At 59.2% G+C, this 115,343-nt stretch carries 89 protein-coding genes, 3 tRNA genes and 3 rRNA genes (1 of these 95 running past the window's edge); 48 read left to right on the forward strand and 47 right to left on the reverse strand.

What is annotated here, in order from left to right; all coding sequences use genetic code 11:
* Positions 1-7 precede the first annotated feature (7 nt).
* Positions 8-1,324, reverse strand: coding sequence for an IS4 family transposase (locus KHA73_RS00005; protein ID WP_234584928.1), 1,317 nt, complete (start codon positions 1,322-1,324; stop codon positions 8-10).
* A 511-nt stretch (positions 1,325-1,835) separates the two neighbouring features.
* Here KHA73_RS00005 and KHA73_RS00010 point away from each other — a divergent pair.
* From KHA73_RS00010 to KHA73_RS00035, 6 genes are all read left to right on the forward strand, one after another.
* Positions 1,836-3,376 (forward strand): 16S ribosomal RNA (locus KHA73_RS00010).
* Between the two features lie 142 nt (positions 3,377-3,518).
* Positions 3,519-3,594: transfer RNA gene (locus KHA73_RS00015), tRNA-Glu, on the forward strand.
* 234 nt (positions 3,595-3,828) lie between these two features.
* Positions 3,829-6,736, forward strand: a 23S ribosomal RNA gene (locus KHA73_RS00020).
* 106 nt (positions 6,737-6,842) lie between these two features.
* Positions 6,843-6,958, forward strand: a 5S ribosomal RNA gene (gene rrf / locus KHA73_RS00025).
* Together the 16S, 23S and 5S rRNA genes with 3 tRNA genes alongside form the textbook arrangement of a ribosomal RNA operon.
* Before the next feature lie 94 nt (positions 6,959-7,052).
* Positions 7,053-7,129, forward strand: a tRNA-Asp gene (locus KHA73_RS00030).
* Between the two features lie 51 nt (positions 7,130-7,180).
* A tRNA-Trp gene (locus tag KHA73_RS00035) sits at positions 7,181-7,256 on the forward strand.
* Between the two features lie 395 nt (positions 7,257-7,651).
* Here KHA73_RS00035 and hdfR read toward each other — a convergent pair.
* Complete coding sequence (gene hdfR / locus KHA73_RS00040) at positions 7,652-8,479, reverse strand: HTH-type transcriptional regulator HdfR (protein ID WP_234587249.1); 828 nt, start codon at positions 8,477-8,479, stop codon at positions 7,652-7,654.
* A 119-nt stretch (positions 8,480-8,598) separates the two neighbouring features.
* Between hdfR and KHA73_RS00045 the strand changes: the two genes are divergently transcribed.
* Entirely contained in the window at positions 8,599-8,937 is a 339-nt protein-coding gene (locus KHA73_RS00045; protein ID WP_234587251.1) for a DUF413 domain-containing protein, read from the forward strand.
* Between the two features lie 27 nt (positions 8,938-8,964).
* On the opposite strand, the gene KHA73_RS00050 is transcribed toward KHA73_RS00045, so the two are convergent.
* Positions 8,965-10,488, reverse strand: a complete 1,524-nt coding sequence (locus tag KHA73_RS00050) for a YifB family Mg chelatase-like AAA ATPase (RefSeq protein WP_234587253.1) — start codon at positions 10,486-10,488, stop codon at positions 8,965-8,967.
* 340 nt (positions 10,489-10,828) lie between these two features.
* Between KHA73_RS00050 and KHA73_RS00055 the strand changes: the two genes are divergently transcribed.
* From KHA73_RS00055 to KHA73_RS00105, 11 genes are all read left to right on the forward strand, one after another.
* On the forward strand, positions 10,829-12,061 hold the full coding sequence (locus KHA73_RS00055; protein ID WP_234587255.1) for an MFS transporter: 1,233 nt from the start codon (positions 10,829-10,831) through the stop codon (positions 12,059-12,061).
* A 133-nt stretch (positions 12,062-12,194) separates the two neighbouring features.
* Positions 12,195-12,293: an ilv operon leader peptide gene (gene ilvL / locus KHA73_RS00060; protein ID WP_013814970.1), complete on the forward strand. Its 99-nt coding sequence runs from the start codon at positions 12,195-12,197 to the stop codon at positions 12,291-12,293.
* A 142-nt stretch (positions 12,294-12,435) separates the two neighbouring features.
* Positions 12,436-14,082 carry an acetolactate synthase 2 catalytic subunit gene (gene ilvG, locus KHA73_RS00065; protein WP_234587257.1) on the forward strand — a complete coding sequence of 549 codons (1,647 nt, stop codon included), beginning with the start codon at positions 12,436-12,438 and terminating at the stop codon, positions 14,080-14,082.
* Entirely contained in the window at positions 14,079-14,336 is a 258-nt protein-coding gene (ilvM, locus tag KHA73_RS00070; RefSeq protein ID WP_061800321.1) for an acetolactate synthase 2 small subunit, read from the forward strand. The genes ilvG and ilvM overlap by 4 nt, the downstream gene beginning before the upstream one ends.
* A 23-nt stretch (positions 14,337-14,359) precedes the next feature.
* Positions 14,360-15,286, forward strand: coding sequence for a branched-chain amino acid transaminase (locus KHA73_RS00075; RefSeq protein ID WP_234587258.1), 927 nt, complete (start codon positions 14,360-14,362; stop codon positions 15,284-15,286).
* Between the two features lie 77 nt (positions 15,287-15,363).
* The gene (ilvD, locus tag KHA73_RS00080; RefSeq protein ID WP_234587260.1) at positions 15,364-17,214 is read left to right on the forward strand and encodes a dihydroxy-acid dehydratase; all 1,851 of its coding nucleotides are present in this window, start codon (positions 15,364-15,366) and stop codon (positions 17,212-17,214) included.
* A gap of 5 nt (positions 17,215-17,219) precedes the next feature.
* On the forward strand, positions 17,220-18,764 hold the full coding sequence (gene ilvA / locus KHA73_RS00085) for a threonine ammonia-lyase, biosynthetic (protein ID WP_234587262.1): 1,545 nt from the start codon (positions 17,220-17,222) through the stop codon (positions 18,762-18,764).
* A 113-nt stretch (positions 18,765-18,877) separates the two neighbouring features.
* A complete protein-coding gene (locus KHA73_RS00090) occupies positions 18,878-19,123 on the forward strand; it encodes a hypothetical protein (RefSeq protein WP_234587264.1) in 246 nt (81 codons plus the stop codon).
* A gap of 59 nt (positions 19,124-19,182) precedes the next feature.
* Positions 19,183-19,872, forward strand: coding sequence for a hypothetical protein (locus KHA73_RS00095; RefSeq protein ID WP_234587266.1), 690 nt, complete (start codon positions 19,183-19,185; stop codon positions 19,870-19,872).
* Entirely contained in the window at positions 19,872-20,450 is a 579-nt protein-coding gene (locus KHA73_RS00100) for a hypothetical protein (protein WP_234587268.1), read from the forward strand. Before KHA73_RS00095 ends, KHA73_RS00100 begins: the two co-directional genes overlap by 1 nt.
* Before the next feature lie 22 nt (positions 20,451-20,472).
* Positions 20,473-21,174: a DUF2461 domain-containing protein gene (locus tag KHA73_RS00105; RefSeq protein WP_234587269.1), complete on the forward strand. Its 702-nt coding sequence runs from the start codon at positions 20,473-20,475 to the stop codon at positions 21,172-21,174.
* 12 nt (positions 21,175-21,186) lie between these two features.
* Here KHA73_RS00105 and ilvY read toward each other — a convergent pair whose 3' ends face one another.
* The gene (gene ilvY, locus KHA73_RS00110) at positions 21,187-22,077 is read right to left on the reverse strand and encodes an HTH-type transcriptional activator IlvY (protein WP_234591157.1); all 891 of its coding nucleotides are present in this window, start codon (positions 22,075-22,077) and stop codon (positions 21,187-21,189) included.
* 169 nt (positions 22,078-22,246) lie between these two features.
* Here ilvY and ilvC point away from each other — a divergent pair, with 169 nt between their 5' ends.
* Positions 22,247-23,722 (forward strand): ketol-acid reductoisomerase, encoded by a 1,476-nt coding sequence (gene ilvC, locus KHA73_RS00115; protein ID WP_234587270.1) that lies wholly within the window; start codon positions 22,247-22,249, stop codon positions 23,720-23,722.
* A gap of 54 nt (positions 23,723-23,776) precedes the next feature.
* Here ilvC and KHA73_RS00120 read toward each other — a convergent pair whose 3' ends face one another.
* Positions 23,777-24,709 carry a 2-dehydro-3-deoxygluconokinase gene (locus tag KHA73_RS00120; protein WP_234587272.1) on the reverse strand — a complete coding sequence of 311 codons (933 nt, stop codon included), beginning with the start codon at positions 24,707-24,709 and terminating at the stop codon, positions 23,777-23,779.
* A 326-nt stretch (positions 24,710-25,035) separates the two neighbouring features.
* Between KHA73_RS00120 and KHA73_RS00125 the strand changes: the two genes are divergently transcribed.
* Positions 25,036-27,075, forward strand: coding sequence for an AsmA family protein (locus tag KHA73_RS00125; RefSeq protein WP_234587273.1), 2,040 nt, complete (start codon positions 25,036-25,038; stop codon positions 27,073-27,075).
* Here KHA73_RS00125 and KHA73_RS00130 read toward each other — a convergent pair whose 3' ends face one another.
* Positions 27,076-27,843 carry a CDP-diacylglycerol diphosphatase gene (locus KHA73_RS00130; RefSeq protein ID WP_234587275.1) on the reverse strand — a complete coding sequence of 256 codons (768 nt, stop codon included), beginning with the start codon at positions 27,841-27,843 and terminating at the stop codon, positions 27,076-27,078.
* 102 nt (positions 27,844-27,945) lie between these two features.
* A complete protein-coding gene (locus KHA73_RS00135) occupies positions 27,946-29,268 on the reverse strand; it encodes an MFS transporter (RefSeq protein WP_234587276.1) in 1,323 nt (440 codons plus the stop codon).
* A 144-nt stretch (positions 29,269-29,412) separates the two neighbouring features.
* Here KHA73_RS00135 and KHA73_RS24530 point away from each other — a divergent pair, with 144 nt between their 5' ends.
* Complete coding sequence (locus KHA73_RS24530; RefSeq protein ID WP_261082691.1) at positions 29,413-29,538, forward strand: hypothetical protein; 126 nt, start codon at positions 29,413-29,415, stop codon at positions 29,536-29,538.
* A gap of 58 nt (positions 29,539-29,596) precedes the next feature.
* On the opposite strand, the gene yhjD is transcribed toward KHA73_RS24530, so the two are convergent.
* Positions 29,597-30,616 (reverse strand): inner membrane protein YhjD, encoded by a 1,020-nt coding sequence (yhjD, locus tag KHA73_RS00140; protein ID WP_234587278.1) that lies wholly within the window; start codon positions 30,614-30,616, stop codon positions 29,597-29,599.
* A gap of 337 nt (positions 30,617-30,953) precedes the next feature.
* On the opposite strand from yhjD, the gene KHA73_RS00145 reads away from it, so the two are divergent.
* A complete protein-coding gene (locus KHA73_RS00145) occupies positions 30,954-31,820 on the forward strand; it encodes a crotonase/enoyl-CoA hydratase family protein (protein ID WP_234587279.1) in 867 nt (288 codons plus the stop codon).
* 3 nt (positions 31,821-31,823) lie between these two features.
* Here the strand turns inward: KHA73_RS00145 and pdeR are convergent, their stop codons facing one another.
* A complete protein-coding gene (pdeR, locus tag KHA73_RS00150) occupies positions 31,824-33,821 on the reverse strand; it encodes a cyclic di-GMP phosphodiesterase (RefSeq protein ID WP_234587281.1) in 1,998 nt (665 codons plus the stop codon).
* A 525-nt stretch (positions 33,822-34,346) separates the two neighbouring features.
* Here pdeR and spy point away from each other — a divergent pair.
* Complete coding sequence (spy, locus tag KHA73_RS00155) at positions 34,347-34,838, forward strand: ATP-independent periplasmic protein-refolding chaperone Spy (protein WP_234587282.1); 492 nt, start codon at positions 34,347-34,349, stop codon at positions 34,836-34,838.
* A gap of 114 nt (positions 34,839-34,952) precedes the next feature.
* On the opposite strand, the gene KHA73_RS00160 is transcribed toward spy, so the two are convergent.
* Together KHA73_RS00160 and KHA73_RS00165 are read right to left on the reverse strand one after the other, a co-directional pair.
* Entirely contained in the window at positions 34,953-35,789 is an 837-nt protein-coding gene (locus tag KHA73_RS00160; protein ID WP_234587284.1) for a phosphoenolpyruvate hydrolase family protein, read from the reverse strand.
* Between the two features lie 12 nt (positions 35,790-35,801).
* A complete protein-coding gene (locus tag KHA73_RS00165; protein ID WP_234587286.1) occupies positions 35,802-37,016 on the reverse strand; it encodes a Tm-1-like ATP-binding domain-containing protein in 1,215 nt (404 codons plus the stop codon).
* Positions 37,017-37,340: 324 nt separating this feature from the next.
* Here KHA73_RS00165 and KHA73_RS00170 point away from each other — a divergent pair, with 324 nt between their 5' ends.
* The 4 genes from KHA73_RS00170 (at position 37,341) to KHA73_RS00185 (ending at position 45,965) form a co-directional block, all read left to right on the forward strand.
* Positions 37,341-37,934, forward strand: coding sequence for a TetR/AcrR family transcriptional regulator (locus KHA73_RS00170; RefSeq protein ID WP_234587287.1), 594 nt, complete (start codon positions 37,341-37,343; stop codon positions 37,932-37,934).
* Positions 37,935-38,469: 535 nt separating this feature from the next.
* Entirely contained in the window at positions 38,470-41,481 is a 3,012-nt protein-coding gene (locus tag KHA73_RS00175) for an autotransporter serine protease (protein ID WP_234587289.1), read from the forward strand.
* Between the two features lie 63 nt (positions 41,482-41,544).
* A complete protein-coding gene (locus KHA73_RS00180; RefSeq protein WP_234587290.1) occupies positions 41,545-44,637 on the forward strand; it encodes an autotransporter outer membrane beta-barrel domain-containing protein in 3,093 nt (1,030 codons plus the stop codon).
* A gap of 476 nt (positions 44,638-45,113) precedes the next feature.
* A complete protein-coding gene (locus tag KHA73_RS00185; protein ID WP_234587292.1) occupies positions 45,114-45,965 on the forward strand; it encodes a helix-turn-helix domain-containing protein in 852 nt (283 codons plus the stop codon).
* Here KHA73_RS00185 and KHA73_RS00190 read toward each other — a convergent pair.
* The 4 genes from KHA73_RS00190 to KHA73_RS00205 form a co-directional block, all read right to left on the reverse strand.
* Positions 45,955-47,739, reverse strand: coding sequence for an ATP-binding response regulator (locus tag KHA73_RS00190; protein WP_234587294.1), 1,785 nt, complete (start codon positions 47,737-47,739; stop codon positions 45,955-45,957). The genes KHA73_RS00185 and KHA73_RS00190 overlap by 11 nt on opposite strands.
* Positions 47,736-48,230, reverse strand: coding sequence for a molybdopterin-dependent oxidoreductase (locus KHA73_RS00195; protein WP_234587295.1), 495 nt, complete (start codon positions 48,228-48,230; stop codon positions 47,736-47,738). The genes KHA73_RS00190 and KHA73_RS00195 overlap by 4 nt, the downstream gene beginning before the upstream one ends.
* 780 nt (positions 48,231-49,010) lie before the next feature.
* Positions 49,011-51,479: a DUF4214 domain-containing protein gene (locus tag KHA73_RS00200; RefSeq protein ID WP_234587297.1), complete on the reverse strand. Its 2,469-nt coding sequence runs from the start codon at positions 51,477-51,479 to the stop codon at positions 49,011-49,013.
* Positions 51,480-51,622: 143 nt separating this feature from the next.
* The gene (locus tag KHA73_RS00205; protein ID WP_234587298.1) at positions 51,623-51,916 is read right to left on the reverse strand and encodes a DUF5862 family protein; all 294 of its coding nucleotides are present in this window, start codon (positions 51,914-51,916) and stop codon (positions 51,623-51,625) included.
* 420 nt (positions 51,917-52,336) lie between these two features.
* Between KHA73_RS00205 and KHA73_RS00210 the strand changes: the two genes are divergently transcribed.
* Positions 52,337-52,567, forward strand: coding sequence for a hypothetical protein (locus KHA73_RS00210; protein ID WP_234587299.1), 231 nt, complete (start codon positions 52,337-52,339; stop codon positions 52,565-52,567).
* On the opposite strand, the gene KHA73_RS00215 is transcribed toward KHA73_RS00210, so the two are convergent.
* Together KHA73_RS00215 and KHA73_RS00220 are read right to left on the reverse strand one after the other, a co-directional pair.
* Positions 52,564-52,857 (reverse strand): DUF5862 family protein, encoded by a 294-nt coding sequence (locus tag KHA73_RS00215; RefSeq protein ID WP_234587301.1) that lies wholly within the window; start codon positions 52,855-52,857, stop codon positions 52,564-52,566. The genes KHA73_RS00210 and KHA73_RS00215 overlap by 4 nt on opposite strands.
* Before the next feature lie 401 nt (positions 52,858-53,258).
* On the reverse strand, positions 53,259-53,912 hold the full coding sequence (locus KHA73_RS00220; RefSeq protein ID WP_234587303.1) for a LuxR C-terminal-related transcriptional regulator: 654 nt from the start codon (positions 53,910-53,912) through the stop codon (positions 53,259-53,261).
* Between the two features lie 896 nt (positions 53,913-54,808).
* Here KHA73_RS00220 and KHA73_RS00225 point away from each other — a divergent pair.
* Both KHA73_RS00225 and KHA73_RS00230 read left to right on the forward strand, forming a co-directional pair.
* Positions 54,809-56,101, forward strand: coding sequence for an HlyD family secretion protein (locus KHA73_RS00225; RefSeq protein WP_234587304.1), 1,293 nt, complete (start codon positions 54,809-54,811; stop codon positions 56,099-56,101).
* Positions 56,094-58,217, forward strand: coding sequence for a peptidase domain-containing ABC transporter (locus KHA73_RS00230; RefSeq protein WP_234587306.1), 2,124 nt, complete (start codon positions 56,094-56,096; stop codon positions 58,215-58,217). The genes KHA73_RS00225 and KHA73_RS00230 overlap by 8 nt, the downstream gene beginning before the upstream one ends.
* 60 nt (positions 58,218-58,277) lie before the next feature.
* Here the strand turns inward: KHA73_RS00230 and gorA are convergent, their stop codons facing one another.
* Entirely contained in the window at positions 58,278-59,630 is a 1,353-nt protein-coding gene (gene gorA, locus KHA73_RS00235) for a glutathione-disulfide reductase (protein ID WP_234587307.1), read from the reverse strand.
* A 130-nt stretch (positions 59,631-59,760) separates the two neighbouring features.
* Positions 59,761-60,603 carry a 23S rRNA (adenine(2030)-N(6))-methyltransferase RlmJ gene (locus KHA73_RS00240; protein ID WP_234587309.1) on the reverse strand — a complete coding sequence of 281 codons (843 nt, stop codon included), beginning with the start codon at positions 60,601-60,603 and terminating at the stop codon, positions 59,761-59,763.
* Positions 60,604-60,725: 122 nt separating this feature from the next.
* On the opposite strand from KHA73_RS00240, the gene KHA73_RS00245 reads away from it, so the two are divergent.
* The 3 genes from KHA73_RS00245 (at position 60,726) to rsmJ (ending at position 64,104) form a co-directional block, all read left to right on the forward strand.
* Positions 60,726-61,187, forward strand: coding sequence for an HIT family protein (locus KHA73_RS00245; RefSeq protein WP_234587311.1), 462 nt, complete (start codon positions 60,726-60,728; stop codon positions 61,185-61,187).
* Between the two features lie 119 nt (positions 61,188-61,306).
* Positions 61,307-63,349 carry an oligopeptidase A gene (gene prlC, locus KHA73_RS00250; RefSeq protein ID WP_234587312.1) on the forward strand — a complete coding sequence of 681 codons (2,043 nt, stop codon included), beginning with the start codon at positions 61,307-61,309 and terminating at the stop codon, positions 63,347-63,349.
* Between the two features lie 8 nt (positions 63,350-63,357).
* Positions 63,358-64,104 carry a 16S rRNA (guanine(1516)-N(2))-methyltransferase RsmJ gene (rsmJ, locus tag KHA73_RS00255; protein ID WP_234587314.1) on the forward strand — a complete coding sequence of 249 codons (747 nt, stop codon included), beginning with the start codon at positions 63,358-63,360 and terminating at the stop codon, positions 64,102-64,104.
* A 28-nt stretch (positions 64,105-64,132) separates the two neighbouring features.
* On the opposite strand, the gene KHA73_RS00260 is transcribed toward rsmJ, so the two are convergent.
* From KHA73_RS00260 to KHA73_RS00305, 10 genes are all read right to left on the reverse strand, one after another.
* Complete coding sequence (locus KHA73_RS00260) at positions 64,133-64,732, reverse strand: KpsF/GutQ family sugar-phosphate isomerase (protein WP_234587316.1); 600 nt, start codon at positions 64,730-64,732, stop codon at positions 64,133-64,135.
* The gene (locus KHA73_RS00265; RefSeq protein ID WP_234587317.1) at positions 64,732-66,369 is read right to left on the reverse strand and encodes an FGGY-family carbohydrate kinase; all 1,638 of its coding nucleotides are present in this window, start codon (positions 66,367-66,369) and stop codon (positions 64,732-64,734) included. The genes KHA73_RS00260 and KHA73_RS00265 overlap by 1 nt, the downstream gene beginning before the upstream one ends.
* A gap of 30 nt (positions 66,370-66,399) precedes the next feature.
* The gene (locus KHA73_RS00270; RefSeq protein ID WP_234587318.1) at positions 66,400-67,353 is read right to left on the reverse strand and encodes an ABC transporter permease; all 954 of its coding nucleotides are present in this window, start codon (positions 67,351-67,353) and stop codon (positions 66,400-66,402) included.
* Between the two features lies 1 nt (position 67,354).
* Positions 67,355-68,344 (reverse strand): ABC transporter permease, encoded by a 990-nt coding sequence (locus KHA73_RS00275; protein WP_234587320.1) that lies wholly within the window; start codon positions 68,342-68,344, stop codon positions 67,355-67,357.
* Positions 68,337-69,836 carry a sugar ABC transporter ATP-binding protein gene (locus KHA73_RS00280; RefSeq protein WP_234587322.1) on the reverse strand — a complete coding sequence of 500 codons (1,500 nt, stop codon included), beginning with the start codon at positions 69,834-69,836 and terminating at the stop codon, positions 68,337-68,339. The genes KHA73_RS00275 and KHA73_RS00280 overlap by 8 nt, the downstream gene beginning before the upstream one ends.
* A 149-nt stretch (positions 69,837-69,985) precedes the next feature.
* Positions 69,986-70,972, reverse strand: coding sequence for an autoinducer 2 ABC transporter substrate-binding protein (locus KHA73_RS00285; protein ID WP_234587324.1), 987 nt, complete (start codon positions 70,970-70,972; stop codon positions 69,986-69,988).
* Between the two features lie 329 nt (positions 70,973-71,301).
* Positions 71,302-72,645 carry an NADP-specific glutamate dehydrogenase gene (gene gdhA, locus KHA73_RS00290; RefSeq protein ID WP_234587325.1) on the reverse strand — a complete coding sequence of 448 codons (1,344 nt, stop codon included), beginning with the start codon at positions 72,643-72,645 and terminating at the stop codon, positions 71,302-71,304.
* Between the two features lie 195 nt (positions 72,646-72,840).
* Positions 72,841-73,284, reverse strand: coding sequence for a universal stress protein UspA (gene uspA / locus KHA73_RS00295; protein ID WP_234587326.1), 444 nt, complete (start codon positions 73,282-73,284; stop codon positions 72,841-72,843).
* Positions 73,285-73,541: 257 nt separating this feature from the next.
* Positions 73,542-74,450, reverse strand: coding sequence for a LysR family transcriptional regulator (locus tag KHA73_RS00300; protein ID WP_234587328.1), 909 nt, complete (start codon positions 74,448-74,450; stop codon positions 73,542-73,544).
* A gap of 165 nt (positions 74,451-74,615) precedes the next feature.
* Positions 74,616-75,389 (reverse strand): SDR family oxidoreductase, encoded by a 774-nt coding sequence (locus KHA73_RS00305; protein ID WP_234587330.1) that lies wholly within the window; start codon positions 75,387-75,389, stop codon positions 74,616-74,618.
* 435 nt (positions 75,390-75,824) lie between these two features.
* Here KHA73_RS00305 and uspB point away from each other — a divergent pair, with 435 nt between their 5' ends.
* The gene (uspB, locus tag KHA73_RS00310) at positions 75,825-76,160 is read left to right on the forward strand and encodes a universal stress protein UspB (protein ID WP_234587332.1); all 336 of its coding nucleotides are present in this window, start codon (positions 75,825-75,827) and stop codon (positions 76,158-76,160) included.
* A gap of 77 nt (positions 76,161-76,237) precedes the next feature.
* Here uspB and pitA read toward each other — a convergent pair whose 3' ends face one another.
* Entirely contained in the window at positions 76,238-77,740 is a 1,503-nt protein-coding gene (gene pitA, locus KHA73_RS00315) for an inorganic phosphate transporter PitA (protein ID WP_234587333.1), read from the reverse strand.
* 301 nt (positions 77,741-78,041) lie between these two features.
* Here pitA and KHA73_RS00320 point away from each other — a divergent pair, with 301 nt between their 5' ends.
* Entirely contained in the window at positions 78,042-79,244 is a 1,203-nt protein-coding gene (locus tag KHA73_RS00320) for a BaiN/RdsA family NAD(P)/FAD-dependent oxidoreductase (RefSeq protein WP_234587334.1), read from the forward strand.
* Positions 79,245-79,254: 10 nt separating this feature from the next.
* Here the strand turns inward: KHA73_RS00320 and KHA73_RS00325 are convergent, their stop codons facing one another.
* The 4 genes from KHA73_RS00325 to KHA73_RS00340 all read right to left on the reverse strand — a co-directional run bounded on the left by KHA73_RS00325 (position 79,255) and on the right by KHA73_RS00340 (position 86,010).
* The gene (locus KHA73_RS00325; RefSeq protein WP_234587335.1) at positions 79,255-79,671 is read right to left on the reverse strand and encodes a VOC family protein; all 417 of its coding nucleotides are present in this window, start codon (positions 79,669-79,671) and stop codon (positions 79,255-79,257) included.
* A 77-nt stretch (positions 79,672-79,748) separates the two neighbouring features.
* Positions 79,749-81,896, reverse strand: a complete 2,148-nt coding sequence (locus tag KHA73_RS00330) for a virulence factor SrfC family protein (protein ID WP_234587337.1) — start codon at positions 81,894-81,896, stop codon at positions 79,749-79,751.
* Entirely contained in the window at positions 81,893-84,838 is a 2,946-nt protein-coding gene (locus KHA73_RS00335; protein ID WP_234587339.1) for a virulence factor SrfB, read from the reverse strand. Before KHA73_RS00335 ends, KHA73_RS00330 begins: the two co-directional genes overlap by 4 nt.
* The gene (locus tag KHA73_RS00340; RefSeq protein ID WP_234587341.1) at positions 84,838-86,010 is read right to left on the reverse strand and encodes an SrfA family protein; all 1,173 of its coding nucleotides are present in this window, start codon (positions 86,008-86,010) and stop codon (positions 84,838-84,840) included. Before KHA73_RS00340 ends, KHA73_RS00335 begins: the two co-directional genes overlap by 1 nt.
* 298 nt (positions 86,011-86,308) lie before the next feature.
* Between KHA73_RS00340 and KHA73_RS00345 the strand changes: the two genes are divergently transcribed.
* A complete protein-coding gene (locus tag KHA73_RS00345) occupies positions 86,309-87,226 on the forward strand; it encodes a DMT family transporter (protein WP_234587343.1) in 918 nt (305 codons plus the stop codon).
* Here KHA73_RS00345 and pdxR read toward each other — a convergent pair.
* A complete protein-coding gene (gene pdxR / locus KHA73_RS00350; RefSeq protein ID WP_234587345.1) occupies positions 87,223-88,719 on the reverse strand; it encodes a MocR-like pyridoxine biosynthesis transcription factor PdxR in 1,497 nt (498 codons plus the stop codon). The genes KHA73_RS00345 and pdxR overlap by 4 nt on opposite strands.
* A 290-nt stretch (positions 88,720-89,009) precedes the next feature.
* Between pdxR and KHA73_RS00355 the strand changes: the two genes are divergently transcribed.
* A complete protein-coding gene (locus KHA73_RS00355) occupies positions 89,010-89,936 on the forward strand; it encodes an arginase family protein (RefSeq protein ID WP_234587347.1) in 927 nt (308 codons plus the stop codon).
* Here KHA73_RS00355 and KHA73_RS00360 read toward each other — a convergent pair.
* The 8 genes from KHA73_RS00360 to KHA73_RS00395 all read right to left on the reverse strand — a co-directional run bounded on the left by KHA73_RS00360 (position 89,933) and on the right by KHA73_RS00395 (position 97,342).
* Entirely contained in the window at positions 89,933-90,556 is a 624-nt protein-coding gene (locus KHA73_RS00360) for a helix-turn-helix transcriptional regulator (RefSeq protein WP_234587348.1), read from the reverse strand. The two genes, KHA73_RS00355 and KHA73_RS00360, sit on opposite strands and share 4 nt — an antisense overlap.
* 65 nt (positions 90,557-90,621) lie before the next feature.
* Complete coding sequence (locus KHA73_RS00365; protein WP_234587350.1) at positions 90,622-91,161, reverse strand: fimbrial protein; 540 nt, start codon at positions 91,159-91,161, stop codon at positions 90,622-90,624.
* Between the two features lie 17 nt (positions 91,162-91,178).
* Entirely contained in the window at positions 91,179-92,183 is a 1,005-nt protein-coding gene (locus tag KHA73_RS00370; protein WP_234587352.1) for a fimbrial protein, read from the reverse strand.
* A gap of 11 nt (positions 92,184-92,194) precedes the next feature.
* Positions 92,195-92,806, reverse strand: a complete 612-nt coding sequence (locus KHA73_RS00375) for a fimbrial protein (RefSeq protein ID WP_234587354.1) — start codon at positions 92,804-92,806, stop codon at positions 92,195-92,197.
* A 10-nt stretch (positions 92,807-92,816) separates the two neighbouring features.
* A complete protein-coding gene (locus KHA73_RS00380) occupies positions 92,817-93,563 on the reverse strand; it encodes a fimbrial biogenesis chaperone (RefSeq protein ID WP_234587355.1) in 747 nt (248 codons plus the stop codon).
* A 24-nt stretch (positions 93,564-93,587) separates the two neighbouring features.
* Positions 93,588-96,089: a fimbria/pilus outer membrane usher protein gene (locus tag KHA73_RS00385; RefSeq protein WP_234587357.1), complete on the reverse strand. Its 2,502-nt coding sequence runs from the start codon at positions 96,087-96,089 to the stop codon at positions 93,588-93,590.
* A 90-nt stretch (positions 96,090-96,179) separates the two neighbouring features.
* Complete coding sequence (locus tag KHA73_RS00390; RefSeq protein ID WP_234587358.1) at positions 96,180-96,728, reverse strand: fimbrial protein; 549 nt, start codon at positions 96,726-96,728, stop codon at positions 96,180-96,182.
* An 83-nt stretch (positions 96,729-96,811) separates the two neighbouring features.
* On the reverse strand, positions 96,812-97,342 hold the full coding sequence (locus KHA73_RS00395) for a fimbrial protein (RefSeq protein WP_234587360.1): 531 nt from the start codon (positions 97,340-97,342) through the stop codon (positions 96,812-96,814).
* Between the two features lie 760 nt (positions 97,343-98,102).
* Between KHA73_RS00395 and KHA73_RS00400 the strand changes: the two genes are divergently transcribed.
* The 5 genes from KHA73_RS00400 (at position 98,103) to fetB (ending at position 101,625) form a co-directional block, all read left to right on the forward strand.
* On the forward strand, positions 98,103-98,516 hold the full coding sequence (locus tag KHA73_RS00400; RefSeq protein ID WP_234587361.1) for a hypothetical protein: 414 nt from the start codon (positions 98,103-98,105) through the stop codon (positions 98,514-98,516).
* A 2-nt stretch (positions 98,517-98,518) separates the two neighbouring features.
* Positions 98,519-99,691: an FKBP-type peptidyl-prolyl cis-trans isomerase N-terminal domain-containing protein gene (locus KHA73_RS00405; RefSeq protein WP_234587363.1), complete on the forward strand. Its 1,173-nt coding sequence runs from the start codon at positions 98,519-98,521 to the stop codon at positions 99,689-99,691.
* Positions 99,692-99,709: 18 nt separating this feature from the next.
* Positions 99,710-100,000, forward strand: a complete 291-nt coding sequence (locus tag KHA73_RS00410) for a FaeA/PapI family transcriptional regulator (protein WP_234587365.1) — start codon at positions 99,710-99,712, stop codon at positions 99,998-100,000.
* A 187-nt stretch (positions 100,001-100,187) separates the two neighbouring features.
* Entirely contained in the window at positions 100,188-100,865 is a 678-nt protein-coding gene (fetA, locus tag KHA73_RS00415; protein ID WP_234591158.1) for an iron efflux ABC transporter ATP-binding subunit FetA, read from the forward strand.
* The gene (gene fetB, locus KHA73_RS00420; RefSeq protein ID WP_234587366.1) at positions 100,852-101,625 is read left to right on the forward strand and encodes an iron efflux ABC transporter permease subunit FetB; all 774 of its coding nucleotides are present in this window, start codon (positions 100,852-100,854) and stop codon (positions 101,623-101,625) included. Before fetA ends, fetB begins: the two co-directional genes overlap by 14 nt.
* 42 nt (positions 101,626-101,667) lie before the next feature.
* Here the strand turns inward: fetB and KHA73_RS00425 are convergent, their stop codons facing one another.
* Together KHA73_RS00425 and KHA73_RS00430 are read right to left on the reverse strand one after the other, a co-directional pair.
* Entirely contained in the window at positions 101,668-102,504 is an 837-nt protein-coding gene (locus tag KHA73_RS00425) for a TIM barrel protein (protein ID WP_234587368.1), read from the reverse strand.
* Between the two features lie 43 nt (positions 102,505-102,547).
* Positions 102,548-103,990, reverse strand: a complete 1,443-nt coding sequence (locus tag KHA73_RS00430; protein WP_234587370.1) for a sugar porter family MFS transporter — start codon at positions 103,988-103,990, stop codon at positions 102,548-102,550.
* Positions 103,991-104,528: 538 nt separating this feature from the next.
* On the opposite strand from KHA73_RS00430, the gene KHA73_RS00435 reads away from it, so the two are divergent.
* Positions 104,529-106,034, forward strand: a complete 1,506-nt coding sequence (locus tag KHA73_RS00435; protein ID WP_234587372.1) for a CoA-acylating methylmalonate-semialdehyde dehydrogenase — start codon at positions 104,529-104,531, stop codon at positions 106,032-106,034.
* 86 nt (positions 106,035-106,120) lie between these two features.
* Complete coding sequence (gene iolB / locus KHA73_RS00440; RefSeq protein ID WP_234587374.1) at positions 106,121-106,942, forward strand: 5-deoxy-glucuronate isomerase; 822 nt, start codon at positions 106,121-106,123, stop codon at positions 106,940-106,942.
* Positions 106,943-106,984: 42 nt separating this feature from the next.
* On the opposite strand, the gene KHA73_RS00445 is transcribed toward iolB, so the two are convergent.
* Together KHA73_RS00445 and KHA73_RS00450 are read right to left on the reverse strand one after the other, a co-directional pair.
* Positions 106,985-107,821, reverse strand: coding sequence for a MurR/RpiR family transcriptional regulator (locus KHA73_RS00445; RefSeq protein WP_061799529.1), 837 nt, complete (start codon positions 107,819-107,821; stop codon positions 106,985-106,987).
* Positions 107,822-108,026: 205 nt separating this feature from the next.
* Positions 108,027-109,958 (reverse strand): bifunctional 5-dehydro-2-deoxygluconokinase/5-dehydro-2-deoxyphosphogluconate aldolase, encoded by a 1,932-nt coding sequence (locus KHA73_RS00450; protein ID WP_234587375.1) that lies wholly within the window; start codon positions 109,956-109,958, stop codon positions 108,027-108,029.
* A gap of 560 nt (positions 109,959-110,518) precedes the next feature.
* Between KHA73_RS00450 and iolD the strand changes: the two genes are divergently transcribed.
* The 4 genes in view from iolD to iolE are tightly spaced (at most 44 nt apart) and all read left to right on the forward strand, a layout consistent with a single transcriptional unit that may run on beyond the window.
* A complete protein-coding gene (iolD, locus tag KHA73_RS00455) occupies positions 110,519-112,459 on the forward strand; it encodes a 3D-(3,5/4)-trihydroxycyclohexane-1,2-dione acylhydrolase (decyclizing) (RefSeq protein ID WP_234587377.1) in 1,941 nt (646 codons plus the stop codon).
* 34 nt (positions 112,460-112,493) lie between these two features.
* The gene (locus tag KHA73_RS00460; RefSeq protein WP_234587379.1) at positions 112,494-113,507 is read left to right on the forward strand and encodes a Gfo/Idh/MocA family protein; all 1,014 of its coding nucleotides are present in this window, start codon (positions 112,494-112,496) and stop codon (positions 113,505-113,507) included.
* Between the two features lie 19 nt (positions 113,508-113,526).
* Positions 113,527-114,411: a sugar phosphate isomerase/epimerase family protein gene (locus KHA73_RS00465; protein ID WP_234587381.1), complete on the forward strand. Its 885-nt coding sequence runs from the start codon at positions 113,527-113,529 to the stop codon at positions 114,409-114,411.
* A 44-nt stretch (positions 114,412-114,455) separates the two neighbouring features.
* Positions 114,456-115,343: the 5' portion of a myo-inosose-2 dehydratase gene (gene iolE / locus KHA73_RS00470; protein ID WP_234587383.1), read on the forward strand. The gene runs 9 nt beyond the window's last position; the window shows 888 of its 897 coding nt (coding positions 1-888); its start codon is at positions 114,456-114,458; the stop codon falls past the right edge of the window.

Consider the following 115,343-nt stretch of genomic DNA (forward strand, 5'->3'; position numbering starts at 1 on the left):
ACACCGTTCACTTAAGATGTTTTGAGTGAACGGGATACTGGGTTTTTGAGATTCGAACGGTCCTCTTTTTGGGCCGTTTTCTCTTTTCTGGCAGGATAAATTGCTTCACATTCTCCCGCATTTTCTTCAGCTTCGTCGGGATCGTCCCTGGTTTACTCAGTGAACACCAGATGAGTTCATCCTGGATCAGTCTCATCGCCATCACGAAGCTTATCCGCAGTGGCGGCACTTTTGCTTCCCGTGCTATCTGACTCATCTCCATTCTGACCAGATTATAGGCCGTCAACAGACCCCAGATTTCCTGGTAAATCCCGCTCACTTTCTGGCTGCGCAGCAACGTCGCTGTGCTCAGCTGGAACTGTTTCAGCTCTCCGTAGCCATTTTCTATGCTCCACCGCTCCTGATACACATAACGCAGCGAGTCTGCCGGATACAGCTCCGGCTCGCTCAAAGAGCTGATAAAACCTTTGTAATGGCCTGATTCATCTTCACATTCTATTAGCCGGGCCTGCCAGTATTCAGGCAGCGAGCTGTCCTGTTTTCGGGCCTGCGGTGAGACCTGCATCTCCACCAGATGGTCTCCTTCTCCGAACGTTTCCACTACACGGTATTTCGTGTTTCCCTTCAGGGGAACCAGCCAGTGCGCATCGTTCTGTCTGCGTTGCCAGTTAATCAGTAACTCTGCGGATAAATAGCAGCGGTCAAACAGCGTCAGGCTTTTCGCCTGCGGCGATAATTGCTTCGCGTAACTGACTTCGCCGGTATTTGCCGGCCCGAATTTCACGTCATGGATCAACCGGCTGCGCAGCGACATCATGGCGCACAGCCTGACCATCGGGTACTCAGTGTGTCTGTCCGGACGATGCTTTATGTACTCAAAATGGTCTGCAAGTTCGGGCGTATCGGGTGTGCGAAAAAGGGTGCCATCAACGGCGAACAGCCGCAGTCCGTGCCAGAGGTCATCCTTATCTTCCTGTTGAGTCCAGTGGCTGGCCGTCAGGGTGAAGAGCTCCCGAAGCGGTTCATCGCTCAACCGCTGGCGTGCCTGGGCAATGGAGCTGGCAGCGAGAGTCTCACCTTCCTGCGAACTCAGGACGAGGTCGAGTTTTGTCACAACGTCCGTGATGGAGCGGTCGCGGTACAGGCCCATGCCCACAATCAGCCAGACCACGAGTTCTGCGGGGAGTTTACGTTTACGGATACTGGCTTTATTCGTGGAATCAAGGACCTGAGAAATCCACTCAAGGGGAATGGCACGCTGAAAACAGGAAAGTGAAACGGGTTCAGCCCAGGTCTGGGTATCGTCAAGCCAGGTTGAAAGCATAAAAAAGCCCCATCAGAGAATTGATGAGGCTATTGTCGTCTACCCACCGGATCGTTCAACCGATCATTTTGCTTAACCGATCGGTGTTAGCTTTAATCGGGTTTTGGTTAAACATTCAACGGTCGGAAAAAATATTGAAAATAGGGGTTGCGGCGTTCTGAGAACTCCCTATAATGCGCCTCCACTGACCGGGAACAACGACTCCTCTAACGAGAAGCAGTCGCCCAGCCAGGAAGAAGCAAGCCGGTGAAAACGCCGTTTCTTAATAAGAAAAAAGCTTGACTCTTCAGCGGGAAAGCGTAATATGCACCTCCCGCGTTACCGAGAGTTATCTCTCAGTAACCAACGCTCTTTAACAATTTATCAGACAATCTGTGTGGGCACTCCACAAGACGATATCCAGTACCTTCGGGTACGAAAAAATATCAAGTCTTGAAGAGTGGCTAACTGAAGTAAAATTCATGCAGTAACCTTTGAGCATCGCTTCACGAGTTGAAGCAAATCAAGCTTTTAATTGAAGAGTTTGATCATGGCTCAGATTGAACGCTGGCGGCAGGCCTAACACATGCAAGTCGAGCGGTAGCACGGGGGAGCTTGCTCCCTGGGTGACGAGCGGCGGACGGGTGAGTAATGTCTGGGAAACTGCCTGATGGAGGGGGATAACTACTGGAAACGGTAGCTAATACCGCATAACGTCTTCGGACCAAAGTGGGGGACCTTCGGGCCTCACGCCATCAGATGTGCCCAGATGGGATTAGCTAGTAGGTGGGGTAATGGCTCACCTAGGCGACGATCCCTAGCTGGTCTGAGAGGATGACCAGCCACACTGGAACTGAGACACGGTCCAGACTCCTACGGGAGGCAGCAGTGGGGAATATTGCACAATGGGCGCAAGCCTGATGCAGCCATGCCGCGTGTGTGAAGAAGGCCTTCGGGTTGTAAAGCACTTTCAGCGAGGAGGAAGGGTAGTGTCTTAATACGGCATTACATTGACGTTACTCGCAGAAGAAGCACCGGCTAACTCCGTGCCAGCAGCCGCGGTAATACGGAGGGTGCAAGCGTTAATCGGAATTACTGGGCGTAAAGCGCACGCAGGCGGTTTGTTAAGTCAGATGTGAAATCCCCGCGCTTAACGTGGGAACTGCATTTGAAACTGGCAAGCTAGAGTCTCGTAGAGGGGGTAGAATTCCAGGTGTAGCGGTGAAATGCGTAGAGATCTGGAGGAATACCGGTGGCGAAGGCGGCCCCCTGGACGAAGACTGACGCTCAGGTGCGAAAGCGTGGGGAGCAAACAGGATTAGATACCCTGGTAGTCCACGCTGTAAACGATGTCGATTTGGAGGTTGTGCCCTTGAGGCGTGGCTTCCGGAGCTAACGCGTTAAATCGACCGCCTGGGGAGTACGGCCGCAAGGTTAAAACTCAAATGAATTGACGGGGGCCCGCACAAGCGGTGGAGCATGTGGTTTAATTCGATGCAACGCGAAGAACCTTACCTACTCTTGACATCCAGAGAACTTTCCAGAGATGGATTGGTGCCTTCGGGAACTCTGAGACAGGTGCTGCATGGCTGTCGTCAGCTCGTGTTGTGAAATGTTGGGTTAAGTCCCGCAACGAGCGCAACCCTTATCCTTTGTTGCCAGCGATTCGGTCGGGAACTCAAAGGAGACTGCCGGTGATAAACCGGAGGAAGGTGGGGATGACGTCAAGTCATCATGGCCCTTACGAGTAGGGCTACACACGTGCTACAATGGCGTATACAAAGAGAAGCGAACTTGCGAGAGTAAGCGGACCTCATAAAGTACGTCGTAGTCCGGATTGGAGTCTGCAACTCGACTCCATGAAGTCGGAATCGCTAGTAATCGTAGATCAGAATGCTACGGTGAATACGTTCCCGGGCCTTGTACACACCGCCCGTCACACCATGGGAGTGGGTTGCAAAAGAAGTAGGTAGCTTAACCTTCGGGAGGGCGCTTACCACTTTGTGATTCATGACTGGGGTGAAGTCGTAACAAGGTAACCGTAGGGGAACCTGCGGTTGGATCACCTCCTTACCTAATGATATTGATTCGAGTGAAGTGCTCACACAGATTGTCTGATAGAAAGTAACGAGCAAAGCGCTACCTGTTGATGTAATGAGTCTGCGACTCATGCTGATACGAGAAACGGTTAAACCCTGGTTTAATCGGATTTTGTGTCCCCATCGTCTAGAGGCCTAGGACACTGCCCTTTCACGGCTGTAACAGGGGTTCGAATCCCCTTGGGGACGCCATTCCGATAATGAGTGAAAGACATTATCACCGGTTATTCGTAACCTAAAATCTTAAAGATGACTCTTGCGAGTCGTGTTTAAGATATTGCTCTTTAACAATCTGGAACAAGCTGAAAATTGAAACATGACGGCTGAAATTTATCCCTCCGTAGAAGTACTGGGGTAAAGAGTAACCTGTCATAGAGTCTCTCAAATGTTTGCAGCACGAACGATGGAAACATCTTCGGGTTGTGAGGTTAAGTGACTAAGCGTACACGGTGGATGCCTAGGCAGTCAGAGGCGATGAAGGGCGTGCTAATCTGCGAAAAGCGTCGGTAAGGTGATATGAACCGTTATAACCGGCGATACCCGAATGGGGAAACCCAGTGCAATTCGTTGCACTATCGTTAAGTGAATACATAGCTTAACGAGGCGAACCGGGGGAACTGAAACATCTAAGTACCCCGAGGAAAAGAAATCAACCGAGATTCCCCCAGTAGCGGCGAGCGAACGGGGAGGAGCCCAGAACCTGAATCAGTTCTTGTGTTAGTGGAAGCGTCTGGAAAGTCGCGCAGTAAAGGGTGATAGCCCCGTACACTAAAATGCATTGACTGTGAGTTCGATGAGTAGGGCGGGACACGTGACATCCTGTCTGAATATGGGGGGACCATCCTCCAAGGCTAAATACTCCTGACTGACCGATAGTGAACCAGTACCGTGAGGGAAAGGCGAAAAGAACCCCGGCGAGGGGAGTGAAATAGAACCTGAAACCGTGTACGTACAAGCAGTGGGAGCACCTTCGTGGTGTGACTGCGTACCTTTTGTATAATGGGTCAGCGACTTATATTTTGTAGCAAGGTTAACCGTATAGGGGAGCCGTAGGGAAACCGAGTCTTAACTGGGCGATTAGTTGCAAGGTATAGACCCGAAACCCGGTGATCTAGCCATGGGCAGGTTGAAGGTTGGGTAACACTAACTGGAGGACCGAACCGACTAATGTTGAAAAATTAGCGGATGACTTGTGGCTGGGGGTGAAAGGCCAATCAAACCGGGAGATAGCTGGTTCTCCCCGAAAGCTATTTAGGTAGCGCCTCGTGAACTCATCTTCGGGGGTAGAGCACTGTTTCGGCTAGGGGGCCATCCCGGCTTACCAAACCGATGCAAACTCCGAATACCGAAGAATGTTATCACGGGAGACACACGGCGGGTGCTAACGTCCGTCGTGAAGAGGGAAACAACCCAGACCGCCAGCTAAGGTCCCAAAGTCATGGTTAAGTGGGAAACGATGTGGGAAGGCATAGACAGCCAGGATGTTGGCTTAGAAGCAGCCATCATTTAAAGAAAGCGTAATAGCTCACTGGTCGAGTCGGCCTGCGCGGAAGATGTAACGGGGCTAAACCATGCACCGAAGCTGCGGCAGCGACGCTTAGGCGTTGTTGGGTAGGGGAGCGTTCTGTAAGCCGTTGAAGGTGGCCTGTGAGGGTTGCTGGAGGTATCAGAAGTGCGAATGCTGACATAAGTAACGATAAAGCGGGTGAAAAGCCCGCTCGCCGGAAGACCAAGGGTTCCTGTCCAACGTTAATCGGGGCAGGGTGAGTCGACCCCTAAGGCGAGGCCGAAAGGCGTAGTCGATGGGAAACAGGTTAATATTCCTGTACTCGGTGTTACTGCGAAGGGGGGACGGAGAAGGCTAGGCTAGCCGGGCGACGGTTGTCCCGGTTTAAGCGTGTAGGGGGAGTGACCCGGTAAATCCGGTTGCTTATCAACCCTGAGGCGTGATGACGATGCACTACGGTGCAGAAGTAGTTGATGCCAAGCTTCCAGGAAAAGCCTCTAAGCATCAGGTAACACAGAATCGTACCCCAAACCGACACAGGTGGTCAGGTAGAGAATACCAAGGCGCTTGAGAGAACTCGGGTGAAGGAACTAGGCAAAATGGTGCCGTAACTTCGGGAGAAGGCACGCTGGCGCGTAGGTGAAGTCCCTTGCGGATGGAGCTGAAGCCAGTCGCAGATACCAGCTGGCTGCAACTGTTTAATAAAAACACAGCACTGTGCAAACACGAAAGTGGACGTATACGGTGTGACGCCTGCCCGGTGCTGGAAGGTTAATTGATGGGGTCAGCCGCAAGGCGAAGCTCTTGATCGAAGCCCCAGTAAACGGCGGCCGTAACTATAACGGTCCTAAGGTAGCGAAATTCCTTGTCGGGTAAGTTCCGACCTGCACGAATGGCGTAATGATGGCCAGGCTGTCTCCACCCGAGACTCAGTGAAATTGAACTCGCTGTGAAGATGCAGTGTACCCGCGGCAAGACGGAAAGACCCCGTGAACCTTTACTATAGCTTGACACTGAACATTGAGCCTTGATGTGTAGGATAGGTGGGAGGCTTTGAAGCGTGGACGCCAGTCTGCGTGGAGCCAACCTTGAAATACCACCCTTTAATGTTTGATGTTCTAACTCGGCCCCGTAATCCGGGGTGAGGACAGTGTCTGGTGGGTAGTTTGACTGGGGCGGTCTCCTCCCAAAGAGTAACGGAGGAGCACGAAGGTTAGCTAATCACGGTCGGACATCGTGAGGTTAGTGCAAAGGCATAAGCTAGCTTGACTGCGAGAGTGACGGCTCGAGCAGGTACGAAAGTAGGTCTTAGTGATCCGGTGGTTCTGAATGGAAGGGCCATCGCTCAACGGATAAAAGGTACTCCGGGGATAACAGGCTGATACCGCCCAAGAGTTCATATCGACGGCGGTGTTTGGCACCTCGATGTCGGCTCATCACATCCTGGGGCTGAAGTAGGTCCCAAGGGTATGGCTGTTCGCCATTTAAAGTGGTACGCGAGCTGGGTTTAGAACGTCGTGAGACAGTTCGGTCCCTATCTGCCGTGGGCGTTGGAAGATTGAGAGGGGTTGCTCCTAGTACGAGAGGACCGGAGTGAACGCACCACTGGTGTTCGGGTTGTCATGCCAATGGCACTGCCCGGTAGCTAAGTGCGGAAAAGATAAGCGCTGAAAGCATCTAAGCGCGAAACTTGCCTCGAGATGAGTCTTCCCTGGGCCTTTAAGGCCCCTGAAGGAACGTTTAAGACTAAGACGTTGATAGGCTGGGTGTGTAAGTGCAGCGATGCATTGAGCTAACCAGTACTAATGATCCGTGAGGCTTAACCTTACAACACCGAAGGTGTTTTAGAGCAGACGATAGATTTTCAGCGAAGTTCTTAGATTGGTTTCAATGGCGACACGAAAGTGAAGCGGTTGGAATGAAACAGAATTTGCCTGGCGGCAATAGCGCGGTGGTCCCACCTGACCCCATGCCGAACTCAGAAGTGAAACGCCGTAGCGCCGATGGTAGTGTGGGGTCTCCCCATGCGAGAGTAGGACACTGCCAGGCATCAAATAAACGTTACCAGCCTGACATCTGGTAATGAGCGAAATCGCCGAGGCGGTTTTGCCGGCATCGCGAGATGCAACGTAAAAGAATCGGTGGAGCGGTAGTTCAGTTGGTTAGAATACCTGCCTGTCACGCAGGGGGTCGCGGGTTCGAGCCCCGTCCGTTCCGCCACTTATTTAAATTATGCCTGCTGCTTAGCAGGCATAATGTTAAGCGTAATATAGGGGCGTAGCTCAGTTGGTAGAGCACCGGTCTCCAAAACCGGGTGTCGCGAGTTCGAGTCTCTCCGCCCCTGCCATATTGCAAACCCTTTGCGAAAGCGAAGGGTTTTTTTTGCTTTTCATTTCCCCTTCTTTGCTATTTCTCTGAAAAACCGCTCAAAATTCCCACCGAAACTGTTCCAAATTTAAACACTCCTCGTTGGGTTTATGCTCAAGACGCTTGTGCGGTGGCGCTCATTATTCTCAACGAAAGCCACGGCCCGAAGGACAGAAATGACCTGCGTAATCTGCAGACATGGTGAAGATAGGGTGATGAGGAGAAGCGGTGAAGCCGGGCCTCCAGGCAATATTCTCTCTATCGGCACGTTCCCGGTATTGGCCTGCTGATATTGGCCTCCAGAAGGCGATGAGCGCGTTTTGGCTGAACAGACGAACCAACCCCCATCTTTGCGTCAGAAGCCGTTATAGCGCCTCAGGCTGCGGTATTTAAAGGTATTTTCAGCAATTGCCGGATCAACGGCTGTTGGTCGCTGTTTTGCAGCCAGACGGCGTACAGCGGACGGACAATCGTTGGGATCTCGGCGGCCGCAATCAGCTGCGGGTACTCTTTTTCCCATTGGCTTGGCAGGAAGGCACAGCCGCCGGTGGTTTCCAGCAGTTGGCGCGTCAGGTGCGCGGAGGTGGTGGTAAGCACTGGCACATTGTCACCCTCCAACATGCGGCTTTCCTGCTGATGAAAATCGGCGCCCCATTCCAGCTTGATATAGGGCATAGGTACCTGCTTTTCGCGGAGGCTGGAAGAGAACAGGCGCAGCGAGAAGTTTCCCAACAGCTGGCTCGCCAGCTCATCCATCTTGGGGGGCTCGGTGGTGATGAGCAAATCGAGCTGTCTTTCATGCAGCTGTTTTACCAAAGAGTGCCTTAGCGCCACCCTGGCCTCCAGCTGCAACGCCTCTCGTTGTTGGTAGAGGGATTGCAGCCAGGGGGTGAGATAAGCCTCCCACAGCGAAGCGGTGGCGCCTATCGACAGCTCGGTATGCTGCAGCGATCGCACCACCTCTTTTTTCGCCAGTTGCCAGGTGTTCATCAGGCTCTCTGCATAGGGCAGAAGCCGCTCTCCGGCCGGCGTCAGGCGGATATTGTTGCGGTGGCGGGTGAATAAATTTGCGCCCAATTGGTTTTCCAACTGGCGGATGCGGAAACTGACCGCTGATTGCGTTAAGTACAAGGATTCTGCGGCTCGGCCAAAGTGGCGCGTTCTACTGACCTCCAAAAAGGTTTTCAGTAATTCGGTATCCACACCTATCTCCAAAAAATTTTGTCGTTAAGATTTAAATGTTTTGTTTTACACAATGTCAAGCCTATCTAATACTCCGCGCCATAAACAGCACGGCCATGAGAGAATTAGGAGCGTGTCAGATGGCGGATAGCTTCACCACGACCAATCGTTTTTTTGATAATAAACATTATCCTCGCGGGTTCTCCCGCCACGGCGATTTCACCATTAAAGAGGCGCAATTGCTAGAGCGCTTCGGGTATGCGTTCAACGAGTTGGACTCGGGCAAACGCCAGCCGGCCACTGAAGAAGAACAGCAGTTCGTCGCAGTGTGTCATGGTGAGCGCGAGCCTGTGACCGAGCAGGAAAAAGTATGGGCTAAATATCTGGCGCGCACACGCCGCCCGAAAAAATTCCATACCCTGTCCGGCGGCAAGCCGCAGGCTGACGCGGTGGAAGATTACACCGAGAGCGATGATTGATGATGATGGGGCCTGCGGGCCCCATTTTTATTCCAGGCTGTGATGCAGCTGCAACAACAGGCGGTCCATATAACGATAGCCTAAGGCTTCGCTCAAATGCCGCTTATCGATGTTCTTGTCCCCCGCTAAATCCGCCAACGTGCGCGCCACTTTCAAAATCCGCTGCCAGGCGCGAACCGATAATCCCAGCGCGTGCAGGGTGGTTTCCAAAAATTCGGCGTCTGCCGCCCGCAGTGAACAGTCCCGTTCGACCTCCCGGTTGCTCAGCAAGGCATTAATCTTGCCTGCCCGCTTGATCTGCGCGTCGCGCGCCAGCAGAACCCGGGCGCGCACCTGAGCGCTATTTTCTCCAGGCGCCCGGTGCTTGCTGAGAATACCCGGAGGTAACAGCGGCACGTCGATCGACAGATCGAAACGATCGAGAAAGGGTCCGGAGAGACGGCCCAGATAGCGCAACACTTGCTGAGGGGAGGCGCGGTTATGCACCCCTTGGTGGTGCCCGGTTGGGCTGGGGTTCATCGCCGCAATCAGCTGGACCCTGGCCGGAAAACAGACCTTGGCGTTGGCGCGTGATATCACGATCTCGCCGGACTCCAGCGGTTCGCGCAGCGCGTCCAGCACCCGGCGTTCGAATTCGGGCAGCTCGTCCAGAAACAGCACGCCGTTGTGCGCCATGGATATTTCACCTGGCCGCGGCAGCGATCCCCCGCCGACCAGCGCCGCCATGGAGGCGCTATGGTGTGGCGCGCGAAACGGCCGTTGGCGCCAGGGCAAGGGTTCTGCGTCATGGCGCAGCAGGCTGGCTACCGCCACGCTCTCCAGCGCTTCCTGTTCGGTCAACGGCGGCAGCAGGCCGGTCAGTCGGCTGGCCAACATGGTTTTGCCCGTTCCCGGCGGGCCAATCAACAGCAGGTTGTGGCCGCCGGCGGCGGCAATCTCCAGCGCTCGCTTGGCCTGTTCCTGAGCGATGATGTCCTGCAGGTCGGCCAGTTCCGGTGGCGTATGGGCGGCGGGGAGCGCGCTGGCGGCCGCCAGTTCCCGCTGGCCATGCAGGAAGGCGCAGACTTCTTGCAGGTGCTGCGCCACCCGGGTTTCGCCCTGTGCGATCAGGCCGACCTCATGGCCATTGTCCGCCGACAGGATTAAGCGCCGCCCGGCCTCTGCCGCCGCCAGCGCCGCCGGGATCGCGCCCCTCACCGCCCGCAGCGCGCCGGATAATGCCAGCTCGCCGAGGAATTCATAACGCGCCAGCGTTTCGACGGGCAGCTGTTCGGAGGCGGCGAGGATCGCCAGTGCGATCGGCAGATCGTAGCGGCCGCCTTCTTTCGGCAGATCGGCCGGCGCCAGATTCACGGTGATGCGCCGGGCGGGAAAAGTAAAACCGCTATTAATCAATGCACTGCGAACCCTGTCGCGCGCTTCTTTTACCGTTGTTTCCGGCAGGCCGACCAGCGTCAGGCCGGGCAGACCATTGCTGATATGCACTTCCACCGTCACCGAAGGGGCCTGCACGCCGATCGTGGCCCGGGTATAGATAACCGCCAATGACATATCGCTCTCCTTGCTGAGGGCGACATGATGCGCGATCGGCGTGAGAGGAATCAGTTATCGTTGCTGTTTTTGCCGGAGGGTGCGCAAATAAATTATATTATTTCATATAGATAGAATTTATTTGTGAACGGCTTCGCAACCGGTGGCAATACCCCCTAACAATTGCGTGAAGGCTGCAACACATTAGCAGGCTACTCAAGTTGCCATCGCAGGCTTAATGGGTGTATTTAACAATTGATTAAAATAAACATCACTCCGTTAACACACCCCGACCGCCGCCGCATTCTGCCCGGCAGCCGCTAAACCTCCTGACTACGTACTCTAGGGTAGGGATAACACTATGTTTGGTTGGACCTCGCTGCAACGCAATGCGGCAATCGCCAGCTTTTCAAGCTGGACGCTCGATGCTTTCGATTTTTTCGTGCTGGTGTTTCTGCTCAGCGACATCGCCCAATCCTTCCACGTCGGCATGGAGGAGGTCACGCTGGCGATCCTGCTGACGCTGGCGGTGCGGCCGATAGGCGCGCTGATCTTTGGCCGCGCGGCAGAGAAATACGGCCGTAAGCCGATTCTGATGCTCAACATCGTCTTTTTCTCGGTATTTGAGCTGCTGTCCGCCGCGGCGCCCTCGCTGACGGTATTTCTGCTGTTGCGCGTGTTGTACGGCGTGGCGATGGGCGGAATTTGGGGCGTGGCGTCGTCGCTGGCGATGGAGACCATTCCGGATCGTTCACGCGGCCTGATGTCGGGCATTTTCCAGGCCGGTTATCCGTTCGGCTATCTGTTGGCGGCGGTGGTCTATGGGCTGTTGTTCGAAGCGGTGGGCTGGCGCGGCATGTTTGTCATCGGTGCGGCGCCGATCTTGCTGCTGCCGTTTATTTACTATTGCGTGCAGGAATCGCCGGTGTGGTTGGCGGCGCGTGAGCGCAAAGAGAGCACCGCCTTGCTGCCGGTATTGAAGAGTCATTGGAAGCTGTGCGGTTATCTGGTGCTGCTGATGGCGGCGTTCAATTTCTTCTCGCACGGTACGCAGGATCTGTATCCGGTGTTCCTGAAAGTTCAGCACGGTTTCGACCCTAAAACCGTCAGTATCATCGCCATTAGCTACAATATCGCTTCAATTATCGGCGGTGTGTTCTTCGGGACGCTGTCGGAAAAAATCGGCCGTAAGAAAGCGATTATCATCGCCGCGCTGCTGGCGCTGCCGGTGATCCCGCTGTGGGCGTTTTCCAGCGGCTCGTTGATGTTGGGGATCGGCGCTTTCCTGATGCAGTTCATGGTGCAGGGCGCCTGGGGCGTGGTGCCGACCTACCTGACCGAACTGGTGCCGGCCAACACTCGCGCGGTGCTGCCGGGGTTCGTGTATCAGCTGGGTAATTTGATCGCGTCGGTCAACGCCACCCTGCAGGCGACCATAGCCGAACATAACGGCCATAACTACGGGCTGGCGATGGCGATCATCGCCGGCACGGTGGCGCTGGCGATCGCTTTGCTGGTGTTCTTCGGCAAGGACACCCGGGGCAAGGCCATCACCGGCGAAGTGAAAACCGCCGGCGTGCGCGCTAGCGTTTGAAATCCGGGCAGTTTGCACGAGGTATGACCAGGTTGCGCCGAATAATAACGCAAAAAAAGTGTTGTCATGCCGCGCGCGACTATGGTACCTCTGTAGGCATTAGTTCGAAACGAGCACAGTGAACAAACCCATTATGAAAGCCTTTGCCCAAGTGATTAGCCTAGTCGTGATTAGCGTGGTGGTGATTATTATCCCACCGTGCGGGGCTGCACTTGGACGAAGAAAGGCTTAGAAAACAAGCCGGAATCGCAAGAGAACCCCCGCACCGTCAGGTCCGGGGGTTTTTTATTGGCCAGAGAAAAGTGAAGCAAGGGGCAGAGAATGAGAAACAGAACAAAATCCTGCAGTTGTCGAAGTAAGGCGGGGGAATAACTATGAATGGCGCTCAGTGGGTGGTTCAAGCGTTGCGTGCGCAGGGGGTAGATACGGTATTCGGCTATCCGGGCGGCGCAATCATGCCGGTGTACGATGCATTGTATGACGGCGGGGTAGAACACCTGCTGTGCCGTCATGAGCAGGGCGCCGCAATGGCCGCCATCGGCTACGCCCGCGCGACCGGCAAAGTTGGCGTGTGCATCGCCACATCCGGCCCCGGCGCCACCAACTTGATCACCGGCCTCGCCGATGCGCTGCTCGATTCTGTCCCCGTCGTCGCCATCACCGGTCAGGTAGGCTCTGCGCTGATCGGCACCGATGCTTTTCAGGAGATCGATGTTCTCGGCCTGTCTCTGGCCTGTACCAAACACAGCTTCCTGGTGGAATCCCTCGACGCGTTGCCGGGCATCATGGCGGAGGCCTTCGCCATCGCCGGCAGCGGCCGCCCGGGCCCGGTACTGATCGACATCCCGAAAGACATCCAGCTGGCGCAGGGTGAACTGCATCCGCATCTGATGCCGGTTGAAGAAGCGTTCGATTATCCGGCTGCGGCGTTGGCGCAGGCCGCCGAGCTGTTGGGCCAGGCGCGCAAGCCGATGCTGTACGTCGGCGGCGGCGTCGGCATGGCGCAGGCGGTGCCGGCGCTGCGCGAGTTTATCGCCGTTACCGGCATGCCGAACGTCGCAACCCTGAAAGGGCTGGGCGCACCGGACGCCGGGCACCCGTCCTACCTGGGCATGCTGGGCATGCACGGCACCAAAGCCGCCAACCTGGCGGTACAGGAGTGCGACCTGCTGCTCGCCGTCGGCGCGCGTTTTGACGATCGCGTCACCGGCAAACTGAACGCCTTCGCCCCGCACGCCAAAGTGATCCACATGGATATCGACCCGGCGGAAATGAGCAAATTGCGCCAGGCGCACGTGGCGCTGCAGGGCGACTTGAAAGCCCTGTTGCCGGCGCTGCAGCAGCCGTTGAACATCGCCGACTGGCAGCGGCGAACGGCGGAGCTGAAAGAGAGTCATGCCTGGCGCTACGATCATCCGGGCCAGCCGATTTACGCGCCGCTGCTGTTGAAGCAGCTGTCCGAACGCAAGCCGGCCAACAGCGTGGTGACCACCGACGTCGGCCAGCACCAGATGTGGGCCGCGCAGCACATGGCCTTCGAACGCCCGGAGAACTTCATCACTTCAAGCGGTTTGGGCACCATGGGGTTCGGCGTGCCGGCCGCGGTGGGTGCTCAGATGGCGCGGCCTGAAGATACGGTCATCTGCGTATCGGGCGATGGCTCTTTCATGATGAACGTGCAGGAGTTGGGCACCATCAAGCGCAAGCAGCTGCCGGTGAAAATCGTGCTGCTGGATAACCAGCGTCTGGGGATGGTGCGTCAGTGGCAACAGCTGTTTTTCGACGGCCGCTACAGCGAAACCAACCTCTCCGATAACCCCGACTTCCTGATGCTGGCCGCAGCCTTCGGCATTCCCGGCCAGCGCATCAGCCGCAAAGATCAGGTCGCAGACGCGCTCGACGCGCTGTTCAACACCGAAGGGCCTTATCTGCTGCAGGTCTCGATAGATGAACTCGAAAACGTCTGGCCGCTGGTGCCGCCGGGCGCCGGCAACGAAACCATGTTGGAGAAAATATCATGATGCAGCATCAACTCTCGATCCACGCGCGCTTTCGCCCTGAAATGTTAGAGCGCGTATTGCGCGTCGTGCGTCATCGCGGCTTTCAGGTTTGTGCTATGAATATGGTTTCGGCGGTAAATACCGACAATATTAATATTGAATTGACCGTTGCCAGCCAGCGCCCGGTAGATCTACTGTCATCCCAATTAAGCAAACTGATGGACGTCTCCTGCGTTGAGATCCAGCAACCAACATCACAACAAATACGCGCCTGATGCGCACAGAAGGATAAATAACAATGACGAAGAAAGCCGATTACATTTGGTTCAATGGTGAGATGGTTCCATGGGCTGAGGCCAAGGTGCACGTGATGTCGCACGCGTTGCATTACGGCACGTCGGTGTTTGAAGGGGTGCGTTGCTACGACTCCCACAAAGGCCCGGTGGTGTTCCGGCACCGTGAACATATGCAGCGTCTGCACGACTCGGCGAAGATCTACCGCATGCCGGTGTCGCAAAGCGTCGATGAGCTGATGGAGGCCTGCCGCGCCACGCTGCGTAAAAACAATTTGGTCAGCGCTTATATTCGTCCGCTGGTGTTTGTCGGCGACGTCGGCATGGGCGTCAACCCGCCGGCCGGTTACACAACAGACGTGATTATCGCGGCGTTTCCTTGGGGTGCGTATCTGGGTGAAGAAGCGCTGGATCAAGGCATCGATGCGATGGTCTCTTCCTGGCAGCGCGTAGCGCCAAATACCATTCCTACCGCGGCCAAGGCCGGCGGCAACTATTTGTCCTCCCTGCTGGTGGGCAGCGAAGCGCGCCGCCACGGCTATCAGGAAGGCATCGCGCTCGACGTGCACGGCTATATCTCCGAAGGCGCGGGCGAGAACCTGTTCGAAGTGAAAGACGGCGTGCTGTTCACCCCGCCGTTCACCTCTTCGGCGCTGCCGGGCATCACCCGCGACGCCATCATCAAGCTGGCGAAAGACATGGGCTTTGAAGTGCGCGAGCAGGTGCTGTCGCGCGAGTCGCTGTACCTGGCCGACGAAGTGTTCATGTCCGGCACCGCGGCGGAAATCACCCCGGTGCGCAGCGTCGACGGCATTCAGGTCGGCATCGGCAAATGCGGCCCGGTGACCAAACAGATCCAGCAGGCGTTCTTCGGCCTGTTTACCGGCAAGACCGAAGACAAATACGGTTGGTTGGACCCGGTTAATCAATAACGGCTGACGACAGACAAGATAAGAATATCCAGGCGGTTCGTTCGCCGCCTGCAATAAATACATTTGGAGTGAAGAGCATGCCTAAGTACCGTTCCGCCACCACCACCCACGGCCGCAACATGGCGGGTGCCCGCGCATTATGGCGCGCGACCGGGATGACCGACGCCGATTTCGGCAAGCCGATTATTGCGGTGGTCAACTCCTTTACCCAGTTTGTCCCGGGCCATGTGCATCTGCGCGATCTGGGCAAGCTGGTTGCAGAGCAGATTGAAGCCTCCGGCGGCGTCGCCAAAGAGTTCAACACCATCGCGGTGGACGACGGCATCGCCATGGGCCACGGCGGCATGCTCTATTCCCTGCCGTCGCGCGAGCTGATCGCCGACTCGGTCGAATACATGGTGAACGCCCACTGCGCCGACGCGATGGTGTGCATCTCCAACTGCGACAAAATCACCCCGGGCATGTTGATGGCGTCGCTGCGCCTGAACATTCCGGTGATCTTCGTTTCCGGCGGCCCGATGGAAGCCGGCAAAACCAAACTGTCCGACAAGCTGATCAAGCTGGACCTGATCGACGCGATGATCCAGGGCGCCAACCCGAACGTCAGCGACGCCGACAGCGCGCAAATCGAACGCTCCGCCTGCCCGACCTGCGGCTCCTGCTCCGGCATGTTCACCGCCAACTCGATGAACTGCCTGACCGAGGCGCTGGGCCTGTCGCAGCCGGGCAACGGCTCGCTGCTGGCGACCCACGCCGACCGTAAAGACCTGTTCCTGAATGCCGGCAAACGCATCGTGGATCTGACCAAGCGTTACTACGAGCAGGACGACGAAAGCGCGCTGCCGCGCAGCATCGCCAACAAGGCGGCGTTCGAAAACGCCATGACGCTGGATATCGCCATGGGCGGCTCGACCAACACCGTGTTGCACCTGCTGGCGGCGGCTCAGGAAGGCGAAGTCGACTTCACCATGGCGGACATCGACCGCCTGTCACGCAAGGTGCCGCACCTGTGCAAAGTGGCGCCGAGCACCCAGAAATACCATATGGAAGACGTGCACCGCGCCGGCGGCGTGCTGGCTATCCTGGGCGAGCTGGATCGCGCTGGCCTGATGAACCGCGACGTCGACAACATCCTCGGCATGAAGCTGCCGGAAACGCTGGATAAGTACGACATCATGCTGACCCAGGACCCGGCGGTGAAGAAAATGTTCCGCGCCGGCCCGGCGGGCATCCGCACCACTCAGGCGTTCTCGCAGGATTGCCGCTGGGACACCCTGGACGATGACCGCGCCGAAGGCTGCATCCGCTCGCTGGAAAACGCCTTCAGCCTGGAAGGCGGCCTGGCGGTGCTGTACGGCAACATGGCGGAAGACGGCAGCATCGTGAAAACCGCCGGCGTCGACAAAGACAACCTGACCTTCCGCGGCCCGGCCAAGGTTTATGAAAGCCAGGATACCGCGGTAGAAGCCATCCTCGGCGGCAAAGTGGTGGCCGGCGACGTGGTGGTGATCCGCTACGAGGGGCCGAAAGGCGGGCCGGGCATGCAGGAGATGCTGTATCCGACCACCTATCTGAAGTCGATGGGGCTGGGTAAGGCCTGTGCGCTGATCACCGATGGCCGCTTCTCCGGCGGCACCTCCGGCCTGTCGATCGGCCACGTTTCGCCGGAAGCGGCCAACGGCGGTCTGATCGCGCTGATTGAAGACGGCGACATGATCGACATCGATATTCCAAAACGCAGTATGGTGCTGGACGTGCCGGACAGCGAACTGGCGGCCCGCCGTGAAGTCGAGCTGGCACGCGGCGATCTGGCCTGGACGCCGAAAAATCGCCAGCGTCAGGTTTCCTTCGCGCTGCGCGCCTACGCCACCTTGGCCACCAGCGCCGACAAAGGCGCGGTGCGAGACAAAAGCAAGCTGGGAGGCTAAGCGGCATGGCGGCACCACAACCCTTACCCGACGCCCCCTGCGGCGCGGAATATTTGCGAGCGGTGCTCCGCTCGCCGGTTTACGAGGTGGCTCAGGTCACCCCGCTACAGGCCATGAGTAAAATATCTTCGCGCCTCGGCAATACCGTGTTGGTGAAGCGCGAGGATCGCCAGCCGGTGCACAGCTTTAAGCTGCGCGGGGCTTACGCGATGATCGCCAGCCTGAACGAAGAGCAAAAGGCGCGCGGCGTGGTCACGGCTTCGGCCGGCAACCACGCGCAGGGCGTCGCCTTCTCCGGCAAGCGGCTGGGGATTAAAACGCTGATCGTGATGCCGGTTTCCACCGCCGATATCAAGGTCGATGCGGTGCGCGGCTTCGGCGGCGAAGTGCTGCTGCACGGCGCCAACTTCGACGAGGCCAAGGCCAAGGCGATCGAGCTTTCGCAACAGCAGGGCATGACCTTCGTGCCGCCGTTCGATCACCCGACGGTGATCGCCGGGCAGGGCACGCTGGCGATGGAGCTGCTGCAGCAGGACGCGCATCTGGACCGGGTATTCGTGCCGGTCGGCGGCGGCGGCCTGGCCGCCGGAGTGGCGGTGCTGATCAAACAACTGATGCCGCAGATCAAGGTGATCGGCGTGGAGGCGGAAGACTCCGCCTGCCTGCGGGCGGCGCTGGATGCCGGGCAGCCGGTGGATCTGGCGCGGGTCGGGCTGTTTGCCGAGGGCGTGGCGGTGAAACGCATCGGCGACGAAACCTTCCGCCTGTGCCGCGAATACCTGGACGACGTGATCACCGTCGACAGCGACGCCATCTGCGCGGCGGTCAAAGACCTGTTCGAAGACGTGCGAGCCATTGCCGAACCTTCCGGCGCGCTGGCGCTGGCCGGGTTGAAGAAGTACGTGCAACAACACAACATTCAGGGCGAACGCCTGGCGCACGTGCTCTCCGGCGCCAACTTGAACTTCCACGGTTTGCGCTATGTCTCCGAGCGCTGCGAGCTGGGCGAACAGCGCGAAGCGCTGCTGGCGGTCACCATTCCGGAACAGCAGGGCAGCTTCCTCAAGTTCTGCCAGCTGCTGGGCGGCCGCGCGGTAACCGAGTTCAACTACCGCTATGCCGATGCGGACAACGCCTGCATTTTCGTCGGCGTGCGCCTGACGCGCGGCCACGCCGAGCGGCTGGAGATCATCGACGAGCTGGATCGCGGCGGTTATCAGGTGGTGGATCTGTCCGATGACGAAATGGCCAAGCTGCACGTGCGCTATATGGTCGGCGGGCGCCCGTCGAAACCGCTGCGCGAGCGGCTGTACAGCTTCGAGTTCCCTGAGTCGCCGGGTGCGTTGCTGAAGTTCCTGCAGACGCTGGGCACCCACTGGAACATCTCGCTGTTCCACTACCGCAGCCACGGCACCGACTTCGGCCGGGTGCTGGCGGCCTTCGAGCTGTCGCAGACCGAGCCTGAGTTCGAACAGCACCTGCAGGCGCTGGGCTACGATTGCCACGATGAAACAGACAACCCGGCGTTCCGCTTCTTTTTGCAGGGTTGATGAGGAATTCATAAGTAATCGTGACCTATAAATCAGTTTGTGGGTTGCATGGTTGTGGTTTTGTTGTGCATTTTTATACTGCCAATACTTTTGACGTATAGGGATGCACGACAATGACCACCGCTTTTTCTTCGCCGCGGGGTTCCCCCGAAGATAATTTGACCCGTGCCGAGTTCGCTCGCATGCTCGGCAACGCGAATGTGCAGGAACTGTATCGGGACATTAATTTGCAGGCCTTGCAAGATGCGTTGGACTGCAACATCGCTTTTCATGGGGTAGGCATTATTTTTTCTGACGGCCAAAATTCATTTTGGTCAGGCCGACACAACACAGGGGTTACTCAACGTCTTCGCAGGTAACCCACGTCGTTATCACCAAAACGGCTGCGCATACTTCCCGTATGGCGGCGACCAACACGATGTCCGAAGCTTTGATCAAACCGAGTGTCAGTAAAGAATTGGCTTCGGCGGCGCTTTCTTGCGGTACGCTGCTGGTTTCCGTTTTTTTACTGGCATCGGGGAGTGTCGCCGTGCCCTTTACCGGCGGTACAAGTTCAGCCATTGCCTATTTAGGCTATGCCGGAATGGCAGCAGGTGCTCTGCAGTGCGGCAATGGCCTGTATCGCGTGAATAAGCTTTATGATGGGAAGGGCGACGAGCTTGCTCAGCTGGATTCAGAGCAGTGGTACATTGCTACCAGCACCATACTCGACGTCATCTCTTTGGCCAGTGCTGGAGCTGCATTGAAAGAAGCGGCTATGACCTACCGCGCGATGCGCAGAGTCTCGGCGCGTAAGGCGGCGGAATGGTTGAAAAGCTTGCCGCGCAGTGAAAGGAAACGGCTGACTGAAAATATCATTCGGGCGGAAAATCCGGGAATTACCAATCAGGTATTAAAGCAGATGGTTAAGACGGGTTTGTACCCAAAACGTTATCCGACGGAAGCCATCCAGAACGGGCTTCGTCAGCAGTTGAAGTCGGCGTTGAATAATTCTATGGCGTTTGTGGGCAGCGGTATTAGCGGTACTTTGTCTTCGCCCGTCAATGTAAAAACTACGGGGCAGTATTTTGTTGGGGTCATGCAGAAATTACCGCAGATGGTGAGGTGATGGCAGACTGGATTATTAACCGCCTGATATCTCAAGGGCGAGAAATGGAACATCAGGTATCTACGCGCGATCATGCCGTCTTTGCCGGTGTAGATAAGCAATTGGAGCAGCATTTTCTCACGCCAGGGCAACGTTTATCACCGCCTGGAGTGGGGAATGTGATGCTGCTGATGATTTGCCTGACGCTGGGGGTGGCAGGAACGATGGGGCTATTGGCCGATGTGGCCTTTTCCGTTGGCGGCAGGGCTTCCGCCACTACGCTGATGGGCAGCGGCGCGCTCATGGCCGTCTGGATGACGCTGATCCTGTTTCAACTGGTACAGGGTAAAAACAGTGGGGTGATATTGCTGAAATATTATCTTGCCATGCTGGGTTTATTGCTGGTGGGCGCACTGGCTGGCTGGGCTGCAAATGTTACCGGCATTGCCAACGGTGTGATGTTGCTCTGTGCCGGTATTGGCGGGTTTTTTTTCAGTAATCGGACGATATTTTATCTGTACGTTGCCTATTTCAGGACGCGCCGGCGCGTTTATCTAAAGCGTCGTTGGCAGATAGAAGGCATGCGTAACCCCCGATAAAGACACTGCTATGGGAAAGAATATGACACAACCATTCACCGGCTTTAGCCAGCAGGGTTTGAATTTCCTGCAGCAGGTGCGGATTGAAAACGATAAAGAGTGGTTCGAGGCCCATCGCGGCGTTTACGATCGGGAACTGCTGACGCCGTTCCGTGCGCTGGTGGAACAGCTTGCGCCGGCCATGCTGGCGATTGACCCGCAGTTCGAGACCCGGCCGGCGATCGGCAAAACGCTGTCGCGCATTCACCGCGATACGCGCTTTTCCCACGATAAGTCGCGCTACCGCAGCCGCATGTGGCTGACGTTCAAGCGGCCGAGCAAGGACTGGAAGGATGCGCCGGTGTATTTCTTCGAGCTGGGGCCGGACATGCTGCGGTACGGGCTGGGTTACTACAGCGCCAACAAGCCGACCATGGATCTGTTTCGCCATACGCTGAAGCACCGGCCGCAACGGTTCCTGGAGGCGGCGGCCTGCTGCCGGCCGCCGTTCGAGCTGGTGGGGGAAAGCTACAAGCGCCCGCTGGTGAAAGAGCAGGCGGCGGAGATCGCCACCTGGTATAACCGCAAATCCTTTGCCGTGATGGCCACCGATCCTCAGGTGGAAAAGCTGTTCAGCGCCGGGCTGGCCCAGACGCTGGCTCAGAGCTTCCTGCAGCTGGAGCCGCTCTACCACTGGCTGATGCAGGTGGAAGCGATGAAGCAGATCGACCCGGCGGATCTCTAAATCCCCACCTCGCTACCTGGGGTGCAGCAAACGCCAGAATGCGTCGATCAGCGGATCGCTGAGGCGTTTTTTCTGCACGCAAACGCCCAGCTCGAACGGCTCGACCATCGAGATGTTTTCCAGCTGCGAAATGCGGTTGCGCACCGGTTCCGGGCTGTTGTCCACCACTACGCTCGGGATCAGCGCAATGCCGCAGCCCAGCGCCACCATCGAGACGATGGCTTCATGGCCGCCGACGGTGGCGTAAATCAGCGGATTGCTGATGCGCTGGCGGCGGAACCACAGCTCGATGCGTTTTCGCGAAGGCCCGTGCTCCGGCAGGATAAAGGGAATATCGGCCCAGTCGGGCTTCTCGGCAAACGCTTGGGTGCGCACCGCGCAGGGCAGCGCCGGGGCGATCAGCACCAGCGGAATTTCGCCGATTTTGGTGAACGCCACGCTGGCGGGCAGCGTCTCCGGCCGGCCGGCGATGCCGAGGTCGGCCTCGTTGGACTGCACTTTATCGACCGCGTCGGCGGCGTCGCCGGTGGTCAGCTTGATTTCCACCAGCGGATGCTGCGCGCGGAAACGGTCGAGGATCGGCGGCAGGTGGCTGTAGGCGGCGGTGACCGAACAGAACAGCCGCAGCTCGCCGCTCAGCGAAGGGCCGTGCTGGCCGAGCGAATGCTTCAGCTGCTGGTACTGCAGCAGCGTTTGCTGGGCAAAATCCTTCAGCTGTTCGCCGGCGTCGGTGAGCTGCACGGTGCGGTTATCGCGTAAAAACAGCGGCTGCCCGAGGATCTCTTCCAGCCGCTGGATCTGGCGGGAAAGCGTCGACGGGCTGACGTGCATCGCCTTGGCGGTGCGGCCAAAGTGATGGCTTTCAGCAAGATGGAGGAACAGCTTTAAATCACGCAAATCCATATCGGTACGCTCGCAGTGAGAGTGTTGCATAAATTGCAATGTCACGTTCGTAATATATCAATTTAAGCAACGCATTTCCTGTTATACATTGAGTTTAACGAATCTCCGCACAGACAGGGCGGGGAATGAAAATAACAAGCAAGACACAACATCTAACTGGAGTACCACCATGGCTAACTATTTCAACACATTGAACCTGCGTCAGCAGTTGGCGCAATTGGGTAAATGCCGCTTTATGGCGCGCGACGAATTTGCTGATGAAGCAGGCTACCTGAAAGGCAAAAAAGTGGTGATTGTCGGCTGTGGCGCACAGGGTCTGAACCAGGGCCTGAACATGCGCGATTCGGGTCTGGACGTCGCTTACGCCCTGCGTAAGGAAGCCATCGACGAGAAGCGCGCCTCATGGCGTAAAGCGACTGAAAACGGTTTTAAAGTGGGCACTTACGAAGAGCTGATCCCGCAGGCGGACCTGGTGGTCAACCTGACGCCGGACAAACAGCACTCATCCGTAGTGCGCGCAGTGCAGCCGCTGATGAAAGACGGCGCGGCGCTGGGCTACTCCCACGGCTTCAACATCGTTGAAGTGGGCGAGCAGGTGCGTAAAGACATCACCGTCGTGATGGTGGCGCCGAAATGCCCGGGCACCGAAGTGCGTGAAGAATACAAGCGCGGTTTCGGCGTGCCGACCCTGATTGCGGTTCACCCGGAAAACGATCCGAAGGGCGAAGGCATGGCGATCGCCAAGGCCTGGGCTGCGGCGACCGGCGGCCACCGTGCCGGCGTGCTGGAGTCTTCCTTCGTCGCTGAAGTTAAATCCGACCTGATGGGCGAACAAACCATCCTGTGCGGCATGCTGCAGGCGGGCTCGCTGCTGTGCTTCGACAAACTGGTGGCCGATGGCGCCGAGCCGGCCTATGCAGAGAAACTGATTCAGTTCGGCTGGGAAACCATCACCGAAGCGCTGAAGCAGGGCGGCATAACCCTGATGATGGATCGCCTGTCAAACCCTGCCAAGCTGCGCGCCTATGCGCTGTCTGAGCAGTTGAAAGGGATCATGGCGCCGCTGTTCCAGAAACACATGGACGACATTATCTCCGGCGCCTTCTCCAGCGGCATGATGGCCGACTGGGCCGAAGACGACGTGAAGCTGCTGACCTGGCGTGAAGAGACCGGCCAAACCGCGTTCGAGAACGCGCCGCAGTTCGAAGGCAAAATCAGCGAGCAGGAATACTTCGACCACGGCGTGCTGATGGTGGCGATGGTGAAAGCGGGCGTTGAGCTGGCGTTCGAAACCATGGTAGACGCCGGCATCATCGAAGAATCGGCCTACTACGAATCACTGCACGAGCTGCCGCTGATCGCCAACACCATTGCGCGCAAGCGTCTGTACGAAATGAACGTGGTGATCTCCGACACCGCCGAGTACGGCAACTACCTGTTTGCCAACGCTGCGGTGCCGTTGCTGAAAGAGTTCATGACCACCCTGCAGGCGGGTGATCTGGGTAAATCCGTTGCCGGCACCGCGGTAGACAACGCGCAGCTGCGTGACGTCAACGAAGCGGTGCGCAATCACCCAATCGAATCCGTTGGCCGCAAACTGCGTGGCTACATGACCGACATGAAACGCATCGCCGTCGCGGGCTAATCGCCGCACAGCGCAAAAAAGCCGGCATCGCTGCCGGCTTTTTTATTAGGCGGATCATTCCGGCATTGCCGCCAGCGGGATAATGGCGCCGCGATATTGGATCACCGTGCTGGCGGTCAGATGGCCGCGCCGGGCGGCCTGTACCGCATCGCCGCCGCGCAGGCGCACCGCCAGATAGCCGGCGCTGAACGAGTCCCCGGCGGCGGTGGTATCCACCACTTTGTCTTTCGGCAGCGCGATCGCCGGCACCTCATGTTGCTCCCCCTCTGCGCTGAACACCAGGCAGGCCTCCGCGCCGCGTTTGATCACGATTTCGCCCACGCCGAACTCGCGCGTGCGGCTGACTATCTGCTCCACCGGCTGCCGGCCCCACAGCAGGTCCTCGTCATCCAGCGTCAGGAAGGCGATATCGGTGCAGGCCAGCACTTCTGCGTAGGCCCGCTGTGTCTCCTCGCGGCTTTGCCACAGGCGCGGCCGGTAGTTGTTATCGAAAATCACCTTGCCGCCGTTGGCGCGGCACTGGCGCAGCAGCGCCAGCAGCCTCGCCCGGCTGTCCGGGTTGAGGATCGCCACGCTGATGCCGCTGAGGTACAGATAATCGAACTGCGCCAGCCGCGCACACAGGTTGTCCGCCTGCGGCCCTTCGAGCCAATAGCGGGCGGCAGCGTCGTTGCGCCAGTAGTAGAAGGTGCGCTCGCCTGCGGCGTCAGTTTCGATCACGTACAGCCCCGGCAGCTTATTCTCCAACTGCTGGATCAGATCGGTTTTGACGTTTTCACGCCGCCAGGCCTGCAGCATTTCTTCGCTGAAGCTGTCGGTGCCCAGGGCGGTGACGTAATGCACCTGCAGCGCCTGTTCCGGCAGCTGGCGGGCGAGGTAGACGGCGGTATTCAGGGTATCGCCGCCAAAGCCGCGGCTGAGGTCTGCGCCCTTTTGCGACAGTTCAATCATGCATTCGCCGATCACGGCAAGGTTCTGGCTGGTCATCGTCAACGTGCCCTGGCTGAAAGAAAGTAAAAAGTAAACAGGTTCAGTCTCAACGCAAGGGGCGGGGGAGTCAATATAAATAAAACGCCGTTTTATTTTATTATGATCGCGATCGGCAAACCTCAGACTTTAAAGATTTGCTCAGGGCTATTGCCTTTCCCACCCGGCGCGTTGTGAAGCGCGGCATCACCTGCCGATGCCGTTCGCCGCACCCGCCGCCCGATCCCGAAGCGTGAACTCTGGCCCATCCTCGGCTAGGCTTAATAACAGCTGCTTATCAATCTATCCTTACCCGGCAGCGGGTTATCGCGCATAGGGACGCCGTTATGACAAGAACAGGAAAAGCTTTCGGCTGGGTTGGCGGCATTTTGCTGCTGCTGGTCGCCGCACTGGCGATTTTCATCATGACCTTCGACTGGAATAGGCTTAAGCCGGCCCTCAATGACAAGGTGTCGGCCGAGCTGCAGCGCCGCTTCGAGATCCGCGGCGATCTGGGCGTCGACTGGACGCGCAACAAGGACGAGGGCGGCTGGCGCGCCTGGGTGCCCTGGCCGCATATCCACGCCGAAGACGTCTGGCTGGGCAACCCGCCAAATATTCCCGGCGACAGCATGGTGACGCTGAAACGCGTCGACGCCAGCATTGCGCCGCTGGCGCTGCTGGGCAAGGAAGTGCTGATCCCGCGCATCTGGTTGCAACAGCCGCAGGCCTCGCTGCTGCGGCTGGCCAACGGCGACAATAACTGGACCTTTAACCTGGCGAACGGTCAGGATGCCAAGCAGCCGCCGTCGGCCTGGTCGGTCAATATTCATGACATCGTGTTCGATCGCGGGCAGATAGCGTTCAAAGACGCCACCCTGAAGGCGGACTTCCGCGCCACTGTCGATCCGCTCGGCAAGCCGCTGCCGTTCAGCGAAGTCACCGGCAAACGCGACGGAAACAAGGCCGTCACGCCCGATTATGTCTTTGGCTGGCAGGTGAAGGGCAAATACAACGGCGAACCCTTGGCCGGCAGCGGCAAGATTGGCGGCATGCTGTCGCTGCAGAACGCCGATCTGCCTTTCCCACTGCAGGCCGACGTGCGCTCCGGTTCCACGCGGGTGGCGGTGGCCGGCACCCTGTCCGATCCGCTGAACCTGGGCGGGCTGGATCTGCAGCTTAAATTTTCCGGCGCCAGCCTGAGCAACCTGTATGGGCTGACCGGCGTGCTGCTGCCGAATACGCCGCCGTACGCCACCGACGGCCATCTGATCGCCCGGCTGCATGAGAAAGGCGGCGCGGTGTTTCAGTACCGGAAATTCGCCGGCAAAATCGGCGACAGCGATATTCACGGCGATCTGAAGTACGTCGCCAGCAAGCCGCGGCCGAAGCTGAGCGGCGAAGTGGCATCGAAACAGCTGCGTTTGGCCGATCTGGCGCCGTTGATCGGCGCGGACTCCAACGCCGCCAAAGCCGGCCGTGGCGAAAAGAGCCGCCAGCCGGCCGACAAGGTGTTGCCGGTGGAGACGTTTGACACCAAGAGCTGGGGCGTGATGGATGCGGACGTCAAATTCACCGCCAACCGTATCGAACGCGGCAGTTCGCTGCCGCTGAGCGATCTTTACACCCATTTGCAGCTGGATAACGGCTCGCTGCTGTTGGATCCGCTGCGGTTCGGCGTGGCGGGCGGCAATTTGAACTCGACCGTGCGGCTGGACGGCGGCAAAAGCCCGATGCAGGGCCGGGTGGACATGCATGCGCGCAAGTTCCAGCTCAAGCAGCTGCTGCCGAACGTGGAATCGATGAAGCGCAGCCTGGGGCAGCTGAACGGCGACGCCAGGTTGACCGGCAGCGGCAATTCGGTGGCCGAGCTGCTGGCGACCAGCAGCGGTGACCTGCGGCTGTTGATCAATAACGGCGTGATCAGCCGCAGCCTGATGGAAATTCTTGGCCTGAACGTCGGCAACTATCTGGTGGCGCAGCTGTTTGGCGATGACGTGGTGGGCATCAACTGCGCGGCGGCGGACGTCGGCATCCGCAACGGCGTCGCCGCGCCGCGGCTGTTCGTCTTCGACACCGAGAACGCCATTATCAACATCACCGGCAACACCAATTTCGCCACCGAACGGCTGGACTTGTCCATCGATCCGGAAAGCAAGGGCATGCGCGTGCTGACCCTGCGTTCACCGCTGTACGTAAAAGGCACCTTCAAGCACCCGGATGCCGGGGTGAAGGCCGGCCCGCTGATCGCCCGCGGAGCGGCGGCGGTGGCGCTGGGGGTGGTGCTGACCCCGGCGGCGGCGCTGCTGGCGCTGGTTTCGCCGAGCGACGGCGCCGAGGAGAACCAGTGCGGCCAGATCCTGCAGGAAATGAAGAAGAAAAAATAATCAGGCGCGCGGCGGTGGGGTGAGCAACCGGCAGTCGTGATCCTGCAGCTCCTCCGCCGAGGCCAGAGTGAAAGGTAGCAGGCTGCGTTCGGTGGCCAGCAGCAGAAAATCGCCGCCCGGTAGCGCGGTCATCGCCAACCCGAAGCTGCCCATGCGCCCCTCGGCGCGCGCAATGCCCTGTGCCAGCAGGCGAAAGGCGCCCTGCCGCTCCAGCTCGGCAGGCGTCACCCGCCGCGCCAGATAGTCATGGCCCAGCAGGCCGCCAGGCAGCGGTTGCCACTGTTCGGTAAACGCCGGCCCGATCTGCGCCAGGCGGTTTTTCACCGCCGGCAGCAGGCAGGAGATATGAACGTGCAGCTGGTTTTGCGTGCGGCCGTATTCCGAGTTAATCGCCAGCGAAATATCGGCGTCGTCGATCGCCTTGCCGTAGCGATCCGCCATAAAGTGGCGGGCCTGCCAGGCCTGGGCAAAGAAATTCGGCGTGGCGGCGTCCAGCACCGCCGGGCTTTCAATGCCTGTGATTTTGGCGCTCGGCATCAGCAGATACTGCAGCGGCCCGTTGCGGTCTTTAAACACCACGAAACCGTCCGGCAGCGCCACCTGCGCGCAGGGCGCCGGATTGCCGTTCGCCTGCTGGTTGGGCAGGCACTGCCGGCTGACGATGCGCCACAGCGCATCCGGATGGGAAGGCTTCAGCCAAAAATAGAGCGCGGCGGCGACCACCGCCAGCAGCGTAACGCACAATAGCAATCCACGGCGTACAGACATCAGCAAATCCCGATACGGAGAGAAGCTCTCAGCTTAGTCGGCTTTTATGACAGGAGACACACATCGCGTGCGGCCCCCCGCAACAGGGGGCCGCCGGAGGGATTACAGCGACTGGTGGCGGGTTTCTTTCATCAGCAGCAGGGCGATCAGCGTCAGGCTGGCCATGGCTGCCAGATACATGCCGACGTAGAACAGCCCGTAGTGGGTCGCCAGCCAGGTGGCGATATAAGGCGCCACCGACGCGCCGAGAATCGACGCCACGTTGTAGGAGAAAGAAGCGCCGGTATAGCGCACTTCGGTCGGGAACAGCTCCGGCAGCAGCGCGCCCATCGGCCCGAAGGTCAGGCCCATGATGCTCAGCCCGCACAACAGGAAGCCCATCACCAACGCCTGGTTGCCGGAACCGAGCATGCTCGGGAACAGGAAGGCGAAGCCAATCATCAGCAGGGTAATGACGATCATGGTTTTGCGGCGGCCGAAGGCGTCCGCCAGCAGGCCGGCGATCGGCACCATCACGCCGAAACCGATCACCGCCACCATCAGCATCCACAGGAAGCTGTTGCGCGAGTAGCCCAGGCCCAGCGGCTGCGGCGTGGTGCCGTAGGTCATCGAATACACCGTCATCAGGTAGAACAGCGTATAGGTCGCCAGCATGATGAAGGTGCCGAGGATCGTGGCCTTCAGGTGCTTGCTCAGCAGGGTGCCGAGCGGGATTTTCACCTGCTTGCCTGCCTTGGCGACCTTGGCGAACACCGGGGTCTCATGCAGCGATACCCGCACGTACAGGCCGATCAGCACCAGCGCGGCGGAGAGAATGAAGGGCACGCGCCAGCCCCATTCCATAAATTGCCGGTCGGTCAGCAGCCACGACAGCAGCAGGAAGGTGCCGTTGGCGAAGAAGAAGCCGATAGGTGCGCCCAGCTGCGGGAACGAGCCGTACAGCGCGCGCTTTTTGGCCGGCGCGTTTTCGGTCGCCAGCAGCGCCGCGCCGCCCCATTCGCCGCCCAACCCCAACCCTTGGCCAAAGCGCGCCAGCGCCAGCAGGATAGGAGCAAAGATGCCGATGGTTTCATAGCTCGGCAGCAGGCCGATCAGTACAGTAGAAATCCCCATGGTCAACAGCGAGGCGACCAGCGTCACCTTGCGCCCGACGCGATCGCCGAAGTGGCCGAACAGCGCTGAGCCTATCGGCCGTGCGACGAAGGCGACCGCGAAGGTGGCCAGCGACTGCAGCGTGGCGGTGGTCGGATCGCCCTGCGGGAAGAAAATATGCGGGAAAACGATCACCGCCGCAGTGGCGTAGATATAGAAATCGAAGAACTCGATGGCGGTGCCGACCAGAGAGGCGACAATCACTTTTCCGCGCGAGTTTACCGGTGTTGACGCGTCTTCGGCGTCGAGAGGCGTTGCGATGGAGGCTTGCATAATGTTTCTTATATTTTGAATTTGTAAAAATCCATCTTAGTCACAGCAAAATGCCTTTTCAATGATGAAACTTTGCACAATGCGGCGATTAAGCGGTTAAAAAGATTAATGTTTTATCGGTGTGGTATCTTGCAGATTTAAACGTTGGAAAATGAACGCCAAGCAGATGGAATAGCTGTAAAAGCCGGAAAGAAAAGTTATCTGGCAGTTTGTTATGCTGGTTTTGCCGATGGGGTGGCGCTGGTTTTGGAGTTATGCGCTGGTTTTTAGCCTAAAAGCCAAAATAAAATGCCGGCCACGATGGCGTGACCGGCATGATTGCGTTGCTTCAGGGCGCCGGCTGCTGTTGCTCCGGCAGGGTTTTATCCTCTTTATACTGCGCGGTGGCGATCCAGGCGGCGCAAAACAGCGTCAGCCGGGCGAAGAAGTAGAAGAAGGCCATCAGCCCAATCACCGAACCGAAGGCGGCGCCCGAGGGCGATTTCGCCACCTGCGGCAAGGTCATGGTCATCACGAACTTGATCACTTCGAAGCCGATGGCGGCCAGCAGCGTGCCGCGCAGCAGCGCTTTTTTCTTCGGCTTGTGGCGCGGCAGCATCCAGAAGATCCACAGGAACAGCAGGTAGTTGGCGAAAATGGAGATCGACAGCGCAATCAGCGTCATCGCCGGCCGCAGCCATTCGATGCCGTCCAGCCCCAGGGCCTTAACGATCGCCGCCTGCGCCGAACCGGCGATTGAGGTCAGCGACAGCGTGACGATCAGCGCCACCACCAGGCCGGTCAGCGAGATAAAGTCGCGGGTGTACTTGAAGTAGATTTTCTCCTGGTCCTGCGGGTTGCGTTCCCAGACGTCGCGCGACTGGGCGCGGATCGCTTCACGCAGGTTGCCCATCCAGCTGATGCCCGAATACAGCGCCAGCGCCAGCCCGGTCAGCCCAACGGTGGTGCGCTGCTGAATGGCGGTATTGACGGTATTCTTCAGCGTGCCGGCCAACGTCGGATCGCTGATGCTGCCGACCATCTTGTTGATCAGGCTGGCCAATAGATCGGGGTTGGACGCCAGCACAAATCCCACTGCGGCGAACGACACCATCAGAATGGGGATCAGCGACAGGAAGGAGAAATAGGTGATGGCCGCGCCGAACTGGCTGCCCAGGCGATCGTTAAAACGTTCGGTGGCGCGCAGCAAATGCGCAATGCTCGGCCAGGCTTTGATGCGTTCCACCAGGCGTGAAAAACCGGAGATGCGGCGGTCGATTTTCTCATGACCGGTTTTGATGGCGATAAGCGGCTTGGGCTGCGGTTCCTGCGGCGGCTGACGGCGTTCTTTATCTGATCCAATAGGCATTACTTCACGATTTCCTTAACGATAAATAGCATGTCTCACATGTGATTATAGCCAAAACGCCCGGCGATTTGGCCGCCGGTGCGGCGAACGACGATTTCCGAGCTTAGCCTGTTAACCCCGGGCATGAAATGCCGCGCATGGCCGATAGGTAAAATTCTTATGTCGGCCCAGTGCCGGCGCGGTTTATTTCATTTACTCGCCGCCAATTTTTATCCGTTTCATCACTCAGAAAGCGTTTACTCATGGAGTGGCGCTGAGGTTTACCGATCACAGCGCCGCTGCAGCCGTAGGGGCTGGAACGGTTTCACTGTCATCACCAGATAAAACGGAAGGTCATATGAAATTACTTAATCACCCCACCTGTCGCCCCTTTACCGAAGCGGGCCATTTGTCGCAGATCTCCGCCTACTATGAGGAGGAACGGCACATCATGTGGATGCTGCTGCGTGCCGAACCTCGTCCGTGCTTCAATCAGGCGCTGATTGAAGACATCATGACGTTGGCGCAGGCGGCGAAAGCGTCATCGCTGCAGTTCGACTTCTGGGTCACGGGTTCGCTGGTGCCGAACATGTTCAACGTCGGCGGCGATTTGCAGTTCTTTGCCGAGGCGATCAAAAACCGCCGGCGCGAGGCGATGATGGCCTACGCCCGCGCCTGCATCGATTGCGTGCACGCGGCGGCGCGCGGCTTCGATACCGGGGCGGTGAGCATTGCGATGGTCGAGGGCAGCGCGCTGGGCGGCGGCTTCGAGGCGGCGCTGGCCCACCACTTTGTGCTGGCGCAAAACAATGCGCGCATGGGCTTTCCGGAAATTGCCTTCAACCTGTTCCCCGGCATGGGCGGTTATTCGTTGGTGGCGCGCAAGGGCGGCATGCGGCTGGCGGAGGAGCTGATTTGGGGCGGCGAGTCACACACTGCCGAATGGTTTGAAAGCCGTGGGCTGGTGGATCGGCTGTTTCAGCCCGGCGACGCCTATGTAGCCACCCGCACTTTTATCGATACTATCCGACCCAAGCTGAACGGCATGCGCGCCATGTTGCGCGCACGCCAGCGCGTTTTGCAGCTGACGCGCTCCGAGCTGATGGACATCACCGAAGACTGGGTGCATTCCGCGTTTACCATCGAGGAAAAGGACCGTGCCTACATTGAGCGGCTGGTCATGTTGCAGGATCGCCATACGCTTAACCTGCGGCGCGCCGGCTAGGGCTTACGCGCCCGCCGGCGGGTGCGGGCGATAACAACGCAGCCAATGCTCCAGCTGCGCCGGGGGCATTGGCCGCGCAAACAGAAAGCCCTGCTTTTCGTCCACGCCCACTTCGTCGAGGAAGCGGTTTTCGCTTTCGGTCTCTACGCCTTCGGCGATGACCCGAAACTCAAGCGCCTCCGCCGCCGCGACGATGGCGCGCACCAGCGATTGCGACACCGGATTGTCATTCACCCCGTGCACGAAGCTTTTATCCAGCTTAATGGCGTCCAGCGGAATGCGCGCCAGCTGGGCCAGCGAAGAATAGCCGGTGCCGAAGTCATCGAGATGTACCTGAGCGCCCAGCTCGCGCAGCCGGGCGATCAGCGCGCGTGCGCGCGTTTCGTCCTCGATCAGGCTGCTTTCCGTCAGCTCGAAGTCCAGCCGGCAAGGCGCCATATGATGCTGTTGCTGGATGTTGATCAGCGCCTTGACGACGCTGTCATCGGCCAGCTGCCGGGCGGAGAGATTCACCGCCACCCGCAGGTTCAGGCCTTGCATCTGCCATTGCGCCGCCTGTTTGGCGGCGGTTTGCAGCACCCACTGGCCGAGCGGGCCTATCAACCCGGATTCCTCGGCGTACGAGATAAACTGCAGCGGCGGGATCAGCCCACGCTCCGGCGAGTCCCAGCGCAGCAGGGCTTCTACGCTGTGCACCTCGCCGCTGCGCGTGTCGATTTTGGGCTGGTAATAAACCACCAGTTGGTTTTGCTCCAGCCCTTTGCGCAGGTTGGTGTCCAGCCACATGTATTCGGCGACGCGTCTGTTCATTTCCGGCGAGAACAGGGCAAAAGTGCGTTTGCCGTGCTCCTTGGCGACGTACATGGCGGTATCGGCGCTGCGGATCAGGCTGTCGAGATCCTGGCCGTGTTCCGGGCACAGCGCGATGCCGATCGAGCAGCCGGTATAAACCTCAATCAGGCCGATGCGGAAGGGGGTTTTCAGCCGATCGATAATACGCTGGGCCAGGGTTTGCAGCATGTTGCGGTCGGCCTGCTGCACCAGCACCAGAAATTCGTCGCCGCCGAGCCGGGCCAGCACCTGATCCGGGGTCAGGCAGCTGAGGATCGCCAGCGACACCTCCACCAACAGGCGGTCGCCGAACATATGGCCGTAGGCGTCGTTCACCTTTTTGAAGTTGTCGAGATCGAGATATACCAGCCCGATGTTGCTGTCTCCGCGCGCGGTGATGGCCTGGGTGATTTTATCCTGAATGGCGTTGCGGTTGGGCAGGCCGGTAATGATGTCGGTATTGGCCAGCACCCGCAACCGCTCCTGCGCGCGCCGCTCTTCGGTAATATCGGTGCCGGAGCAAATCAGGAACACCTCGTTTTTGCCGCTGCCGCTGTGCACAAACTTGTTGCGAAACAAGAACAACCGCTCGCCTTTCACCGTTTTGATCCAGCGTTCCACCTCGTAGGAGGCGCCGTTGCGGAAAAAGCCGGCGATATTGCGCCTGGAGGCCGCCGCCTCTTTGGGGTTCATAAACAGCTGAAAAACATTCTTGCCGATCACGTCATGTTCACGCAGGCCGGTATATTCCTCGCTCAGGCGGTTGAAGCGCTGAATGCGGCCGTGTTGGTCGACGATCACGATCACCGAGTTGGCTTCCGAGACCACCTGTTCGGCAAAGGACAGCCCGTGCACCAGATCGCGCGCCACCGATTTGGTATCGCTGAATGCCGAGGCGGTACCGGCCCATTCCAGCTTATTGATGCGCCGGCCCACCAGATGCAGATGTATCGGCTCACCGGCCAGCATAATGCTGAGATCGAGGCTGGCGGTCACGCCGCTCAGTCGGCGGATTTTTGCCGCCTGCATGGCGCTGAGCGCCACCGCCGCATGGGCCTTCCCCCTGACGGCGGACAGTTCCAGAGCATTGCTGTCAAACGCCAGACGCCAATAGGGGCTGCTGGTGCCGAAATGGGCGTTAAGGAGCATGGGGCCTTGGTCTGCGAACATGATGTTTCCTCAAAAGAGCACGGGCAACCGGCCTTCTCGCTGAGTGCGGCGGCGGATTGATGGCCCGGTAGTGGCCGCAGTGCGCGTATCTCCATCATATAACACGTTTTTCATCGGCTGGCATGGGTGAAACTATTATGTATGCAATAATTAGGGTTGTTCTGTAATGGCTGCTTTGACGCCGGCAAGCTTAAAGTGTAGAAAGAGAAACCCTTCCTGTGTACGGTTTGACAGCCGTTGACGAAAGGTTGTCATGCATGGGAGTAAATTATAGTGGCGGCTGCGTCGGGCTAAAATAACCCCATAGAGTGGAATTTAATTTCTTCAGGTAATCAAGATTTCCACTGGGTAAACATTATCTCCACAATTTTCTCATAATTGGCGAATAAACCTGTTGTGGGTTTTAAAAAGTTTACACTGCCTCGCATTACTTGAAGTTTATCAGCCTATTATTATCTCCGACGACCGAATGAGCCTGTTAATCGACAGCGCTCCTGATGAAGAATAATTTTTAAGGAAATGATTATGCGTAAATTGACCGCTTTATTTGTCGCTTCCACTCTGGCATTGGGTTCAGCTTCCATGGCCTTCGCGGCGGACACCACAGCGGCCCCGGCTGCGGACAGCGCGCCGATGAAGATGATGCATCACAAAGGTGAAGGCAAGGGCGGCCCGTTTGCCGGCCTGAATCTGACCGAACAGCAGCGCCAACAAATGCGTGACATCATGAAAGAGTCGCATCAAAAACGCGGCCCGGGCATGAAAGAAGATCGTCAGGCGCTGCATAACCTGGTCGCTTCCGACAGCTTCGACGAAGCGAAAGCGAAAACGCAAATTGACGCCATCAGCAAAGCGCAGTCCGAACGTATGCTGGAACGCGCCAAAGCGGAAAATAAGATGTATAACCTGCTGACCCCTGAGCAGAAAAAACAATACAATGAGAATTATCAGAAACGCGAGCAAAAAATGATGGACCACATGAATAAGATGAAGTCGCAAATGGCGACCGAGCAATAATATATTCCTCGTGGTAAAAAAAGGGCCGGATTAATAATCCGGCCCTTTTGCTTATCTCACAACATTTCCCGTTAAATAACGGGTTTCCCCTGATGTTGTGCGCGAGTAAAACGTTTATCGGCCCTTGGCGATATTTTTGAATCGGCGGGTTGTCTCGGTCAAAGCCACCTCTGTGGGCAGGCGCTCCATGGAGCTGGCGCCGTAGAAGCCGTCAACCAGAGGACAATGCTGCAGAATATAAGCGGCATCTTCCGGCGTGGCTATCGGGCCGCCGTGGCACAGTACGATCACGTCTTCACGCACCCGTTTCGCCGCTTGCGCCCATTCGTTAATCGGCGAAACGCAGTCCGCCAGCGTGAACGCCGTTTCCGCGCCGATATTGCCGCCGGTGGTCAGCCCCATGTGCGGTACGATGATATCCGCGCCGGCTTGCGTCATGGCGATGGCATCCTGTGCGCTGAACACGTAAGGCGTGGTCAACAGATCCTTTTCATGCGCCAAGCGGATCATATCGACTTCCAGCGCATAGCCCATGCCGGTTTCTTCCAGATTCGCGCGGAAGTTGCCGTCAATCAGACCCACCGTCGGGAAGTTTTGGACGCCGGAAAATCCGACCGCCTTGATGTCGTCTAAGAACTTATCAAACTGGCAAAACGGGTCCGTGCCGTTCACTCCGGCTAACACCGGGGTATGTTTGACGATCGGCAGCACTTCTTTCGCCATGTCCATCACGATTTCGTTTGCGTTGCCGTAAGCCAGCAAACCCGCCAGGGATCCCCTGCCAGCCATGCGGTAGCGGCCCGAGTTATAGATAACGATAAGATCGATGCCGCCTGCTTCTTCGCACTTTGCGGAAAGCCCGGTGCCGGCGCCGCCGCCAATAATAGGTTCATGGCGGGCGATCATCTCTCTGAACTTAGCCAGCAGTTCCTGACGAGTCGGTTTGGTCATTGTGCGCTCCAATCAATAATTCGAGATCTCCCTGAACTGTTGCACGGCAAGGTCGGCAAAGCGGGGATCGTTGATGTGATAAGGGGTTTTGACCAGGCCACGTTTATTCGTGATCTGTAAGGTCTCTTCCAGTGCATTGACGAAGGCTTTCCGCGCCTCGGGATCCCAAAATGCCTGCCCCGGCGCATCAAGTGCAGAGAAGCCTCCTTCGGGAACCAGGAATCGGACGGGGCCTTCACAAGCATTAAGTTTTTCGCCTATCCAACGGCCCATACGGGCGTTTTCTTCCGGGGTGGTGCGCATGAGCGTGACCTGGGCGTTGTGCTGATAGAACAGGCGCTCGGCGTAACGGCCGGGTACGGAGTCAGGATGAGAAAAATTAACCATATCCAGTGCGCCGCAGGACATCACACAAGGGATACCTGTGCGGGCAATTGCGCCAAATCGGTCTTCGGTGCAGGCAAGTACGCCGCCAAACAAATGATCGCAGACTTCGGTGGTGGTCAGATCCAGCACGCCGTCCAACAAGCGGTTATCAATAAGTTTTTCCATCGCCCGGCCACCGCTGCCGGTTGCGTGGAACACCAGACAATCCCACCGATCTTCAATTTCTGCCGTGACCGCCTGGATACAAGGGGTGGTGACGCCAAACATCGTGAGGCCGATGGCCGGTTTATCGTCGGCATTGACCTGGCTGGCAAAGTGCACGGCGCCTGCAATCTGGTGCGCCGCGTTGCCCAGCACGGTGCGGGAAATGCGGTTCAGCCCGGCAACGTCGGTGACGGAATACATCATGCTGATGTCGCTGGCGCCGACATAACCGGAAACGTCGCCGGAAGCCATGGTCGACACCATCAGTTTGGGCAGGCCGATAGGCAGTTGCTGCATTGCAGGCGTGATCAACGCAGTGCCGCCGGAGCCACCCAGCCCGAGCAAGGCGGCGACATCGCGCCGAGACAGCATAAAGCGTTCGAACGCGACGGCCATGGCGGCAATGGCTTTGCCCCGATCGTTGCAAAATACGGCGCTTTCCCCTTCTGGGTGATAACGAGCAACGGTAGCGGCTGAAATGTCGGCCTGGTAGGACGTCGGCGCTTGCTGAGTTGAGAGATCGATAGTTAGCGAAGGCAACCCGGTGTCGGTAATCAGCCCATGAACATAAGCCAATTCCCGCCCTTTTGTATCCGCCGTGGTTGCAATATAAATGACTGCCTGCTGGTCGTTCATTAGCCGGTTCCTGAATATAGGTTAGGATGACCGCCACGCGATATTATAATTATCTATATTTTAATGGGTTACTAAATTTGAATCCCTGGTGTTGACTAAGATTGCCGGGCGTAGTCGGTTGATTCCTCATCATAATGAGACGGTAGTATCATTTATGCAAGCGCTAATTGATATGAAATGAGACCTCAATCTCATTTTGGCGCGATAAAAGGAATGGCGGCCCTCTATGCTACGTGGCGCCGAGGTGGGCAAGTTTGCTAAAGTGGATTTTATTCGTTGTAACATGCATTTCAGCAAGCATGATTTTGGTAAAGAGAGGCTGCTGTGCCATTAACCGTACCCGACAGTTTGACTCATACTCGAGCCAGAACGCGTAAATTGCTGCTTGCTAGCGCAATGGAGCTATTCGACGGTGGCGCTTTCCCTTCGATCACTGAGCTGGCCCAGCACGCGCAGGTATCACGGGCGACAGCCTATCGTTATTTCCCGACGCAGAGCGCGCTGATCACCGCCGTGGTGGCTGAAAGCCTGGGGCCGATTTTGGAGTGGCGGCCAAAAGATGACAATGCGCAAGCGCGGATCCTCCAATTGCTCAGTTTTGCCTATCCGCAGATGGAGCAGCATGAGGGCGCGCTGCGAGCGGCGCTGCAACTTTCTCTGCAGCAGTGGGCTGAAGCGCGATCCAGCGCCAATAAACCCAGCGAGCGTTTGGTGCGCGGCAATCGCAAGCGGTTGCTGATGCTGGCAGCCGAACCCTTGCAGGATAAACTGCCGCCTGATGCGCTGCAGCGGGTGATTCATTCTTTCTCGCTGATTTACGGTTCGGAAGTGTTCCTGGTGTTGAAAGACATCTGGGGGCTCGAACTTGACGGCATTCAGGACGTGACGCAATGGATGGCCAAGGCCATTATTCGGTAGGCCGAAGAGGATGCGATGGACCGCAAAAAAACATCAGCAGGATAATCCATTTTTTGCCGAGTGCGGCGGCAAAACTCAGCATATTTCACTGAGTTAATATTGGGAAAAGTTATAATTAAAAGTGATAAAAAGAGTCTTGAAAGCAATTTCAAATCGGCCGCAGAGAGAAATTCACTGCGGCCTTTTTTGTTATTATCTCCATATTTTTCATTCAATTATATTTAACCTCCAGACCGCCCGAAATACGCCTTTCCTGAAAAGTAAACCATCGTTGATGCTTATCGATTTAGCCTGATTTTCTCGTCTCTGGTTTTCCTTCCGCCGTCTGTCGCCCCATTGACCCATTAGGCGCACTTCAGATTGTTGTGCTTTATTTATTTGGTGTTACCAAACTGTTACACAAAAAAACCAATAAAACATTTGCAAACAACAATGGACGGTATCTGGGATGGAAAATAGACGTAGAGGAGTCAAGCCTGTTCAGGCGGCTTTCGGCCGGCCTGAAGTCGGGGTTCATCGCGCGCGCTGGAGCGCCATGTTGTTATGTCTGACAACCCTCGGTGGCGCACAGGCCGCAACCTATATAGAGAACGGTAAAGCGGGCGATCCGGCCAGCTGGCGCAGCAGCGAATTCAACGCCGAGTGGGGGCTGGGGGCGATCCATGCCGATCAGGCCTATGCCGCCGGTTATACCGGAAAAGGCGTGAAACTTGGCATTTTCGATCAGCCGGTTTATGCCAAACACCCCGAGTTCGTCGGCGATGGCAAAGTGATCAACCTGGTTACCGAAGGCACCCGCGAATACACCGATCCCTATATTCCGGTGAAAAAAGGCGATCATTTCATCTATGACGGTACGCCCAGCGCCGACTCCAGCGGCAAGTTAGGTTCGCACGGCACCCACGTCGGCGGCATCGCCGCCGGCAGCCGCGACGGTGGCGCCATGCACGGCGTGGCGTTCAACGCCCAGATAATCAGTGCCGAGAACGGCGACCCCGGCCCGGAAGACGGCATTATCCTCGGCAATGACGGCGCGGTGTATAAGGCCGGCTGGGATGCCCTGGTCGCCAGCGGCGCGCGCATCATCAACAACAGCTGGGGTATCGGCATTACCGAGAAGTTCGACGAGGGAGGTTACGATCCGGCCTACCCGCACTTTACGGTGGACGACGCGCAAAAGCAGTTCGATCAGATCAAACTGATCCTCGGCACCAAGCCGGGCGGCGCCTATCAGGGCGCCATTGACGCCGCGCGCAGCGGTGTGGTCACCATCTTCGCCGCCGGCAACGACGGTAACCTGAACAACCCGGACGCCATGGCCGGCCTGGCCTATTTCGTGCCGGAAATTGCCCCGAACTGGCTGTCGGTCGCCAGCCTGCAGGATCCGAACAATATCGGCGATTACAGCATCAGCACCTTCTCTTCCCGCTGCGGTTACACCGCCAGTTTCTGCGTCGCGGCGCCGGGCAGCAAAATTTACAGCTCGGTGATCGCAGGCACCAGCGTGGATAACCTCACTTCCGGCTATGCCAATAAAAGCGGCACCTCAATGGCGGCGCCACACGTGGCCGGCAGCATTGCGGTGCTGATGGAACGCTTCCCTTACCTGAACGGCGCACAGGTGGCGGAAGTGTTGAAAACCACCGCTACCGACATGGGCGCGCCGGGCATCGATGCGCTGTACGGCTGGGGGATGATCAACCTGGGCAAGGCGATTAACGGCCCGGGCATGTTGGTTACCGAACAGGATATTCCCGAAGAGTTTCGCGTCAGCGGCGCCTACGGCTCGGAACAGTTCGTTGTGGACCTGCCGGGCATCGGCGCGGTGCTGGATAAAGGCCAACCGACCGAGCGCGTCTGTGACGATATTCACTGCGGGCTGGACGTCTGGAGCAACGATATCTCCGGCCACGGCGGCCTGACCAAGCAGGGCATCGGCACCCTGGTGCTGACCGGCGCCAACACCTATTCCGGCCCGACCCAGGTCGACGCCGGCCTGCTGGCGGTCAACGGCTCGGTGGCGTCGGACGTCAGCGTGCAGGGCAGCGGCATCCTCGGCGGTTCCGGCAGCGTCGGCTCGCTGGCGGTCCATCGCGGCGGCACGGTGGCGCCGGGCAACTCGATAGGCACCCTCAGCGTGGCCAACAACCTCAGCTTCGAGCCGGGTTCGCGCTACGCGGTGGAAGTGGGGCCGAACGGCCAGAGCGATCGGATCGTCACCGGCGGATCGGCGACGATCGGCGGCGGCGAGGTGGCGGTCTCGCTGGAGAACAGCGGCAACCTGCTGTCGCAAAGCGAGGCGCGCAGCCTGCTGGGCCAGCAGTACAACATCCTGAGCGCCCGGCAGGGGGTGAGCGGGCGGTTTGACGCGGTGGCGCCGAACTATCTGTTCCTCGGCACCGGCCTGAGCTACCGGCCGAACCAGGTGACGCTGAGCGTCGGGCGCAACGACACCGCCTTCGCCAGCGTGGCGCAGACGCAGAACGAGCGCGCGGTGGCGGCGGCGGCGGATGCGCTGGCGGCGGGCAACCCGGTGTACGAGAGCATTTTGAACAGCGGCACGGCGGGTGAGGCGCGGCAGGCGTTCCGTCAGCTGTCGGGGCAGATCCATGCGGACATCGCCTCGGCGCTGGTGAACGACAGCCGCTACCTGCGCGAGGCGCTGAACGGGCGGCTGCGGCAGGCGGCAGGGCTGGCGGCGTCGTCGGAGATCAAGGCGGACGAGGGCGGTGCCTGGGCGCAGCTGCTGGGCGCCTGGGACCATGCGTCGGGTGACGCCAACGCGACGGGGTATCAGGCCTCGACCTACGGTGTGCTGCTGGGGCTGGATTCGGCGCTGGCGGACGACTGGCGGCTGGGGGTGGCGACGGGGTACACCCGCACGTCGCTGGACGGCGGCTACGGCTCGGACGCGGACAGCGACAACTACCACCTGGCGACGTACGGCGGCAGGCAGTTCGGGGCGCTGGCGCTGCGGGGCGGGGCCAGCTACACCTGGCATCGCATCGACACCGCGCGCTCGGTGAACTACGGCCTGCAGTCGGACCGTGAGACGGCGAAGTACGGCGCGCGCACCGAGCAGGCGTTCGTGGAAGCGGGCTACAGCGTGCCGGCGGGCGGGGTGAACCTGGAGCCGTTCGCCAACCTGGCGTACATCAACTTCAAGAACAACGGCATCGCGGAAGACGGCGGCGCGGCGGCGCTGCACGGCGACAAGCAGCACACCGAGGCGACGGTGTCGACGCTGGGGCTGCGTGCGGACACTCAATGGCAGGCGGGGAAAAGCACCGAGGTGGCGCTGCGCAGCGAACTGGGCTGGCAGCATCAGTACGGCGAGCGGGAGCGGGGCACCGGGCTGCGGTTCAACGGCGGCAACGCGCCGTTCGTGGTGAACAGCGTGCCGGTATCGCGCGACGGAATGGTGCTGAAGGCGGGCGTGGAGGTGGCGGTGGAGCAGAACGCCACGCTGTCGCTGGGCTATGGCGGGCTGCTGTCGCAGAACCACCAGGACAACAGCGTCAACGCCGGGTTCGTCTGGCGCTTCTGATAGCAACAAACCAATGGATAAACCGTCTGGGGCGGTTTTACTAAAAACAATAAGGGTAAGGGAATGAGAAGACTTGCAGGCAAGAATAAACCAGCGTCGACGCCGTCATGGAAACTTAATGCCCTGCTGTGCGGGCTGTTGGCGGCCGGCTTCGCGCAGGCTGCGCCGCATGAGCCGGGCGGCAAGGCGGGCGATCCGGCCAGCTGGCGCAGCGATGAGTTTAACGCCAACTGGGGGCTGGGGGCGATCCACGCCGACGAGGCTTACGCCGCCGGTTATACCGGCAAAGGGCAGAAGGTGGGGATATTGGATACCCCGGTCAACCGTCATCCGGAATTCGCCGGTGACGGCAAGCTGATCAACGTCGTCACCGAGGGCTATCGCGCCTATACCGATCCGCACCGGCCGGGAATTAACGCCGGCGATCGTTTTTACTTCGACGGTACTTTCCACTTCTACAGCGGAGCAACGCTGAGCAATCACGGGGTGCACGTGGCGGGGATCAGCGCCGCCAACCGCGACGGCGTCGGCATGCACGGCGTGGCTTTCGACTCGCAGGTGATCAGCGTCGATAACGACAACGACGGCCCGGCCTACGGCGAGTTTCTCGGTCTGGACGGCGCCGTCACCAACGCCGGCTGGCAGGCGATGATCAACAACGGCGTACGGGTGATCAACAACAGCTGGGGCGTCAGCATTCCCGACATCCTGTCCGACGGCGGGCGGGATCCGAATGCGCTGCACTTTGAGCTGAAGGATGCGCAGGAACAGTTCGATCAGGTCAAGCCGCTGCTGGGCAGCCTGGCGGGCGCCGGTTATCAGGGAGCAATAGATGCGGCGCGCAAAAATATTCTGGTGCTGTTCGCCGCCGGCAACGACGGTAACTATAACCAGCCGGATGTGATCAGCGGGCTGGCCTATTTCGTGCCGGATATCGCGCCAAACTGGCTGTCGGTGGCCAGCGTGGCGCAGGATGCGGCGTCGACCAACAGCGTGCCTTATAGCATCAGCGCTTTCTCTTCCCGCTGCGGCTATACCGCCAGCTTCTGCGTCGCGTCGCCGGGCAGCAAAATCTACAGCACCGTGGCCAACGGTTCCGACCCGGCGAACCTGGTCTCGGACTACGGCAACAAAAACGGCACCTCGATGGCGACGCCGCATGTCACCGGCGCGGTGGCGGTGTTGCTGCAGCGCTTCCCGTACATGACCTCAGCGCAGATTGCCGACGTGCTGAAAACCACCGCTACCGACATGGGCGCGCCGGGCATCGACGCGCTGTACGGCTGGGGGATGATCAACCTGGGTAAGGCGATCAACGGCCCGGGCATGTTTTATACCGTCGAGGATATTCCCACCGAGTTCCGCATCCCGGATCCGGCCGGCGTGGCTTATGGCTCCTCGCAGTTTATCGCCAATATCCCGGGGCTTGGCGCCGAGGTGGATGCGGGCACGCTGCACGCCAGAAAGTGTGACGATATTCATTGCGCGCTGGAAGTCTATTCCAACGATATCTCCGGCCACGGCGGCCTGACCAAGGAGGGCCAGGGGGCGCTGGTGCTGACCGGCGCCAACACCTATTCCGGGCCGACCCAGGTTAACGCCGGCCTGCTGGCGGTCAACGGCTCGGTGGCGTCGGACGTCAGCGTGCAGGGCAGCGGCACTCTCGGCGGTTCCGGCAGCGTCGGCTCGCTGGCGGTCCATCGCGGCGGCACGGTGGCGCCGGGCAACTCGATAGGCACCCTCAGCGTGGCCAACAACCTCAGCTTCGAGCCGGGTTCGCGCTACGCGGTGGAAGTGGGGCCGAACGGCCAGAGCGATCGGATCGTCACCGGCGGATCGGCGACGATCGGCGGCGGCGAGGTGGCGGTCTCGCTGGAGAACAGCGGCAACCTGCTGTCGCAAAGCGAGGCGCGCAGCCTGCTGGGCCAGCAGTACAACATCCTGAGCGCCCAGCAGGGGGTGAGCGGGCGGTTTGATGCGGTGGCGCCGAACTACCTGTTCCTCGGCACCGGCCTGAGCTATCGGCCGAACCAGGTGACGCTGAGCGTCGGGCGCAACGACACCGCCTTCGCCAGCGTGGCGCAGACGCAGAACGAACGCGCGGTGGCGGCGGCGGCGGATGCGCTGGCGGCGGGCAACCCGGTGTACGAGAGCATTTTGAACAGCGACACGGCGGGCGAAGCGCGGCAGGCGTTCCGTCAGCTGTCGGGGCAGATCCATGCGGACATCGCCTCGGCGCTGGTGAACGACAGCCGCTACCTGCGCGAGGCGCTGAACGGGCGGCTGCGGCAGGCGGCAGGGCTGGCGGCGTCGCCGGAGATCAAGGCGGACGAGGGCGGCGCCTGGGCGCAGCTGCTGGGCGCCTGGGACCATGCGTCGGGTGACGCCAACGCGACGGGGTATCAGGCATCGACCTACGGTGTGCTGCTGGGGCTGGATTCGGCGCTGGCGGACGACTGGCGGCTGGGGGTGGCGACGGGGTACACCCGCACGTCGCTGGACGGCGGCTACGGCTCGGACGCGGACAGCGACAACTACCACCTGGCGACGTACGGCAGCAGGCAGTTCGGGGCGCTGGCGCTGCGGGGCGGGGCCAGCTACACCTGGCATCGCATCGACACCGCGCGCTCGGTGAATTACGGCCTGCAGTCGGATCGTGAGACGGCGAAGTACAGCGCCCGCACCGAGCAGGCGTTCGTGGAAGCGGGCTACAGCGTGCCGGCGGGCGGGGTGAACCTGGAGCCGTTCGCCAACCTGGCATACATCAACTTCAAGAACAACGGCATCGCGGAAGACGGCGGCGCGGCGGCGCTGCACGGCGACAAACAGCATACCGAGGCGACGGTGTCGACGCTGGGGCTGCGTGCGGACACTCAATGGCAGGCGGGGAAAAGCACCGAGGTGGCGCTGCGCGGGGAGCTGGGCTGGCAGCATCAGTACGGTGAGCGGGAGCGGGGCACCGGGCTGAGCTTCAACGGCGGCAACGCGCCGTTCGTGGTGAACAGCGTGCCGGTGTCGCGCGACGGAATGGTGCTGAAGGCGGGCGTGGAGGTGGCGGTGGAGCAGAACGCCACGCTGTCGCTGGGTTACGGCGGGCTGCTGTCGCAGAACCACCAGGACAACAGCGTCAACGCCGGGTTCGTCTGGCGCTTCTAGTTTTATAGTGCAGTTCTCTTCTGTTAACGGAGCCGGCATGCCGGCTCCGTTTTTATTTGTCGCGGTGGCGATCCTGGGGAGAGTACGTATGATGGCGGGCGGAGATGGGCGGTACAGGCGCAATAAAAAACCGGGACCCTTGCGGATCCCGGCTCAAAAGCGGGTAAAACAGATTGGTGCTAAAAGCTCAAACCTGGTTTGCCTGCTAACCGAATTGATGAATACATCCTTTCAGCCGCGGCAATCGGAATGAGTTTCCCTGGTGTTATTATGGTTATTATCAAAAATCGTTCTGGTATTATTTTTTATAGTGTATTGCTGTATGTCTCTTTTGATACCATGTTTGACTATAGAACATGGTATGTCAAGCAACGTTTTTAACGCATAATTGCATGGGATGCCAGTTTTAGTGGGGGCTTCTTCACCACAAATAATCAAAACGACTGATAAATCAGCAAAAAAAATCGAAGGAACAAATGGATAACAATCATCAAAAATTCGATTCACAGTCGATTGCAAACCGGGTCAGGGAGCTGTTTTTACATTACGGGATTGGTAAACGTCAGCACGCCAAAGAGCTCAGCCGCATTCTGGCGCTGAGTTTTTCGCATGCGCACCGAAAATTGAAAGGGCAAAGCCCGTGGACGCTGGAGCAGATCAACAGCGTCGCCGCCGCGTTGGGAGAGACGCCGGCGGCCATCGTCGATATGGACGCGGAACATGACACGCCGGAACAAACTATGGCGCAGGATGCCATCTTTTTTGTCGGTGGGGTAGCGATCCCCTGCGTGGGGCATATTGGTGACGAACTGGCGGCCGGGCGCATGTCGGAGTTCGTTGCGCTGCGTGCGGAGCAGCAATGGCATATCTACCGTACCGAGGATGCGCCGTCCGGCAACTACCGCCGCGTCGACCTGATCGAGATCCGCCCCGGCAATAACGATGACGAACGGCTGAGCATCGCGGTGCTGGACGACTCCCATCCGGCGGCCGATGAGCTGGCGAAATACCTCGTCAGCCGAGGATTCAACGCGGTGGCGTTCTATGACGTCAGCAGTTTCTGCCAGGCGCTGCAGCAAAGCCTGTTCGATGGCTATGTGGTTGACTGGCTGATTGGTGATGAAACGGCGGATAAATGCATCGAGGTGATCCGCGCTTCCGATAACCCGGATGCGCCAGTGCTGGTGTTGACCGGGGAACTGGGTACCGATCGGCGTGAGTCTGAAATAGCCAAAGCGATGCGCGACTACGACGTGCTTGGGCCATATGAAAAACCGGTGCGGCTTCATGTGATAGAAGCCGCCCTGCAGCGCTGTTTTAATCTTTAGAAGGGAATACCTCGGCCAGGGCGCTCGACAGCGCATCCAGTCGCACGGGTTTCATCAGGTAATTGTCGAACAGCGCCCGCTGTTCGGCAGACAGCTGTTCCGGGGTATAGGCGCTGATGCCGATAATCGGCACGTGGCGGTTGGGCCCCCGGCGGTTACGCAGCTGTTTGGCCAGGGCGGCGCCATCGATGCCCGGCATCTGCAGGTCCAACAGCAGGGCGTCATAGGGGCGGCGCAGCAGTTTTTGCAGCGCCCGCTCCGGCGAGTCGCACAGCTCGTGCGGGTAACCGAGCTTGTCCAGCAGCGCCGCAAAGGCGTCGCCTACCGATTTGTTATCGTCGACCACCAACACATGCTGCGGTTTTTGCGGCTGCGGGGGGTGAGATGCGGCCTGTTCGTCGCTCTCTTCCTCCTCGCTGATCTCCACGGGAATGCTGACGATAAAGGTGCTGCCCTTTTTGATTTCGCTATACACCGTAATGGTGCCGTTAAGCAGCGTCACCAGGCCATGCACGATCGCCAACCCCATGCCGACGCCGGCGTATTGTTTGGTGTGCGACTGATCCAACTGGGTGAACGGCTTGAAGATTTGATCGAGCTTTTCTTTCTCGATGCCGATACCTGTGTCGGTCACCTCGATAATCAACGAACTGCCGCCGGGCTGGCGGCGCAGGCAGCTGTGCAGGGTAATGCTGCCGCTCTCGGTATATTTGTAGGCGTTGGTCAGCAGGTTGACGATAATCTGCCGAATGCGCAGCGGATCGGAATAGACCTGCGAATGGCTGCATTCCACCTCGCAGCTCAGCTTGACCTGCTCTTTGCGCGTCAGCATGGCGATTTCGTTGGCCGTCTCGCCGATCAGCTTCTGTGCGTCGAACGGCACGATGCGTAATTCCATCATGCCGCTGTCCAGGTGGGCGTAGTCGGTCAGGTCTTTCATCTGGCTTTCGATTTGCTGTGCGGCGGTCTCCAGCCGCAGGAAGGTATCCGCATGTTCAGCCGAGACCCGGGTATTCACCAACACGTCGATGGCGGACATGATGCTCTGCAAAGAGGTGCGCAGTTCGTGGCCAATCGCGCCCAGAAAGGCGTTTTTGGTTCGGGTGGCTTTTTCCGCTTCGATAGCCTTGGCCTGCTGCCGGATAGTCAGGCGCTGTTGGCGCAAGACTATCAGGGTGATGGCAATCAGCGCGATCACCGAGAACATGACGATCACCAGCCCATAGAAAATAATGTGCCGTTTCTCGATATAGTCTTCATAGGCCAGGGTGCGCTGCTTCACTTCGGCGTGATCGGTGAGGTTGGCCATTTCGATGGCGTAGGGTTTGATGCGCTGCATGCCTTGGGAAATCAGGTTAAAGTCAATCCGTGGGCTGTCCAGCAGCTTGTCAATCCGGTCCATCTGCTCGCGCATATTTTTGATCACCTCCGGGTAGCCTGGCTCGGCGTACAATCGCTGAGTGGATTCGGAGACGGTTTCCAGCACGTAAAAGCGCGAGTAGAGTATTTCAAACTTCAGCCGCAGATCTTCACTGCTGACCTTCGGCGCGTTTTTCTGCTGTTCAACCAGCGTTTCGAATTCGGCCAGTTTGATGGCGAATTTGGCGATCGACCAGGAGTAGTTTTCCTGCGTGCCGGCGATGGCATACAGCCCTTTCTTGGACAGGGTGGCGCTGTAGTAATACAGCGTTACCGTCGAGGCCACCAGGAACAACGCGGCGAAGATGGCCGGGATCGCCAGCCTGCCGCCGCTTTTAAAACTTGTCAGCTTCATTTAATCACTATCCTGTCGACCTGCCAGATAAAGCGCGAGTTGTATAACGGCGAATTCAACTCGGGCCCGGCGGCATCCCTTGGGTAAACTAAAAATAACGGGCCGAAGTTTCTGATCTTCAGCATTTCTCCGTCCATTTTGTAAGCCAGAATCATGTTGTACTTTTCAACGTCGGACAGCGGCACGTCGATGTAATAGTCATTCAGCGCATAAAAGGTCAGCGTGCTGCCCTTGGCGCCGACGCGGGCCAGAATATCCGCCACCGCGATGCCTTCAAACTTTCTCTGCGGCGTCCAGGAGGTGGAGGTGGTGATGCTGTGTACCGGCATGGCCAATAATTGTTTATCGGTAAATAAATAGCTTTTTTTTGCCGGGTCGGTCACGTTGTCGATTTTTCCCGCCACTTCCAGCGTGAAACTCAACGCGCTGGCCTGGACGATAACCAGGGCCACGCAGGCTAACGTGATGTTTTTGAACAGCTTGAACAGCATCGATATTCTCCAAAAGCGCGGATGCTTACCTGAGTACCGCTAATTTATCAGGCAAAATAATGGCAGAAAATGCGGGGTTGTGTCGAAGGGAATGTCGATGGCGCACATAAAATGCCGGCGATGGAGAACACCGGCCCGGTCGCGGTGGCACCGTCGGGGAAAAGCTGAGAGCAAGCGGCCAGGTTTTGTCCTGGTTAATAAGCGGATTGATTGAAGAATCGCGATCGTTATATTGCGATGCGCCCGGAAAAAATATTGCCTTTCTCTTTATGAAAATAAAATCTACGGAAAAAACGAGTGAGCCTGAAAGCGTTTGAGTCTGCAGGGTAAGATAAAAAAGCCCTATAAATATAGGGCAAAGACACACAACAACACCAGGGAAAACTTTAGTGTATCTTATATTATAGGCATCTAATTATATATATTATTTTGGCATATATTTATTTCAATCGGCGCTTGGTTTATAATCAATATAAAATTCAATAGATTATGAGTTTCCTCACTCCGGGGTGGCGGCTGACCCATGCCGGATGATTCGTGAGTTAACTTTGAGCTGCATTAACATGATGCAAATATGCATCAGTACAATGCGCTTTTATGCATTAAAAAAAGGCTGCCGTTCGTTTATTGTTCAGATGCGACTAATGCTCATTGTTATTGATTTTAAGCCAATGCCAGGGCTTTTACGGCATCAGGGAATACCAGAAATAGAAAATAAAAGATGAGGCCGCTACCTCCGGCCTCATTTTTATTAAAAACGGGAATAAGCGCGTTTTATTATCAAGCCAGGGCTAAGGCATCTTGATGAGCATCGTTCACCCCGACCAGCTGAATGTCACTGCCAGCAGCTTGCGAATAATAGAGGTGATCGCTACGGCCGACCCCATTCAAAAAGACTAAGGTATCCGTGCTGTCAAATTGCTTGTTGCCGTTGTCATCAACAAAGACCAGGCTGCTGTTCTGGAAGCTGACAGCGCCGACTTTGTTGGTCTCGTCGAAGCTGAACTTGCCGATTTGCGTCAGATCGTTAAACAGCTTGATCAGCCCGGTCTCGTCATGGGGATAAAAGTGATTCAGCACATTATCCACATTGGTCTCAAACTGGCTGAAGCTGACGCTTTGCGTGTCCACAGCGCTCCCCTGCGTCTTATCCAGGCTAATGGAGATGCCGGATTTCTCCAGAGTCAGCGTGTTCGCTGCATTATCATCGAAATTATTGATGGTAACGCCGCGGTTCAAGTTGCTTTCAATGATATTAACCGAAGACACGGAACCTTTGTTTGCCGTGTATTCGACGTTGCCGCCGATATTGATTTCACTTGCGCCGGCGCGCGCGCCAAGGATCTCGTGGTCCTGGCCAGAGGGGGTTTGCCCCAGAGAACCAATGTAAACTTCGGCCGCGCGATCGGGGGCTTCAGATTGCAACAGGCTATACAAAATTTTGCTCAGGCCAAATTGGTCCGACTGCGAGATGTCGTAGGTTAAGCTGACGCCATCAGTCGTCTTGGTAAGGTCGATTTTGGACAGATGAGTGAACTCATCGGTGACTGAAAGGTTGATCTGCTTGTCGCCGGCAACGTCAATTCTGCCAATCTTTTCATTATGCCCAGTGAGAGCAATACTGTTCGCTCCCTGATCGCTACCGATCGAATCGATCGTCAGTTTGCTGACGTTGGCGTTTCTACCGTCATCGGTAGATAAATTAATCTTGCCCGCGCTAAAGGAGTCATAATCCACCCCCATGGATGACAGAGTTATTTTCAAGCTGGAAGAGAGCACGTCAAAATTGACTTCTCTGCCGTCAACAAAAGGTGAATTAAAGAAAACGTTGGCGGTATCTGCGCTAACGTCAGGAATGCCGGCATCCCCATACACCAGGTTTACCGTATCTTTTGAGTCGACGGTAAGGTAGTTGAGGCTATCCGCATAATCGAGCTTGGCGTTTTGCTGTTGCGCGATGGTCAGATAGATTGACTGCAGCGTGGTTAATTCCGCCGACGTCAGGTTATGAACCTTCACATCGTTAATATCGGACTGCAGAACATCATTAACGACGCCGATCTTGGCGCTTTGCGCGTAATTCAGGCTCTGTGCAATGTCTTTTTCGAACAGGTGCTTCTGAATAACGATGTTTTGATCGTGCGATGCGCTTGTACGCAGTGAGTCGATGATTTCTGTGGTGATTTTGGCTTTGTCACCGATGCTGGCGTAGTGAGCCAGCTCTTCGGCCGAGGGCTGCTTGCCGTACACGGCCTGGTAAACCTGCGCAATATATTCATTGAGCGGTTTGTTGGTGGCCTTCTTGTTAAACTCGTCCGTATAAATGATCTTTCCGACCAGATCGTTAAAGCCAAAGACTGCATCATATTTACCCCAGTAATGCAGGCCATTAGCGTCAATATCGCGGTTAGGAACGGCAAGGTAAACTGAGGCGGTTTCCTCACGGTTAACGGTATCGACGATAACGCCATCGGTATCCAGCGCCATTGCCTGTTCCAGCGTGGCTTTGGCTTCCGCGTCTGAGGACGTCATAACCGATTGGATCATGTCCAGCATAACCTGGCCACGATGGGTGCCGGACGAGATTTCCGTCAGGTAGTGATCCAGCTCGCTGGCCGTTGGGCTACGCTGGTACAGGTTACCGAAGACCGCGTTGACAAAATCGCTGTTATTCAGAGCGGCGATTTTCTTATTGCTGGCCAGAATACCGTCGGCTACGTCGACGGCGCTTTTGCCGGAGTCTAATTGGGCTGACCAGTACGGGGAACCGGTTTCATCAAGTATACGCCCGAGCGAATAGTAAATTGCGGCAACGGTTTGGTCATTGCTGTCAGATATGACGACAGGATATAAGGAGTCTTTGATCGTTTCATCAAAGGTCTGGTAAGAGTTCAGCAGCTGCAGATTCGGACCGGAATATTCCATCAGATCGGTTAATGCGCCGGACAAACCGTCATAAAGGCCATTTGCCATGTAATGATCAATCGTGGCCTGATCGGGGTTATTGCCGTAAGCATTCGCATATATCTTTGAGAAAACCGCGGTGTCACTCATACCACTATAAATGGCGCGACCGTCGCTGCTTTCTAAAAAGTTTTTCACCAGATCGGATGAGGTGATCTTACCTTTTTCCAGCTGATCGCCGTAATAATCAAAGCCGTTTCCGGCATTGCCTTTCTCGCTCCAGGTTTTCTCAAAAATAGCGGTATAAATACCCGTAGCTTCATACTGATAGGACAATGATGACATATATTACTCCTTTAAAGAGATTCCATCGGCTTGTTTCAATAGGATAAATTTTGAATTCACGCTATGACGCTAATCGTCAGGTGTTGTTGCGGGCAATAGATTAAAGGCTGGCGGAGCCAGCCTTTGAGACACATGTAAAGCGATTAACCGTTATTGGTAGAACCTGGGCCGAAGGTTTCACGGTAGTTCTGCGCCAGATCGGCAACGGTTTCACGGTCTGTCACCAAACCGGCCACGCCGCCGGCAACTGCGCCCAGTGCGGTAGGAACGATGATACCGACCAGCTGAGACAGTGCGCCGAAGCCGAAGCCGCCCGCGCCGCCCCATTTGCCGCCGATGGACATGCCGGTTGCCGCGCCGTCAACGGCACCCCAGATAGCGCCATCGAGAGTTGCGCCGTTTACCACTTCGACTTCTTGTACGTTGAGTTCACGCATTACAATTTCCTTTTAAATTAAGACACCTTGAACTTGATACTTATTGTCACCTTGTCATAACGGATTTTCACCGCATCCTATCCCTTTGAATGGCATCTTTCGTAGAGACGGATTACTAAGAGGGGGCACCAATAATGAGGGCTCCTCTTAATTCCAAACTGAGAGTGAGCAGTGAAAGGCACTGCGGGTTTATTTCTTAAGTTGATTTAACTATAGATATCGCGCATAACACATTCCAATAGATATAAGCGCATTTTTTATTTTTGTTTGATAGGTTGAATCAATTCCATATGAATACAGTCAGGGCTATAGCCGCTTCTTGTGGGGTAAACATTATCGCGTAAAAATATCTCTCTGTTTGTTTTTTAACTAAATATGCATAGCATAATGAAAAACATGATTTTATTTTGTTAGTGGAGTGTGTTTATTTTATTATTCTTAGTGCGGCGTAATGGGAAGTTAAAAGTACCGGTGCCTGTAAGGTTGGCGCGGGAAGCGGTTGATTTATTTTGGGTAATTTTTTCTGGCAAGATGATGTTTGTGATTAATAAAATGCAGGTGGTCAGAATTTGGCTGATTTCGAACGGTGGGGTATCTGAGGCAGAAAAGGCTGGCAAGCGCCAGCCTTTGGGGAAAGCGAAAAACCATTAAGCGTTGTTAGTCGAACCTGGGCCAAAGGTTTCGCGGTAGTTTTGCATCAGGTCGGCAGTAGTTTCACGGTCTGTCACCAGGCCCGCCACGCCACCGGCAACGGCGCCCATGGCGGTAGGAACGATGATGCCAACCAGCTGAGACAGCGCGCCGAAGCCCCAGCCGCCCGCGCCGCCCCATTTGCCGCCGATAGACATACCGGTAGCAGCGCCGTCAACAACGCCCCAGATAGCGCCATCGAGAGTTGCGCCGTTTACCGTTTCAACTTCTTGCACATTCAGTTCACGCATGATCATTTCCTTATCTAGTAAAACAACTGATATTTTATCGTCGGCACCTTGCCGTTGCGGGAATACCCCGCTACCTGTCCCTTTGAATGATATTTTCACCGGGATGGATTATTAGGGGAAAGCAGCATGCGCAACCTATGCTTTCCCTGTTAATTAGATTTTTCAATTTTCTGAGGCGTTTTTAGCGTAATTTTATTTTTTTTCACAATATAGATTCGGCTTGCCATATGCGCCAATAGATACAAACGTCTTCGGTTGGTTTTTTTGATAGTTTAAATCAATGCCAACTTAACGCGGTCAATTTTTAAACACATGCCTTTCAGGCTGTGTGTCATATGAATTCTTGCGTGGTGCGATTTTCATTGTGCCGGTTAATTTTCGCACAGGGTGTCATAGGGGGACTATTGCCAATCGATCTCCTTTATAAATCTCAGCACCCGGTGAAAATCATAGGTGCTCTTGATGTTCATTTTTTTCATCGCATTCCCTTTATGCGCCTGGGCCGTTTTGTAAGCAACGCCAATGACCCTGGCTATCTCCTGCAGACTCATGCCATGAGCAAACAGGTAAATAACGGCGGCTTCGCTTTTGGTGAAGTTCTGATACTTCTCCATGTCAATGAGAGCATTTTTTCTTTCATTATCAATGATGCATCTTGAAAATATCATTGATATCTTCCTTTTTATTTCACCAACCGGCGCATTTTTATAAATAAACATGGCTACGCCCATTTTAATAGAAAAATTAATCACATATCCACTGGCGATCGATGTGAACACTACCAGTGTCACCTTTTTCCAACGTTTGCGATTTTTTTTTATAAAGGACAAGCCTGCAAAGAGGTCGTTGTCTTTGTCTACCAGGTCCATAAAAACCAGGTCAACACCGTTGGTATTGAGCACTTCTTGCAGCGTTTCTAATGACTCGGTGTCATAGACGGTTTTCACTTCCGGCGTATCGAGCAACATATCAACCAGCACGTTCGATACCAGCGATTGCGGCTCAAAAATCGCCACTTTCTCTATTGGTTTATTTTTTTTGTTGACATCATTCATAAATCACACCGTTTCACCAAATGGCATTGGTGAATGCAGAAAAAATAATCAATATAAAAACGCTTCTAGCAGACTAAGAAGATCTCGTTAAAGAGGGCCGCATTCAGTTATAGGCGTTAGGTCTGGAAAGGAGTTTACAGGCGCTCACTCATTCAGCTTTTTCTACAGCCTGTATTGTTGCGCAAAAACGATTGAAGGGTAAAAATCCCTTGTGAACATACCACGTGAAACCCGCGTCCTTTGGGTAAAACCGTCACTACCTTTGCATCTGGATAGTGCATTTTTAGCGTCCTTAGCCATTGTTCAGCATCCCTTTCTCTCATAGACCTCTTTCCCATTAAACTATTTTGTTATATGGATATAAGTTGAAGCAATAAACTGGTTTGCCGCTGTTTTAAAGTGGATCCTATGGTTAGGATAATATCCAGTTAAATTTTTCTCAACAATTCCATTACCTGTCTGATGAGGCGCTTTATGGTCTTTTCCTTTTATGGATAAGAAAAATACAAGAATTGGTGGATTCACCTGGGTTGTGGAAAATAATGCTTTTGTTTTTTATGAAAAAAATATCAACGCCAATGATGTCGAGTGATTTTACTAAATTTCATTTTAAGAATTTATCTTCTATTGTTCTTTTTCTCATCTTATTTGGTTTTTTTAATTTTATTAATTTATTGATTAATATTCGAACTTAAAATAAATAAATTCAAATATTTCATGGTATTAGTTGGTGATTAAAGCAGGCTTTAAATCTGTTTGCAGGGTTTTTTATGTCAGACATTTCCTAAATTATATGCACGCCTTAAGAAAAACTTTATCGCTATCTATAAATAAATTGACTGGGGATTTTGGTGTGGCTATCTTCTGGCGATTAAAAAACGGATTTAAGAGTTGCCATGAATCAAAAGGATTTGTTCCGACAAGAGGCCGTCAATCACCAGCGCTCAAAATGGACCGGCAAGGCATTGCTTATTTCCGGCCTGCCCGCCTGGGCCGTGGTGGCCATATCATTGGCCTTTATTATCGCCCTGCTTATTTTCCTGACTTTCGGCAACTATACCCGCCGCATTAATGTCGCCGGGGAGGTCACCACCTTGCCGCGTTCGGTCAATATTTTCGCCGCGCAGCAGGGCTTTATTTCCCAGCGCTTTGTCAGCGTCGGCGATCAGGTCAAAAAAGGCCAGCGCCTGTATCAGATCGACGTCAGCCGCGTCACCGATTCCGGCACCGTCAGCGCCAATACCCGCCAGGCCATCGAAAGCCAGGTCGCCCAAATCGACAACATCATCCAGAAACTGCAGGAGAATAAGCGCGCCACGGTAGACAATCTGCAGGCGCAAAAGGCGCAGTATGAAACCGCCCACGCCCAGTCTAAACAGCTGGTGGAAAACTCCCGCCGCGGCGTCGAATCCATGCGCCGCACCATGGAGAGCTACGGTGAATATCAGCGCAAGGGCCTGATTAACAAAGACCAGTTAAACAACCAGACCTACCTGTATTATCAGCAGCAAAGTTCTTTTCAAAGCCTTTATAGCCAAAGCATCCAGGAATCGCTGCAAATCGCCAATCTCGGCAGCGATATCGTCACCCGCGCCGCCGATTTCGATAATCAGATTTCGCAATATGAACTCCAGCGCGAAGATCTGCAGCGCCGCCTGTCGGAAGCCGACGCCAGCGGCGCGCTGATTATTAACGCCCCGACCGACGGCCGGGTGGAGTCCCTCAGCGTCACCCCGGGGCAAATGGTGAATATCGGCGACAGCCTGGCGCAGCTTATTCCCAGCAACCACGCGGTGTATTATCTGGTGCTGTGGCTGCCGAACGGCAGCGTGCCTTACGTCGGCGTCGGCGACAATATCAATATCCGTTACGACGCTTTCCCGTTTGAGAAGTTCGGCCAGTTCCCCGGCAAAATCGACGCCATCTCCTACGTGCCCGCCTCGACGCAGGAAATGTCCACCTACAGCAGCTCGCCCATCCGCCAGTCCACCGAGATCACCGAGTCCTATTACAAGGTGCTGGTGGCTATCGACAACACCCAGTTCGGCTACCAGGGCAAAACCCTGCGCCTGTCGAGCGGCATGAAGGCGCAGACCACCTTCTTCCTCGAGAAACGCCCGATTTATCAATGGATGTTCTCACCTTTCTACGACATGAAAAAAAGCTTAACGGGGCCGATCCGTGAATAAAACACCCTTTGAGACCATCACCAGCAAGCTGAATCTGGCCCTGAGAAAGAAGGTGCCGCAGATCCTGCAAACCGAAGCGGCCGAGTGCGGCCTGGCCAGCCTGGCCATGGTTTGCGGTTACTACGGCATGAACGTCGATCTGTTCAACCTGCGGCAAAAGTTCGGCATCTCGTCACGCGGCGCCACCCTGGCGTCGCTGATCGACATCGCCGCCTCCCTGGCGCTGAAAACCCGCGCGCTGTCCCTCAGCATCGATGAAATCAAGGAGCTGAAGACCCCCTGCATCCTGCACTGGGACATGAACCACTTCGTGGTGCTGGTCGGGGTGCGCGGCGGCCGCATCGTCATTCACGACCCGGCCTTCGGCCGCCGGGTGATAGGCCTGCAGGAGCTGTCGCTGCATTTTACCGGCGTGGCGCTGGAGCTGTGGCCGGGCAGCGAGTTCACCCCGGTCACGCAGCAGAGCAAGCTGCATATCCGCACCCTGCTGCGCAACGTCAGCGGCCTGAAAGGCGCGCTGATCAAAATCTTCTGCCTGTCGCTGGTGATTGAGGCCATCAACCTGCTGATGCCGGTCGGCACCCAGCTGGTGATGGACCACGTGATACAGGCCGGCGATCACGATCTGCTGGCGCTGATCTGCATCGGGCTGCTGTTCTTCATTCTGTTTCGCACCTGCGTGGCGATGCTGCGCTCCTGGACCAGCATCGTGATGGGCTCGCTTATCGACGTGCAGTGGAAGGCCGGGCTGTTCGACCACCTGATGAAGCTGCCGCTGGCCTATTTCGAAAAGCGCAAGCTGGGGGATATCCAGTCGCGTTTCGGCTCGCTGGACACCATCCGCACCACGTTCACCACCAGCATCGTCAACAGCATCATCGACGGCATCATGTCGATCGGCGTGTTCGTCATGATGCTGCTGTACGGCGGCTGGCTGGTGTGGGTGGTGATGGGCTTCACGGTGATTTACGTGGTGTTGCGCCTTTCCACCTACCGCCACTATCGTCAGGCGTCGGAAGAGCAGCTGGTCAAGGGCGCCAAGGCCGGCTCGCACTTTATGGAAACGCTGTACGGCATCGGCACCCTGAAAGCGCTGGGCCTGGCGGGCACCCGCTCGCAATACTGGCTGAACCTGAATATCGACACCACCAACGCCAACATCCGCCTGACCAAACTGGACATGATGTTCGGCGGCGTCAACTCGCTGATCAGCACCTGCGATCAGATCGTCATTCTGTGGCTGGGCGCCTCGCTGGTGATCGACAACCAGATGACGCTGGGGATGTTCGTGGCGTTCAACGCCTACCGCGGGCAGTTCTCCGACCGCGCCTCCAACCTGATCGACATGGTGCTGCGGCTGCGCATGCTGAGCCTGCACAACGAGAGGGTGGCGGACATCGTGCTGTCGGAGCCGGAGAAACAGATGCCGCCGCGGCAGCTGTATGCGCCCAACGAAGCGGCGGCGTTCGACGTGCGCGACCTGTATTACCAGTACGACAGCCTGTCGAAGCCGGTGATTGCCGGCATCAACCTGCAGATAGCGGCGGGGGAAAGCGTGGCGATCGTCGGCCCGTCGGGGATAGGCAAGACCACGCTGATGAAGCTGATGAGCGGCCTGCTGGAGCCGAGCAGCGGTGCGCTGTTCATCAACGGGCTGAATATCCACGACATCGGCGTCAACAACTACCGGCAGTGCATCGCCTGCGTGCTGCAGGACGACAAGCTGTTCTCGGGCTCGATAGCGGAAAACATCGCCGGTTTCGATGCGACGCCGAACCTGGAGCTGATCGTGGCCTGCACCCGCCACTGCAACATCCACGACGACATCATGCAGATGCCGATGGGCTACGAAACGCTGATTGGCGAGCTGGGCGGGAGCCTGTCGGGCGGGCAGAAACAGCGTTTGCTAATCGCACGGGCGCTGTACCGGCGGCCGAACATTCTGTTTATGGACGAAGCCACCAGCCACCTCGATCTGGCCAACGAAATGCACATCAACAACGCGATAGCGGCGCTGAAGATCACGCGCATCATCATCGCCCACCGGCCTTCCACCATCGCCTCGGCCGACAGGGTCATCGAGCTGCAGCCGGCGGGGGCCGAAAATAAAAAATGAGGCCAAAACCGCTGGCCTCATTTCGTTCATTCGGCTGCGCATGCGCGCAGCGGATGACGATCAACGCATGGTGACGAACTCTTCCGCGGCGGTCGGGTGGATCGCTACGGTGTTGTCGAAGTCCTTCTTGGTGGCGCCCATCTTCACGGCGACGGCGAAGCCCTGCAGGATTTCATCCATGCCGAAGCCGATGCCGTGCAGGCCGACGATTTTCTCTTCCTTGCCCGCGCACACCAGCTTCATGCGGCACGGCTGGCGGTGCTGAGTCACTGCGCTGTACATGGCGGTGAAGGAGGATTTGTACACCTTCACGTTGTCGGCGCCGAATTTCTCGATGGCTTCCGGTTCGGTCAGGCCGATGGTGCCGATCGGCGGGTGGCTGAACACCACGGTGGCGATATTGCTGTAGTCCAGATGTTCGTCCGGCTTGTTGTTGAACAGGCGTTCGGACAGACGACGGCCGGCGGCGACCGCCACCGGGGTCAGTTCGACCGCGCCGGTGTTGTCGCCCACCGCGTAAATGCCTTTGACGCTGGTGTTCTGGAACTTATCGACGTCGATATAGCCTTGCTCGTTGGTTTTCACCCCGGTGACGCTCAGGTTCAGGTTGTCGGTCGCCGGTTCGCGGCCGATGGCCCAGATCAGGCTGTCGACGGTGAATTCCTTGCCGTTTTCCAGCTGCAGCTGCAGGCTGCCGTCGGCGTTCTTCACGATGGCTTTCGGTACCGATTCGGTGTGCAGGCTCGGCCCTTCGGTGTTCATCACTTCCACCAGGGTCTCGACAATCATCGGATCGAAGGTGCGCAGCGGCGCGTGCTTACGCACGAAGAGGTGAGTTTCCGCACCCAGCGCGTTCAGCACCCCGGCGATCTCCACGGCGATATAGCCGGCGCCCACCACGGCGACGCGTTTCGGCATTTCGTCCAGCTCAAAGAAGCCGTCGGAGTCGATGCCGTATTCCGCACCCGGAATGTCCGGATGGCTTGGGCGGCCGCCGGTGGCGATCAGAATATGGTCGGCGGTGATTTTCTCGCCGTTCACTTCCACGGTGTGGGCGTCGACAAAGCGTGCGAAGCCTTTGATCACGTCGACCTTGTTTTTACCCAGCACGTTGTCGTAGGAGGTATGGATGCGGTCGATATACGCGGTGCGGTTGGCGACCAGTTTCTTCCAGTCGAAGGCATTGACGGTGGTGTCGAAACCGTAGTCCGGGCCGTACTGGTGGATGGCTTCGGCGATCTGTGCCGCGTGCCACATGACTTTTTTCGGTACACAACCCACGTTGACGCAGGTGCCGCCCAGTTCCTTGGCTTCAATCAGCGCACATTTCTGGCCGTACATGGCTGCCCGGTTGATCGATGCGATACCGCCGCTGCCGCCGCCAATTGCTAGATAATCGTAATGTTTCGTCATCTGGGATTTCCATGAGTTGTGAGATTCGAAGAGGGTAAGAGTTTAACGCCTGATGTGGGTTTGTCGCAAAGATTGCGTCGATGGCTGCAATAGGCGGGGTAAAGGCGCGGCGTGCCGCGCCCCGGATGGCTTATTCCGGTACGACCCAGTTCACCAGATGGTGGCCGTTGCCGGACGGCACCAGCGTTTTGTGCAGCCACGGCAGCAGGGTATTCATCTGCTGCTCCAGCTTCCACGGCGGGTTAATCACGATCATGCCGGAGGCGGTCATGCCGCGCTGATCGCTGTCGGGTTTCACCGCCAGTTCGATCTGCAGAATGCGGCGGATGCCGGTGGCTTCCAGCTCTTTCAGCATGCGTTTGATCTGCTGACGCATCACCACCGGGTACCACAGCGCATAGGTGCCGGTAGCGAAGCGCTTGTAGCCTTCCTGAATGCCTTTGACCACGTCCTGGTAGTCGGTTTTCATCTCGTACGGCGGGTCCATCAGGATCAGCCCGCGGCGCGAGGCCGGCGGCAGCTGGGATTTCAACTGTTGGTAACCGTCGGCGCGCTGCACCTTGGCGCGCTCGTCCTTTTGAAACTCGCCGCGCAGCAGCGGGAAGTCGCTCGGGTGCAGCTCGGTCAGGTGAATTTTGTCCTGCGGGCGCAGCAGCTGGCGTGCGATCAGCGGCGAACCCGGGTAGTAGCGCAGCGTGCCGGAGCGGTTGAAGTTGTGCACCACGCTCATGTAGGCCGCCAGCTCTTCCGGCAGATCGTCGCGTTGCCACAGCATGCCGATGCCTTCCAGATATTCGCCGGTGCGTTCGGCGTGCTCGCCGCTCAGCTGATAGCGCCCCGCGCCCGAGTGGGTGTCCAGATACAGGAAGGGTTTCTCTTTCTCTTTCAGCGATTCGATGATCAGGCTCTGAACGCTGTGCTTGAGCACGTCGGCGTGGTTGCCGGCGTGAAAACTGTGGCGATAACTTAACATGGCTGGTGGCAGTTCCTTGCGCTCCACGGGCGGAGCTTTCAATAAGGCATATAATCTGCACAGTATAAACTGTCTGGCCGGGAAAAACTGAACTGCGTTACTGCAGACGATAAGGAGACGACATGAGCTGCATCTTTTGCGACATGGTGGCGGGCAAGGTGCCGTGCCATAAAATCTGGGAAGACGACGCCCATCTGGCGTTCCTTTCCATCTACCCCAATACCGACGGCTTCAGCGTGGTGATCCCCAAGGCGCACTACCCGAGCTACGCCTTTGAGCTGCCGGACGCGGCGCTGAGCGCGCTGATGCTGGCGACCAAGCGCGTGGCGCAGCGGCTCGATCGGGCGTTTGACGACGTCGGCCGCTGCGGCATGGTATTTGAAGGCTTCGGCGTCGATCACGTGCATGCCAAACTGATCCCGATGCACGGCACCGCCGCGTTGGAACAGTGGCGGCCGATCGAGTCGACCTCGGCGAAGTTTTTCGACCGCTACGAGGGTTACCTGTCCTCCCACGACGCCGCGCGCGCCGATGACGCGCATCTGGCGGCGCTGGCCGCGCAGATCCGCCAAAGCGCCGTTTAAGGCACTATCTATCAATGCCGGGCATTGATTTTCCCGCTGCTTGGCTCCATGTTAGCTATTCATACGCATTTTAAGGCCCGCCCGCTGCGGCGGGCCCCAACGCTAATCAGGACTGCCTTATGACAAATCCGTTGCTGACTCCGTTTTCCCTGCCGCCGTTTTCGGCGATCCGCCCTGAAGATATCGTGCCTGCGGTGCAATCCGCGCTGGCAGACTGCCGCGCCGCGGTAGAGCGCGTGGTCGCGCAGCCGGGGCCGTTCACCTGGGACAACCTGTGTCAGCCGCTGGCGGAGTCGGACGATCGCCTGTCGCGCATCTGGTCGCCGGTCGGGCACCTGAACTCGGTGAAAAACAGCCCGGAGCTGCGCGCCGCCTACGAGCAGGCGCTGCCGCTGTTGTCCGAATACGGCACCTGGGTCGGCCAGCACGAAGGGCTGTACCAGGCTTACCGCAGCCTGAAAGAGGGCGCGGCGTTCGCCCAACTGAGCGCGCCGCAGCGCAAGTCGGTGGAAAACGCGCTGCGCGACTTTGAGCTGTCGGGCATCGGCCTGTCGGCGGAAAAACAGCAGCGCTACGGCGAAATCGTCGCGCGCCTGTCCGAGCTGGGTTCTACCTACAGCAACAACGTGCTCGACGCCACCATGGGCTGGAGCAAACTGATTACCGACGAAGCCGAGCTGAGCGGCCTGCCGGCCAGCGCGCTGGCGCAGGCGCAGGCGATGGCGCAGGCCAAAGAGCAGGACGGCTGGCTGCTGACGCTGGACATGCCGAGCTACCTGCCGGTGCTGACCTACGCCGACAACCGCGCGCTGCGCGAAGAAATGTACCGCGCCTTCGCCACCCGCGCCTCCGATCAGGGGCCGAACGCCGGCAAATGGGACAACAGCGAAGTGATGGCGGAAACGCTGGCGCTGCGCCACGAGCTGGCCCAGCTGCTGGGCTTCGACACCTACGCCGACAAATCGCTGGCCACCAAAATGGCGGAAAGCCCGGACCAGGTGATCGGCTTCCTGACCGACCTGGCCAAGCGCGCCCGTCCGCAGGCCGAGCAGGAGCTGGCGCAGCTGCGTGCCTTCGCCAAACGGCATCACGGCGTGGACGAACTGGAAGCCTGGGACATCACCTATTACGGTGAAAAACAGAAGCAACACCTGTTCTCGATCAGCGACGAGCAGCTGCGCCCGTACTTCCCGGAACAGCGGGTGGTGGAAGGGCTGTTCGAAGTGGTGAAACGCATTTACGGCATTACCGCCAAAGAGCGCAAGGATGTGGATACCTGGCATCCTGAAGTGCGCTTCTTCGATCTGTTCGACGCCGACGGCGAGCTGCGCGGCAGCTTCTATCTCGACCTGTACGCGCGTGAAAACAAACGCGGCGGCGCCTGGATGGACGACTGCGTCGGCAGCCTGCGCAAGGCCGACGGCACGCTGCAAAAGCCGGTCGCCTACCTGACCTGCAACTTTAACCGCCCGCTGGGCGATCAGCCTGCGCTGTTCACCCACAACGAAGTGACCACGCTGTTCCACGAGTTCGGCCACGGTCTGCACCATATGCTGACCCAGATCGATACCGCCGGGGTCTCCGGCATCAGCGGGGTGCCGTGGGATGCGGTCGAGCTGCCGAGCCAGTTTATGGAAAACTGGTGCTGGGAGCCGGAGGCGCTGGCGTTCATCTCCGGCCATTATCAGAGCGGCGAGCCGCTGCCGAAAGAGATGCTCGACAAGCTGCTGGCGGCCAAGAATTACCAGGCGGCGCTGTTTATTCTGCGTCAGCTGGAATTCGGCCTGTTCGATTTCCGCATGCACTTCGAATACAGCCCGGCAAAGGGCGCGCAGATCCTGCCGACGCTGGCGGAAGTGAAGAAAATGGTGGCGGTGGTGCCTTCGCCGAGCTGGGGCCGCTTCCCGCACGCTTTCAGCCATATCTTCGCCGGCGGCTACGCGGCGGGTTACTACAGCTACCTGTGGGCGGAAGTGCTGTCGGCAGACGCTTACTCGCGCTTCGAGGAAGAGGGTATTTTCAACGCCGAAACCGGCAAATCCTTCCTCGACAACATCCTGTCGCGCGGCGGTTCGGAAGAGCCGATGGTGCTGTTCAAACGCTTCCGTGGCCGCGAGCCGCAGCTGGATGCTATGCTGCGCCATTACGGCATTAAAGGATAACCCGCCACGTGAGTGTGTGTTTATTGTGTGAAGCAGGCGCCGATCCCGGCGCCTTGTCTATTTTGGCGCAGCGCTGGCAGTTGGTCTCGGACGACGACGCGCCGATGGCGCTGGTGCTGACCCCGGAGCGGCTGGAGCTGCGCAAGCGCGACGAACCCAGGCTTGGGGCGATCTACGTCGATTTCGTGGCCGGCACTCTGGCGCACCGGCGTCGCTTCGGCGGCGGCCGCGGCGAAGCGGTGGCCAAGGCGGTCGGCATCAAGGGCAGCTACCTGCCGGACGTGGTGGACGCCACCGCCGGCCTGGGGAGAGACGCTTTTGTGCTGGCGGCGTTGGGCTGCCGGGTGCGGATGCTGGAGCGCAATCCGGTGGTGGCGGCCTTGCTGGACGACGGCCTGCAGCGCGGCTATCGGGATGCGGAAATCGGCCCCTGGCTGCGCGAGCGCCTGACGCTGCTGCACGCCTCCAGCCTGACGGCGCTGGCCGATCTCGACCCGCGGCCGGAGGTGGTGTACCTCGATCCGATGTATCCGCATAAGCAGAAAAGCGCGCTGGTGAAAAAAGAGATGCGGGTGTTTCAGTCGCTGGTGGGCAGCGACGACGACGCCGACGGCCTGCTGGAGCCGGCGCGCCGGCTGGCGACCAAGCGCATCGTGGTGAAGCGGCCGGACTACGCGCCGCCGTTGGCCAAGGTGCCGGCCCATGCCGCCACGCTGACGAAAAGCCACCGTTTCGATATCTATATGCCGCTGTAAACTTTACCAGGCTCGGCGTGCCGGGCCTTCAGCGTTCCTCGCGCAAACTTTTCCCCACGTCGCCGCCCGGGTGCACCGCCAGCAGGGTTTCCTTGCCGTAGCCGCTGCGTTCCATCAGGCAGGCGCAGGCGGCGTCGAAAATCGCCAATACCAGCACGATCGAGGTGGTCGCCAGCATGTTCAGCGGATCTATCTCGTTTTTCACCCCGGTGGCGATGGTCAGCCGTGCCGCCTGCGCGATGGCGGAGGCGGGGTTTTCCGTCACCGCGATCAGCGGCACCCCTTTGGCCTGCAGCGTCGGCAGCAGGCGGGTCAGTTCGTCGGAATTGCCGCCGCGCGAGATAAGGATCAGCAGATCGTCACTGCGCAAAAACCCCAGGTCGCCGTGCGCCGCGTCGGTGGCGTCGAGGTAGGCCGCCGGCCGCTCCACGCAGGCCAGCATATGGGCGATTTTACGCGCCGCAATGCCCGAGGTGCCGACGCCGGTGACGGCGATTTTGCCGCGGCACTCCGCCAGCTGCGTCAGCAGCCGTTGCCAGGTCTGCGCGTCGAGGCGATCGCCGAGCTGCGCCAGTTCGCGGCTGTAGGTTTCCCATCCCTGAACGGCGCGTTGCCATTCCTGCTGCATCAGGCGTCCTCCTGCATCAGTTGGCGGTATTTCATATGGTCGTTGTACAGCTCATGGAATACCCGGTATTTGCGGTCGTAGTAGCTTTTGATCTTGTTGGTCTGCGGCGTGACCGTCTTGCCGATGCGGCTCATGGCGCTCATCGCTTCCGGCAGGGTGTCGAATACGCCGGCCGCCACGGTGCCCATCATGGCGCCGCCCAGCAGCATCGCTTCGCTTTCCTCCGGCAGCAACATGGCGCAGCCGGTGGCGTTGGCGTGCTCCTGCACGAAGATCGGGTTCTTGGTGCCGCCGCCGCTGGCCATGATGGTGTCGATGCTGTAGCCGCTGTGGTTCATGGTCTCGATGATGTGGCGGGTGCCGAGCGCGATGGCCTGAATGGTGGCCAGGTAGTGCAGCGCCATGTCTTCCGGGGTGCGCGACAGCTTCAGCCCGGTCAGGGTGCCGGTCAGCGTCGGGTTGGCGCGCGGCGAGCGGTTGCCGTGGAAGTAGGGCAGCATGTGGATGTCCTGGGTGAGGAAGGCGATGTCCTCCGGCTCGCCGGCCATGCGGCGCAGAATGGCGTTCAGCGCCTCATAGATGGTCTGCCCCTGGGTTTTCGCCTGCGCCAGCAGATCCTGGTAGCAGGGGTGCGACTGGATCACGTGGTCGATCAGCGCGCCGGTGGCCGACTGGCCGCCTTCGTTGAGCCAGTATTCCGGCAAAATAGCCGAGTAGTAAGGCCCCCAGACGCCGCCGATAAAGCGCGCGGTGCGCGACATCGCCATATGGCCGGTGGAGGTGCCGCCGATCAGCGCCACGCGGCGGTTGAAATCGGCCACCTCGCCGGAAACGCCGGTGGCCCCCAGGGTGCCGAGGGTGCCGGCGTGGGCGTCGATAATCGACACGCTGACCGCGGTGCCGGCAATCAGCCCCATCTCGCCGGCGGCGCGCTGGGTCAGGCCGTGGCCCAATGGCTCGCCCATCATCTTAACGTCGCTGCCGATCTTGGCGGCGTCGTGCTCCAGCAGGTCTTCCAGACCGATCTGCCGGAAGTAGCTTTTGTCCCAGCGCTGCTCGTGGCCGAGGTAGGTCCACTTGCACACCGTCGAACACAGCGAACGGGTGGCGTCCTGGGTGGCGCGCCAGGTGAGGAAATCCGGCAGATCGAACAGATAGCCGGCGTTGGCCCAGGTGGTGGGCATGTGTTGCTTCAGCCACAGCAGCTTCGGCGTTTGCATTTCCGGCGAAATGATGCCGCCGACGAAGTCCAGCACCCGGTGTTTGGTGGCGTTGATGCGTTCGGCCTGCACTATCGCCCGGTGATCCATCCACACGATGATGTTCTGCTCGGTGCGGCCGGACGGGCTGACGGTCAGCGGCTTGCCCTCTTTGTCGAGCACCACCAGCGAGCAGGTGGCGTCGAAGCCCAGCCCCTTGACCTGAATCGGGTTGATGTCGGCCTGATTGACCGCATCGCGCACCGCGTTGCACACCGCCTGCCAGATGTTGTCCGACGACTGTTCGACGAAATCGGCCTGCGGCCGGTACAGTTCGATGGCCCGGCTGGCCTGCCCGACCATGCGGCCGTTGAGATCGAATACGCCTGCGCGCGCGCTTCCGGTGCCCACATCTACGCCAATAAAATAGCTCGCCATTATTTTCTCCTAAAGGGTTGTGTCCGCAACCTAGCTTTTTCGATTCTGTAACGCGATAAACAGGATCAGCACGCCGCCCCACAGGGCCATGGTCAGATAGCTGCTGACGCCCAGCAGGTTGAGGCCGCTTTCCAGCATTTGCAGCACGATCAACGCCAGCACCAGCCCCAGGATGCGGCCGAAGCCGCCGTCCGGGTTAATGCCCCCCAGCACCGAGGCCAGAATGGTCACCAGCAGATAAGACTCGCCGTAGCCGGCCTTGGCCGAGTTGAACTTGGCCATCATCAACAGCGCGGCGCCCCAGCCGAGCAGCGCCGACAGGATATACACCGCCACCTGCACCCGGGCGGTATTCACCCCGCTGAAGCGGGTGGCCTGTTCGTTGGAGCCGATCAGATACAGGCTGCGCCCCAGCGTGGTGTGCTCCAGCAGCAGCCACAGGCCGACGGCCACCAGCAGGAACAGCAGCAGCGCCACCGGGATGCCCAGCACCGCGCCGTTGCCGAGAAACTGTATCGCCGCCGGGAAGCCGGAGATCACCGCGCCGTTGGACAGCAGGATGTTCAGGCCGGCGATCAGCGTCATGGTGCCGAGCGAGGCGAGGATCGGCGAAACGCCGACCCAGGCCACCAGCACGCCGTTGAGCGCGCCGATCGCCACCGCCACCAGCAGGCCGGCCAACAGCGCCAGCGCCAGGAACAGCGGCTGATCCGGGTGGCTGACGATAATCGCCGCCATCACCAGCGAACAGGCGTTGGCGCCGGCGATGATCGACAGGTTGATGCCGCCGGTCAGCATGGTGATGCCCATGCCGAGCGCCAGCATGCCGAGGATCGGCAGCTGCGAGGCGATCGACTGGAAGTTGCCGAGGCTGAAGAAGCGCGATCCGAGCAGCCCGGCGAACAGCAGCGCCACCGCGATGACGATCGCGCTCTGCAGGCGGATGATCCGATCGTTGGGGATCAGGCGGGTTAACTGCGTCATGCTATAGCTCCTTGACCAGTTTGCGTTTTTCGTTCCAGGCGGTGCTGCTGATGCTGATCAAAATGATCGCGCCGCTGAACACCTGGTGCCAGTAAGCCGAGACGCTGAGCAGCGTCAGCCCGTTCTGCAGGAAGGCCAGCAGCACTACCCCGAGCAGGGTGCCGGTCAGCGAGCCGCGGCCGCCGGTCATGCTGGTGCCGCCCAGCACCACCGCCGCCAGCACCGTCAGTTCGAAACCGAGCAGCGAGTTGGGGGCCACCGACTGGGTGATCTGCGCCTGCACCACCGCGGCGATTCCGGCTAAAATTCCCATGTAACCATAAACATAGAAGTGCAGCCGCAGCAGGTTCAGCCCCAGGCGCGACGCCGCATCGCGGTTGCCGCCCATGGCGTAGATCTGGCGTCCCAGCCGGGTGCGGTTCATCAGCACGCCGGTGACGGCAATCACCGCCAGCAGGCACAGCAGCGGCAGCGTCAGGCCGTAGTCATAGCCGTCGGCGCCCTGGAACGAGAACCAGTTGATGCCGTCCATAAACCAGTCCGGGAAGCCGTACAGCCAGGTGCCGTTGGTGGCGTACACCAGCAGGCCGTAGAACAGGTTGAGCGTGGCGATGGTGATGATGATCGCCGGCACCTTCAGCCAGTACACCAGGAAACCGTTCACCAGCCCCAGCAGCAGGCCGACGCCGATAGCCAGGGCGAACGCCAGCGGGAAGCCGCCGCCGTGCTGGATAACCCAGCTGGCCATCACGTACTGGGCGATGGCGGTGATCGCCGGGAACGAAATGTCGATGCCGCCGGCGATCAGCACCACGAACAGCCCGCAGGCCAGGATGCCGAGGATGGCGTAGCTGGTGGCGACGTCGGTCAGGTTGCCGAGCGTCAGAAACTCGTCGGTACCCAGGCCCAGGCCGACGGCCAACGCCAATACCAGCAGGCCGAGATAGAGCTCGTGCCGGCCGGCCAGGCGGGCCAATAATGACTTATCCATTCACCACCTCGGCGATCTGTTGTTCGGTACTCTGGTGCGGCGCAAATTCGGCGATCAGCTCGCCCTTGCGCATCACCATCACCCGATGGCTGTTGTAGTAGGCTTCCGGGATCTCGTCGCAGATCATCAGCACCGCCATGCCCAGCTGCGCCAGATCGCGGGCGATCTGGTAGATCCCCTCTTTGTTGGCGATATCCACCCCGACGGTCGGCGAGTCGAGGATCAGGATCTTCGGCTGCGTCGCCACCCATTTGGCGATGGCGATGCGCTGGGCGTTGCCGCCGGACAGGGTTTTCACCGGCAAAGCGCTGTCGGACACCTTGATGTTCAGATCGCGGATCAGCCGGTTGACCAGCTCGGTCGCTTTGGCGTGGTCCAGCAGGCCGAGCCGGGTGTGCAGCCGATCAAACACCGTGACGATGGTGTTGTCGTAGATCGATTGTTCCATGATCAGCCCCTGGGTCAGGCGATCTTCCGACACATAGCCGATGCCGTGGCGCACCGCTTCGCGGTTGTTGTGCAGCCGCACCGGTTGGCCGGCTACCCTGATCTCGCCGCTGTCCGGCCGGGTCATGCCGAACAGGCTGAGGCACAGCTCGGTGCGGCCGGCGCCCAGCAGCCCGACGATCGAGACGATTTCGCCGCCGCGCAGCGACAGGTTGACGTTGCGATACTTGTCGCGGCGGCTGAGGTTGCACACCTCCAGCAGCGGCGCCTTGTCGGCCGGCGGCTGCGCCGGCAGCGGGCTGTAGTGGAAGCGTTGGCCGGTCATCAGGAACGCCAGCTCGTGGCTGTCCAGCTCGCTGGCGGGCCAGGTGCCGACCAGCTTGCCGTCGCGCATCACGCTGATGCGGTCGGCGACCTCCATCACTTCGTCCAGCCGGTGGCTGACGAACACCACGCAGATGCCCGCCGCCTTCAGCTCGTTGACCACCCGCAGCAGGCCGTTGACCTCCTGGCGCGTCAGCGAGGCGGTGGGCTCATCCATGATAACCAGCCGCGCCTCGGCGGCGATGGCGCGGCAAATCGCCACCAGCTGCCGATCGGCGATCGACAGCTTTTCGACCTTCTTGTCGGGATCGATGCTCACGCCGACGCGCGCCATGGCGTCCAGCGCCGTCTGGCGCATTACCTGCTTGCGCACCCAGAAGTGGCCGCCGGGCAGATAGCGGTGGATGGCGATGTTTTCCGCCACCGTCAGGTTAGGGAATAACGACAGATCCTGATAAATCACCTGAATGCCGTAATGGCCGGATAGCTGCGGCGTCAGGGAATGGAATAATTTGCCTTCCAGCGAAATATTGGCGCCTTTTTCCGGCTGATAAACGCCGGAGATAATTTTTATGATGGTGCTCTTGCCGCAGCCGTTTTGCCCGGCCAGGCAGTGCACTTCGCCAATATTGAGCGTCAGGTTGATCTGGTCTAATGCCAGCACGCCGGGGAATCGCTTGCTGATATTCTCCAGAGTGATAAATGCAGGGGATGCGTTCATAACGTTAACCTGTGTTTGCATGGCGGCGGCACGCGCAGCCGCCATGGGGTATACCCTTCATCTTTCAGGCTGCGGCGTTGTCGGCTGCGGTTTGAAAGCTATTGGGCATAACTATTTTCCCGGTGTGGCTAATAAACAAACGGGTGAAATTAAAAGCCGAGCGATTTGGCGTTATCCTTGGTCACTTCCAGGATTTTATTAAACCGAATCACTTTGTGTTCCATATCGACATCGGCCTTGCCCAGGCCCTCGATCGACAGATCTTTGGTCACTTCCTTGCCCTGCAGCAATTGATCCGCCACCGTCACCAGCGCGTAGCCGGCATCTTTCGGATCCCACAGCAGCGCTTTCTTGATATCGCCGCGCATCAGGTAAGGCGCGGCCTGCGCCGGCATGGCGATGCCCACCACCGCAATCTTGTCCTTGGCGCGCTTCTTGGCCACCGCCTGGCCGGCGCCGATCGGGCCGAGCGAACCGAAGCCGATGATGCCCTTCATTTGCGGATAGGTTTTCATCAGGTCCAGCGTGGTGGCGTAGGATTTGTCGATGCTCTCGGCCACCGGCAGGCGTGAGGTGACTTCAAACATGTCCGGGTATTTGGCTTTCTGGTACTTGATGGCGGAATCGGCCCAGGCGTTGTGCAGCGGCACGGTCAGCGAACCCACGTAGATCGCGTAGCCGCCTTTGCCGCCCATGTCTTTCGCCAGCTCATCGACGTTGGCCTGCGCGTATTTCTCGCTGTCGATGGTTTCGATATCCCACTGGCCGATCTGTTGGTCAGGAGATTCATGGGTCAACACCACGATGCCTTTGTCGCGCGCCTTTTTCAGCACCGGCTCCAGCACCTTGGCGTCGTTCGGCACCACGATGATGGCGTTGACGTTTTTGGCGATCAGATCCTCAATCACCTTCACCTGCGCGGCCGGGTCCGGCGTGGAGGGGCCGGTCTGGTAGGCGTTGACGTCGAGCTTTTTCGCCGCCTCGTTCACGCCCACTTCCATGCGGTTGAACCACGGAATGCCGGTCACTTTGGCGACCACGGCAATCTCATACTTATCAGCGGCGAAAACAGGTGTTGTCGATAACATGCATGCAGAAACCACACATGCATTCAATAATGCGAGGTTAAATTTCATTCGCTGTACCTTTTCTTATCTGTAGGGGTGGTGGTTTTTCCACCAAGGCAGATTACAAAGGAATGGAAGAGGGAGCGTAGCCGAAGTTAACATAATGTGATCTGCGCACATTCAGGTAAAATAATGGCGGTTTTAATGTTAATTAAATGTTTAATAATTCACTGGTGGTAATTTTACCACGTTAAATTGCCTTTTATTTAACAAATAATTCCACATTTATTAACATTTAAATAACAATTTTGGATGGGGAATGTGGGAAAAAATGCCGGCACAGGGGCCGGCATTGAAGCATTTAACGGATGTGTGAACAAGATCACCTTGGCGAGGGGTTAGAGCACGCCCTGCGCCAGCATGGCGTCGGCCACCTTGACGAAACCGGCGATATTGGCGCCGTGCACATAGTGGGTTTGCTTGCCTTCACCGCCGTATTCCACACAGGCGTGATGAATATCCGCCATGATATGTTGTAAACGTACATCCACTTTCTCCGCCCGCCAGCCGATGCGCGCCGCGTTTTGCGCCATCTCCAACCCGGAGGTCGCCACGCCGCCGGCGTTGGCCGCCTTGCCCGGCGCGAACAGCACGCCGGCGTCGAGGAAGGCGTCGGTAGCCTGAATGGTGGTTGGCATATTGGCGCCTTCCGCCACCGCTTTCACCCCGTTGCGGATCAGCATTTGCGCGGCCTCAAGATCCAGTTCGTTCTGGGTGGCGCACGGCAGGGCGATGTCCACCGGCACGCTCCACGGCTGCCGGCCGGCCAGGTAGGTCAGACCGCGTTCGCGGGCGTAATCTTCCACCCGGCCGTAGCGCTGGTTTTTGATCTCGGCCAGATGCGCCAGCTTCTCGGTGGTGAAGCCGGCCTCGTCGACCAGCGTGCCGCCGGAGTCCGAGACGGTAATGACCCGCGCGTCCAGCTCCAGCGCTTTTTCGATGGTGTACTGCGCCACGTTGCCGGAGCCGGACACCGCCACCCGCATGCCCTCAAAGCCCAGCCCGTGACGCTGCAGCATGGCGTCGGTGAAATACACCAGGCCATAGCCGGTGGCCTCGGGGCGGATCAGGCTGCCGCCGAAGGACAGCCCCTTACCGGTAAACACGCAGGCGGTATTGTTGGAAAGCTTCTTCATCATGCCGGTCATAAAGCCGACCTCGCGGCCGCCGACGCCGATGTCACCGGCGGGCACGTCGGTGTCCGGCCCCAGGTGGCGGTAAAGTTCGGTCATCAGCGCCTGGCAGAAACGCATGATTTCGGCCTGGCTTTTGCCTTTGGGATCGAAATCGGAGCCGCCTTTGCCGCCGCCCATGGGCAGAGTGGTCAGCGCATTCTTGAAGGTTTGCTCAAAGCCGAGGAATTTCAGAATCGACAGGTTCACCGACGGATGGAAGCGCATGCCGCCCTTATAGGGACCGATGGCCGAACTGAACTGCACGCGCCAGGCGCGGTTGACCTGCACCTGGCCGCGATCGTCCACCCAGCTGACGCGGAACTGGATAACGCGCTCCGGCTCCACCAGGCGTTCCAGCAAGGCCTGTTCGCGATAATGCGGGTTGCGTTCGATAAACGGCCACAGCGAGGTGAACACTTCTCTTACCGCTTGCAGATATTCAGGCTGGTGGGGGTTGTGGCGCTGCAGTGTGGACAGGAAAGACTCTACCGATACGGCATATTCCATGGATTAGCTCCTTTTGGCATTAAGTGTCCCCCCGCTTTTTTTATAGATATGGGTATAGGCGATGTCCGGGGGAGTGATGTTGTGTCTTTAGCGACTATATCACCGGAGGGCGGTTGATTATCAAGCAATTAATTGGCGGGCAGAATGAAAAACGCCCGCGGCGGGCGGGCGTTGACGGGCAAAGTGAGCGGGTGCTTACTCTTTATCTTCGTCTTCATCGCGCAGCGGCACGATCAGCATATCGATGTGCACGGTGTTGATCAGCTGGCGGGCGGAGGACATCAGCTTGCTCCAGAAGTCCTGGTGGTGGCCGCACAGCACCAGGTCCATATCGTATTTCTTGATGGCGTCAACCAGCACCTGCGCCAGATCGCCGCTGCCGCTCAGGGTTTCGGTAATCGGGTAGCCGGCATTTTGCGACAGCTCGGTCAGGGCCTGGTGGGTTTCCTCGGAAATGCGTTTTTGCATATCGCCAAGGTTGACGTCGATCAGGCCGGTGTAGAGGTCGGAATAGTTGACATCGACGTGGATCAGGGAAACTTTGGCGTTGTACGGGCGCGCCATGGATACGGCTTTTTCCACCAGAATTTTACTTTCGGGGGAGAGGTCTACCGCAATCAGAATATGTTTGTAAGCCATGAGAATACTCCTTCCAAAATACTGCCGATTAAAGGGTTAGCAGGCACCAGCCTGGTACTTTTGTTTCATAGTATCATTTGGATAACATAATGATATGTTGGGGCGATCACACTGCGCCGCATCAATAAACCTTATCACTTCGACACTTTCAGTTTTCCCCCCGTCCGCCGGGAAAACCTATTGGTAATGCGACGTTGCGCGGCCTGACCGCTTGAATTATAAGCATTCTTAAACAGAGTATAGTCCCAAATGGGTCATCAGCGTTCCAGATGCGGCCGCATCAGGCTTTCGAACCAGGCGTGAAAAACGGCCAGGCGGCGCGAACGCTGGCGGCGATGGGGGTAAATGAGCGAGACAGGCATAGAGGCGGCGCGGTAGCCGGGCATGACTTCCAGCAGTTCGCCGGCGTCGAGCAGGTGCTGTACGTCGAAGCGTGGGATCTGAATCAGCCCCAGCCCGGCCAGGCAGCAGGCGATGTAACTTTCGGCATTGTTGACCACCACCTGGCTGGGCAGATCTAGCCGGTGGGTATGGCCGTCGCCGGCCACATATTCCCAGGGCGAATCGCGGCCGGTTTTGGGCGAGGCGTAACCGACGCTCCAGTGGCCATCGGCCAGATCGGCGGGGCCGGCGGGTTGGCCATATTCGCTCAGATAGGCGGGGCTGGCGCAGTTGATCAGCGCAATGTGGCCGAGCGCGCGCACCACCAGGCTGCTGTCATGCAGGTGGCCGACGCGCACCGCGCAATCCACCCCTTCCTGCACCAGATCGATGGCGCGATCGGCAGAGCCCAGCACCAGCTGCAAATGCGGGTGGCGCCGCAGCAGCCCGGGCAACGCCGGCGCGATTAAACGGCGGGCGATGCGGCTGGGCACGTCGACGCTGAGCCGGCCGGCGGCCTGGCGCTGGCTGGTCTGGAACGATTGATCGATATCTTCCACTTCGGCCAGCAGCGGGCGCAGCCGCTCGATCAGCTGTTCCCCATCGGCGGTCAGCCGTACCTGCCGCGTGGTGCGGTGCAGCAGGCGCACCCCCAGCTGCGCTTCCAGCTGTTGAACGGCGGCGGAAACCGAGGCGCGCGGTATCTCCAGGGCATTGGCCGCCTTGATGAAGCTGCCCATTTCCGCCACCTGGACGAAAACGCGGTATTGGTTGAATCTGTCCATATCTCTGACCTGCATTATCCTTAGCGCTGTGTGGGGCTGAGCGCATCGCCGCCCTCGTTGAGAGTGTAGCGCCACCGACAGATCCTGAACGGCAAGATTTTACCCACCGGCGAACGGCGGGTGAAAGGAAGGGGTGAATGCGGGCGCCGGGCAGCGCCGCGCGATTTATTTGGTGGTGTAGCCGCCGTTAATCAGAATGGTCTGGCCGGTGATCCACCAGCCGTCGCTCACCAGGTGGCGAATCAGCGGCACTACGTCTGCGATGTCGGTCAGGCCGGTTTTACTGAAGGGGGAAAGGGCCGCCGCGCTCTGGTGATAGGCCACCGCATCGGCGCCTTCGGCCGGGTAGAAGAACGGCGTATCCATTGGGCCGGGGCCGATAGCGGTCACTGAAATGCCGCGTTCGCCAAATTCTTTGGAGGCCGCGCGGGTGAAGTGCTCAACCGGCGCCTTGGTGCCGGCATAGGCCGAATAAAACGGCGTATAGGCGCCCAGCAGAGAAGTGACGAGCGTACAGATCTTGCCGTTGTCGTTCAGATGCTTGCCGGCCTCTTTAAGGAAGAAGAACGCCGTTTTGGCGTTGACCGCCGTCATCTCGTCGTATTCGGCCTCGCTGATTTCCGTCATCGGTTTTTTGAGCACTTTGCCGACGGTATTGATGGCGATGTCCGGTTTGCCGACGGCGGCGATGGCGTCGGCAAACAGTTTTTCTACCGCGCCTGCGGTGGTCAGATCGGCCTGCAGCGCGAGCGCCTGCGCACCGGCGGCCTGAACGGCGGCGACGGTTTTATCCGCTTCGGCTTGGCTGGCGGCGCTGTTGTAGTGAATGACGACGGCCTTCGCGCCCTGTTCGGCCAAATCGCGCGCGATCAGCCCGCCGAGGTTTTTGGCGCCGCCGGCGATGAGGACGGTTTTTCCTTTGATTGAATGGTTGGCCATAACAGTTTCCTTGGGTGCTGGTGAATGTAACGGAAACCTGAGTCTAGCCAGCGTTGGACGAAAGATCAGCGGCGTGGGGCGGGATAGACTATCCAGGAAAAACGACTAATCACGGACAGGGTTATCACTTATAACGCTTCGGTAGATGACAAATCGGCGCGTTGCGGTAAATTTTATCTACTGCTCAGGCCAGTTTGCGTTTCATTAACCTACAATGATGAATATGGGCCTTACCATTTCTCTTCTGAGTGGGATTGTGCGGCTGTGCCGTTGGCATAGCCATGAGCCGCCTGCAAAGGCTGTGGGTGATGTGCGTGGCCCGTGCGGTGCAAAAGGGGATGGGAGCGGTATGCTCCAGCAAAGTATTGGGTATAGGTAGTAGGGCGGTTGGACCCGGCGGATGGCCGCGGATAACAACGCCTTGAGGGGGCTATCATGATCAGTACCGTCGCGCTGTTTTGGGCTTTATGTGTGGTGTGTGTGGTAAACATGGTGCGGTATTACTCTTCTCTGCGCGCGCTGCTGGTGGTGCTGCGCGGCTGCGACCCGCTGCTGTATCAATATGTCGACGGCGGCGGTTTCTTTACCGCCCACGGGCAGCCCAGCAAGCAGCTTAGGCTGGTGCGCTATATCTTTGCGCAGCGCTATGTCGAACACCACGATCCGGAATTTATTCGCCGCTGCGAGCGGGTGCGCGGGCAGTTTATGCTGACCTCGGCGCTGTGCGGCCTGGTGGTGGTCAGCCTGATTGCGCTGATGATTTGGTATTGATTTCGCCTGCTTCCTCTGAGCGACAGGCACAAAAAAGGCGGCCATCCCGGGCCGCCTTTTTTTATGCCGTCAACCGCTTAAATGAACTTCAGCGCCAGCCAATACAGGCCGCCGGAGAGCAGAATCGAGATAGGCAGGGTCAGTAACCAGGCCAACAGGATGTTCTTCACGGTTTTGCTTTGCACGCCGCCGCCGTCCACGATCATCGTCCCGGCAACCGCCGAAGAGAGCACGTGGGTGGTGGAGACCGGCATGCCGGTGTAGCTGGCCACGCCTATCGACAGCGCCGCGGTCATCTGGGCCGACACGCCCTGAGCGTAGGTCATGCCTTTTTTGCCGATCTTCTCGCCGATGGTGGTGGCGACGCGTTTCCAGCCGACCATGGTGCCGAGCGACAGCGCCAGAGCGACAGCGACGATGATCCACATCGGCGCATACTCAACGGTTTGCAGCAGGTCCTGACGCAGGTTCTTCAGGAAGCGCTGGTCAGCCGCAGAGGTTTCCGGCAGTTTGGCGACCTTGTCCGCAGTGTCGGTGACGCACATCAGCAGGCGGCGCAGGTGGCTGCGCTGTTCTACCGTCAGTTGGTCATAGCTCTGCAGATTGTTCAGCAGGCCCTGCGTCAGTTCAATCGCCGGCATGGCGCGGGAGCTGTCGCAGTGGAATTCGGTCGGCTGGTTCGGCGCAGTAACGTCGTCCGGGCTTGGCACCAGCGGCGTCAGGGACACCACGTGTGACAGCGCGTCGCCGTGCTGCTGGTAATATTGCTGCAGGTGAGTCACGGCATCCCGCGTACGGGTGATGTCATAACCTGTTGCATTCATATTGACCACGAAGCCGGCCGGCGCAACGCCGATCAGCACCAGCATAATCAGGCCGATGCCTTTCTGGCCGTCGTTGGCGCCGTGCGAGAAGCTGACGCCAATCGCCGACAAGATCAGCGCGATACGGGTCCAGAACGGCGGCTTGCGTTTGCCGTCGAGCTTTTCACGTTCCGCAGGGGTCATATGGATACGCTGGCGTTTCTTGGTGCCGCTCCAATAGCGGCGCAAGGCGAACACCATCAGCCCGGCGACCATCATGCCGACCAGCGGCGAGATGAGCAATGACAGGAAAATACCAATCATTTTCGGGACGTTAAGCGCATCCACCACCGAAGTGTGGGTCATCAGGGCGTTGGTTAAACCGACACCGATGATTGCGCCAATCAGCGTATGGGAGCTGGAGGCCGGCAGGCCGAAATACCAGGTGCCGAGGTTCCAGATAATCGCCGCCAACAGCATGGAGAACACCATGGCTAATCCGTGTGCTGAACTGACGTTCAACAACAGATCGGTAGGCAGCAGGTGGACAATGGCGTAAGCAACGCTCAAACCGCCGAGCATCACGCCAAGAAAGTTGAACAAGCCCGCCATTACGACCGCAAGTTGCGAACGCATGGCACGGGTATAAATTACTGTAGCAACCGCATTGGCCGTATCATGAAAGCCGTTGATGGCTTCATAAAACAACACGAACAACAATGCGAGAATTAACATCAGGCCGGTATGGAAATCCAGGCCAGCGAACAAATGCAGCATAAGCGTTACGCCAGGTTTGTGGACATGAACGCCGCGCATTATCAGTGACAACCGTGCCCGGGGAAAAGGAAAATATGACGTTTTTTTGATTTAGATATGACGAATTGATGTCGGTGGCATGACAAACATATTTAGTATCAGTGCGTTATGCTCATCTGACCTCTGTAATATTTTCTTACTATGGCGTTGGCGGCGCAGGGGCTTTACAATCAGCCGCCGTAAATTTAGCGGTTACCGGTCGCGATTCGGCGCAATATGGCGCTCTTTTGTCGCGATTGTGGTTTTGATAAGTGAGGCTCAGGTGGAACAGTTTGATGTCGTGGTAATAGGTGCGGGCGCCGCGGGCATGTTTTGCGCCGCACAGGCGGGGCAGCTCGGCTGCCGGGTGCTGCTGCTCGACAACGGCAAAAAACCGGGGCGCAAAATCCTGATGTCCGGCGGCGGGCGCTGCAACTTCACCAATATGTACGCCGAGCCGGCGGCCTACCTGTCGCACAACCCGCATTTTTGCAAATCTGCGCTGGCGCGTTATACCCAGTGGGATTTTATCGATCTGATTAACCGCTACGGCATCGCCTACCATGAAAAAACGCTGGGCCAGCTGTTCTGCGACGACTCTGCGCAGCAGGTGGTCGAACTGCTGGTCAAGGAGTGCGAACTGGGCCAGGTGACGACGCGCCTGCGCAGCGAAGTGCTGGGCGTAGAAAAAACCGAACAGGGTTTCGAGCTGGCGCTGAATGGCGTAAAAGTAAGTACTCGCTCACTTGTGGTGGCCAGCGGCGGTCTTTCGATGCCGGGGCTGGGCGCTTCGCCGTTCGGCTATAAGCTGGCGGAGCAGTTTGGCCTGAAAGTCTTGCCGACGCGCGCCGCGCTGGTGCCTTTTACTCTGCATAAACCGCTGCTGGAGCACTTGCAGACGCTGTCCGGCGTCTCGGTGCCGGCGGTGATCACCGCCGAAAACGGCGTCAGCTTCCGCGAAAGCATCCTGTTCACCCACCGCGGGCTGTCTGGCCCGGCGGTGCTGCAGCTTTCCAGCTACTGGCAACCTGGCGAGTATGTGAGCGTTAACTTACTCCCTGCGCTGGATCTGGCGGGGTTCCTTGAGGAACAGCGTCAGGCGCACCCGAACCAAAGCCTGAAAAACACGCTGGCGCTGCACCTGCCGAAGCGGTTGGTGGAATGCCTGCAGACGCTGGGGCAACTGCCGGAGGCGACGCTGAAGCAGCTGAACCCGGCGCAGCAGGCGGCGCTGGTGGATACCCTGCAGAACTGGCGGGTGCAGCCGAACGGCACCGAAGGTTACCGCACTGCGGAAGTGACGCTCGGCGGCGTCGACACCAAAGAGCTGTCTTCCAAAACCATGGAGGCCAACAAGGTGCCGGGCCTGTACTTTATCGGCGAAGTGGTGGATGTGACAGGGTGGTTGGGCGGTTATAACTTCCAGTGGGCCTGGAGCTCGGCCTGGGCCTGCGCGCAGGCGCTGGCGACGTCTGCGGACAGCTAACAACCATTACTTACGCCTGCGCCGCCGGCCCTTTCAGCTCCACGTGATTGCCGTCCGGATCGGTGAAGTAAATGGACGGCCCGTCGCCTTCTGCGCCGTATCGCGACTCGGCGGGAGCCGCGCCGATCCCCTGCGCCTGCAAATATGCCAGCAGTTCGCCTTCGTTGAAAGGCTCGATACGCAGGCAGAAGTGGTCAACGTTCTGCTGCCGGGCATCGGGATGCATGCCGCCTTTTTTTCCCAGCACGCCGTCGACGTCGACCAAATCAATCATGGAAACGCCGGCGCGCAGGTGCACCAACCCCAGGTCGGGGCGCCGTCTGGCGATCTCGCAGCCCAGTATCTGGGTATAAAATTGAATGCTTTTTTCCAGGTCACAGACGCGCAGTACGATGTGATCGATTTTCTTCAGGCTGAATGGGCGCATGGTTTTATCCTCGGGCGGAAGCGTAATTAATCAGCATAATAGGCATCCCCCGATTTATCCTGGCCCGCCTGAATTTGTCAGGCGCCGTCCGCGTCGCAAATCCTTGCCACAATTTCCGCCAGCGTTGCGCGCGCCGCTGCCTCGAGCGCCGGGGCCGCCGCCGCATTCTCCGCCAGCAGCGCCTGCAGGCCGACCAGCCAGTCAAAGATATAAAAGGCGGCGTTTTTCGCCGGGGTGGGCGCCAGCCTGGCCAGCCGCTGCCGGTTGCCCCAGTCCACCGCGGGCTGCGGCGGCGGGGTAAAGATCGGATGGCCGTGGTTGACGCGGCTGGCGGGGCGCAGCGCCGCATCGCGCCGCTGGAACCCCAGCCAGGCGACGAAATCGCCCAACACAGTCAGCGCCTGGCCGATCTGGCGATCCTCACCCTGCTCCGGCAAGGTTTCGTTCGCCAGTGCGCGTTCCAGCGCTTCGGCTATCTGCAGCCGGCAGGCGGCGTTGATCAACGCATCGGCCAATATCTCCAGGTGCGGTTTATCGACGCCCAGCAGGGCCAACAGTTGGGGATTGTCCGGCAGGTTGCGCAGGTGGTTGACCCAATCCGCGAACGCCCGCCGGGCAAACGTTGAACGGCCATGCCCCAGCGGTGCGGCCCCGGTGGAACTCACCTCGCTGAACAGATCGATCTCAGGATCGAACGCCGGGGCGGCAGCCGGCGCGGGAGCAGCGTGCCGGTGCTGTGCGAACAGCTGCCGCAGCCTGTCGCGCTGCGGCAGCAGCCATTCCAACAGTTCGCCGTGCGCGCCGGCCCGGGCCTGAAGGGCGCGTAGCAGAGGCCCGGCGCGCTGCGGATCCCCGGCGGTGAGCCAGTTGCCGAGCAGGCTGTCGCTCAGTTCGCGCCGCAGCTCCTGCCGCAGCTCAACAATGCGCGCCTGTTTCAAGGCCGGGTGCGCCTGCGCCGCCAGATACTCCACCATGCGGCGGCAGTCGCGTTCGTCCATCGCCAGCAGCGTGGCCCAGCTGTCGCCGGGCTCGCCGACGCCGCGTTGCACGGCGTCGTCGGGGCGCCGTTTCTCCCGGCGGTGCGCATCGAACGGCGTAACCGCCCAGATTAAGCCGGGCCGGCGGCGGCTGCGCAGTTGCGCGCTCTGCCCCTGAGTCTGTGTGACCCAATATCCGAGCGCCTGGCCTACCCGGCCGGCGTCCTGCGGCGTAGCGGCCGCATCGGTAATGAGCAGCAGATTGGCGTGCAGGGCGTCGGCGCAGCTAATCAGCAGCTCGGCGCGTTTGGCCTGCTGCAGGCGCACCAGCGGCTCAGCGTCCGGGCAGTGGCTGCCGGCGGGAATATCGAGCAGCTCAACATCGCTGGGCAAACCGGTGGGCAAAGCGGTGGCGACCTCGGCGGCCAGCCACGCCAGGTCGGCCAGCGGGATCTCAATCCTCGCGCCGCTTTCCGTCAGCAGATCGACCTTGATCTCGTTGGGCGCGGCAACGGCCAGCGGATCCAACAGGCGGCGCGGGGCCTGCACCCGCTCGCTGCAGCCCAGGGCGTGCAGGCTGTGCGCCAGTTGGCGGTAGCGGGCGGTCAGCGCCGTATCTTCCCCCCACAGCGGTGCAAACAGGCGGGCGCGATCGTCAATGCTCAGATACGGCGCCAGCGCGACGGCCTGCGGCCAAAAAAGCCGATCCAGCGCTTGCTGCCATTGGCCGCCGTGGCGGCGCAGGCCGTCCCACAGCGCCAACACGGCGTTGCTGTCCATACCGTCGATGGCCATGGGCTGGCGGTGGCGTTCCAGCGCCTGCAGGTGAGCGGCTATCGCACGCGCATCGCCATCCGGGCGGAAGCCGCCCATGAGTGCGGCGCCGATCGTCATGGAGAGCAGCCGGGCTTCGTCGAGCAGCCTGACGGCGATCGGGTAAGCGGGCGGCGGGGCGGTGCTCATCGAGCAATAGCGCACCCTCAGCGCGGCGTCTCCGCCCAGCAGCTCGGCGCCGGGCGCCAGCGCCGCCAGCAGGTGGCTTTTGGCGGCGGCGTTATGGCCATAGAGACCGATGGCGGCAGGCCGGCGTGCGGCGTGCTCCAACAGCGTTGCCCGGTTGTAGCAGCGGCGCAAACGCAGCGTCAGGTTGTCGGCCTCCCGTTCCAGGCGCGGGCACCCTTGCCGCGTTGCGGCCACCCAGTCTATCGCCTGCACAATGTCGCCACTGAGGCCCTTGATCGTTTTCATCTGGTATAAATGCTCCCGCTGTCTATCCAGTAATGGGTTGCGCCAGAGGCGCCGGCAGCCAGGGTATTGAGTTTCAGCTGCAGCTGGTGCGCGGGGACCGGGCTGCCGTCGCCCAGCAGGGCCTGCGCGATCTTAACGCCTTCGGCGCCGTATTGGCCGCTGCCGGTAATCGCCAGCCGCAGGCCGATCGTCGCATCGCCGGCCACCTTGCGCGCCAGCTGGGGATCGGTAATGGCGAGCGTGTACAGCGGCGAGGCGGGCCAGCGCTCGTTATCCAGCTGGCGGAACCCCAGGCGCAGCGGGCCGCGCAGCTGGAAGCCGCCGGAGGGATCCAGCGTAAAGTCGGCGCGATCCAGATCGATATCGCGATAATAGACGTTGTCGTCGGCCAGCATGTTATTGCCGTCCAGCATGCCCAGATGGCGAATGGTGGAATAAGGCTGAAAATCCCCGACGTTGAAATAAAAGCTCTCCAGGCGCAGATCGATCGCCAGCAGGCACAGCATGGCGCCCACGGCGGCGGTGGATTTGGGGTTGTCGATGCGGCCGCGTTTGTTAAACGGATACCAGCTGCGGGTGTGGTAGCCCTCCAGCGGTAAAATGCGGCTGGCGGGCAGCGGCTGCAGATGGCGCAGCAGCGCCTGAATGCCCGGGAAGCGCGCCGGGCGGCCGGTCAGCAACAGTACGTCGCAGGTGTACAGCGCCACCACCTCGCAGAGCAGGCGCAGGCAGTGGCCGATGCCGATCCGGTCGGACAGGAAGGCGGCGTGCAGAGCAGCCAGGCGGATCGCCAGCGGGGTATGCAGAATATCGAACTCGGTGACGCCCTCTTCACGCAGCACCTCGCCGTTGATAAAGGCCAGCACCTGCGGCGTGGGCGGTTGCGGCAGCAGCTCGCCGAGGTTGACGGCAATTTCCGCATGGGCGTCCAGCGGATCGTATTCCTCGTAGGCTGCCAACAGCGCACGCCCGGCGGGCATGAACATCTGCAGCGTGGCCTGCTGGCGCAGGGTGGAGAACCCGTCCATGCGGCCTTCGTTGCCGAACAGCTTATCCATCACCGCCGCCGGCGCGGCGACCCCGGCGTCTTCGAGCGCCTGCTGCACCGCAGGCAGGATAAACAGCCGAATGACGTCCAGCAGAATATCGTCGCCGGCGACCTTAAACCCTTCACGGAACAGCAGGCGCGGATTGATTTTGATGTTGTTGCCGACACCGTCATCCAACGCGTATTGGGTAATGGCCAGATCGGTGGTGCCGCCGCCGATGTCGATGGAGGCGATGCGCAAGGTTTTCCCCGGCTGTTCTCCCGGCGCCAACGGCCGATCCGGCCGGGCCATATTGGCGAAGAAGGCGTCGGTGCGGCCGGCGAAGTTCACCTGGGTTTCGTTATACAGATATACCATCTGGCCGCAGGTGGCCTCGTCCCATTCCAGGTGCACCTGCGGCACGGCAACGCGGGCGTGCTCACCGTCGAACGGCGCATCCTGCGGGTGCCAGCCCAGCGCCTTCCACACCAGGCCGATGGCTTCCTGCATGCGGCGGCGGAAAATTTCACGCTCCGGCTTGGGCATCGCCGAAGGCAGCGTCAGGATGATGGTGCGCAGGCGGCGCGGGGCGGCGGCGCTCGGCATTTTGCTGCGTTGGGCGGCGCTGTTGATCTGCATCAGCGCCTGCGCCAGCAGTTCGGTCAGCATCAGAGTCATTACCGCGCTGCGGCTGTAATGGGCGGCGAATACCGGCAGGCGTTCGGCCGCAGGCAGCGTGGATAACGGCACGCCTTCGTCGTTGATCAAGCTGGTCAGCGGCGCAGCGGCGGCCATCGGCTCCTGCGGGCTGTTGAAACGCCAGCCGGGGGCATAGCGTTCTTCGTCCCACAGATAACGGCGCGGGCTGGAAATGCCGGTGGCGCCTTCACTGCCCTGGCGCTGCTGCGCCAGCTGTACCGCCTCGCTGCCTACCCGGACGATTGAAGGCCAAACGAAAGCATCGTCGCGCCCGCTCTGGAACGAGAGGTTGGCTTTGCCAAACGAGGCCGCCGCGAACTCGACCCGGCTTTCGAACAGCTCGTTGTAAACCCGGTGTGGCGCGGACAGTGAACGCAGTTGCAGCTCGTAGGCCTGTTTCAGACCGTTGTTTTCTTCCGGGTGTTCCTCGGCCAGCACGCCGCAGGTGTGGGAATTGCCGACGTCGAGGATCAGATCGACGTTGATTGCCGGCTGTTGCCCCGCCGCGCCGACCATTTTTATCTGCGGCACCGCCAGCTGGTGGCCGAGCATGTGCAGCAGGTTGAGGTAGTGCGCCTGATACTCGAAGGTTTTCAACCCGGCGTGCAGCTCCGCCTCGCCGCGCTGTTCCAGAGCGGCCGCGCGCTGGCTGAAGGTTTCGCGCAGCCAGCCGTCCACCCAGGTCAGATCGAGGAACTCGCCCAGCTCATGGTTGCGGTGCGCCAGTGCGAAGTGCAGCCCGGTGGCGAGATCGCTCTCGCTCGGGGCTAATGCCTCCTGGCCCGGCGCGGCGATGCGGGTATCGAAGGCCAGCACCACTCGCAGCAGATTGCCGTCCCGATCCGGTTTGTCCAACCGCAGGATTTGCATGCGCGCCCAGTTATCCGGCCCGGCTAAACACACGCCGGACGGGGTGTGGCGGAACATCGGCAGCGGTAGCCAGGCGTTATCCAGCAGGCGCAGCGATTGCTGCAGCGGGTAGCTGAATTCCGGGCGCACCACTTCGGCGGCCTGCCCCGGTTGGGCGGGCAGCAGATATTTGCCGCCGTCGGCGTCCCATTGCAGCCGCAGCAGCGGGCCGCTCGCCGTCTGGCGGACAAACTTGCCCGGAAAATCGGCCTCCAACAGCGGCGTCAGGGCAAAGTCCAGAAACTGGATGCCGCTGTCCTGAATCAGCGTAACGGTCTGTTGATAGTCCGTGAGGGGTGCCAGCATCATTTACTCTCGCGCTTTAACGTTATGGGATAGACCCTGTCCGCATCGTAGCGGCCGCTGCATTCCGCCGGCCCCGCCTCGTTTTGCTTGCAGACGATTTCCGGTACGGGGTAGCGGCTGCCGTCGCTGCAGCGCGCTTTGCTGCGGCTGTTGATCACCAGGTTGCCTGACTGCATCAGCCCGGCCTCTACCGGCGCCCGGCAGCGGATAGCGCCGCCGTAGGTAATGCTGGCGGTGCCTTTGCCGCCGTTCAGCCGGTATTGCAGGCTGGGGCGTTTACCGGTGAGGGGATCCTTCAGCGCCACGGTGGCGCGCCAGTTGCCGTTGAGAAAACGGGTCGAACCGGCCTTGACCGCGTCGGCGGGCAGCACCAGCGAGTTTTTATCCGCCGGCGGCAGGGCCACCGGCGCGGGTGGCATCAGCGTCGCGTGCGCTAACGGCAGCTGCAGCCTGAACGCCGGCGCGGCGGGGCGTTCGGCAAGAGCCAACGGGGGCGACGCCGGGGCCGGTGCGGGAGGCGCGGCCGAACGGCTTAGCCAGCCGGCCACCGCCAGCAGGGCAATCAGCATCAGCGCGGGCAGCATAAAACGGCGCGGGCGGCGGCGCGGTGGCGCGGGCGGAACCGTTTCAGGCGCCGGTTTGGCCATGGGTTCCGCCACCGGACGCGGCGCCGGTTGCTCTGCCGGCGGTTCGGCTGGGCGCAGCCAGGCGAGAGGATCGTTTTGGCTCTGGGCCTGCGGCTTGATAAAGCCCCAAAAAGTCAGCACCGGTTTACCCTCGACCAGATAGACATGGTTTGGGTCGGGGATCTGCATCGCCTTGGCCAGCAGCGCGCCGAACAGCCGATGGCTGGGGTGAACGGAAGCCTGCGTCTGGGCGATCAGCGCATTGAAGGATTCCCGGCAACGTTCCAGCTGGCGCACGGCCTGCGCGCGCTGGGCATCGCTCGCCGCCAGCCAGGAAGTGACTTTTCCCGGGAAAGGGGCATACCAGTCGATGCGCGTACCGCTCTCGTTCGGTTGGGGGATCGCCAGGCAATCGGCGGCCGGTTGCAACTGGCGCAGACGCAGGGTTTCCCGCAGCTGCAGCGCACAGGCGTAGACCGGCTGGCCGTTTTCGCCTAATGCAAGCACGTCGTCCAAACTGCCACTGCGTAAAAAGGGTTTCACCATGGCAAAAAACCTTGTCCTGTTGTGCCAAACGCATAAACAGCCATGGTAACGCGCAATGCAAGCCGCCAAACGGCCAAGGACAGGCGTAAAAGCGCACTTCTTTTCCGCTATCGGCGCAGGTTCGGTTACTGGTCCGGCAATAATCTTTCTATCCGGATCTGTAGGTGAACCACTTTATCTGAAGAATAAGGGGGGAGCCCGGCTGTCGGCCGCGGCGGCGTATTCTTTCATTCAATATGACAGCGTCTCGCGGGTTGCCGAAATGCGGTATGCCTCAGGCGTGCGGAGTGGTAGCGGAATGGACAGTCAGTCAGAAAAATCTCTCGTTGTTACCGGCCTCGATCGTCGCGGCTCAGGGCGTGCGACCCAGGGTTGGGCCAACGGCTTTTTGGGTATGCTTATTTTCAGCGGATCGCTGCCCGCCACCCGGGTGGCGGTGCTGGAGCTGGATCCGCTGTTCCTGACGGCCGTCAGAGCGGCGATCGCCGCCCTGCTGGCGTTGTGCGCGCTGTGGGTAACGCGCCAGGCGCGGCCGGCGCGGGCCGATCTGCCGGCGTTGCTGTCGGTGGCGATCGGCGTGGTGATCGGCTTCCCGCTGCTGACGGCGTTGGCGTTACAGCACACGACCTCCGCGCACTCATTGGTGTATATCGGCCTGCTGCCGCTGGCGACGGCTTGTTTTGGCGTGTTGCGCGGCGGGGAGCGACCCAAACCGGCATTTTGGGCATTTTCCGTCGCGGGCGGCCTGCTGGTGGCGGCCTTCGCGCTGAGCCAGAGCAGCGGCGGCGGCTGGCAGGGCGATGCCCTGATGGTGGGAGCGGTGCTGCTGTGCGGCCTGGGTTATGCCGAGGGCGCAGTGCTGTCGCGGCGGATTGGCGGCTGGCAGGTGATTTCCTGGGCGCTGGCGCTCGCTTTGCCGCTGACGCTGGCGGCGGCCATCCTGACGGCACCGGGCGGCTGGCCCGCCGTCAGCGGCGGTGCCTGGCTGTCGCTGTTCTACGTCTCGGTGTTCAGCATGTGGATAGGTTTTATATTCTGGTATCGCGGCCTGGCGCAGGGCGGCATTGCGGCCATCGGGCAGCTGCAGCTGTTGCAACCCTTTTTTGGCCTGGCGCTGGCGGGGCTGGTGCTGCATGAACGCGTCCAGCCGGCGATGATCGCCGTGATGGCCGGCGTGTTGGTCTGCGTGTTCGGCGCCAAGCGTTTTGCCCGCTAGGGCGCCGGGCCTGCGGCGCAAGCCTGAATAACCTGGCCGAGCTTTTGCACCGCCCGATTGACCGCCAGATCGGTGTAGCCGCCCAATCCGAGCACTAACCCCGGTTTGCCGGTGCCGGCGGCGTACATTGGCGACACCGCGCGCAGCGAGAGCCCGGCCTGGTTGGCGCTGCGCGCCACCTGCAGGTCGTCGAGACCCGCCTGCAGCCACAGCACCGTATGCATGCCCTGATCGCAGGGCTGCAGCCAGGCCAGCGCCGGGTCGACGTGTGCGTTGATCGCCTCAATCAATACCCGCCGTTTTTCCGCATAGACGCCGCGCATTTTGCGGATATGCCGATCCAGATAACCCTCGGCGATAAAGCTGGCCAGCACATGCTGATCGGCGCTGGGCGGATGACGGTCCATCAGCATGCGAGCGCCGCAAAAGGCGTCGATCAGCGGTTCGGGAACGATGGCGTAGCCCAGCCGCAGCGAGGGGAACAGCACTTTGCTGAAGGTGCCCAAATAGATCACCCGGCCGGGATCCAGCCCCTGCAGCGAGGGGAAAGGGTGGCCGGCGTAGCGCATCTCGCTGTCGTAATCATCCTCAACGATCCAGGCCTGCTGCTCTTTTGCCCACGCCAGCAGGGCGGTTCTTTTCGCCATGCTCATCGGCATGCCGAGCGGATACTGGTGCGAGGGGGTGACGAAGACGGCGCGGGCGCGGTTGGCGAGCGCCTGGCCGGCGGCGACGTCGATGCCGTCGTCGGCGACCGGCACCCGGATCATGCGCCGGTCGTTGAATACGCTGTCAAAAATGGCGGTGATGCCCGAATAGGCCGGATCCTCGACCCAGGCGGCCTCACCGGCGTCCAGCAGCAGTTGTGCGGCCAGGTACAATCCCTGCTGGGTGCCCGACGTGATCATCACCTGCTGCGGCGTGCAGCTGACGGAGCGGGAACGGCGAACGTATTCGCAGATGGCTTCGCGCAGCGGCAGCGCCCCCATGGGATCGCCGTAGCCTGACGGCGCACCCGGCCCGCGTGCGCGGATGCGATTGCCCAGCCTGCGCCAGATATCGTCCGGCGCGGTGTCGCCGGTGGGTACCGAAACGGCGAAGGGTACCGGCGGCAGCGGGCGCACCTGGGCGGCGAAGTCGGCCAGCCGCCGCGCCTGCTGCGGCAGTGGTATCGGGTCGGTAGCGTGCGGCCTGGCGGGGGACTGGCGTGCACGGCGCGGCTCCAGCGAACGGGCCACGCGGGTGCCGGAACCCGGCTGCGGTTCGAGAAAGCCTTCGGCGGTCAGCTGGGCGAAAGCCTCCAGCACCGTGCCCCTGGCCAGGCTGAGCGCGCTCGATAGCCGGCGAGTGGAGGGCAGCAGATCGCCGGCTTTGAGCTCGCCCTTATGGATGGCGTTGCGCAGCGCCCGGGCCAACTGATGGCTCAGCCGGCCCGCCTGGCGATCGAGCTGGCCAATGGCGGGAACCTCAACGACTTTGGCTTTTCTCGGCATAGATTCTGGCCCACTACAAAGAGAGAAAATGATGAGTCAGAATAAACCACAAACGGCGGCCGAAACAGGTTATGTCTCGGGATCGACCGGATTTTCTCGCTGCACAATCAGCGGGTCGGCCGGCGTGAACGGCAGCTTGGGAAACGCAGCGGCCGGCACGCCAAAGGTGGCGGCCGACACCTCCGGTCAAGCAACGGCGCCAGGTTTCTGTCAGCGGGTGGCGCTATACTTTCCGGCGTCGTTGTTCCGGCTAAACAGGTTCTCGGCCCGTTTTTCATTAGGTGACTCGTATGCAGATTATTCTGGCACCAACCAATCTGGGGCTAAGCCCTTTGCGCCCCGGGCATATTCCCGGTACCTGGCGCGCGCCGCAGGCGCTGATGGCCCAGCGGCTGGCGCAAAGGCTGGGGGCGAGCGGCGTTAGCGCTTTGCCGCAGCCGGTATATTCGCCGCTGGCGCAGCCGGGCACCCGCATTCGCAACGGCCACGCCATTCGCGCCTTCAATTTGCAGTTGGCCGCCGAAGTGGCGGGGGTGCAGCAGCGCGGTGATTTCCCGCTGGTGATTGGCGGGGACTGTTCGATTTTACTGGGGGCGTTGGCCGGCTCGCGCAGCGCCGGGCCACTTTCGCTGGTGCATATCGACGGGCACAGCGATTTTCGTCATCCCGGCAATTACGACCCCGGGCAGATGTTGGGGGCGGTAGCGGGGATGGATCTGGCGTTGGCCACCGGGCGCGGAGAGGCCTTGTTAACCGAGTGGCCCGGCGTTACCGGGCCGCTGGTGCCGGAGCAACAAATTGTTCAACTGGGCGAGCGTGAGAGCCGGGATGCGGATTTTGCCTGGCCGGATATCAATCAGACGGCGGTTAAACGCCTCGACATCTTTGCCGCCAATCAGATGGGCAAGGCGGAAATTATGCAGCAGATCGAACGAACGCTGGCCGCCGAAGCGCAATGGCGCTTTTGGCTGCACCTCGACGTGGACGTGCTCGATCGGGAGATCATGCCGGCGGTGGATTCCCCCGGCAGCCCCGGCCTCGATCGTCTGTGGTTGGAATACATCGGCGCACGGCTGCTGCAAAACCCGCTGTGTTGCGGCATGACGCTGTCGGTATTCGATCCCGACCTCGATACTGACGGCCGGTATGCGGCGCTGATCGTCGAGATGCTCGAGGCGATGTTCGCTCACGCGGGCCAGACGCCGCGGCGGCCTTAGTTCAGCCCCATCTGATTCAGCAGCATTTTGTTCAGCTCGGTATTTTTGTGGACGTTAAGTTTGCGCATTGCCGAGCGCTTATGGGCGCTGATGGTTTTTTGGCTGCGGTGCAGCATGCCGGCGATGGTGCAGGCGGACATGCCGGTGCTCATCATCCGCAATATCTTTTTTTCGCAGCTGCTCAGTGCGGCGATGCGGCACTTTTGGCATTTCCACAGGCCGCCGGCGTGCTGCGCCAGCCAGGGGTGCTGGCAAAACCGTTCCAGCGCCGCCTGCAGCTTGTTGCGGACGGTATAGGCGGCATCGCGCCGGTGGATGCTGAACAACGCCGGGTGGGCGCGTAGAGGCGCCGGGGCGTAGTCGTCCAGGATCAGCAGCGTCACCTGCCGGTGCTGCGGCGTCTGCAGCGGGCTTTGGTAGCAGCAGGCGCATCCCCACCGATCTTCCGGCGTGCGGAATACCACCTCAATCTGCTCCAACCGCTGCAGTTCTATCGGCGCCAGTTGGGGATACAGGCGATGGCATTCGTTCAGCGCATGCAGGTAATCCTGCAAGAGCAGGCGCAAGCCTTGCTGATAAAAATTATCGCTGTCGAACAGGGTAAATCGAATATCAGGCATGGGTTACTCCGCAAGACAGGCCGTTTTTTGCGTGGACATATCGCTTCTTCCAGAAGACGCCGGGCTTATTGGTAGGCCAGCACGAAGTTGGCTACCGAACTGAATTCGCCTTCGGTAATGGTTTTATTCTGAATAGCGCTCGGGTGGCCCTGCACATAGGCGGTGAAATTCAGCACGTTGGGGCCATTTTGCAATGCCACTGCGCTGCTCGCCCGGTTCAGATCGAGCTCCGCTCCCTGGTGGTCGAACAGGGCGATGGCGGCGCCGTTGTCGCCGTTATTGATCGCCAGTTTGCCCGGCAGCTCAGGGTCCTCGGTGCCGCTAAAGGTGACGTTGACCGACTTGAACACCGACGTTTTGCAGTCGGTCAGTTTGATGTTGAAGGGCACCGGCACGGTGTGGCCGTAGCGGTACAGGGTTTTGACGATCACCGTCCCCATCTCCACCAGTTGATCGGCCGACTGCGGCTCGATATTGCATGGCCGGCTCACCACGGTGCCGTGGAACTGCAGCGGCGAACCGATAAGCTCGGTATCCGCCGTGGCCGGCAAAGCCGCAAACCACCAGGGCATGCAGCTCAGCATCGCTAAAACGCGTAGACGCATCTCTGTTTCTCCCTCAGTTACTGGAATGCCGCCACAATGGTGGCCGACGCGTTGAATTCCCCTTCGTCTATCTCCTTGCCGCCGTTGGCCAACGGGGCCGCCACCAGGTCCCAGCTGCCGCCGTTGCCGACATTCGGCACCGGATAAAATTCGTTCGGGACCACCAGCCGGCCGTTGTGCGTGAGCTGGATGCCGAGATCGTTTTTATCGGTTTTAAACGCATTATTGGTGAAGGGCGCCGCCGAGCCGGAGACCGCCAGCTTGATATTCAGGGTGCCGTCTTCAAAGCTGCCGCCCTCGCACTGGAAACGCACCGGAATGTTCTGCGGATAGTTGCTGCCGTTCAGGTTGCTGCCGCCGATTTCGCCGAATTCCACGTTGATCAGCTGGCCCTCGTTCACCACGCATTTGTCCGGCACGTAAAGAATGGCGGACTGAATAAACACCTGCGCCATCGGATTGGGGCCGAACCCGCTGCCGACGGTGCCCAGGCGGCCGTACATCTCGATGATCTGCCGGTCGTTGATCTGCACGCCGTTGATGATCTTTTTACGCACCCGAAAGGTGATGCGGCCTTTGGAGCCGCTTTCATAGTTATTGACCTGGACGTAAGGCGGTGTGCAGGAGTGATTGGGATAATCGTTGGACTGGTCGTAAAAAGGCACCGTCACGTAGGCCTTTTTATTGCCGGCGATCCACACCTCGGCCTTTAAATCCAAAAAGTCATTCAGCTGCAAAAAGCCGTTGCCGTAATCGGAGGCGGGCAACGCCGAATCCGATTTATAGTAGTGCGGGCTTCGGGGGATAGAGGTGCTGCAATAGGCTTTGCCGGTATACTGGCCGCCCAACGTATAGGGGAACACCTTGGTAAACCCCACCTGGTTGGTGATGTTGCTTTCATTGAGATCGATATAAAACTGCTTCGCCCCCCCGTCCGGCGTTACGTAGCCGTTGGCCCACACGGCGGGGGCCGCCAGCGCAAACGCCAGCGGCAGGCAGAGTTTAACGCGTTGATTTTTCATGTTATCGAGCCTCACAGGTAAACCACCTGAATGTGCGCTACCGCGGCGAATCCCGCCGCCATTACCGCCCGCTGGGTCGATTCCACGCTGGCGCTGAACCACAGGGTGTTGCTGCCGGGCTGCAGAATGTAGGGGTGGCTTTGCTGGTTAAGCGCCAGCGGGCGACCCTGCTGATCTTTCAGCCGCAGGCCGATGCCCTGCACTCCGCCGTTCAGTTTCAGCAACTGCGGATTGTTGATGTCGCTTTCACCGAGAAACACCAGCGTGGCGGCCTGTTCCCCCTGCAAATAGAGCCGGTTGGCGTCACCGTTGCGTGGCCCGGCCGGGTTATCCGCCAGCGCCCGGGCGCCCAGCAGGCAGTTGCGGAACGAAAGACGAAAACGCACCGGCGCGCTCTGATCGCCGGCGTTCTGGAATGCGCGCGCGTTGACGTCGCCCAGATCGATGGACTGATCCTGGCTGTCCGGCGTCAGGCTGCAGGGGGAACTGAGCAGGCCGCCATGAAAACTGACGGTGCCGGTGGTGCCCTCGATCGCGCCCAGCGGCGTCGCCGCCGTTGCGCCGCCGCTCAGCAGCAGGGCGCATAACAGCAGGGGCCGCAGGCGGCCGGTGAATTCAGCCATGCCGATCTCCTTATTTTTTCTCGGGCACCACGTTGCACACGCCGCCGTTGCAGGCGAAGCGCAGCTCGGGGTGGCCGCCGTAGTCGTTGATATAGGTGACGACGAAGCTGTTCAGGCCGTTGTCGCGCAGCGGGATGTTTTCGCTGGATTTCGGTTTCAACATCAGCGGCTGGAAGTCGCTGAGCGCGCCGCCGCCCTGTTTTTGCGTCTGGCGCGTGATGCCGGTCAGGGTGATGTAAAATGGCGTCGGGTTTTCGATGGTGAAGCCGCCGCTGCTTTTACGAAACACCAGCTTCTCCTGCCAGACGGCCCCTTTAGGGGCGACTATGGCCTTCGGCCGGTAAAACAGCTTGATCTGCGTCTGCAGCGCCAGCTGCATCACGTTGGTTTTGCTGCTCTTTGGCGGGATCTCGCGCAGGTTGAAGTAAAATACCGATTCGCGATCCTGCGGCAGGCGCTCGGCCTCCGGGGTTTTGGTAATGCGCACCAGGCTGCGTTCACCGGGCTCCACCCGCTGCAGCGGCGGCAGCACCACCAACGGAGAGGTGATCTTCCGGTGCTGTTCGTCTTCCAGCCAGGACTGCGCCAGGAAGGGCAGTTCTTTGTTCTCGTTGACGATATTCAGACTGATCGATTTGGCGTCGCTCAGGTAGACGGCGCGCGTGCGATCCAGCGATATCGCCGCGTTAGCGGCGGGAATAGCGGCCGTCAGGGCCAGGCCGGCGGCGGTCAGTAGCGTTATCGGGTGTTTGTTCATATCATCGTTTCTCAGCGTTACGGATTACAGTTTGGCGCAGGGCAGCAGCAGCTGGTCCAGCGGTTTGGCGGCGCCTGGGATCACGATGCGGCACTGGCGCTGCCCTTCCCAGGCCACGTCCAGCCGTTCTTCCGGTTGGACGCCGGTCAGGTAAACCGACCCGCCGTCGTTCACCACCGCCACTTCGCGGCCTTTTTCGCTCAGCACCGTGGCGCCGAAGGGCGGTTCGCTGCCGTCGGCCAGCTTGATGGTGGCCAACAGCTTGCTGCCTTTCACCACCTCAAAGTGGCGATAGCCGATGGCGCCTTCGGTCAGCGTGCCCTGCACCACGGCGCGGGTGGCTTCCACGTCGTCCGCCAAGGTGTTGACGTCGATGCGGGTGTCGGTGTTGTAGTAGCTGGTGATGTCGGAGATCACCGCCACCCCGAAGCGGTTGCTGTAGGCGCGGCCGTTATTGATAGGCACCCCGGCGACGCCGTCGGTATCCAGCATCATGCGGCTGCCGCCGTTGCTGGCGTTCTGGTGCGCGGCGATGCCGTGCCGGGTCGCGGTCAGGCCGCCGCGGAAGGAGCCGCCGATCGAGGAATAGCTGTCCTGCTGGTAAGAGGCGCTGGCGTTGAGCGAACCGAACGAAGCGTTGCGGGTGTAGTAACCGCGCGCCAGCGATTTGCCGGACTGATTGAAGCCGCCGCTCACCTGCCAGGTGCTGTTCGGATCGGTATAGTCGTTGTAGGACGCCATTTGCGTGACATCGCTGTTGGTGGTTTGCAGCGTATAACCGATGCGCCGGCGGTCGCCGATCGGCACGCTGAAGTTCAGCATTACGCTGTCGTCGGTGCGGCCTTTATAGCTGGTGCGATAGGCCGACAGCGAGGCGGTGATGTTGCTGACGTCACCGACGCTGAACAGCTTGCTGGCGGACAAACCGTAGCGATCTTGCGTCCTGGCGTCCCAGTACGTCTGGTGCGAATAGGTCAGGTAAGCCGTGATAGCTTTGGCGCTGTCCTCCGCCATAAAGGTTTTGCTGGCGGTCAGGGTATACAGCTCTTTCTGACGCCCGTCGTAATTGTCGTCGCGGCTGCCGTAGCGCTCCTGCAGGTACTGCGACATGTTCATGAATTTGCGCTGCGAGAAGCGGTAGCCGGCGAAGGTGATCTGGCTGTTCAGCTCATCGAAGCGCTTGGCGTAGTTGACCTTGAACGACAGGCCGCTGGCGGTCGGCTCGCCCGGCAAGCGGGCGATTGACTGGGTAACGTCCGCAGACATGGCGCCGAACACGTTCAGATCGCGGCCCAGGCCGAGCGACCAGGCGTTGTAATTGCCGCCAAGCAGCGCGCCGCCATACAGCGACCAGGCGTTGCTCAGGCCCCAGGAGAAATCGCTGGCGGAAAACAACGGCCCCTGCGTGCGGTGATCGTAGGCCGAAGGCTTGCCCAGCGCGATGTTGTAACGCACGTAGCCGGGGCGGGTCAGGTAAGGAATGGTGGCGGTATCCACCTGAAAGGTAGAGATGCTGCCGTCTTGTTCCTCGACCTTGACGTCCAGCCGGCCGCGCACCGAGCTGTTGAGATCCTGAATGGTGAACGGCCCGGCGGGCACCGTGGTTTCATACAGCGTGCGGCCATCCTGGGAAACGGTGATCTTGGCGTTGCTTTTGGCAATGCCGCGTACTTCAGGCGCGTATCCCTGCAGGTTTGGCGGCAACATGCGCTCATCGTTGGCCAGATTGACGCCGGTAAAGCGGTAAGCATCGAAGACGGCCGAGTCGAGATAAATTTCACCCAGCGTTAGCTTGGCGGCCTGCATCGGCAGCGCGCGATAGGCGTAGATCTGGTTCCAGTCGAAGCCGCTGTTGCGTTCGCCGGCCTGCTGGTTGTAGTTGGCCTGATAGTCCGCCCGCAGGCGCCAGGCGCCCATGTTAGCCCCCAGCGTGCCGTAGCTGCTGAAGCTTTCGGCGGTGTTGTTGTTGTGGCTCTGCTTACCGGCCTGGCCGCTGAGGTTGTAGTCCAGCAGCAAACCGGGAATGCCGTCATCCCATTGTTCGGGCGGGGTCCAGTCGGGATCGGAATATTTCATCCAGGCCTGCGGAATGGTGATCGCCAGCACCCCGCCGCCGATGCGGCTGGAAATGGTCGCCCCTTTGATGCCGCTGAGATCGGCGCAGGCGCCGTCGCGCCATAGGGTGATTTTCTTGGCGGCCTCTTCTTTCAGCGCCATCTTTTCTACCAGATCGGGCGGCAGGCACACCCGGCTGCCCGCCTGGTTATCCCCGGCCGGATAGTACTGAATGTTGCGCTGCGGCAGCGTTTTCTGGTTGATCTTGATATCCAGCAGATAGGCGCCGGGCATAACGTAGTCGGCATTGGAAAAACGGGATAAATCCACTTTGCTGCGGTCGCCGATATCCAATACGTCGGTATTGAATTCCGTCTCGGAAAATGCCGGACGCACCCAGAGGAAAGACAGAATGACGATGATGGGTATTTTTTTCCGTGTCAGTAATGACGTCATAGAATAATCACTCATGGCAAATCCGCGCCCAATAGCAGGTCATCCTGTACGACCTGAATACGTATTTCGTGATGCTGTTCAGTCCCCGTTGGCGAGGCGCCGACGCTACAGATAAGACAGGGTAAATTTGGCCAGCGAACTGAATTCGCCCGCCCGCGCCCTATCGGAGTGAATGCGCAACTGGGCGCCAAAGCGCAGCCGGTTGTCGCCGGTGACAATCAGGTAATCCGCAGTGGTGCTGCCGAGCGGTATCGGGACGCCTGATTCGGTTAGCAATTCGATGGCGACGCCGCGTGCCGTGCCCTGAACGCCAAGCAGCGCCGGATCGCGGCTGTCGGCGGTGCCGTCGAAGGTGACGTTGGCGGCGCGATAGATAAAGTCGGGCTTCACCTGGCTTGCCAGCTCGCAGTTCACCAGCTTGATCTCAAAAGTGCGGCGGCTGCCGATCAGCGCCGGGTTGGCTCCCTGCGCCGCATCGCTTATTGAAATCAGGCCGAAATCAACGGATTGATCCAGGCTTTCTCCGGCGATGCCGCACGGCGTTTCGACGATCTCGCCGCCCAGGCTGACCTTACCGTGGCCCTGATCTTTCGCCGCCGCCGTGCTGCAAACGCTGAGCGTGATAAGCAGTGCGCCCCAAAAGTGGGTTTTCATGCGGGTATCTCCCTGTCGCGACCTGTCCTATTGCCCGTTTCGGCATGCATAAAACGGGGGGCGCTCTGGCCCCCCAACGGGAATTACAGGTAAGCCAGGGTGAAGTTAGCCACGCTGGTGAAGTCGCCCGGCACTACGGCGCCAGATGCGCTGCTGCCCTGCAGGTAAGCGGCGAATTTCAACGAGTTGTCGTTTTCGGTCAGGCCCTGGCCATCGGTTGCGGTGCCCAGCTCTACGTCTTTGGAGTGCAACATGTCATAGATCACGATGCCGGCGCCGGTCGCGGTGCCGCTCAGCGCCAGCAGCTTGCTGTTGTCCGGATCAGGCGTGCCGGTGAAGGTCACCTTGACGTTTTTCATGGTCGACAGTGAACAGTCTTTCAGCTCGATGTTGAACGGTTGCATGCTGGATTTGCCTTGCTTATCCAGGACGCGGTTGCTGATCTGGCCCATAGGAACGGTCTGATCGACGGAGTTAGGGTCGATGCTGCATGGGGCATCAATGATTGAACCGGTGAAGGTCACTTTACCGTTGCCCTGATCAGATGCGGCGTGAGCAACAGATGCGGAAGCGAAAGCAATCACGGTTGCCAGCATTAATTTATTCAGTTTCATTTCTCAGGTTCCTGTAGAGAGTATTTAAATAAAAAGAACAGCACATCTAAATCCCCTGCGACGGCGGCAACATTATGTCGACAGCGTCGCAGTTGGAGCCAGATCCTTTTGCTCTGGGCAATACGCCACCCTCCGTTATTTATGATGAATAACGAAAGTCATTGGAAATCACCAATGGATTTCCGTGAAAGTAAAATATGAATATCGGCATAGCGTCTTGCTGGGAATATTCTTGCAAATAATAGACTTGTTTGGAAATAGCTTTTATTAAATCAAGTCAAATTCAGAATATAAAACCAAAAGGAAAAAGAAATATATATTCTTTAAAATCAATAGATCGTATACAAATATTATCCAGTATAAATCACTATATAAATAACGATATGCGAGATATTAGATCGAGGGAAATAGGGTTCGCACTACAATTCACAATATTGTTTTGCTAATATCGCCCTCAGGCAGCAGATGATTAATGCCTGAACGGCAACAAATCATTAATCATAAATGGTTGTTTTTATTTATGTTGTTTGTGACACGCTTTCAGAGTGTGGCGATTCTTTTTGAACCGAAAACAAAGGCTTCCGCCATTTTAATTAACAAAAAAATAACAATATTGAGGGCGGTTAATTATTCCGTCCTCCCACTGCCATCACGCTTTTTTCGGTATTTAACCCATTTTGATTAATCAAAAACGGTCAGAGGATGTGGAAGTTCGCTACATAATGATGACCTAAGTGACAAATAAGGGATGAAACACGGAATGATTACCACAGTTAATGTTTTTAATGGTCGTTGTGCAGGTGCGCTGGCGATATTGATAATGTCGGCGGTGTCGCTTTCAGGTTGTGTAACCAAAAATAGTGCAGGTACGGATCCTGTGAAAAAAGTTGCACAGACTAATCTTAGTGATAAATCCGATGAGCAGCGTATTGCGCTTTGCCAGCAAAGGGTTAATTCGTTAAAAAATATTAATCCGCAGAGCTATCAAAAACGCATCGCCTATTTTAATGGCCTGCTGTCTAACGCCTCCGGTTATGCGGGCATTCGCAACAATGTGGATGCCAGTACCCGTAAAGCCATAGATGCGCTTTATAAATATAAAACGGAAAAATTTTGCGCCGACGTCGAGCACGAGCTGATGTCCGACCTTTCCAACCGGGTTGAGAACCTATAGCCATGAACCAATTTGCGGAAGGAGCCGCAGTTATCTTGCTGTTATTGGCGGGGTGCGGCATGGCCGGTGCCAGTGACGACGGCATTCCCGCGCTGCTGAAATTCGCCGAACGACAACAGGCCCCGGCGGTAAAACCGGCGGAGCCTGCGCCGCGAGCCGAAGCGGGCGCCGCCAGGCCCAGAAACGCCGCCCCTCCCGCCGGCGATAGCCTGCGTTTAACCACGCTGAATCAAACTCTGCGACAGCAGGCCGAAACCATCCGCCGGCTGGAACAGCGGCTGGCGGATCTGAAGGCGCCGCCCGCGCCGCAGCCGAAAATCACCGAAATCGATATTCGACCGCTGGCGCGGGCGCTGCAGGGGCTGCGCCAGGCGATGGCCCCTGCGCCGGAGCTGAGCGCGCTCGCCGCAACGTTGGCCCAGGCGGAGCAACGGCGCGCAGGGCTGGCCAGCCAATTAACGCGGCAGCAGCAGCGGGAAGAAGAGCGGGTGCAACGGCTGGAACGGCAGCTGGCTGAACGGCAACGGGCGCTTGAACCGCCGCCGTTGGCCAGCGCTGCGGATAAGCAGGCCTATGCCGCCGGGGTGTCGCTGGGCCGCGACATTGTGCAACTGCAGCAGGATAACCGCCGCCTGGGGCTGACGGTGGATCAGGCGCGGCTGCTGGCGGGCATCAGCGATACCCTGGCGGGCCGCCAGCGGCTGGATGACACCGCCATCGACAACGCGTTGCAGGCCGCCGACCGCGCGCTTGAGCTGGCGCAGCAGCGCGGACAGCCTGACGGGAAAGCCTACCTTGCCGACTTCGCCAAGCTGCCGGGCGTGCAAAAAGACGCGCTCGGTTTCTATTACCGGGTGGACTATGCCGGCAATGGCCGGATTGGCGCCGACGATCGCGTCGATATCGTGGTGCGTGAAAGCCTGCCGGGCGGCACGGTAATCAAAGATATGGAACTGGCCGGCACGGTGATTTCCCAGGCGCTGGCGCAATACCCGCCGCTGTTTCGCGCCGCGATCGGCAAATTGCAAAAACACGGTTCCATCACCCTGGTGGTGCCGCCGGCGTTGGCCTATGGCGAGCGGGGCAGCCCGCCGGTCATCCCGCCGAACGCCACCATGATTTACACCCTGCGCGTGGCTGACGTGCTGCCGCCGAACGGGGATGCTCAGAAGTAACCACTCAGGAGGAATGCCATGGCTAAGGAGCCGGGAACATATGAAAGCAGGAAGTTACGGATGCTGAACGTGTTACAGGTATTGTGCAGGGAGCGGGCTGAGGGGGCGGGGGGGCATCACCCGCCGCCGGAACAGTGGCCGAAAACGCGCGAGCTGGCGGATCGGTGCGGCGAGAATATTTACACCACCCGCACGCTGCTGCTGGCATTGGAAAAAGAGGGGAAAGTTCATTGCACCCATCGCAGCATCAATAATTCCCTGCGTTGGTATATCTGCGCCGCGCGTACATCGGCCGGAACAGAGTCATAGATAATTTTTGTTTCTTGTTGACTACCTTTCGCAGCTAATCATTAAAAAAACTTATCGTTCTGACGGGGCTCGGATCCCGTCAGAACGTCGGCTTTGTTACCTTTCATGACCAGCCATTGCCAGTATGTTTTTTGTCGCCATATACTTACCCCCTAACAGCCAACGGATGTAGGGAGCCGGCGCGATGGTGAAGGACAGCAAAGTAATACTCAGATTGGATGATATTCATTATCAAATAGATGGCCAGGTGATCCTCGATTCCGTCTCTTTTGGCCTCAGGGAAGGGGAGTTCAAGCTGATTACCGGCCCCTCCGGCTGCGGCAAGAGCACCCTGCTTAAAATCATCTCCTCGCTGATGGATCCTACCCGCGGAACCATTACCTTTGATGGCCAGGCCATCACCGCCATGCAGCCGGAGGACTACCGCAAACAGGTTTCTTACTGTTTCCAGACGCCGTCGCTGTTCGGCGATACGGTGTACGACAACATCGCGCTGCCTTATCAGATCCGCAAGCAAAAGCCGGACGAACAGAAAATGCAGGCCGATCTGGTGCGCTTCGGGCTGCCGGGCAACATATTGAAAAAGAGCATCAATGAACTTTCGGGCGGCGAGAAGCAGCGCATTTCGCTGATCCGCAACCTGCAGTTTATCCCTCGGGTGCTGTTGCTGGATGAAATCACCAGCGCGCTGGACGAGGACAACAAGCGCAACGTCAACGAACAGATCCGCCAACTGGTGGCGGAACATCGGTTGGCGGTGCTGTGGGTAACGCACGATACCGAAGAAATCAGGCATGCGGACGAGGTGATCACGCTGCCTGCGCATACCGCCCAGCAACGGGAGCACGCCGATGAACCAGCATAACATCACCAATGAATCATTAGGGTTGTCGATGGTATTGGTGGTTATCGCCATCCTGATCAGCCACCGGGAAAAGCTGGCGCTGGAAAAGGACATCATCTGGAGCATCTGCCGGGCGGTGGTGCAGCTGATTGCCGTCGGCTATGTGCTGAAATATATTTTCGACCTGAACAACGCTGCGCTGACCGTGCTGATGGTGCTGTTCATCTGTTTCAACGCCGCCTACAACGCCAAAAAGCGCAGCAAATATATCGAACGCGCGTTCGTCACCTCGTTTATCGCCATCACCACCGGCGCGGTGCTGACGCTGGCGGTGCTGGTGTTGACCGGCTCGATTGAATTCACGCCGATGCAGGTGATCCCGATTGCCGGCATGGTGGCCGGCAACGCCATGGTGGCGGTGGGGCTGTGCTACACCCAACTCGGGCAGCGTTTCAAGGGCGACCAGCAGAAGATCCAGGAGATGCTCAGCCTGGGCGCTACGCCGAAATTCGCCTCGGCGGGGCTGATCCGCGACAGCATCCGCGCCTCGCTCATTCCCACCATTGATTCGGCGAAAACCGTCGGGCTGGTGAGCCTGCCGGGCATGATGTCCGGCCTGATCTTCGCCGGCATCGATCCGGTCAAGGCGATTAAGTACCAGATCATGGTGACCTTTATGCTGCTGTCCACCGCCAGCCTGTCGACCATCATTGCCTGCTACCTGGCCTACCGCAAGTTCTACAACGCCCGCCACCAGCTGGTGGTCAGCAGCCTGAAGTAGCGCCATTAAAAACGGCCTCCGCGGAGGCCGTTTTACCGTCTATCACCCTTGCAACAGGGCGATGCTCTGGCGGATTTCACGTTCAATATCCGCCTCGGACCAGCCCTCCAGCTGCGACGAGAACGGCTCGAAGGCGTAAATGCCGGTATAACCGAGGCGTTCCAGGTTCTGCACCTGCCGCCGGCTTTCCAGCCGATCCCGCTCGCTCAACATGATGCGCTCTTCATCGCTCAAGCTGTCTTTGGCTCGTCCGTCCTCTACCCCGGACAGGTGCACCAGGCCGATTTGCGCCACCTGGATTTGCGCGTCGAACTCGGCCTGCGCCACGCCGCTCAGGTAGTGATGGAAGGTATCGAGCACGATTTTGTAGGGCGCGCCCGCGTCGCGGATCAGCGTCTGCGTCAGCAACGACGAGCGCAGCGAGCTGATGCCGAAGCCCAGCGGCTCCACGTAGCCCTGCACGCCGTAGCGCTGGAACAGCGGCGCCAACAGCTTCAGCGCGGCCAGCGTATCGTCCCGTTTTTGCTGCTCGCTGCGCGCGTCGCCGGCGCTGCAGTGCGGGCACAGCACCAGCGCCTTGCTGTGAATGGCCTGTGCCTGGCTCAGCAGGGCTTGCGCCCGCTGCTGCAGCGCCGCCGCATCATCCAGCAGGTTAAACATGCCGAGCGCGTTGATGGTGACGATCTCGATGCCGTGCTCCGCCGCCAGCGCGTTGAGCTGCGAGTCGCTCAGATCGTCCGTGACCTTGCCGCTGGGCATATCGTTGCGCAGCTCAACTTTACTGAGCCCGCACTGTTTCACCAGGCGGAAAAAACGGTCCAAATCGAGGTTTGGGGCGATCTTGCGGTTGATGCAAAAACGGTCCAGCGCAATGGTCATGATGCATGCCTCCTGGTATCAGGGTCAGTTAAGGTGCGTTCGATCAGGGTTTGCCGTTTTCCAACGGCGCCTGCGGCGTTTCGGCCAGCGGCTGGCGATCGCGCTTGGCCATCACCACCTCCTCCATCTTCTCCAGCGATACGCCTTTGGTCTCCGGGATATAACGGCCGATAAACCAGTAGCTGAACAGGCAGCAGGCGGCGAAGATCCACATCGGGAAGGCGCCGTGGAAATGAGAGAACAGATAAGGGTTGTCGTTGATCATCGGGAAGGTTTGCGACACCACAAAGTTGGCCAGCCACATGCAGCCGACGGCGATGCTCATGCCCTGTGCGCGCATGCGGTTGGGGAAGATTTCCGACACCAGCACCCAGGCTCCGACGCCCCATGACAGCGCGTAGAACACCATGAAAAACAGCATGCCGAACAGCGCGAAATAGCCGGTGGCCTGGGTATAGAGCGCATATGAAGTGAGCAGCAACCCGGCGATGGCGCCCAGCGTGCCGTAGCGCATCAATGGAATGCGCCCCATGCGGTCCATCAGCATGGCGCCGATCGCCGAACCGACCAGCTGCAGTACGCCGATCCAGATGGTCTGGAACAGCGCTTCCTGCGCATTTTCGGTGACGGTTTTCAGCACCACCGGCGCGTAGTACATCATCACGTTAACGCCGGTGACCTGTTGCAGCATGGCAATCATGCAGCCGACGAACAAAATGAAACGCACCCGCACGTCGCCGTAGTTCAGCTTCTGCTGATGCTTTTGCCGGTCCTGACGCAGCGAGTCCTTGATCTCCTGCAGCAGGTTTTGCGCATGCGCGGCGTTGGAGACCTTGGTCAGCATCGCCAGCGCCTGAGCGTCCCGCCCCATCATCACGTTCCAGCGCGGCGACTCGGGAATGATAAACACCAGCAGGCAGAACAGGACGCAGGGGATAACGCCGGACGCGAACATCCAGCGCCAGCCCATTTCCACCAGCCAGGCTTCGCTGGCGATGCTGGCGATTTTGAAGTTGACGTAAAAAATCACGATCTGGCCGAACACGATGGCGAACTGCTGCATGCTGAGCGCGCGGCCGCGCATGTCTTTCGGCGAGACTTCCGACATGTACATCGGCGAGACGGTGGCGGCGATGCCCACCGCCAGGCCGCCGATAATGCGGTAGATAACGAACCAGGTGAAGGTAGGAGCCAGCGAGGCGCCCACCGCGGAAATGGTGAACAGCAGCGCCGCCAGCATCAGCGCCTTCTTGCGGCCGTAGCGCGCCGCCAGCGGCCCGGCGGCGAAAGCGCCGACCACGCAGCCGATCACCACGTTGGAGACCGCCCAGCCGGTTTGCGCCGGGCTGAGATCAAAATAGGTTTTCAGGGCTTCGATCGCGCCGGAGATCACGGCGGTGTCGTAGCCGAACAGAATGCCGCCGAGTGCCGCAATACCGCAAATGCGCAGTATGTACCCGGTATTATGCTTACGCTGATATGACATGTAATGCTCCGATTTTTATCCTGGCTTTCGCGCGCAGTAAGGAAATGGGGAGAGGGCGGCGAAAGGGTGTGAACCGTGCCTGTCATCAAGGCGGTGATAGTCGGTTGATTCTGCGGTAAACAAGAACATTTATTTCATAATTAGTGAATAATGAAATATTGATTTTTAGATCCAGTTCAAAAAAAACCGCAAACCGCCGGCAAACTTCCGTTGGCTGAACGGCGCGCCGCCGGGCGCCGCACGTTGAACCTTTTCTGTATAAAAGTCATGGGGCATTGACGCGATCTTGCGTGCTGCGCCAGAAGAGGCGATTGGCCGTCATGTAATGGCTTTGCATGAGACAACGACAAAACTGCGACCTTCCGCACTAAAAACAAAATTTCTAAAATAATTTATTTGAAACTTTTTTTTCAATGAAATAGAGTTTGCTGCATCCGGTCAGGATTTAGCCTGTGTGCGGGCGCCGCCTGGCAGACAGGATGATTAACGCCATGCCGTTTGCGGCCAGGCGACAGCGGACTTGAAAAGAGGGTGTGACATGAAAACCGTGGGTAACTTTATTGGCGGGCAAGTGTGCCTGAGCAGCAGTAATCAAACCGTCGACGTGCATAACCCGGCGACCGGGCAGGTTGAACGCCGCGTCACCCAGAGCACCGCCGCCGAGGTAAAACAGGCCATCGACGTGGCCCATCAGGCGTTTGCCGACTGGTCGCGCACCACGCCGCTGCGCCGCGCACGCGTCATGTTCAACTTCAAGGCGCTGCTGGAGCAGCACCGCGACGAGCTGGCGGCGCTGATCGTCAGCGAACACGGCAAGGTCTATTCCGACGCCCTGGGCGAACTGACCCGCGGCATCGAAGTGGTTGAATTCGCCTGCGGCATTCCGCACCTCATCAAGGGGGAGTATTCGCCGGAGGTCGGCGGCGGCGTTGACAGCTTCTCGCTGATGCAGCCGCTGGGCGTGGTGGCGGGCATTACCCCGTTCAACTTCCCGGCGATGGTGCCGATGTGGATGTTCCCGATCGCGCTGGCCTGCGGCAACACCTTCGTGCTCAAGCCGCCGGCGCTGGTGCCTTCGGCTTCGGTGCGGCTGGCCGAACTGCTGAAAGAAGCCGGCCTGCCGGACGGCGTGTTCAACGTGGTGCACTGCGCCAACGAAGATGCGGCGCAGCTGTGCACCGATCCGCGTATTCAGGCGGTGAGCTTCGTTGGCTCGTCCACCGTGGCGGAGCATATCTATACCACCGCCAGCGCCCACGGCAAGCGGGTACAGGCCTTCGGCGCGGCGAAGAACCAGGCGATCGTCATGCCGGACGCCGATCTGGACGCCACGGTCAACGCCCTGATGGGCGGCGCTTTCGGCTCCGCCGGCGAACGCTGCATGGCGCTGCCGGTTGCGGTGGTGGTCGGCGACAGCACCGCCGACAAGCTGATCGCCAAGCTGAAACCCTTGATTGCGCAGCTGCGCGTCGGCCCGGGCATTCAGCAGGGCGGCGAAGAGAATGAAATGGGCCCGCTGGTTTCCTCCGCCCACCAGAAAAAGGTGCTGGGCTATATCGATCTCGGGGTGGAAGAGGGCGCCACGCTGGTGGCCGACGGCCGCAACTATCAGGTGGCGGGCTATCCCGAGGGGTACTACGTTGGCGGCACGCTGTTCGATAACGTGAAGCCGAACATGCGCATTTACCGCGAAGAGATCTTCGGGCCGGTGCTGGGCATCGTGCGGGTGCCGGACTACCAGACCGCCATCGACACGGTTAACGGCCATGAATTCGGCAACGGCGCCGCCATCTTTACCAGCAACGGCCACTACGCGCGCCAGTTCGTGCAGGAAGTGCAGGCCGGGATGGTTGGCGTCAACGTGCCGGTGCCGGTACCGATGGCGTTCCACAGCTTCGGCGGCTGGAAACGCTCGGTGTTCGGCGCGTTGAACGTGCACGGCACCGACGGCGTACGTTTCTATACCCGCATGAAAACCGCCACCGCCCGCTGGCCGACCGGGCAGCAGACGGTGTCTGAATACAGCATGCCGACGCTGGGTTAAACCCCGTACCGGCAGACCAGGGCCGTTACTTCATTGGAGTGACGGCCGCTGCATTTGTAACGCTATAGGTTAACAGGAGAATCGTCATGTCTTCACTGCTTGCCAAATGTCAGCAGCCGAACGCCCAGGGGCGTATCCAGCATGTCACCCCGGAAAATGCCGGCTGGCGCTTTGTCGGGTTCGACGTTTATCGCCTGGCGGCCGGTGAGTCGCTGCAGCTGGAAAGCGGCGACCGGGAGCTGTGCCTGGTGCTGGTGGCCGGCATCGCCTCCGTCGCCACCCTGCGGGCGGAATACCCGCATATCGGCAAGCGCATGAGCCCGTTTGAGCGCACGCCGCCTTATGCGGTCTACGTGCCGCATCAGGATCGCATCGAGGTGCGGGCGGAAACCGATTTGGAGCTGGCGGTCTGCAGCGCCCCGGGCGGCGGGCATCTGCCGTCGCGGTTGATCACCCCGGCGGATGTCGGCGTCGAGCGGCGCGGCAAGGGACGCAATCAACGCCTGGTGCATAATATTTTGCCGGACAGCGAACCGGCCGACAGCCTGTTGGTGGTTGAGGTATATACCGACGAAGGCAACACCAGCTCTTACCCCAGCCATAAGCACGATCGGGAAGACTCGCCGGATGAAACCTATCTGGAAGAGACCTACTATCACCGCATCCAGCCGGAGCAGGGTTTCTGCATGCAGCGCGTGTATACCGACGATCGTTCGCTGGACGAATGCATGCCGGTCTATAACCGCGACGTGGTGAAAGTGCCGCGCGGCTACCATCCGGTCGCGACCCTGGCCGGTTACGACAATTACTATCTCAACGTGATGGCCGGGCCGGTGCGGCTGTGGAAATTCACCTGGGAGAAAGATCACGCCTGGATTAACAGCGACGGTTATCCGGCGGCGAAATAAGCGTTATCCGGCCCGGCTTGCCGGGCCTGTTGTTATTCAGCGTTACTCGTCCTTGGCGTTGTTCAGCGCCAGCGAGACCGCCAGGGTTTGCGCCAGGCACATCGAGGCGACCTGCGAGCGGAACCCGTCCACCTGCGCTTCGCGCACCACAAAGCACACGTCGCTAAAGGCCGCCAGTGGGCTGACCTGGCTGTCGGTGATGGCTATCTGTTGCGCGCCGCGCTTGGCGCCCAGTTCTACCAACTCCAGCGCTTCTTGCGCATACGGCGAGTAGCTGATGGCGATCACCACGTCCTTTGGCTTCACCATGCTCAGCTGTTCGGTAAACATGCCGCCCAGCCCGTCGATCAGAAACGCGCGGCGTTCCAGATGGCGCAGCGCATAGGTCAGGTAGGAGGCGACGCTAAACGAACGGCGCAGGCCAATCACGTAGATGTTCTCGGCATTGTTCAACAGCTCGACGGCGCGGTCCAGCTGCTCGGGCGCGATCTGCATCGCCAGCTGCTGCAGCGCCTGGGCGTTGACCATGGTGAAGACGTTGAGAATTTCGGCCGGTTTTTCCGGCGCTACGTTGTCGTCGGTGGAGGTTTGGCGGAACAGGCGCGCACGCTCGGTATAGTTGACCGTTTCCTCCATCAGGTGCTGGCGGAATACCTGCTTCATTTCGTTGAAACCGCTAAAGCCGAAGGCGTTGGCGAAGCGGATCAGCGTGGAAGGCGGGACGCTGGCCTGTGCGGCGATGGAGGCGACGGTATCGAAAGCAATGCTGTTACTGTTATCCAAAATATAGCGCGCCACCTGCTTTAAGCGTTTGCTCAGCGTTTCATAACGGTGGCGAATCTCATCCTGTAACAGCGAAAGTTGAGTTGGGTTGTTCATCCATTCGGCTCGCAGTGTGGGCTAAGGCGTATCGGCCTGACGCCTGAATTATTGACAGGCTATTCTAACAGACGGAGTGGAAATTTCATTTCCTCAAAAAGCGATTTATTCGATCGCAAGTTGCGTGACTTCACAGAAAATCGGCAAAAAAATCCCCTTAAAGCGCTGAAAATACCTTAAGGGGCGGATAACGCGCAGCGGCCGCCTAGCTTGCGCTGCCGGTCTGCGGGCGGTACTGGCGCCAGAAACCGATCAGCGTCAGGTATTTTTGTTTCACCTGCTCAATCAGCGCGGCGTCGTCCAGCTCGCCCTGCAGCCAACGGCGCGACGGCTGGCCGAAGATGGTGCGGCCGACGGCAAAACCTTTCACCCAATGGGCGTCTGCGGCGGCGGCGAAGCCGGCCTTCAGGGTTTCTTCCGGTGAATCCAGACCGAGGATCAGTACCCCGCGGCAGTGGGGATCGCTGGCTTCAATCAGCGCGCCGACCTGCTGCCAGTTGGCGGCGCTCAGCGGCGGCAGTTTCCACCAGTCCGGCTGCACGCCCAACTGATAGAAATGCGCCATCATTTCCAGATAGTAGCGCTCATTTTTGTCGGCGCTGCTTTCCGGCAGGATCACCTCGAGCAACAGCTCATGGCCGGATTTGCAGCAGCCGCGATAGATGTCGAGGATCAGCTCATCCTGCTCGCGGCGCAGTTCGGCGGCGTCGTGCGGGTGGTAAAACACCAGGCATTTCACCACGTGTTCCTGCGGCCAGTCGGTCAGCTGCGAGCCGATATTGCCGTGCTCCAGGCGCAGCGGGCGCGAACTGGGCAGCTCGACCGGGCGACCGATCCACCAGCCCTGGCCGGTGATGGCGTTCAGCGCCGCCTGGCCATAGGTGGTGTCGGCCAGAATGCCGCTGTTGCCGTGCAGCCCGGCCTGTTCAGCGGCCTGTTGCGCCGCCTGCAGCAGCAGGGTTTTCAATTTGGGAATGCGCTCTTCGCCGACGTTGGCCTCGCGCGCCATATCCGCCAGCTGCTTGCGGTGATCGAAGGCGAACACGCACAGCTCCGGCCATTGCTGCTTGCGGGTGGTTACCCGATGCAGGTGGTTCAGGCGCGCGTCGCGGTCCGGACGTTTGACCTGGCGTTCGCGCAGCAGATAGTCATCCAGTTCGAGTTTGGTCGGCATCGCCGGCGCGCAGCCATGGCGCGACACCACCAGCGCGCCGCAGGCGTTGGCGTAGCGGCAGGCCCGATCCCAACCCTCGTCATTCAGGTAGCCGCGCAGCAGGCCGGACATAAAGGCGTCGCCGGCGCCGAGCACGTTCAGCACCTCTACCCGCACGCCGGAGTGCAGCTTCACCTCGCGCCAGTCGTCGGCGATATCGCCTTCAAATACCGAGCAGCCCTGTGCGCCGCGTTTGCACACCAGCGTGGCGCGGGTGGCCTGGCGCACGTTTTTCAGCGCGGTCAGGGTGTCGATACTGCCGCCGGCGATATGGAATTCCTCTTCGGTGCCGACGATCAGATCAAAGTGGTGCAACACTTCCTGCAGTTCGCGGGTCACCTTGGCCGATTCGACAAAGCGGGTTTCGCCGTCGCCCAGCGAGGTCAGGCCCCACAGCACCGGGCGGTAGTCGATATCCAACGCGGTGCGCAGGCCGTGGCGGCGGGCGTATTCCAGCGCCTTCAGCACCGCCGCGCGGGTATTGGGGTGCGACAGGTGGGTGCCGGTGATGGCCAGCGCGCGCGACGAGGCGATGTAGGCCTCGTCGATATCATCCGGCGTCAGCGCCATGTCGGCGCAGTTGTCGCGGTAGAAGATCAGCGGGAAGGTTTCCTGATCCTTGATGCCGAGGATCACCAGGCCGGTCAACCGCTGCGGATCGGTGATCAGGCATTGGGTATCGGCGCCCACGCGCTGCAGCTCTTCGCGCAGGAAACGGCCCATGTGCTCGTCGCCGACGCGGGCCAGCATGCCGGACTTCAGCCCCTGAATGGCGGTGCCGTAGGCCACGTTGCCGGAAGAGCCGCCGAGATATTTGGAGAATGTGCTGGCATCTTCCAGACGCGCGCCGATCTGCTGAGCATAGAAATCGACGGCGATACGCCCGAGACAAATGACATCAAGCTGTTTTTCTTGTGTAGCCATACCCGTTTCCTTCTGTATTGAGCAAAACCCCGGCTTGCGGCCCGTTGACGGCGCCCGGCAGGAAGCATGTTTGGAATTATGAGGAATAAAAATTTCAATTTCAATATGGAATGAAATTTACACCCCAGAAATGTGATGCATTTAAAACATCGCTGCAAGCGGGCTAAAAGAGGTGGAAACCCCGGCAGGCCTGCCGGACGACCGGTTAGCGGCAAGCGCCGCCCCGGTGCCGATTCGGGGGGCGGCGAGCGGGGCTTTGACGGATGAAAGAACGGGGCGCGGCGGTGTCGCCCGCAGAGTGACCAGGCTAAGTCAGTGAATTTTAAGGGCAAGGATGAAACGGGCTTTTCATCAATATGCGATCTTTATCGCAAAATGAAATGTTTCTTCTGTAATGTGATTTTATGAAAAATATATTTGTTTATAATCGCTTCACGTTTCAGGTTGTCGACTCAGTGAGCGGCGCAACCGCCAGCTCAAGATAACAGCTGCCGTCGCGTAACAACAGACGGGGTTTCAGACCCTGCGCCGTGGCGGCCATCAATCGAAAAGGTGGGTAAATGGGCAAGATCAGGCTAACCATGGCGCAGGCGCTCGTCCGCTTCCTCGACAACCAGTATCTGCTGGCCGACGGGGTGGAAACCAAGTTCGTGAAGGGCATCTTTGCGATTTTTGGCCACGGCAACGTGCTGGGGCTGGGGCAGGCGCTGGAACAGGACAGCGGCGATCTGGTGGTGCACCAAGGGCGCAATGAGCAGGGGATGGCGCATGCGGCGACCGGCTTCGCCAAGCAGAAGCTGCGCCGGCAGATCTACGCCTGCACCTCGTCCGTCGGCCCGGGCGCCGCCAATATGATCACCGCCGCAGCCACCGCCACCGCCAACCGCATTCCTTTACTGCTGCTGCCGGGCGATGTGTACGCTTCACGCCAGCCGGACCCGGTGCTGCAGCAGATAGAACAGTCTTACGATCTCAGCATCAGCACCAACGACGCCTTTCGCGCGGTGAGTAAATACTGGGACCGCATCGTGCGCCCGGAACAGCTGATGAGCGCCTGCATCAACGCCATGCGCGTGCTGACCGACCCGGCGGAAACCGGCGCGGTCACGCTGTGCCTGCCGCAGGACGTGCAGGGTGAGGCCTACGACTACCCGGATTATTTCTTCCAGAAACGCGTCCACCGGCTCGATCGCCGCCCGGCGACCGAAGGCATGCTGGCCGAGGCGCTGGCGCTGGTGAGCGCCAAGCGCAGGCCGCTGCTGGTGTGCGGCGGCGGGGTGAAATACTCGCAGGCCGGCCAGGCGCTGCGCGAGTTCGCCGAACGCTTTCGCATTCCGTTCGTGGAAACCCAGGCCGGCAAAGGCACGCTGCCGAGCGGCCATGAGTTCAACCTCGGCGGCATCGGCGAGACCGGCTGCCTGGCGGCCAATACCCTGGCCAGGCAGGCCGATCTGGTGATCGGCGTCGGCACCCGCTACACCGACTTCACCACCTCTTCCAAATGGCTGTTCCAGAACCCGGACGTCGAGTTCCTCAACATCAACGTCAGCGCCTTTGACGCCGGCAAGCTCGACGGCGTGCAGGTGTTGGCGGACGCCCGCGCGGCGCTGGCCGCCCTGAACGCGCTGTTGGCGCAGTCCGACTACCGCGCCGGCTGGGGCGAAGCCATCGCCGCGGCGCGCAGCGAGCAGCAACAGGAGACCGCCCGGGTGTATGCGGTGGAATACAGCGGCGAAGGCTTTGTACCGGAGATTGACGATCACCTCGATCGCCAGCGGGTATTCGCCGAATTTATTGAGCAGACCGACTCCTTCCTGACCCAAAGCCGGGTGCTGGGGGTGTTGAACCAGCAGTTGCCGCAGGACAGCGTGATCGTCGCCGCCGCCGGCAGCCTGCCGGGGGATCTGCAGCGCGTGTGGCACAACCACGGCGAGCACGGCTATCACGTGGAGTACGGCTACTCCTGCATGGGCTATGAGGTCAACGCCGCGCTGGGGGTCAAACTGGCCGAGCCGCAGCGCGAGGTGTACGCCATGGTCGGCGACGGCGCCTTTATGATGCTGCACTCCGAACTGGTCACCTCGGTTCAGGAAGGCTGCAAGATCAACGTGGTGTTGTTCGACAACATGACCAACGGCTGCATCAACAACCTGCAGATGGAACACGGCATGGACAGCTACACCACCGAGTTCCGCTTCCGCAACCCGCAGGGCGGCAAGCTCGACGGCAAACTGGTGCCGGTTAACTTCGCCATGCTGGCGGCGGCCTATGGCTGCAAAACCTACAGCATCACCACCGAACAGCAGCTGATCGAGGCGCTGGCCGATGCCCGCAAACAAAGCGTTTCCACCCTGCTGGATATCAAGGTGCTGCCAAAAACCATGGTGCACAAATATCTCAGCTGGTGGCGCGTGGGCGGCGCCCAGGTAGCCGACAGCGAGAAAATCGTCGCGGTGGCCCGCAGGCTGCAGGAAAACATCGATAAGGCACGCGAATACTGATTCGTTCTCATACATCAATCTCGAGGGTAGCGAAATGACATTGAACATTGGGGTTATCGGCACCGGCGCCATCGGCCGCGATCACATTCGCCGCTGCAGCAAGGTGTTGCAGGGCGCCCGCATCGTGGCGGTGAACGACATCAATCGCGACAACGCCGCCAAGGTGGTGAGCGATCTGCAGCTGGACGCCCGGGTTTATGACAATGGCCACGACCTGATTAACGCCGCCGACGTGCAGGCGGTGCTGGTCACTTCCTGGGGGCCGAGCCATGAAGAGTTCGTGCTGGCAGCCATCGCCGCCGGCAAACCGGTATTCTGCGAGAAGCCGCTGGCGGTGACCGCCCAGGGCTGCAAAAACATCGTCGACGCCGAAGCGAAACACGGCAAGCGCCTGGTGCAGGTCGGCTTTATGCGCCCTTACGATCGGGGGTACCGCGCGTTGAAACAGGTGCTGACCAGCGGCCAGATCGGCGAACCCTTGATGCTGCACTGCGCGCACCGCAACCCGACCGTCGGCGAGGCTTACACCACCGATATGGCGATCACCGACACGCTGATCCATGAGATCGACGTACTGCGTTGGCTGCTGGATGACGACTACGTTTCGGTACAGGTGGTGTTCCCGCGTAAAAGCCCGAAAGCGTTCCCGCACCTGAAAGACCCGCAGATAGTGCTGTTCGAGACCGCCAAGGGCACGCGTATCGACGTCGAAATCTTCGTGAACTGCCAGTACGGCTATGACATCCAATGCGAAGTGGTGGGGGAAACCGGCATCGCCAGGCTGCCGGAGCCGTCTTCGGTGCAGATGCGCAGCGGCGCCCGGCTGTCGACCGAGATCCTGACCGACTGGAAAGACCGCTTCATCGACGCCTATGACGTCGAGCTGCAGGGGTTCATTAGCGACGTGTTGGCCGGCAAGTTGACCGGGCCTTCCGCCTGGGACGGTTATGCCGCTTCCGTTACCGCCGACGCCTGCGTGGCCGCTCAGCTCAGCGGCGAGATAGTGCCGGTGACCCTGCCGCCGCGCCCGGCGTTCTACAACAAGTAATGCCCGCGGAGGAGTGAGCATGAAGATCGCTTTTGATGTGGATGTTATCCGGGATTTGGGCGTTACCGGGATGGTTCAGCAGGTGGCCGACTGGGGCTATAAATACATCGAACAGTCGCCGCACCCGCAGATCAACCCGTTCTATAAGCACCCGAAAGCCAGCCGCGAAATTATGGCGGAATACAAAAACGCCCTGAAGGCTACCGGCGTGGAGATCTCCTCATTTATCGTGGTGTATCGCTGGTCTGGCCCCGGGGAGGATCGCCGCCAGGCGGCGGTTAAAAACTGGCGCCGGATGATCGAGATCGCGGTGGAGATGGGCGTTCAGGTGATCAATACCGAGCTGGCGGGCAACCCCAACGAGCCGGAGATCTGTGAGGAACTGTGGTACCGCTCGATGGAGGAGCTGCTGCCGATCGTCGAGCGCGAGGGCATTCGCATGGAGATCCAATCCCACCCGTGGGACTTCTGCGAGCTGAGCAACGAAACCGCCGACATGGTGAAGTCGCTGCGCAGTGACCACGTCAAATATCTTTACAGCGTGCCGCACAGCTTCTACTACGACAAGGGGCAAGGCGACGTGGCGAGCATGCTGAAGTACGCCGGCGACGATCTTTCGCACGTGCTGATCGCCGACACCATGAATCACACCAAGCATTGCCGCTATATCGTCAACCCGCCGGGCGTGGACGCTGCGGTGCACCAGCACGTGGGCATCGGCGAAGGCGAAGTGGACTTCGACGCGCTGTTCCAGACCCTGCGCGACATGGAGTTCGCCAACCGCAGCTTTAAGGTTGGCGGAGAGTCGATCATCTGCACCTCGCTGTTCGGCTACCCGGAAAAAATGAAGAGCCAGGCGGTGGCGACCCGCGAGCGCATCGAAAGAGAGCTGCTGGGCAAATAACCTTTTTGGCGCGCCGGCGCGCCATCCGATGACTGAGGCTGAAAATGAACAAAGACAACGTGAAGCTGGCCATTGCGCCGATCGGCTGGACCAATGACGACATGCCCGATTTGGGCAAAGAAAACACCTTCCAGCAGTGCGTCAGCGAAATGGCATTGGCCGGTTTTACCGGCAGCGAAGTCGGCAGCAAATACCCGCGCGATCCGGCGGTGCTGAAGCCGATGCTGGACATCCGCGGCATTCAGATCTGCAACGCCTGGTTCAGCACCTTTTTCGCCGACGGCCAGAAAGAAAAGACCATTGACGAATTTATCAACCATATGAACTTCCTGCATGCGATGGGCGCCCGGGTGATCGGCTGCTCCGAGCAGAGCAAGAGCATTCAGGGCACCACCAAAGGGGTGTTCGAAGAGAAGCCGTATTTCAGCGACGAAGAGTGGCAACGGGTGGCCGACGGCTATAACGAGCTGGCGAAAATCGCCGCCGCCAAGGGCATGCAGGTGTGTCTGCACCACCATATGGGCACCGGCATCCAGACCACCGCTGAAATCGATCGCTACATGAGCATGGTGAACGACGACGTTTATCTGCTGTTCGATACCGGCCACGCCTATTACTCCGAGGGCAGCCAGCAGGCGATGATGGCGATCCTCGAGAAATACCTGCCGCGCATCAACCACGTACATCTGAAAGACGTGCGCGATGAGGTGGTGGCGGAGGTGAAGGCCAACAAGCTGAGTTTTCTCGACGGCGTGAAGAAGGGCACCTTTACCGTGCCGGGTGACGGCGCGATCGATTTCCGGCCGGTGTTTAAGCTGCTGGACGAGCGCGGTTACAAAGGCTGGATGGTGGTGGAGGCCGAACAGGATCCGGCGTTGGCCAATCCGTTCGAATATGCGGTCAAGGCGCGCCGCTACATTCGGGAAACCGCC

Source organism: Serratia entomophila (assembly GCF_021462285.1).
Lineage (GTDB): Bacteria > Pseudomonadota > Gammaproteobacteria > Enterobacterales > Enterobacteriaceae > Serratia > Serratia entomophila.

Bases quoted from the DNA above. Each gene is read 5' to 3' on its own strand.
- KHA73_RS00425 (WP_234587368.1), bottom strand. From the start codon at position 102,504: ATGACCATTGCGCTGGACCGTTTTTGCATCAACCGCAAGATCGCCCCA.
- KHA73_RS00120 (WP_234587272.1), bottom strand. From the start codon at position 24,709: ATGACCAGCCAGAACCTTGCCGTGATCGGCGAATGCATGATTGAACTG.
- KHA73_RS00280 (WP_234587322.1), bottom strand. From the start codon at position 69,836: ATGAACGCATCCCCTGCATTTATCACTCTGGAGAATATCAGCAAGCGA.
- KHA73_RS00370 (WP_234587352.1), bottom strand. From the start codon at position 92,183: ATGAAAAATCAACGCGTTAAACTCTGCCTGCCGCTGGCGTTTGCGCTG.
- KHA73_RS00125 (WP_234587273.1), top strand. From the start codon at position 25,036: ATGACAAGAACAGGAAAAGCTTTCGGCTGGGTTGGCGGCATTTTGCTG.
- KHA73_RS00200 (WP_234587297.1), bottom strand. From the start codon at position 51,479: ATGTCATCATTGTCCTATCAGTATGAAGCTACGGGTATTTATACCGCT.
- pdeR (WP_234587281.1), bottom strand. From the start codon at position 33,821: ATGTTCGCAGACCAAGGCCCCATGCTCCTTAACGCCCATTTCGGCACC.
- KHA73_RS00395 (WP_234587360.1), bottom strand. From the start codon at position 97,342: ATGAAACTGAATAAATTAATGCTGGCAACCGTGATTGCTTTCGCTTCC.
- KHA73_RS00460 (WP_234587379.1), top strand. From the start codon at position 112,494: ATGACATTGAACATTGGGGTTATCGGCACCGGCGCCATCGGCCGCGAT.
- gorA (WP_234587307.1), bottom strand. From the start codon at position 59,630: ATGACGAAACATTACGATTATCTAGCAATTGGCGGCGGCAGCGGCGGT.
- KHA73_RS00240 (WP_234587309.1), bottom strand. From the start codon at position 60,603: ATGTTAAGTTATCGCCACAGTTTTCACGCCGGCAACCACGCCGACGTG.
- KHA73_RS00375 (WP_234587354.1), bottom strand. From the start codon at position 92,806: ATGGCTGAATTCACCGGCCGCCTGCGGCCCCTGCTGTTATGCGCCCTG.
- KHA73_RS00145 (WP_234587279.1), top strand. From the start codon at position 30,954: ATGAAATTACTTAATCACCCCACCTGTCGCCCCTTTACCGAAGCGGGC.
- pitA (WP_234587333.1), bottom strand. From the start codon at position 77,740: ATGCTGCATTTGTTCGCTGGCCTGGATTTCCATACCGGCCTGATGTTA.
- KHA73_RS00450 (WP_234587375.1), bottom strand. From the start codon at position 109,958: ATGGCTACACAAGAAAAACAGCTTGATGTCATTTGTCTCGGGCGTATC.
- KHA73_RS00215 (WP_234587301.1), bottom strand. From the start codon at position 52,857: ATGCGTGAACTGAATGTGCAAGAAGTTGAAACGGTAAACGGCGCAACT.
- KHA73_RS00105 (WP_234587269.1), top strand. From the start codon at position 20,473: ATGACACAACCATTCACCGGCTTTAGCCAGCAGGGTTTGAATTTCCTG.
- KHA73_RS00045 (WP_234587251.1), top strand. From the start codon at position 8,599: ATGGCGGATAGCTTCACCACGACCAATCGTTTTTTTGATAATAAACAT.
- KHA73_RS00270 (WP_234587318.1), bottom strand. From the start codon at position 67,353: ATGACGCAGTTAACCCGCCTGATCCCCAACGATCGGATCATCCGCCTG.
- KHA73_RS00055 (WP_234587255.1), top strand. From the start codon at position 10,829: ATGTTTGGTTGGACCTCGCTGCAACGCAATGCGGCAATCGCCAGCTTT.
- ilvY (WP_234591157.1), bottom strand. From the start codon at position 22,077: ATGGATTTGCGTGATTTAAAGCTGTTCCTCCATCTTGCTGAAAGCCAT.
- KHA73_RS00260 (WP_234587316.1), bottom strand. From the start codon at position 64,732: ATGCAGCAGGAATGGCAACGCGCCGTTCAGGGATGGGAAACCTACAGC.
- KHA73_RS00205 (WP_234587298.1), bottom strand. From the start codon at position 51,916: ATGCGTGAACTCAACGTACAAGAAGTCGAAGTGGTAAACGGCGCAACT.
- uspB (WP_234587332.1), top strand. From the start codon at position 75,825: ATGATCAGTACCGTCGCGCTGTTTTGGGCTTTATGTGTGGTGTGTGTG.
- ilvD (WP_234587260.1), top strand. From the start codon at position 15,364: ATGCCTAAGTACCGTTCCGCCACCACCACCCACGGCCGCAACATGGCG.
- KHA73_RS00300 (WP_234587328.1), bottom strand. From the start codon at position 74,450: ATGGACAGATTCAACCAATACCGCGTTTTCGTCCAGGTGGCGGAAATG.
- KHA73_RS00275 (WP_234587320.1), bottom strand. From the start codon at position 68,344: ATGGATAAGTCATTATTGGCCCGCCTGGCCGGCCGGCACGAGCTCTAT.
- KHA73_RS00130 (WP_234587275.1), bottom strand. From the start codon at position 27,843: ATGTCTGTACGCCGTGGATTGCTATTGTGCGTTACGCTGCTGGCGGTG.
- KHA73_RS00325 (WP_234587335.1), bottom strand. From the start codon at position 79,671: ATGCGCCCATTCAGCCTGAAGAAAATCGATCACATCGTACTGCGCGTC.
- KHA73_RS00165 (WP_234587286.1), bottom strand. From the start codon at position 37,016: ATGAACGACCAGCAGGCAGTCATTTATATTGCAACCACGGCGGATACA.
- iolB (WP_234587374.1), top strand. From the start codon at position 106,121: ATGTCTTCACTGCTTGCCAAATGTCAGCAGCCGAACGCCCAGGGGCGT.
- KHA73_RS00075 (WP_234587258.1), top strand. From the start codon at position 14,360: ATGACGAAGAAAGCCGATTACATTTGGTTCAATGGTGAGATGGTTCCA.
- KHA73_RS00435 (WP_234587372.1), top strand. From the start codon at position 104,529: ATGAAAACCGTGGGTAACTTTATTGGCGGGCAAGTGTGCCTGAGCAGC.
- yhjD (WP_234587278.1), bottom strand. From the start codon at position 30,616: ATGCCTATTGGATCAGATAAAGAACGCCGTCAGCCGCCGCAGGAACCG.
- spy (WP_234587282.1), top strand. From the start codon at position 34,347: ATGCGTAAATTGACCGCTTTATTTGTCGCTTCCACTCTGGCATTGGGT.
- prlC (WP_234587312.1), top strand. From the start codon at position 61,307: ATGACAAATCCGTTGCTGACTCCGTTTTCCCTGCCGCCGTTTTCGGCG.
- KHA73_RS00185 (WP_234587292.1), top strand. From the start codon at position 45,114: ATGGATAACAATCATCAAAAATTCGATTCACAGTCGATTGCAAACCGG.
- ilvM (WP_061800321.1), top strand. From the start codon at position 14,079: ATGATGCAGCATCAACTCTCGATCCACGCGCGCTTTCGCCCTGAAATG.
- KHA73_RS00445 (WP_061799529.1), bottom strand. From the start codon at position 107,821: ATGAACAACCCAACTCAACTTTCGCTGTTACAGGATGAGATTCGCCAC.
- gdhA (WP_234587325.1), bottom strand. From the start codon at position 72,645: ATGGAATATGCCGTATCGGTAGAGTCTTTCCTGTCCACACTGCAGCGC.
- KHA73_RS00285 (WP_234587324.1), bottom strand. From the start codon at position 70,972: ATGAAATTTAACCTCGCATTATTGAATGCATGTGTGGTTTCTGCATGC.
- KHA73_RS00465 (WP_234587381.1), top strand. From the start codon at position 113,527: ATGAAGATCGCTTTTGATGTGGATGTTATCCGGGATTTGGGCGTTACC.
- ilvA (WP_234587262.1), top strand. From the start codon at position 17,220: ATGGCGGCACCACAACCCTTACCCGACGCCCCCTGCGGCGCGGAATAT.
- KHA73_RS00335 (WP_234587339.1), bottom strand. From the start codon at position 84,838: ATGCTGGCACCCCTCACGGACTATCAACAGACCGTTACGCTGATTCAG.
- KHA73_RS00385 (WP_234587357.1), bottom strand. From the start codon at position 96,089: ATGAGTGATTATTCTATGACGTCATTACTGACACGGAAAAAAATACCC.
- KHA73_RS00305 (WP_234587330.1), bottom strand. From the start codon at position 75,389: ATGGCCAACCATTCAATCAAAGGAAAAACCGTCCTCATCGCCGGCGGC.
- KHA73_RS00265 (WP_234587317.1), bottom strand. From the start codon at position 66,369: ATGGCGAGCTATTTTATTGGCGTAGATGTGGGCACCGGAAGCGCGCGC.
- KHA73_RS00355 (WP_234587347.1), top strand. From the start codon at position 89,010: ATGCAGATTATTCTGGCACCAACCAATCTGGGGCTAAGCCCTTTGCGC.
- KHA73_RS00005 (WP_234584928.1), bottom strand. From the start codon at position 1,324: ATGCTTTCAACCTGGCTTGACGATACCCAGACCTGGGCTGAACCCGTT.
- KHA73_RS00180 (WP_234587290.1), top strand. From the start codon at position 41,545: ATGAGAAGACTTGCAGGCAAGAATAAACCAGCGTCGACGCCGTCATGG.
- KHA73_RS00050 (WP_234587253.1), bottom strand. From the start codon at position 10,488: ATGTCATTGGCGGTTATCTATACCCGGGCCACGATCGGCGTGCAGGCC.
- KHA73_RS00190 (WP_234587294.1), bottom strand. From the start codon at position 47,739: ATGAAGCTGACAAGTTTTAAAAGCGGCGGCAGGCTGGCGATCCCGGCC.
- KHA73_RS00220 (WP_234587303.1), bottom strand. From the start codon at position 53,912: ATGAATGATGTCAACAAAAAAAATAAACCAATAGAGAAAGTGGCGATT.
- KHA73_RS00245 (WP_234587311.1), top strand. From the start codon at position 60,726: ATGAGCTGCATCTTTTGCGACATGGTGGCGGGCAAGGTGCCGTGCCAT.
- KHA73_RS00360 (WP_234587348.1), bottom strand. From the start codon at position 90,556: ATGCCTGATATTCGATTTACCCTGTTCGACAGCGATAATTTTTATCAG.
- KHA73_RS00380 (WP_234587355.1), bottom strand. From the start codon at position 93,563: ATGAACAAACACCCGATAACGCTACTGACCGCCGCCGGCCTGGCCCTG.
- KHA73_RS00160 (WP_234587284.1), bottom strand. From the start codon at position 35,789: ATGACCAAACCGACTCGTCAGGAACTGCTGGCTAAGTTCAGAGAGATG.
- KHA73_RS00135 (WP_234587276.1), bottom strand. From the start codon at position 29,268: ATGCAAGCCTCCATCGCAACGCCTCTCGACGCCGAAGACGCGTCAACA.
- KHA73_RS00175 (WP_234587289.1), top strand. From the start codon at position 38,470: ATGTTGTTATGTCTGACAACCCTCGGTGGCGCACAGGCCGCAACCTAT.
- fetB (WP_234587366.1), top strand. From the start codon at position 100,852: ATGAACCAGCATAACATCACCAATGAATCATTAGGGTTGTCGATGGTA.
- KHA73_RS00090 (WP_234587264.1), top strand. From the start codon at position 18,878: ATGACCACCGCTTTTTCTTCGCCGCGGGGTTCCCCCGAAGATAATTTG.
- KHA73_RS00095 (WP_234587266.1), top strand. From the start codon at position 19,183: ATGTCCGAAGCTTTGATCAAACCGAGTGTCAGTAAAGAATTGGCTTCG.
- KHA73_RS00410 (WP_234587365.1), top strand. From the start codon at position 99,710: ATGGCTAAGGAGCCGGGAACATATGAAAGCAGGAAGTTACGGATGCTG.
- KHA73_RS00345 (WP_234587343.1), top strand. From the start codon at position 86,309: ATGGACAGTCAGTCAGAAAAATCTCTCGTTGTTACCGGCCTCGATCGT.
- KHA73_RS00195 (WP_234587295.1), bottom strand. From the start codon at position 48,230: ATGCTGTTCAAGCTGTTCAAAAACATCACGTTAGCCTGCGTGGCCCTG.
- KHA73_RS00390 (WP_234587358.1), bottom strand. From the start codon at position 96,728: ATGAAAACCCACTTTTGGGGCGCACTGCTTATCACGCTCAGCGTTTGC.
- KHA73_RS00100 (WP_234587268.1), top strand. From the start codon at position 19,872: ATGGCAGACTGGATTATTAACCGCCTGATATCTCAAGGGCGAGAAATG.
- KHA73_RS00400 (WP_234587361.1), top strand. From the start codon at position 98,103: ATGATTACCACAGTTAATGTTTTTAATGGTCGTTGTGCAGGTGCGCTG.
- pdxR (WP_234587345.1), bottom strand. From the start codon at position 88,719: ATGCCGAGAAAAGCCAAAGTCGTTGAGGTTCCCGCCATTGGCCAGCTC.
- KHA73_RS00365 (WP_234587350.1), bottom strand. From the start codon at position 91,161: ATGCGTCTACGCGTTTTAGCGATGCTGAGCTGCATGCCCTGGTGGTTT.
- ilvC (WP_234587270.1), top strand. From the start codon at position 22,247: ATGGCTAACTATTTCAACACATTGAACCTGCGTCAGCAGTTGGCGCAA.
- iolD (WP_234587377.1), top strand. From the start codon at position 110,519: ATGGGCAAGATCAGGCTAACCATGGCGCAGGCGCTCGTCCGCTTCCTC.
- KHA73_RS00330 (WP_234587337.1), bottom strand. From the start codon at position 81,896: ATGAAAACGATCAAGGGCCTCAGTGGCGACATTGTGCAGGCGATAGAC.
- KHA73_RS00430 (WP_234587370.1), bottom strand. From the start codon at position 103,990: ATGTCATATCAGCGTAAGCATAATACCGGGTACATACTGCGCATTTGC.
- ilvL (WP_013814970.1), top strand. From the start codon at position 12,195: ATGAAAGCCTTTGCCCAAGTGATTAGCCTAGTCGTGATTAGCGTGGTG.
- KHA73_RS00225 (WP_234587304.1), top strand. From the start codon at position 54,809: ATGAATCAAAAGGATTTGTTCCGACAAGAGGCCGTCAATCACCAGCGC.
- KHA73_RS00340 (WP_234587341.1), bottom strand. From the start codon at position 86,010: ATGGTGAAACCCTTTTTACGCAGTGGCAGTTTGGACGACGTGCTTGCA.
- KHA73_RS00405 (WP_234587363.1), top strand. From the start codon at position 98,519: ATGAACCAATTTGCGGAAGGAGCCGCAGTTATCTTGCTGTTATTGGCG.
- ilvG (WP_234587257.1), top strand. From the start codon at position 12,436: ATGAATGGCGCTCAGTGGGTGGTTCAAGCGTTGCGTGCGCAGGGGGTA.
- uspA (WP_234587326.1), bottom strand. From the start codon at position 73,284: ATGGCTTACAAACATATTCTGATTGCGGTAGACCTCTCCCCCGAAAGT.